This is a genomic window from Litoribrevibacter albus, assembly GCF_030159995.1.
Taxonomy (GTDB): domain Bacteria; phylum Pseudomonadota; class Gammaproteobacteria; order Pseudomonadales; family Litoribrevibacteraceae; genus Litoribrevibacter; species Litoribrevibacter albus.
This window is the reverse complement of sequence record NZ_BSNM01000003.1, coordinates 57672-172626: the sequence shown is the minus strand read 5'-3', so window position 1 is coordinate 172626 and position 114955 is coordinate 57672. Positions and strand designations below refer to the sequence as shown.

The window sequence follows — 114955 nt, the reverse complement described above, 5'->3', positions numbered from 1 at the left end:
CAAATCCACCAACAATCTCATTGCCGGTGCCCGAAGGTTATTCGGGTCGGTTTTCTTCATGCTTCCGGAAATATCGATAATGGTGCGAATATCGGGAGGCAGCTTCTGGTTAGACGCCTTCTCAACCGTCGCTTCAACTTGTGCAGAAGGAGGCGTACCCTGCTCTCCATCAGTATGATTATCAGCGGCCGTCAGCCCACTGATCAATACAGACAAAGAAAAAACAAGGTAGTGAAGTATTGAACGCATGGAATCTCCCTTTGCTTCCTTAAACAACATCCATGAACCACCAATCAAGCGCAACCTTCAAACGGCTTATTGATGCTTAACAGTTAAGTCCATGTTTACAACTTTAAAAAATCTTTAGAAATATTTTCTTACTTATCGGCAAAAAAAAACCTTTCCGTAGTTTTTCGGAAAGGTTTTTCATAAAAAATATTGAATTAGACCCCACTCTTTCATTGGTCACGTAAGAATGAGACCTAAGCAATTGAGTCCAGAACATTCCGGCCACGTTCCGTAATATGCCAGCGAACGCCTTTTTTCCCACTGACAGACCCGGCTAAATTCTTGCTAACCAATACACTCAAGGTTTTCTGCATTGAGTTTTCATCGGTACTTGCTTCTCTGCACAAGCCCTGGATGGAACGGAAGATAAAGCGGCCACTGCCTAGAATTTTCAAGGCTTTAGTGGAAGCTACATCTAACTCTTCTTCAATATCCAGGTTTGCCTTTAAGTCTTCCGGCTCAATATCGTGCTCGGTTTCTGTATCAATCAAAGGCAACAATTCTTTCTGAATGATACGAAGATCATGCTGAAGATGCTCTGAGCGCTCTTTAGCATACTTGGCTTCGGTCAATATACGATCCGACACCGTTTGCACAAAGAAACGGGACGCCAAACCAGCAATCAAACAGAACCCGGTAAAGATCAATAATTTAGACGGATCACCCTGACTCTCAAGAATGATTTCACTGTTCAACGCATCAAGAATGACAGGTACAAGAAACGCAGCACCAACCGCCACAACCAAACAACGTGGTAACGTTTGCTTATCAGGATCACTCTGGCTGTAAAGATAGTAGTTAATCAAACCACCAAAAATTCCAGCCAATAACATTACGAATACAAGAATAATGATATGGTTTGTCATGGTTCCAACCTCGGAATTCGCTCCTTGGCACGTCAAAATAAAATCACATTCATTTTGAAGGCCGTCAAAAAATCAAACCTTTACAGTCAAATTACTGATCAAGTTAAGTTAATTAACGAATTAAACTCGCCAACTCCTTGAAATCCCTAACGGATTCCAAAGTATACAGTTATAGCACTTTTGATGTGTTCAACCATAGTAATGAGACATAAGGTTACAAAAAAACGCGAAACAGATTCATTACGCGTTGTTTTTACTGGCCTTTTTCTCATCATCCTGTGTTTCATCCGGTTCCGAGCTAGTTCGCTTGCCTAAAATTGCACGGCCAATACCACCGATAGCAAAGCAAATAAGTGCCGATACACTAGCAGAAGCCACCAGATAAGGAATCAGCTGATCAAAGTACTTCTTTCCTTCGAAAGCAAAGTCTACGCCAAAAAATGGAATTGCCGGTACCCAGAGAACCATTCCCGATTCAAGTTCCACTTTTGCCACAGCAAAACAAAAGAACATCACAAGCGACATAAACGTGGCTTTCAAAAAGAAATTACTGAACTTACGAATCAGAATCCAGGACGCTACAAAAACCCCAACAGCACTGGACCAAAACAAGATCCAAGCACCCGAAGTAAAAGGGTCTGAGTTAGCAATTTGAGTAAAAAGATTTTCCATAATGTATTTTGGCCAATTCTGTTTGAAGGTTTCTGATCTGTAAAAAGAGGATAACCACCCCTGCTCTTTATTTCACCCAAGCGATGATATGGTCTTCCAGTTCGTCTTCATCCACCCAGTCTTCAGGAAGGATTTTGCCTTTTAAAGACATTCCGGCAGCGGCAAGCGTTGCCTTTTTGCCACTTACTAAAGGATGCCAGTCAGGAAGGTCTTTTCCTTCCTCCAACAAACGGTAAGCGCAAGTAGATGGCAACCAATCGACCGGAATGAAATCCGGAGAGAGTCTTAAACAACCATCCACGTTTTTCTGCCGATTGACATAATCGCTACACTGACAAGCTTTCATGTCATACATGCGGCACACTACGTTGGTGTACACCAACTCACCAGTATCTTCATCTTCCAGCTTATTAAGACAACAACGGCCACAGTTATCGCACAAGCTTTCCCATTGCTCAGATGACATTTCCTTGAGCGGAGTTGTTTTCCAAAACGGCTGATCTGAGGTGGACTGATCTGACATGATTTGTACTCGACTTAAAGCTAGGCGGCGTTAATCCGCTTGATTAGGATCGTACAGATCCAACAAGTAATCTTCTTTCGGCGGAGGCATTTGCAGGAAGTAGCCTTTTTCTTCGATATCCGCCAATACTTTTGGAGCTTCTACACGAGACAACTTGGAGTCAGGCTTAAGCGGCATATCCATTACATGAATAGGCTTACCAAACACTTCAATCAAGGCATCCGGCAATGAAGCAACGCCTTTCATTTTTTCAATGTAAAGATACATTTCATCCCGCTTTGGGCTTTTATAAACTGAACAAATTTTCATAGGAACCACTGCTGAACGACATACTAATCAATTCACTAAAACGTTGAACGTTTTGTCTATGATTAGTACGTGATTTATCGATTTTGTCTTACCCACTCTTTCTGAGTGGAAAACTCTATTCTTTGGTAACGCCTTCAGACATCAATTGTTTTAACACCAACATTACGTCGTCTTCAATTAACTCTCGACGCCATCCACTAATATCTTCCGGCCAATCGACAACTTCCTGATATCGAAAGGCTTTATTCACCAGATATTGGAACTGCTTCTTGCGACACAGAACTTCTGCATCCAGATTTAACCCCGCAGCCACTTTCTTTACCGGTTTGTAGATTGCTTCCAACCAGCTTTTTGCATCCTTGGGCAGCAGCTGATAGCGTTCCGGAAGCTGTGACTCTTCCAGAGCCATAGCGCCTCTAACCAGCTCACCAATCAGTACCCCATAATTCCGAATAATGCCTTTAGGTACAGCAAGCTGATCCAAAACCACACGACTGGTCGCTTTTCTCAACGCGATCTCAACAATCTGTGCATCCGCCAGAATACGTCCTTTCGGAATATCCTTTTCAGCCGCCAAACGCTCTCGCCAAATAGCCAGCGCACGAACAACCGCTAACGAACGGCTATTCAACTTTCCCGTTCCTTTTACACGCTGAAAAGCCAGATCGCCATCCATTTCGTACAGCGCACGAGATCGATCCACCAGATCCTGAGAGTCCTCTTTCAACCAGGACAATCGGTTCATATCTATTAGCTGAGCCTCAAGCATCTCCCAGGCTTGAGCCAGATAGATCACATCTTCAGCCGCGTATTGTATCTGTTGATCCGTCAATGGTCGAAGCAGCCAATCGGATTTCGTCTCATCCTTGCTTAATTCGATATTCAACAGACTGGAAATCATTTTCTGATAACCCACCGTTTGGCCTTGGTTTAACAAAGCTAGCGCCAACTGGCTATCACATAAATTCCGCAACCAGGCACCAGTGGCCCGATACAGCACGCCCAAGTCCTCTGCAGCACTGTGAAGTACTTTGATGCAATCGGATTCAATGAAATCCGCCATAATAGTGAGGTCAACTGGCGACTCGGGATCAATCAGCCAAACGTCCTGACCATCATACACTTGAATTAAGGCTGGTATCGCTCGATAGGTATCCCGACGGACAAACTCCGTATCCAATGCGACCCACTTTAAATTCATCCAATGATCGACCAGCCCTTGCAACTGATCACTGTCAGACACAAAGTTCACTTGATGATTGGCTATCTTGGTTGATTCCATATATTGACTCAAAGTACCTGGGAGTTCTAATTAGAAGATATTTACGATCTATCTATGAGTACGGTTATCTGTTTAATTACATATCAGGCGGAGGCAGGAAACGGCTGACGAAGAGTAAACGCTTGCTTCAACATGCTTCCTGAAATGGCCTCAAGTTCACTTCCCGCTGACATTCCGGTCATCAGACGGGTGACTTTCAGATCGTCATTCACCAACTGATCAGAAATGTAATACGCCGTTGCGTCACCCTCAACCGAAGTACTGGTAGCCAGAATTACTTCGTTTACACCAACACTTCGAATCAATTCGAAGAGTTTTTCCATTCCCAGATCATCAGGACCAATACCATCCAATGGAGATAAACGCCCCATCAGCACAAAGTAATACCCCTGATAGTCCGATGCCATCTCAATCACATCAACATCGGCCGGATTTTCTACCACACACAGTAAAGAGCGGTCACGCTCCTGATCAGAACACACACCACACAAGGTTTGCTCAGTGAAATTTTGGCATTGTTGGCAGTTATTAATGTTTGTCATCGCATCAGCCAGCGCCTGAGACAGTTTCACGCCTCCTGCCCGATCCGACTGAAGTAAGTGCAACGCCATACGACGGGCAGACCTAGGCCCTACCGTTGGAAGCACACGCAAACGATCAATTAATGTATTTAAAAGAGAACTACTCATTCACTGCAAAATCTCAAAGGAATGGTTAAAGCCCAGAACCGCTGGATACCAAATCACTAAAAAACGAATCACTAGATAGAGAGCAACTGAATAGGGCCACTGGATACATAACGACTGAATAAAACAGCATGATAAAAGTTATGTTGCCAGATACGAAAAAATAGACAGTCATTACTGATCTCAAAAAGAGTCCGTAATCACCGTCTATTTTCGCTCGAATCAGCGTTGTTCCAGTCGACTCGCCATCAGCAAGTCAAAACTTAGAATGGCATTTTAAAGCCAGGAGGCATGCCCATACCAGAGGTCAGACCACCCATTTTTTCCTGGCTGTTTTGCTCTATACGGCGAACCGCATCGTTTACAGCTGCTGCCACAAGGTCTTCGATCATTTCACGATCATCTTCATCAGCAATCAAACTTGAATCAATGGTTACTGATTTCACATCGTGGCGGCCATTCATGACCAATTTCACCATGCCAGCGCCAGCTTCACCTGTTACTTCTGCGTTGGCAATTTCTTCCTGGGCTTTTTGAAGCTGCTCTTGCATTTTTTGAGCTTGCTTCATGAGATTTCCCATACCACCTTTCATCATATCAATAACCTTTTTCTTTCAATTTAACTCGTAAGTCAGGCCCTAAGTCGAACCCGTCAGTAATAACATTAATTATGGGTCTATATCTTTCATATACAACCCATCAACTTTTCATTGAGACCGAGTTTCCGATCAGTCGATAGGAACCACCGTCTCTTCCAGAACCTGGCCACCAAACTTGGTTTTCCAGAACACCACATGTTTGTCTTCATGAAATGTTGTGATGGCTAACTGCAAACGTTCTGCTTTTTTGCGAATCCGATACTCCGCCGGAGATTCTGACTGCAATGTTCCCGGCTCAATGGTGATTTTCAGTGGTTTCCCAAGCACCTCTGAGAGCGCTTTTGCCAACGTCTCTTTACGTTCATTATTGAGGAAGGTTTCCATATCCTGAGTCAATACAAAGCCCCAGGTATCCTCGCCTCGTTCCACCGGAACCATGTTGGCAGCCAAATTGGCAGAGAAGTTATCCAGCGTCAGACGCGACTCAATCAAAAGCCAATCTGAGGTTTCATCCACAGTCACATCAGGTTCCAGGACTTTGGATTTTTCCGGTTCGCGACTCGTCTCCGCCAAGACACTTGAAGAAGCAAGCGCACCAGACTGCATTGAATCTGGCGATGCCATTGGTGCATCTGACGCCAATGTCTGCTGTATTGCGGACAGCTGATTGGAAATTGCTGAACTGTCTACTACAGGTTCATCTGACGAGTCGGAAGCCGAAAATGCAGTCTCTGCTGAACCTTGTGATTCAGCGAATGGTGTCGGTTCAGGCTTTTTTGCCTCATCAGCCCCCATCGCGCTTAAACTTTGCGTGGGTTCATTATATTGAGCCGGCTCATTCCCCTGAGGTTGACCATAATCCTGCTCATCATAATCGAACGGAGGCAATTCCTCTGGCGACAAGCCCATAGGAGGAACAGACTCTGTATATTCCGGAGCAGCGGTCTGAGTTGTCTGAGGGGGTAACTGAGTTACATTCTCAACAGCAACGGCAGTTTCATTAACCGGCGCAGGTTGAGCAAATTCAGTTTCAACACTTGTATGTTCAACATTTACAGGTTCAACGCTTTCGGATTGGACAGATGAGGGTTCAACAGAAGCGACTTGTGTAGCCTGTGCCGTGGGCTCCCCAACCGTTTCAGGCATTGAAGCCGACGGCTCAGATTGCGAAACCTGAGTATTAGCGTCCGCAGGTTCAACCTGTGGTGATGGATTCGCTTGAGATGACGGAGATGGAGATACCGGCGTTGAATTAGGTAACGGTGACTGAGGAACAGCTAACGTTTGACCTGGCCGCTTAATCTGGAACGCCAGCATCCGAAGCAGCGTCATTTCCAACGCCGCACGTTGATCTGCAGCGGCAGCCATGTCTTTACGAGAGGCTAGAGCAATCTGGTAGAACAAATGAACGTCTTGAGGCTGAATGGCTTGAGCCATTCCCAAAATATATTCCTGGTCACCCTGGCTATTATCAATAGCTGCCGGAACCATCTGCCCAACACCTACACGATGTAAGACGGCAATCAATTCATCAAGAATCCCGGCGAAATCAGGCGCATGATCTGAGGCGCGAGCGACTTCATCCAAGACCATGGCTGCATCTTGTTTCGCCAAGGCTTCAAGAATGTGTAACACATAGGCACGATCTACCGTCCCCAGCATGTTACGCACATCGGCTTCCATCACGGACTCATTACCAAAAGCAATGGATTGATCCGTCAAACTGAGTGCGTCACGCATACTGCCATCGGCAGCCTTCGCCAATAGCCACAATGCAGGCTCTTCAAAAGGTACCTGCTCTTGCCCGAGCACGTATTTCAAATGACTTACGATTCGCTCAGGCGACATATTTTTAAGATTAAACTGCAAGCAACGAGACAAAACAGTCACTGGCAGTTTTTGAGGATCTGTCGTCGCCAACAGGAACTTCACATGCTCAGGCGGCTCTTCTAATGTTTTCAGCAGTGCGTTAAAACTGCTGGTAGAGAGCATGTGCACCTCATCGATAATGTAAACCTTAAAACGGCCACGACTCGGTGAATACTGTACGTTTTCCAGAAGTTCACGGGTGTCTTCCACTTTGGTTCGGGAGGCCGCATCCACTTCAATCAGGTCAACAAATCGACCTTCGGTAATCTCAGTACAGGCAGAACAAACACCACAAGGGTTCGGCCCGACACCTTGCTCACAGTTCAAGCTTTTGGCGAAGATACGAGCTACCGTGGTTTTACCAACCCCACGAGTTCCAGTAAATAGATAGGCATGGTGCAATCGGTCATGACTCAAAGCATTCGTAAGCGCTTTAAGCACATGCTCTTGACCAACCATTTCTGTAAAGGTTTGTGGACGCCAGCGTCGTGCTAGAACGTGGTAACTCATGAGGGGTCTCTGGAACGAAAAATAAGTCGCTATGCTATCGAACAATGCCCCATAAACTCAAGTAAGTTCGTGAAAAGCTTGCATCTATATTGTTAGATTGCAGGTAACCATCGAGCCGGAACCATCCAACAGAAATCCGTCATCAAATCAGATTCCTTTCTATACTCCTCACATTCACCACCAATTCAAACTCCTGGACACATCAAGAGTGACCACCTGACTGGTGTTATCTCCGTTGTCTTTGTATGGATAGGTATTCCAATGAGGTATGCACTAGACACTGTTCTGGCGGTAGTTTTATTCGGCATGGTTACCACCTGTCACGCCATACGTGGCGGACAGTCGGTAACTGAACTTGGTCTGCAATCAGCGCAGACTTCCTTAGGTCACCTTAGCCAACGGCAACTTCATCAAATAGAGCAGCTATCTAACCTCATCGTGTCCATTCAGAAACCTGAAAAGGTAACCAGCAACACCCCTCAGGAAACGCTCTATGCCCAAACGTCCTATGCCCAAACGTCCTATGCCCATACGTCCTATACCCATAAATGTAGTGGTGTACTTATTGAAAATCGCCTGATCATAACTGCCGCTCACTGTTTTGATGACCAGAATACAGACATTCAAATCCAAAGCACCCAAGGCACTCTAAAAGTACGTTCTATAGGCATTCACAAACACTATCGAAGAGAAGACCTGATTGATGAGTACTGGCAGTACATCTACGACATCAAACTGGAAAATGACCATGCACTGATAGAAGTAGAGGAAAATCACGATCTAACAGTTTTACTACACCAACTTCAACTGAGCACAAACCTTCAGCATCCTCCGTCTTCATTTACCGAATCTGTTTATGTTATGGGCTACGGTCAGACTGCAAATATTTTTGGTATGGGAGAAGGCGAAGGAGAACTGAGGATATCCGGCCCTCTAAGTGCATCAACACAAAATCACCACCGTTATGAAATTAAGAATAATGCCAAAGGCGCCTGTCAGGGTGATTCTGGCGGGCCAATGTTCAAAGTATTTATAGATAGAGTTCTGCTTTTAGCAACAGTCAGTCAGGGAGATTGCAACACTTTCTCACGCTATCAAGCCATCACCCCAGAAACTCTAAAACCGCTCAACTATCAGTGGCTTAGCAGAACAACAAAAACAACAGAAGAAATACCGAGTTCCCCGATATCGCCTGTAGCTCTTCCGCTAATCAGCAAATAGGAAATCAGACGTTTTCAATGGCAGAGAGTTACTAGACTTAACTTAGGGTAAATATGATTCCAACGGGGAATAAAAATGACTACTCAGCCACAACCAAACCGCCTTGCATTGATACGAAGGACAATTGCCGTATCCTTACTCAGTGCATCTGCCATTTCCTGGGCAGGCCCACCAGAGTTTCGATTAGGTGAAATACTTGTGAATGGTTCACCAGACCAACACCCTTCGCTTAACACCGTCCGTTATTATCCGCTCAGTGATGTATCGCTGGTGAGCGTTGAGCCTGGTCAAGAACACGCAACCATTACCAAATTGCAGGCCAAAGGTAAAAAAGCGTCGGTCAACCTCGCAGCCACCAAATTCATGCCAACCAATGACCCGTACCGTAGCTATCAATGGCACTTCAATTCCATCAATCTAAGTGCAGCACACGATACGACTACCGGGACCGGCGCTGTAGTAGCTGTCCTCGATACCGGCTTTAACTCCGGCGGTGCTGACAGTGTTTCTTGCTTAACCGCAGGAACAGACATTGTTAATAACGACAATGATCCAACAGATGGAGATGGTCACGGCACCCACGTATCAGGCACCATTGCCCAAGCTTCCGATAATGGGGTTGGGGTCGCAGGTATCGCTTATAACAGCTGTTTGATGGCGGTGAAAGTATTGAGTGATTCCGGCAGTGGTAGCTTTGTCGATATTGCCGAAGGTATTCGCTGGGCAACAGATCACGGAGCTAACGTGATCAATATGAGTTTGGGTATTTCAGCTCAATATCAAATTACCAATGACCCAGTGACAGATGCCGCACTGGATTACGCCTATATAAACGGAGTAACGGTAGTAGCAGCCGCTGGTAATGACGGCTTCCGTAAAATGGTAAGTTACCCTGCCGTTTATCCAACGGTAATCGCAGTGGGTGCTACAGATTATCGGGATCAGAAAGTGCGTTATTCCAACTTTGGCACAGGTCTGGATGTGATGGCACCAGGGGGTGACACATCAGCTGACAGAAACCGGGACGGATATGTAGACGGCGTACTTCAGGAAACCTTTGATAGCAATGGCGTCTTTGGTTACTGGTTCTATCAAGGTACCTCTATGGCCTCCCCTCACGTAGCCGGAGTTGCCGCATTACTTGTCGCCTCGGGCGTTGCTACCACACCGGATGATGTCCGTGCGGCACTTACCAGCACTGCAAAAGATCTCGGTGAAGCGGGCTATGACGATCAGTACGGTCATGGACTGATTCAAGCCGATGCGGCCTTAACCTGGGTTCCAGGCGAACCTCCTGTTGAAGAACCACCTGTTGATCCACCATTAGCCTGTACCGATGCGGACGGAGATGGCTATTGTGAAGAAATTGACGATTGCGATGATACCGATCCGAAAGTGAATCCAGGTATGAATGAAAAAGGACCACGCAGAAACGATGGCATCGATAATGACTGTGATGGAGTGATTGACCCTCAATCACGTTAATCAGAAATAGACAGTCATTACCATGCCACCAGAAAAGGCCAAGGCATATAAAGATGTCTTGGCCTTTTTATTTTTCTTAATTATTTCAACACCTTCCTAAAAGCAGCTATAGTAAATCCAGACAAGAATTCGCTGTACTGTCTTAACGCCAAACATCCAAATCTATTCATCCAGAGAAAGGGATTTTGAGATTCGGCGATTTTTAAAATACTTCTAATGAATAATTTTGGAAAAATCTGCAATCAAATCATTAGATGACTCGTTTAGACACATAGGATCAAACATCCGAGGGACGTTTAAAAAACAACTTCCCAAGTTTTTACACTCAAAGGAGCTAACATGAAAGATACAAAAACGCTTATGAACACAGCAATCGCAGGTGCTTTGGCAATCGGTATGGCTGCTGCTTCAGGCAGTGCAGTTGCAGGTAAACCAGGTTTTGAAAAGTGCCAGGGTATCGTTAAAGCCGGTATGAACGATTGTGGTACCAGCGGCCATAGCTGTGCAGGTCAAGCTAAGAAAGACGGCGACCCACAAGAGTGGATCTACGTTCCTGAAGGTACTTGCTCAAAAATCGTTGGTGGTAAAGTTAAGTAATTAACTTACCTTGGGAGGGTCGCAACGGCCCTCCTCCTTGATATCCATCGAACAAGTAACCATCACACGCTTGAGTTTCGATGCTCAGCTCAACCAATCGCCAGAAATTCCTTCTCATGACTCAGACTTCCTCTCAGAACCCTAACTTTCCTGATCACCCAATACAAGGCGCTGGTCTTGGTTTACGTTCCAGCCATTATCAGGAGATTTTTGAAACCAAACCGAACGTTCCCTGGTTTGAATTGCTGTCAGATAATTACATGGCAGATGGCGGTTTACCTATTCTGAGAGCAGAACAAATTCGACAGGATTATCCGGTCACACTGCATGGCGTCGGCATGTCCCTGGGTTCAACGGACCCATTGAACCTGGATTACTTAGCCCGACTAAAAAAGCTGATTGAACGGCTTGAACCCAGTTACGTCTCGGATCACATTGCCTGGGTTTCGGTTGACGGAAAATACACTCATGATCTGTTGCCATTGCCTTACACTAATGAAGCACTTGAAGTGATTTCCAACAACATCAATCAAGCTCAAGAATTCTTGGGCCGACGTTTATTGGTTGAGAATCCATCCTCGTATCTCACCTTTAACAACGATGAAATGCCGGAATGGGCGTTTATCCAACACGTCGTTAACAATACCGATTGTGAGCTGCTACTCGACATCAATAACATTTACGTCAGCTCACAAAATCACGACTTCGACCCATTCCATTATTTGTCTCAAATTCCCGCCGACAAAGTAAAAGAAATTCACTTAGCCGGATATGAGAAGAAAGAACATTACCTCTTTGATACCCACGGCTATCAGGTTCGTCCACCCGTTTGGGATTTATACCGTGCAGCGATAGAACGCTTTGGCTCAGTACCCACTTTGATTGAGTGGGATACCGATGTACCTGACTTCCAAACTCTCAGAGCGGAAGCGGCCAAGGCAGAAGCGTTAATGGAAGACGTTAAAAAACAGTCTCAACACACCATGAAAGAAGAGGTGATTTAATGTCGGTCAAAAACACCTCAACCATGAGCCTTAGAGAGATGCAAAAAGCCTTTTATGAAGGCATTTTCAACCCGAACAACACAGAAAACCTTTCCGAGCTGGGCCATACCGTCGCAACAACAAATGCGCCGCTGACTGCCGAAGACAGAATCGAAATTTATCGGGACAGCATTCTCGGAGGCATCACAGAAGCTTTAACGTCAATTTACCCAGTCTGTGTAAAGTTAGTCGGTGAAACCTACTTTACACACATGGTCGCAGGCTACCTGACCCAATACGCATCGGGATCACCAGACTTGGGGGATTATGGTGAACACTTAGCCCAGTACATTGCAGACTTCACTCCTGCCAAAGAGCTTTTTTATATGCCGGATGTCGCTCAACTTGAATGGCATTGGCACAAGGCATTTAACGCAGAAGAATCAGGTAACGCCCAAGCCATCCAATTCACCGTGGCCGAGTTAGCAAACCTCTCAGAAGAACAACAGCCCTTCATCCAGTTCTGTCTATCGCCGTCGGCCTCATTGATGAGTTCGGCTTATCCAGTACACAAAATCTGGCAAGTGAATCAGGACGATTATCAAGGTGATCAAATGGTAAACCTGGACGATGGTGGTGTGCGTCTGGTGATTTGGCGCAGCCCTGACTACGGTATGCGAATCGATGTACTTAACGACAGTGAACATGAGTTCCTATCGGCTCTTTACCACCAACAAGCCTTTGGTGACGTTGCTCAACTGCCCTGTGCAACAGACATTAATGAACTCTTACCTAAGTTCATACAAATGGGGTTAATCGTTGGGTTCAATCTGGCTGACGGATAACAACACACATCAAAAAAATATGAGGGAGAAAACACGATGGCCATTCAAAAGCTTACCGAACTGGGTTCTACATTACTCAAAGGCATAGACGCCCTTCAAAGTGTGTTTTTACTGGCTCTTCGATTGTGGCTCGCAAAAATATTCTTCATGTCTGGTCTTACAAAGTTCAAGAGCTGGGAATCAACCCTTCAACTCTTTGAATATGAATACAATGTGCCGGTCATTCCGTTTGATATTGCAGCCTATCTTGCCACAGCTGCGGAACTGGTGATCCCGGTATGTTTGGTCGTGGGTCTATTAACTCGTCTGAATGCCGTCGCGCTGTTTGCGCTGAACTACGTTGCCATGATCTCCTACCCGGATATCAGTATTGCCGGCGAAAAAGATCACATCATGTGGGGGATCGCTATTCTTGCTATCTTCCTGTTTGGGCCTGGTAAAGCCGCGTTAGACCATTTCATTTGGAAAAAGCTAACAGCCCAGGTGGCTTAATATCCTTTCGCCCCGGCATTTCTGGGGCGTTGTTCAACTAGTATCGTCAGTTGGAAGAATGCATGTTCACGAAATACCTGTACATCAAAGTCTTAAAAAACGTCTTTGAAATACTGCCACTTGAGAACGCAGACACGGTCACCAGATACACGTCTGAGCAGCCATTTACCACCACCCGCTTACTGGTTGGTCAGTTTAGTGCAGCAGAAACCAGCTTAAAGCAAGCCATTACAGAAACACTGGGTAAGCCACGGCTATTGAGTTCGATTTGCCTAATCATTCATCCCATAGAGATGTGCGAAGGCGGTTTAAGCCAAGTAGAAGAGCGAATTTTTATCGAACTGGGCTTAGGCGCCGGCGCCAGAAAAGTGAAACTGCATACAGGCAAAGAGTTGAGCCCAGAGCAGGCATTGGACTTATTAAAATCACGATAAGACCTATGCTGCAAAGTTTCATACAAAGGAAAACACAGGCAATGGAACAAGCACTCATCATAATCAGCACAGCTATCTTTGGCATGTTAGGTGTAGCCCACCTGATTCTCACCTTTTATTCTCGGAAATTTGAAGCCAGAGATACCGAAGTAACAACAGCAATGAAACACACATCCCCGGTGATCACCAAAGAGACCAGCGTTTGGGATGCCTGGATTGGTTTCAATGCCAGCCACAGTCTGGGGGCACTCATGATCCCCCTATTCTATATTCCTTTAGCCCTGACTCATCCCAATCTACTCTTACCCGGCAGTTATTATTTTGTCGTGCTTCTTGTACTGGCAGGCAGTTATTTATTTCTGGCAAAACGCTACTGGTTTAAGGTCCCTTTCAGGGGGATTGCTCTGGCCAACCTATGTTTGTGGGGAGCCTTTATCATGAGTTTTCTCAACTAAGACAGCACTGAACCAAGTTAAATCAACCAACCCGCATCTTCGCCGGCCAATTTCCGAACACCTTCCAGTACCTGCTCTAAACTGGAGGACATCTCACCTTTGCGGTATACCAAATAAATAGGATAAGTAAACTCAGGCGCTTCCGGTACGCGTTCTAACAATCCTCGTTCAAGATAAGGTTTAACTACCCTTGTCCGAAAATACCCGTTACCTCCTCGCTGTAACATCACTTGCAATGCCAAAGGTCCAAGCCCAAAGGAATATGAGCCTCTTGGTTGTGGTAAAGCAGCATCATACTGCGCTCTGAACTCTGCTCCCCAATCGACAAAAAGATTGGGTTGAGGATTTTCAACCGATTGAACATGAATCAACTTCTCTTCCAGTAATTGCTCCACCACAAAACTGGAATAATAATTCGGACGATGAACAATGATGGCGTCCAACACACTCTTTTCGAGCTTATCGATAAGCTTTTCAGCATCAGACACTTCAGTATGCAGAGCAACACTGGGTAAATGATGCTGAATCCAAAGTACCCAATTCACCATCACGGGCGTCCATAAACTGTTTTCACCACCAATGCACAGTCGGGTCTCAAGCCCAGAAGGCAATTTCAATTCGGCTTTTGCCCGATCCCAGGTTTGAACTAAAGAGGTCGCATAGTCGACAAACCGCTGACCATCGGCAGTCAGTCTGGCGCCGGATCGGTTACGCACAAACAATGTAACACCCAGCTTAGACTCCAGACTGCTAATCCGGGCCGTGACAGTCGTTTGGGTGACGTGCATACGTTCGGAAGCTTCCAGAAAACTGCCTGCGTTCATGATCTCAAGAAACGTCCGAGCTAGCTCAACATCCATAAGAAACCTCTTCTTAGTAAAACAAAAATAGTTAAAACAACTAGCGAAATAACAACATTCAAACGAATTCTACGGATCTAAATATCAATATTTTTGCATTATAAAAGCAATAATATTCAATATACACAATTAAAACACCCTCATAGACTGTGCAGAAAATTGATATCTCATTCAAAATTTTTCTATCGAGGACACAGTGATCTCCCCCGTAAAACACGTCATCAATACTCTGGGCATAGAAAGAGATACTGTGTCATTTAAAGAAAAACTGACCTCTGCACTGGGGGCAGCTTTAGCCATTACTCTATTGTGTTTAAGCTCATTGCAGGCCGAAACTTCATCCACTCAGATACTCCTTCAGGCTTCCATCGGCGCATCTGCCATTTTGATTTTTGCCGTGCCACATGGCCCTTTATCTCAACCCTGGCCTGTATTCGGCGGACATATCCTGTCCGCCTGCATTGGCGTGACTTGCTACCAACACATCGAAGAACCCACTTTCGCTGCTGCAGCGGCTGTTGGCTTATCTACATTTGTGATGTGTTTAGGACGTTGTTTACACCCACCCGGTGGTGCGACAGCACTCACTGCGGTTATCGGCGGAACGGAAATTCACAATCTGGGCTATCAGTATGTGTTTACTCCGATACTCACCAACGTATTGGTTTTGCTGAGTACGGCCTTAGTTATTCATTACCTATTTCAAACACACAGCTACCCAGCCAGAAGGCTCGAAGCTAACAACAAATCACTGAACAACAGAAACGATACGGCAGAAGAAAACGTTGCAAAGCGACATTTAAATAACTACCAACCGATACCACCCTCAACACTGACCGAACAAGATTACATGGCTGCGCTTGAAAGCATGGGTTCATATATGGATGTATCCATAGAAGACCTTAAAACAATCGTTTCTTTAGCAACAAAACACGCCGAAAAGGTATCTCAGGGTTCTGCCTTAGCCGCTATGGAAACACCTAGTTATCTAGTCAGCACCAGAGAGATTTAGGCAGATTATGCAGATATAAAAGACATCTGGATTTCAAAACCTGAATTAAGCTTTCCAGATAATGCACCGAAATGTTCCTAACTTTCATAGCAGCATTTGCCCCCTTCATCTAGAGTTATTAACCAGATAATAACCAAGTAAATAACTCAGCTTTTAGGCAAATCAGGTGAAAGTAATGGAAGTATTTAACAACCTAAAACTACGCTGGAAACTCATCGCTATTGTTGTCGTACCAGTGTTAGTTATGTCGTTTCTTGCGCTCGATAAAGTTCTGAAAAGCTCTTCTATAGAAACTGAAAATGCTCGGGTATTGCGTCTTGCACAATTTGCAGTACTTGCCAGTAATCTGGTTCATGAATTACAGAAAGAGCGAGGATTTACAGCTGGTTTCCTTGGAAGTAAAGGAGAGAAATTCTCAAACCAGTTAACCGAACAACGCAAGGCAGTGGATGAAAAAAACAAGCTTCTGAATACCTTCCTAGAAGGTTTTGACGCCTCTCAATTTAGCACCGAATTTCATGATGAACTTACTCAGGCCATTAATCTAAGCAAGCAAATCAGTACCAAACGACGAGCTATTTCGGCCTTTGACATACATCTCAAATCCGCTCTTGGCTACTACACCCAAACGAACACATCTTACCTGAAGGCCATATCTTACTTATCTAAAAACACCTCCAACGGTGAGTTAAGTAATGCAGCTACTGCTTACGTAAACTTTTTGAACAGTAAAGAACGAGCAGGTATTGAACGTGCAGTTCTTACAAACGCCTTCTCTCAGGATACCTTTACCCGAGGTATGTATGAAAAGTTTCTTGAGTTAGTCGTGTTGCAGGACACTTACATGAATGTGTTTTTATCCCTTTCAACCGCAGATCACCTAACTTTCTTCAAAAAAACATTTGCTGGCAGAGCAATTGAGGAAACACTCAGGATGCGGGAAGTTGCTAAAAGCAAAGCGGCTGAAGGCAGTTTTGGCATTGATCCAGGTTACTGGTTCAAAATGCAAACGGAGAAAATCAACCTTCTAAAGCGAGTTGAAAACAAGTTGTCCGAGGACTTAGCCAATTTAGCCCACACATTACACGATCAAGCCAGTACGACGTTTCTCTCTTCATTGATCCTCATGATTGGGGCATTGATTGTTACGATTGCTTCGGTGTATTTCGTCCTGCGAAAAATTACCCGACCTATCCATAACTCGGTGGCCGTGGCCAATGCCATCTCAGAAGGAAATCTGGATAACAAGATAATAGTCAGCTCAAAGGACGAATCAGGGCAACTGTTAAGAGCGTTGAAAACCATGCAAACAAACTTGCTTCAAGCGCAAACCGACCTGCAACAACGAATGAAAGTAGAGCGACAACAAGCCGAAGAAAACAACCGCATTCGACAAGCCTTGGACAATGTATCAGCCAGCGTTATGGTGGCTGATACAAATAACCGTATTATTTATCACAACACATCCGCTCAGAATCTGTTTACTCGCTATGCATCACAACTGGCAACTGCAATGCCCAGGTTAAACCCTCAATCGTTAACCTTCAGTCAGGTCAGTGATCTGCATCCCAACCAGGTCCAGATAGAAAGCACTCTGTTTTCACTGACTCAGGAACATCAAGAAGAACTCAACATCGAAGAAATTTCGCTTCAATTAGTCATTAACCCTGTCATCAGTACATCGGGTGAAAAACAAGGATTGGTTATAGAATGGCAAGACCTTACTGAACAAAGGGATGCGGAAGCCCAAGTTCAGCATGTAATTGAAGCAGCAGTTGCAGGACAACTAAACTCACGCCTGGACAGTAGTCGTTTTGACGGTTCAATGAAAACGCTGGCTAATGGAATTAACGAACTGCTGGATGCCATTATTGGACCACTGATGATGACCGCCAAATGTGTTGAACGAATTGCCAATGGCGATATTCCCGATGAAATTACAGATGACTTCAAAGGCGACTTCAACACCATAAAAAACAATCTCAACAAGTGTATTTCAGCCATTAAACTTTTGGTCAATGATGCGAATTCGTTGGTGGATGCAGCGATGGAGGGGCAACTATCCATCAGGGCTGACGACGAACAGCACAAAGGCGACTTCCAACGAGTTATTAACGGCGTCAATAAAACACTGGACGCCGTCGTCACCCCTTTGAGAGTTGCAGCTGATTATGTGGATAAAATTTCCAAAGGTGATATTCCTGAACCCATTACCGACGAATATCACGGGGATTTCAATGAACTGAAAAACAATCTCAACACCTGTATATACGCCATTAATTTACTCATTGAGGATGTCTACTCGCTAGCTGACTCTGCCATCCAAGGCCAATTGAATCAGCGAGCAGATTCAGCAAAACATCAAGGCGACTTTCAACGCATTGTCGATGGTGTAAACAGTACACTGGATGCTGTCGTTACCCCTATCAATGAATGTAAGCAGGTGATGTCTGCTTTATCCAATAGTGATTTAACCCTGCAAATGAGTGACGAATTTCAGGGAGAATTCTCCGAATTAAGTAATTCAGTCAATAAGAGCATGCAAAACCTGGTGGACTTGATTGGAAAAATCAACGCATCCGCCATTCAAACAGACGTATCGTCTTCAGAGTTATCCAGTGCAGTACAAGATTTAAGTAACCGAACCGAAGCCCAAGCCTCAGCGCTGGAAAAAACCAGTTCGTTAATGCAAGAGATGATGCAAACCGTCAGTGATAACTCCCAAAAAGCTCAAACTGCCAGCCAATTGGCCTCAGACACTCAACGCCAGGCAGAATCAGGCGGAACGGTTGTTTCCAATGCCGTCCAAAGTATGGTGGAGATCAATGAAGCCAGTAAGAAGATCACAGACATTATCACAGTGATTGACGAAATCGCCTTCCAAACCAACCTGCTGGCTTTAAACGCCGCCGTAGAAGCGGCTAGAGCAGGAGAACAGGGCCGTGGTTTTGCGGTTGTCGCAGGTGAAGTTCGAAACCTTGCTCAGCGTTCCGCGCAAGCCGCCGGTGAAATTAAAGAACTGATCAGAACCAATGTTGAGAAAATCAATACCGGTTCAGAACTGGTAAACCGTTCAGGAGAAACGCTTAAAGAGATAGTTAGCTCCGTAAGTGATGTCAGCGCAATGGTTGCAAACATAGCGGTGTCCTCAGAACAACAAAGCACAGGCATCCAGCAAGTCAGTCAAGCCGTTACTGATATGGATCAGATGACCCAACAAAATGCGGCGATGGTAGAAGAAGCTTCTGCAACGGCTATGTCCATGTCGGAACAAGCCAGCGTTATGAAAAACATGCTCAGCGCCTTTAAAACAGCTCAGAACGATGCACGTAATTTTGCTCCTTCAGACCGCCAAGAAATGCATTTTCCTGATAACGTACTTCCAGAAGAGAACTACCAAAGACACCATACACGGCGCTATTAATGATCACTGCATACAAGAGTAAAGATAAAACATAACCAGATAGACAGCTTTAATCTTTACTCTGATTTCTCATTTGTGGATAATGCCTGCCGATTCAGGGTTCCCTCACCCCTGACACTGAAAAAAAAGGATGCACAATGCAGAACTCTATTTCGAATACGATCAGTCCGTCTCTATTCTCTCAATCTCAGCTAAAACAAGCCCTTCTATTGCTTGCCTGTTTCCACATCATAATTCTGGCTTCAAGCAATTATTTGGTTCAGCTACCGTTTACGGTCTTCGGCTATCACACCACCTGGGGTGCGTTTACCTTCCCATTTGTGTTTCTCGCCACCGATTTAACCGTACGTCTATTTGGTGCCAGCTTGGCTCGTAAGATCATTTTGGTCGTAATGATGCCAGCGTTGATTATCTCTTACGTGGCGTCGGTGTTGTTTTATCAAGGAAGTTTTCAGGGGCTTGAGAAGCTAGCTGGCTTCGATACTTTTGTCGCCCGCATTGCACTGGCCAGCTTCACCGCCTATGTGGTTGGTCAGGTAATGGATGTCACTGTATTCAATCGCCTTAGACAAGTAAACGCCTGGTGGGTGGCACCTTCACTGTCTACCATCCTCGGAAATGCATTAGATACCGTCGTTTTTTTCATTATCGCCTTCTACCAAAGCAGTGACCCGTTCATGGCAGAACATTGGGTAGAAATAGCAACCGTCGACTATGCCTTTAAGATGATCATCAGCTTGGTCATGTTCATTCCCATGTACGGGCTGTTACTGAACAAACTGTCACAGCTTCTGGTTAAACAGCCACAGGCAGTTAAGCAACCCCAAGAAACCAAGCAATTGAAAGCAACGGCTTAACAGTACAGTGACGGCCCAAAAAACTTCAAATTCGAGCGCACTGTACTGCAAAGACAAGTTTACGATGCGCTCTTTTTGTCGCAGGGAAGTTCATCCTTCAAACCCAGCTTCCTCAATATATCTGCCATCAGACACCATTTGGTAAGGCCGGACTGAAACAAGTTTGCGCCTACAAAAAAGGTGAAAGCAAACCACCAAGGGTTCACGTAATACCCCAGCAACACACTGATCATCACAAATGTTCCTGCTATTACATGCAATGTATTATCAACGGTCATTGTCGTACCTCACTTAAAAAAGACCTGTTAGAAGTGGTAGCGCACACGGGTGTAAATATTTGAACTCTCTTCAAACTGCCCCCATTGCGTATACTCATCCGCGCCTCCAAACAGATTGCCCCCTAACTCAAACAACCAATGATCATCTCGTCGATAACTCACTTTTGGCTTGAGGTAAAAGTCGTCACTGCTGGGAGAATAAAAACTAAACAACGACCAGGTGAGCTTATCGCTCAGGGTCAGATAGGTAATTCGCGCTGTCAGAGTATGGTGATACTTACTTTGATGATAATCCGGTTGAGGCGAATTCGCTTTTTGTGCGTCATAGTTCTCAGTGATCTGTAACCACCATTGCATACCTAATGTGAGCTTTTGAATGAGTTCCTGCTCATAGCCCAGCAGCGTTTGCCATTTACTGTTGGGAATCAAAGGGTCATCACCTGAGCGATCTTCCCGTGAATCCCAATAGGCGATTTCCATATTTGCAATCCCGGCCCCCAACGAACTCCGAACGCTGGCACCCCAGCTATTCAAGCGAGGAAAAGTGTTTCTGCCTTCCACAGGATCAAACCCTAACGGTTGTTTGTAAAAGCCACGATAGCCATACAAGGCATACTCAATACCGTCGACCGTTTTGAACAGACGAAACGCAAATTCACCATGTTCTAACTGAGTATCAGGTTCCTTTGCCGTAAAGGTTTGTGAAGACGTCTCCCCCGACATAGGAGAGAAATAACCAAAACGTTCGCCATTGATGTAATGATCGGAGGTAAAGATCGGCGTCCAAACAAAATCCAGATTGGCGACATTATGGTAATAAGTCAGTTTGATAGACGCCGAAGAGGCTTTCAGATAGGCATCGTCTCGCCCAGAAAACATCGCCTGCCAGTCTTTGGCAAACAAGTCATTGAGGAACACAAAATCCCCGGTTCCCCAAGTCAGAACTTGTTGTCCTGCACGAAGACTGAGGTCCTTCCTCAGGTTATGATCGACATAGAGTTCGCGAACTAAAAGTTGTAAATGATTATCGTCCACTTCATCGGCTAACAACTCAATACTGGCATTAAAAAACGAGGTGCCGAAATATCGGTTGGCGTTCACCTGCCAACGATTTTCCAACGCACTGGCATCATCACCGTAGAGGTTGTCTTCAAACAGTCCCTCATTGGTAAAACCTCCGACTAGGACTTCAGTAAAAATCAGAACGTTCCAGGGTGAAGATGCGCTTTCCGTATCCGACCAGTCATTGCCTGCGCTGGTCTCTTCAGGAAAATCGGCCCACAGATCAGGCGAAGACGTTTGATTCGACTCATCCCCTTCCGACGGTAAAGACACGAATACTAGCAGCGCCGAGATAAACAGCAGATTAAACTTACCAGACCACATAAACGAACCGCCTTACTCTAACCACTGACGAGGCGGCATACGTAACGAACGTTCAGTGAACACCTCAGACGGTAACCCCAGGTCGTACTGAATATTCCGCATTTGGGTGATGGAATAACTGCCATCAGCAATGTTTTCTGCCTTCATTTCAGTAATGGTTGGGAAGCCCTGGAAAGACGTCACCTTGCTTGAACTCATCCGACGGTACAATTTCCCTTGCGCGTTATAATATTCCGCCACCATAGGAAGAAACGTACTCTTATCGATCACCACCTGATACCAGGTGAACTCCACCCCATCAGACGTTTTTGGTGTCGCTTTCAAAGTCCAACTGCTGTCGGTTTCAGATATCAATTCAAAGGCATCGGCATGAATGTCCCGGCCTGAAATATCTTCATAGAAAAAATCAGAGCCCACAAAACTGGTGCGTTTATCTCCTGCAGCAATACGCTTAACTAAGTCCAACCCGGGTAAATACAACCAGCGATCATCGTCCTGGCCCGGATGTTTCTCCACCAGAAAGGTTGTACGACTTACATCTGCAGGACGACTAAACACCACCAAATACTGCTGGTCACCGCCCTTCTCTATATTTCTGCGTAACATCGTAAACTGTCGGAATTGCTTGCGACCTTGTTTATCCACAATCAACATACGCGCTTCAGCACGCCCGTCAGTGCCTGGGTAGACAGCCGCCAGATTAGATTTCTCAACAATCTCTTCCACGGTCAGGGCGTACGTTGACGCAGCTCCAAAAGTAATCAATAACGCCCATAATGTGACGCCGAACGCGCTTAGAACCTTATGCATGATCAACCTCCTCTTCAGTAGTCGCAGTCAATTTGTTGAGTCCCGTGTTTGAATCCGATGTGAATAACACTGAATTCAAAACATTCAAGCAGGCAGGTAAAACCAATAGAGTAATAGCACATGAAATCGCCATGATCGAAGCCAGGAAAATACCAACCGTTTGATACGGCACTAAAGGTGCAAACAACAAGGGAGTAAAGCCAAGCGCAATCACAATGGCGTTTCGACTGATAGCCCGCCCAGGCTCTTCGAACACTTGAAGTAAACCTTTCTGCCAACCGCCCTGCTCTTTAACTAACACGCGTGTGCGTTCGATGAAGTGAATAGCAAAGTCGATACTCATACCCAGTGTCAGTGCCGACAACACAGCCACCGGCATGTCGTAGTTCTTGCCCATCAAACCAATCAGGCCATAGATAAAACTGATGGTCACGCTCAACGGCAACATCGCAATCAACCCCCACACGACCGAGCGGAACAGCACCATCATCATTAATGCAACCACCACGAAGGAGGTCATTAAACTTTCTAACATGCCGCTGACCATGGCATCCTGCCAAACTACATTGATGTAGGTAAGACCGCCCCAATCCACTGTCATGCCTCTTGGTAACGGATTGTCCTCAAACCAGTCATTCATGAAAGCCAGCACCTTATTCATGTCCTGGTTATCACCACTCTTCAATTGCAACCAAAGTACGGCAGATTGGTAATCCGGCGTAACCATATGCCAAACATCATTCGGTCGATGAGAACTTTGGTACGTTAAAATGGCCTGGGCTGCAGCCTCTTCTGTTGTCGGTAACTGGTAGTCAGTCTCTTTGCCTGAACGCAACTCCCGATTCACCGTTTTCAGAAGATCAGGTAAGCCCGTTGTTTTACCCACCACACCCGACTCGATTAACGCAGTTTGAACCTCCGACAGATAAGTCAGATAGCTTGGGTTAAGAAAAACTTTCGATGATCGGCTGAGCTTTTCCAATAAGCGAGACAAGCCATCCCAGTAAGGCAGTTGCATATCGTTTGCTAAAAACTGTTGTTCCAAAACAGCCTCAGCAAGGGTACCGATGTCATCACCATGTTGAGCTGTTAAGGCATGCCATTGTTGCTTCACCTCATCATCCGCACCATGCAATATTAACTCAGCACGATCGGCCAACTGCTGCGAGGGATTCTGAACAGCCCCCTCGGTATAAGTGAAGGTTAAATAGGCTTCGTACGTACCAGCAAAGTGATCATTCAAAACCTGATCTGCCACGCGAATGGGGTGCTCCGGTTCAAACCAGTTGGTTGGGTTATCATTAATTACAATCTTGTTGATTCCCCAACCGCTGATAGCAAAGATCACCACGACCATTGCGATTAAGGCTTTACTGTATTTCATTGTAAAACCTGGGATACGACGTAAAAAACGCGCCAACGGAGTATTTGCTTCTTCTGAATCGTGCACCCGTTTTGCCATCTTATTGAGCGTATCATCAGACAAACTCGCCATGTACGCTGGCACCAAAGTAATGCTCAAAACAAAGGCTAACGCGATCCCAAACGCCACAAAGCTCCCAAAGACCTGCACCGGCGGAATATCAGCGGTATTCAATGAAGCAAAGCCAACCATCGAAGTAATGGACGTAAACAACATAGGTTGGAAAAGATTATTCACCACCCGGCGCGCCAGCGCTTTCTTGTCTACTCCGGGGCGATAATGATCACTGAACTCTGAAAGCATATGGACTGAATCCACTACGGCGATCGGCATCAAGAAGATCGCAATCATCGAGGACATGATGTGTACCGGATACCCCAGCCCAATCATCAAGCCCATCGTAATGATCACCGTTGCCATCGCCACCAGCATGGGTGCGACCACCAAAGGGACGGAACGGAAGAAGAACAACATCACCGCAAAGATCAACACCCCCGCAGCAGGCGCCGAAATTGCCATTTGCTTAAACATCTCAACACCAAAAGTGTCTTCTGCAACTGGCAGACCGGTAATGTGGTATTGCTCATTGCCAGCCGGTAATTGATCAATTACCGCTAACATCTGCTGATATAAGTTATAACTGAGATCTTTGGATTCGATCGGAACATAAATACCGGCAACTTTGCCATCGCCTGAGACTAAAGTGTTTTGCAACATGGGAAGACGTGACACATAGCCTTTAATGAGATCTGCCTGTGCTTGAGTCTCGGGCGTAGCATCCATCATCCAATGGAATGAAATCTGCCCTTCGCCTTTCTGAGTAATGTTATCGCTGGTTGAAAGACTCATCAGATCACTGGCAACCACACCTTCCATCCCCAGAATGGCACGAGTTAATGTATCCAACTTGGAAAGCGTCGTCGGGTTATAAATGCCTTGCAAATCATCTTCATTGACCACGCCCACAACCATCATGTCCGACAGACCAAAGCGATGCTTAATCCCCTCGTGCATTACACGCGCGGGGTTATCGGCCGGCAACATGTTTTCAGGGTCGGTATCGATTTGGATTCGGGGAATCATCGCTAACGCCAACAACGTCAGCAACCCAACCAGCCAAAACACCCGTTTTGGATGCGAAACCGAAAACTCCATCACTCTATGCTTCATAACCCACCATTGAACACATGCCTCTCAAACCTCGCTTCTGTTACCAGAGATTTCGAACTGGACAGATACATAAAATAAATCTAAATTAGATATTACTAATATTAGTAAATACTAATTTATTGTTTATGTAAAGAACACGAGTAGCTTTCAAAGTAAATATATTAGAAAATCCTAAAATTACACATGACGCGAAGTAGATGGCATCGAATGACACCGGAAGATATGCAACAGCATGCGACAGAAGCCGCATCACTCCTAAAGAAAATGGCTAACCCGAATCGCCTGATGATTTTATGTTCACTGAGCGAAGGGGAATTATCTGTGGGGGAGCTAAACGAACGTGTGACACTGAGCCAGTCTGCCCTGTCTCAACACCTGGCCGGATTACGTGACGCTGATTTGGTCTCCACTCGTCGTGAAGCCCAAACCATTTACTATTCACTGAAAGGCGATTATGCCATGAAGATAGTGAGTGTGTTGCAGGAGATTTTTTGTCCTGAGGGGTGAGTTAGTTGTTTTTGGGGTTATTACGAGGATCAAGAAAATAAAACTAGACACCCATTTTAAGAAAACAGCCAGTCTATCACCTCACTACCATATAGCCTTTGCTTAAAATCTCAGTTCAAACCAGTGATGCCTAGAAAATCAGCCCAAACACAGATTCCAGGCACAACAAAGCCTCAGTCTATGCCGAGTACTTAATAGTTTTTAGGCATGTAGATTAGGTCGTTCGCAGTCGTAGATACCCAAGCTGTTGGCTAACCTGCTTCATCTTGTCGGAACCTCCCGCAAAGGTTTTGTAAGATTTCTCAAAACCCTGAGAGAGCTTCAACCATTCTTGTTGGTCCACGCAGAGCCGTTCAAGTATTGGCGACAGCGTGCTTGATAAAGCTCCGCGTTTGTCATCTCGAACAATGCGCCCTGTCCAATCCACAAGCGCAAGGTAATCTGTTAACGGAACGGGTAAGCCTTTCGTGAATTCATTATTTGGGTAGCCGATGAATGGAAGCAATCCCTTTACTTGGTTTTCAGGCGAGTTAGGTTCTTGGGTTTTAACCGCTTTTTGATAGCGTTTCTTGACGGAAGTATGATCGGAATGTTCAGGTGATCTTGCCATCTTGGCTCGAACGGGGTTGAGATCGACATAGGCCATGCAGGCCAGTAAGGCTTTTTCATCTAAAAGGGCTTGGCTCTTAAACCTTCCTTCCCAGAAACGACCTGAACATTGATCTTCTCTATTCGCTTCTCGTGCAATCGCCTCATTCAAAACACGCATGAACCAGCTGATATCCTGTAAACGCTCACGCCATTTTGAGATCAACAGATCAAGCATGATCTTTTCGCCGTCATTCAGTGCCTTATATTGCAAAAACTTAGACGAAACAGGCGAACCACGAAACAACTTATGCCAACGCTCGGCCACCTCATAATCTGTCCAATTCTTAGCCTGTTCAGCATCCATATACAACACCACATGGTAATGGTTGGACATGATGGCGTAGGCGGCGATCTCAATGGCGAAGATGGAAGGTAATGAAAGGAGTTTGTTCTCCAACCAACCTCTTCTGTGTTCGTAACTCTTGCCTGTCAATTGATCTAGGCCGCAGAGAAATGCACGACGAACACAGCGCGAGACACAGTGATAATAAGGGGTGGCATCCAATGAGATTTGGGCTTTGCGTGGCTTGGGCATGAGATTGGTCTTTCAGTTTTGTGAACGCCTCTAACTGTATATTTAACCAGCACCAAAAACCATCAGCCAAAATTCTTACGTTGGATGTCTATTCTTACGCGAATGTGGCATGCACATTCCACCGATTGAACGCCTGATACAGCTCAGCACGGCTTTAGGCGTTACGCTGGATTATCTGGTGATGGGCAATGAAGACAATATTCAGCCGCTCCACAACCGGCGGCTAATGGAGCGACTAAAGGAGTTGGAACAATTCGGTCAAGAGGATCAGGAAACCATTATCAAGATGATTGATGCCATGATCGTTAAACGGCGCGTTGAAGGTGCAGTGCAGCCAATTGATAGACAAGCTAACAGCGGCTAAGAAGTAAAAGGTCATTGGAAGAACGGAGACTTCAAGTTACCCGTTTTGTACTTCTTTAAAGATCTCTTCTATGTTTTCCTTTAATAGTGAAGACTGTTTTTGTTCCCACTGATAGTGGCCTTTTATCCCGCGATGAATGACAGCGTTAATAACACTGTGAACCGATTTATCTGACGCAGCTTCAATTAAGAGTGAGGAGAATTCACCGGCTTGTTCAGGGCTATAATTAAATGCGTCCTGTAACATTGATATTGCCAATCCATGAACCTCTGCTGGAGGCAACCCCTTAATTTGACCATCGGCATAGACCATACCAAAAGCAAATGCCGCCAATAATTGCCGTTGTAACTCTGATGTTTCCTCAAACTTAATTCCTATTACCGGGAATATAGAACTTACCATATTGGCATTTTGTTCACGGTTACCTTCTAAATCACCCATAACATTAACGCTTCGACTCTAAATAATAACAAGAACGCCATCAGGGTAAGCATCGCTCCAACCACATGGATAATGCCCCGTTTCATAGACACTTAAAAGTTTCCCATAAAAATCGGGTAATTCACCTGATAGCTCCACCTTATATTGTTGGAACAATAAAGCATGAAGCAAATCCCATTTAACACAATCAACAAAAACACTATCTAGATTTTTACTTGATTGCCAAGACTCCATTCCTTCTAACAATTCATCATTGATAAATGCTCTTCCAGCATCAGCATAGTCGTTCCAATCCCGGTACTGTTCTATGAAGTTTTCGTGAAGGAATTCTGTAAGCTCATTGCTCGCTTCCAGAGTGGTATTTTCCCACTCTGGATCACAAAAGTGCTGTGATGCGGCATCCCAATCAGAAACCCGGTCCACTTGGAAAGGTAACTCCACATCACCGCCACAATTACGGAAAAAATCAATTGCTCTAAATCTTTCTTTAATATCTTCAGCAATAGTTTTCGTCATACTCTATTCTCGGCGTTTTTGCCCAATTTTCCCTGGAACCCTTGGAACCGGATCACGCCCTTTCAATCCATATTCAACACGCTGCTTCATCGCTGCTTTTGTAGCATGCAAGGCATCAGCTTCGCCCATGCCACTATCTCTCAGCGATTGATAGAGAGCGCGTGTGTATTCTTTATTGGTTGGCCTTGTGCCTGCAAATTCACCGCCACGCCGATATTGGTTCCAGAAAGTTTCTAAACTTTCATGCGCATTATAGTGAGGAGTGTCTATTTCAGTGAAAGCATTTCCTTCCAACTTCACAGCTACAGCATCGTTAGTTGGAATTACAGATTTGAAAGCAGCATCCTGATTCAAGTGGTGGGATTGGCCCGGAATAGTTGAATCATTTTTTAAAGTTCCATGTCGCTCAACTCTGATGGTTACTTCATCCACTGCTGAAGCTGGATTGTTTGGAACAACACTTTCTTCCTGCACCGTACTGCTAGACTCATAAACCGTTGCCTCAGTAGCTCCAGCTGATGATACCAAAGACTCATTTTCAGATCTACGCGCTACAGGCTTGGCCGCCTGAGTACCAGCACCCGCACCCGCACCCGCACCCGCACCCGCACCCGCACCCGCACCCGCACCAGCTTTAGATGATGCCCCAGCCATGGTCTGATCACCAAATGCATGGTTTGGTAAACTTTTAAGAAGCTGGTTATGTGTCATCCAAACTCGCAGCTCACCCGTTGTGAGCATTTGAGTTATTTCTGCGAGAATTGCCCAGTCGTCCTTAGATTGCAGTTGATGATCATAAGGCCGAGCGTACCGATAGAGTTCCCGAAACTGACTCAATGAGGAAGAAGGAGGAATGAGATCCAGTAAAAACTGTTTCGCATAAAAGCAGTCTTGTACGTAGCTGAGTTGAGTTGTTGAATCTCTGTCCAGTGCTTCGTATTGATGATAAAAGACGTAATGATTGCCCATTACATCTGTAAATCTCATACCACACTGGTTAGGCATATCCGTTGCCATGTCCATAGTAAGTTCTCTTACGTGTGTTTGTCGCGCAGTCTATTGAATCTGATCAATCAATGGTGAGAGGTAGAGCACACTTTATAAAACAATCAATAAAGGGGTTTGTGACGACTGAATCAAACTCCTAAGCATAAGACTAAATTCCTACAAGTAGCAGCGTAGTTCTGATTGGGAAAGCACCAATTAAGACCGGAAATTAACATGCTAAAAACTAGAATTTCACCTTGCCGCGCATGGACTTAACCTGCCCTCGTTGAGTCTTTTTATCCATACGTCGTTTCTGAGAGGATTTGGTAGGTTTGGTGGCTTTACGATTTTTTTGAACCTGTACTGCTTGTTTGATCAAACTTTTCAGACGCTCTAACGCAGCTTCCCGGTTTTTCTCCTGACTGTTGTATTCCTGTGATTTGATGATAATCACACCGTCTTTGGTGATGCGGGAATCCGACAAAGCAAGTAACCGCTCTTTGTAGAACTCTGGAAGGCTGGACGCCTTGATATCAAAACGCAGATGGATTGCCGTAGAAACTTTATTGACGTTCTGGCCACCCGAACCTTGCGAACGAATGGCCGTCATCTCTATCTCGTAATCGGGAATGGATACGTGGTTGGAAAGAATTAGCATAGAAAAATTGTATCGCTAAACGGGTTAAACCAAGAAAGATTCATCAATCTTAACATGCCGACTGGCCGCCCGAATCAAGGATTGTGCTGTTAATCCCCAAACCGAATACACGATGGCTTCCACATCATACCGCTCACGTATTTTATCCAGCAATAAATCAAAATCACCATCGCCCGACAGTAAGACAACAGTATCCACATCAGGTGCGGCTTCCATCACATCAATGGCAATGCCCACATCCCAATCGCCTTTGGCGGAACCATCACTGCGCTGGATGTAAGGTTTGAGCTTCACCTTGAATCCCATTTGAGCCAAGGCAGACTGGAATCGCATTTGGCCACCATCGCCACGATCAATCGCGTACGCATTAGCTACCACTAACTCACCTTGCTCAGACAGCGTTTCCAATAACTTTCGATAGTTAAAGGGACGACCAAATTTATCCCGAGTGGTGTAATAAATGTTTTGAACGTCAGCAAAGACGGCGATTTTTTTCATGCTTATTCTCCAATGAATACGCGCTAATGAATGTGCTCTGATGAATACACACCAATTAATGCGCTTCAAAGAAGCTCATCGAAGTCAGTCAATCCGTATGGAATAACTGGCGTGATAATTCTGATGTGGTTTGAGTGCAATGATACCAGCTTTCTCAGTAAATTCCTGATTATGATCCTGCGTATCCACATGTCCCTGCCAAGGTTCAATACACACAAAGGGCGCATTAGGCTTTGACCAGATGCCGAGATGAGGAAATCCCTCAAAGCGTACAGATAAGGATTTCTCCAACGTTTTATGTTTTAGGGTGACTTGTCGTGAAGAGTGTTCAGTGAAAATCAGCGCGTCTCGATCAAACAGCTGATCACTTAAGGGTATTAGGTTTCCATCCACAAATGCATTTATCGAAGGTTCGCTCAAACACCCCTGTTCAATCAAAGCCGCTTGAACGGATTCAGCGTGTTCAAACTCCAGGTAGTAATCTGAAAGCGCACTTCCCTTTTGCCAATTTAAACTAAACGCAGGATGTCCACCGATACTAAACCACAACACCTTGTCCGATGGATTGGAGACACGATACTCCACCACCAAAGTCTGTTGTTCGAGTCGATAGATTACATCTAGAACAAACTCGAAGGGATACAGTTCACGAGTGTATTTATCATCGGTTAAGCGATACACCGCTTCAGTATCAGTGGCCTCAATCAATTCAAAAACGTTGTCTCTGGCAAACCCATGTTGGCTTAATGCATATTCCTGATCGTCAAAACGGTAACTATCATTTTTCAAGGCACCCACAATAGGAAACAAGACCGGCGCTTTTCTGGCCCAGAATTGAGGATCAGCCTGCCATAAGTATTCCTGCTCTTGGGCATCTTTAATACTTTGCAGCTCAGCGCCCTGATTTGAGATAGAAACAGACAGATAATCGTTATGAAGTGAATGGAGTAAAGCAGTCATGTGGCACTTCCCTTTGCACAAAAGGGCTATTCTACCCTCCTGTTCAGGTACATCTCAAAAAGTAAAAGTTAAAAAGAACCACATAAAGTACAAATAGAAAGTACAAACAAAAAAGCGCCCGAATTGCTTCGGGCGCCGCACAGTTATCGAAAGTAAAAGACTGGCTTCTCGTTTCGAGCCACTAAGACTGACAAGTTTCTGTGAAAGGAGCATGACGCTTATAAGGCAGTCTTGTTAAGTGAATGTTAACTCGTTGTTCGAAAAGCTCTTTCTATGATGTGCTGTCTCATGTCAGTTAATATCTAACCGATCAGTTAATGTCTAATCGATCAATGATACGCTCTGCCAAGGCATCAAACATCACCCTGACTCGTTTTGGTACCGGGCCCCGTTGTGGACGGTAGAGATACAACACCCAAGGTTCCGGTTCATAGTCTTCTAACACCCGGACAATTTCCCCGGTTTTCAATAAGGGATCAGCCAGGAAACTTGGCGCCTGAGCAAATACCAACCCTTCTTTCACCGCTGTAAATTCTGCCTGAGCATCATCTACTATGATTCTGGATTGTGGATAATTGAGCTCACCACTGCCTTTGAAATACCAAGGCCACTCCTTTCCCGTGCCTGGGTCATGAACAGAAGACACAGGAAAGTTTGCCAAATCCTCTGGCGTTTTCGGAATACCCACTTTGTCTATCAATGCCTTCGCAGCTACCACGTAGAATTTGATGGGTGACAAGCGTTTTACAATGTAGCGATTGTCTCGCACAAAGCCGACTCTCAACCCAATATCTATTCGCTCTTCGACCACATCAGCGCGTTTATCGCTCAATCGTAAATCTACGTTAATGTCTGGAAACACTTTCAGGATATCCACCAACACAGGCGCAGCAATGGCTCGACCAAAGCCTAACGGTGCGGCGATGGTAACCTTACCTTTGAGCTCATCACTCGCATCTTTCGCCTTTGAAAGAAAGAGCTCCCCCATTTCCTGCACCAGGGGTTTTGATTGCTGATGCAAAAGCTCACCGAAAGCCGTCAATTGAATCTGTCGGGTATTGCGGTGAAAAAGGATTTCTCCCTTTACCGATTCCAATTCTTTAATCGCTCGCGTCACAACCTGAGGAGAAATTCCCAGACTAACCGCAGTTTGCTTAAAACTCTGAGATTCTGCCGCCCGACAAAAGATACGCAGTATTTCGAATTTATCTTGCATCTTATTGATTCCAAACCCGTATTGGTTTCATCACGTCAATTACTCCTAAATCAGGAATTCTAAAAGTATAGATAATCCATTTACCGGAACCAACACCCTGAACATAATTCACCCATCGCAGAATTCTGCACATACCGATCAACATGAATTCATACATTGAATTCAATCCTTTGCGGAGAAAGACATGACAAACTCAATTCAAGATCAAGTAGTTGTAATTACTGGTGGCAGCAGTGGTTTAGGAGAAGCGACGGCTCGTCTATTAGCAAAGCAAGGCGCAAAAGTTGTTCTTGGCGCTCGTCGTGATGACAAATTAAAAGCCATCTGCGCGGATATCAAAGAAACCGGCGGCGAAGCAATCTATGTAAAAACTGACGTTACTTCACTGGACGATGTCAAAACTCTGGTAGACACCGCAGTCCAAACCTTTGGTAAGTTGGATGTCATCATCAACAACGCGGGTTTGATGTCTATTGCTCCCTTGCATGAACTGAAAGTGGATGAGTGGAATCGCATGATCGATATCAACATCAAAGGTGTCTTAAACGGTATCGCTGCGGCTCTTCCTGTGTTTGAAGAACAAGAGAACGGGCATTTTATTAATATTTCTTCCGTGGCTGGCATCAAAGTATTCAGCCCAGGTGGAACAGTCTATAGCGGTACTAAGTTCGCAGTGCGCGCCATCACAGAAGGCTTGCGTCATGAAGTGGGCGGAAAGATTCGTACCACCTCTATCGAACCTGGTGCGGTCGATTCTGAACTTAAATACGGATCGTCACACAAAGAAAGCTCTGACTATGTTGTGGACTTCTATCAACAAGCGATTCCGGCAGACTCAGTTGCTCGTGCAGTGGCTTACGCCATCTCACAGCCTAAAGACGTAGACATCAACGAAATAGTATTGCGCCCTACGGTCCAGGAATTCTAGTTTTAATCCGCAACGAACGAAAAAAACTTAGACTAGTTAAACAGCGAACAAAGAATCAGGAGTTACTCGTGAACATCCTATCGACACCTTTAGACTTTCAGCGCGGTCCAAGTATGAAGAATCGTTTCATGCTGGCACCGCTTACCAATCAACAAAGCCACAAGGATGGAACCTTATCCAATGACGAGCTGCGCTGGTTAACGATGAGGGCAGAAGGTGGATTTGGTTTAACGATGACCTGTGCCGTGAATGTTCAAGCCAATGGTCAAGGATGGCCCGGCGAGCTTGGTGCCTATGATGATAAGCACATCGACGGGTTAAGTCGTTTGGCAACGGGCATCAAAGCCCATGACAGTCTGGCGATGGTTCAGTTGTTTCATGGCGGCTTACGATCCCCGAACGAGCTGATTAATGGCCAGCCTGTTGCGCCATCCGATCATCAGGAAAGCGGTGCCAGAGGATTGTCTCACGATGAAGTGCTGACACTCATCGATGATTTCATCGAAGCCGCCGTTCGCTGTGAAAAAGCAGGATTCGACGGAGTTGAACTGCATAGTGCTCACGGCTACATCATTTGTCAGTTCCTCAGCCCTGAAACCAATCAACGGCAGGATGAATTTGGAGGCAATGCTGAGAACCGGGCGAGAGTGCTTACTGAAATTATTTCTGGTATCCGTCAGCGCTGCTCAGAGAATTTCACATTGGGTGTTCGCTTATCCCCTGAACGATATGGACTGGACTTCAAAGAAATGAAAACGTTGGCCCAACGCCTTATGGCAAAAGGCCAGGTGGATTTCTTAGACATGTCACTTTGGGATGTATTTAAAGAACCGGAAGACCAAAACTACAAAGGCAAAAGTCTGATTGAATGGTACGCAGGTCTGGATCGTCACACGACCAAACTGGGCGTTGCAGGAAATATCCGATCTTCAGATGATGTAATGCGAGTGATGGAACAAGGTGTCGACTTTGCCATCATAGGCCGATCAGCATTGTTGCATCATGACTTTGCAAATCAACTGCTGAACAATCCAAGCTTTGAAGCGAGAGACATTCCGGTTTCTGAATCGACCTTACGCAATGAGGGACTCTCTGACACCTTCATTAACTACCTGAAAACCTGGCCAGGGTTTGTTCGCGAAAGCTGAATCTGGTTCTGACTCACATCGAGATGTGATCACCAGGTATTTATGCGATGCCAAGCGACCAGCGCCCTATCTGGTCGCTTTTTCGATAATGCTATCGATAATCAAAGAAATAGATAATCAAAGAAATGAATCGTTAAAGCACTGGATCATCATAGCAATGAATAGCCACAGCAATGGTTTGATCTTGCGTCAGTAACCCAAAGCGCAAAATAGACTGATCATCTGAGCATTCAATCCGTCGAATCAGGATACCCTGCTGAGCAAGCTTATCAGCCAACAACACGGCTAGTTCTGTTTTCATTAACCAACTGATGAACAATCCAGAGTCATTCAACACGATTGGCTGATACGCGTCGTATAACGGCATTAACGCGTTTTGAGTATGTACCTGCATTTGAGCAATTTGTTCACAGGCTCGATGCTGCCATTCAACATCCACCAGCGCTTGTGAAGCAATGTACTGAGCCGGACCATTCACCTGCCATAAGCCCAGCGTCTGTTCCAGTTGTGCTCTTAGTTCCTGAGAAGCAAAGACGAACCCCAAACGAATCCCAGCTAGTCCAAAGAACTTGCCAAATGAACGAAGCACAATCACGTTTTCTGGTATGGCTCGATTTAACAATGAATGATCAGGCGTGAGATCCATAAAGGCTTCATCCACGATCAAACACCCACCATTAGTCAGGCGCGAAGCCCAAGCCAGTAATACCTCCGGCGAGAGCTTCACGCCCGTCGGGTTATTTGGATTAATCACCACCAAATGCTGGCTGGAATTTTCTGCAAGCGAAGTTTCGATAAACCCGGTTTGCTCTTCAATGGTTAAACTGGGATAGAAGTGGGTTTGATGTGTAGTTTGCCAAGACTTGGCGTGTTCTTGGTATCCAACACTTGGTAGCAGCACAGGAAGAGTTGGTAAGAGTAAAGGTAATGCCTGAATAGCCGATTGACTGCCAGACACAGCGACAAAGTTATCCGAACCATAATAGGTAGCGGCCGCCGACAAGAATTCGGGTTTCAGATAGGGTAATTCGGTAAATACAGAAAGTGGAATGTCACCAACAGGGTACGGTTCCGGATTCATTCCTGTAGAGAGATCAATCCACTGCTCTACAGGAATCCCATAATGCTCACTGGCCGCAATCAAGTTGCCACCGTGTAAAGGCGTAAACGACGATTTATCCTTCATGAGCAAGCTACCGAGATACCCCAAGACATAACCATAATCACGACAATCCACATCACCAAGGTTTTATTCACTAAGTCACAGGCTTGAACAATAGAGTCGGCACTAGCACGAGTAAAGTCATCTTCATCCGGCCCTAACACCGGCTTTTGCTCAATGCGATTATGGTAAGAAGCCGCACCGCCTAGAGACACATTCAAAGCCCCGGCTCCCGACGCCATTACCGGCCCGGCATTCGGGCTTTTGCCAATGTGCCCTTGTCGTTGCCAACAATCGAACGCCAGTTTGGTATTGCCAAGCAAGGCATAACTTAATGCCGTGAGTCGTGCCGGAATATAATTCAATACATCATCCAATCGAGCCGCTGCCCAGCCGAAGGAAAGAAAGCGTTCGTTCTTGTAGCCCCACATGGCATCCAACGTGTTACTGCATCGGTATAACACCACCCCAGGAATACCCAACAAGAAGAACCAAAACACCGCAGCAAAAATAGCATCGGCACCGTTTTCCAGAACCGATTCGGTGGCCGCCTTAGCCACCTGAGTTTCATCGAGGTTGTCCGTGTCCCGACTGACAATCCAACTGACATAGGTACGAGCTTGTTCCAGATTCCCCTCTTTTAAAGGAGTAACGATCTGCTGAGCGTGTTGTAATAAACTCTGCCAGCCCACCGCCAGATACAGAATAATCGAAGAAACAATCAGCGTTAGAAAGTCTGAACCAGAAACCATCACGGTGAGAATAATGGATACCACCAGCCAGGGAAGAATAGCGATGATCACCGCTAACACGCCTTTCATTTTTCGGTTTTCGCCTTGGTTCAACCAGACTTCAATGCGACTCACATAATTGCCAAATCCCACCAACGGGTGAAACCGTTTTGGCTCAGCAAAGAGCTTATCCAACACAAACGCCAGAACCACCGCAAAGGCCAACGTGCTCACGACAACTCCTTCTCTGCTTTCGCTGAGAGAGATGATGAAAGTGATAACAGCGCTTGCCATTGCTCTATTGGAATCGCCGCTTCTACGGCATCCGCCAAGCGATTAATTTGCTCATCTTTATAAGACTGATAATCAAAGCTGGATGTTTGAAAATCCAACCCTTCGCTGGCCCAACGCAACCAAAAATCCAATAACGCCGACTGATCAAAGACACCATGCACGTAACTGCCCGCTACCTGACCGTCTTCTGTCATCGAGCCATCAAGGTAGCTCATTAAACTCTTATCGTTTTGCAGTTGTAATTCAAATAAAGGCCGGGACAAACCTTCGCCGCTGCTCACCCCCGCATGAATTTCATAGCCCTGAACATCGGCCTCAATCTCTTGTCCGAGCAAAGCTTTTGACGCATCGGCTAGTAGTTTTCCGCTGACATTAGTTAAGGTCTTGTTGGCGGTCAGTGTTGATTCGATATCCAACAAACCTAGACCTTCGGATGATCCTGCGGCCGATTCAATGGCTTGCGGGTCATGAATCCAGTTTCCAAGCATCTGATAACCACCGCAGATACCATAGACCTTACCGCCATATCGTAGGTGTCGTTTGATGAAGGTATCCCAACCGTTCTCTTTCAACCATTGAAGATCATCACGCACACTTTTACTGCCCGGAAGAATGATCAAATCCGCCTCTGGCATCTGACCGTGTTGATAGCCGTCTAAATCTTTAAAGGAACGAGCAAACTGACAATCCACAGTCGGGTGCATCCGCAAGACATCGAAATCCGTATGATTACTGGCGCGCGGATACATAGGCACAATGATTTTTAATTTTTTCTCTGACGCTTGATCATTACTTTGTTGAGATCGAGCCAGACTGTCTTCCGCTTCAATGTGCAGATCATGAAGATAGGGAATCACACCGATTACGGGCACGTCGGTTTTTTCTTTCAACCAATCCAGTCCGGGTTCCAACAAACTCACATCACCACGAAAGCGATTGATCACAAAGCCTTTCACCCGTTGTTGTTCAGAGTCACTCAGCAAGGCATAAGTGCCATAGAGATGAGCAAACACCCCACCACGATCAATATCAGCCACGATGATCACGGGGCAATCGGCCGCTTCCGCAAAGCCCATGTTGGCAATGTCGTGTTCACGTAAATTGATCTCTGCCGGACTGCCCGCCCCTTCGACAATAATGCTTTGGAAGTTGTCAGCTAACTCGTCGTGACAAGCTACAACATCATTCAATAATTCAGGTTTGTAGAGGTGATATTCTTTGGCCTTCATGTTGCCAATGGCTCTGCCCCGTACAATAACTTGTGCACCAACATCGCTGTTAGGCTTTAACAGCACAGGGTTCATCAATACCGTCGGTTCCAGATAACAGGCTTCCGCTTGTACCGCCTGTGCACGACCGATCTCTCCGCCATCAGCCGTCACCGCACTGTTAAGCGCCATGTTCTGAGGTTTAAACGGTGCTACTGAAATGTTATGTCGAGCCAGAATTCGACAAATGGCCGTCACCAAGATGCTTTTACCGGCATCCGACGTAGTGCCCTGCACCATTAAGGTATGAGGTGATTTAAAGGCCATCGTTTTACATCCCTTCCTGTTGCTGATCTATCTCTAACAACAGATCTTGTAATTTGTCCGCGTAGTCGCCGGGCTCTTGCCACAAGCCACGCTGCGTTGCTTCTAATAAACGTTCGGCCATTTCTTCCAAGGCATGCGGATTGTTCTGTTCCATAAAGGCTTTGTTTTCTTGATCAAAGACCAGCGCATCGGCCACATATTGATACTGATAATCATCAATCAGATTCGTCGTGGCATCGTAAGCAAACAGGTAATCAACACTGGCCGACATTTCGAAGGCGCCTTTATAACCGTGCTCTCGCATGGCCTCAATCCATTTGGGGTTCAGTAAGCGGGAACGAATGACGCGATTCAACTCTTCTTTCAACGTGCGTACTTTCGGTGACATCGGGTTGGAGTGATCGTTGTGATAGACCACCGGCTCTTGACCTGAAAACTCGGTCACCGCATTGGTCATACCGCCTTGGAATTGGTAATAATCGTCCGAATCCAACAAATCGTGTTCGCGGTTATCCTGATTCTGAACCACCGCTTCCAGCTGACTCAACCGATGTTGGAAGGCACCACGTGCGTCGGTGCCATCACGGCTTTCTTCCGAGGCACCATAAGCATAGCCGCCCCAGTTTAAGTAAGCTTCTGCGAGATCAGACCGGGTTTCCCAGCAACGTTCATCAATCAAACCTTGCAAGCCTGCGCCATACGCGCCGGGTTTAGAACCGAAGACACGGTAACTGGCTTGTCGTTTGGCGTCTTCTGGGGATAGCCCCTGATCCAACAAGGTTTGTTGACGTTGTCTGATGTTTTGCTGAATGACGTTATCCGTACCCGGTTCATCGTATTCGGCCAACGCCTGCACTGCGGCGTCATAAATTCGCATCACGTTCGGGAAGGCATCACGGAAGAAACCAGACACCCGAAGCGTGACATCCACACGCGGACGACCTAATAACATTCCTGGCACGATTTCAAAATCAATCACCCGATGGGAACCGTCTGCCCAGATTGGCTTAATGCCCATCAAGGCAAAGGCTTGGGCAATATCATCACCGCCTGTTCGCATGGTGGCCGTGCCCCAAACCGACAACCCTAGTTGTTTGGGGTAATCGCCATGTTCCTGAAGATGCCGCTCAATCAAGGATTGGGCGGACTTCTGCCCGATGGCCCACGCCGCTGGCGAAGGAATGGATCGATTATCCACCGAGAAAAAGTTACGCCCGGTTGGCAGTGTATCCAAACGACCACGCGTCGGCGCACCGCTCGGCCCCGGTTCAACAAATTGCCCAGCCAAGCCTTTTATTAATGCCGAGATTTCCTGCTCAACACTTTGGTTGAGCGCATTCAGAACAACGTCTCTTGCATAAAGAAGTTGTTGAGCGGTTTTCGGGAGTTGTGTGGTTAACTCTTCTCTTATATGGCTTTTATTTAAAGATACGTCAGATAAGACGTAATCGGTCACCAAGGATTTTGCCAACAACTCCAAACGTTCTCTTGTGTCTTGTTCGGTGCGCCAATGCTGATCTGAAACTCGAAGTAAGCATTCGGGTTTGTCTCCCGACCAAGGCTCAACGCCTGCCATGAACGGGTCAAACAGCGCTCCGTCCACAACAAGATCTAAATCTTCAATCAGGTTATGCAAAATGCCCTGGCTGTGCGACTCGTTACCACGAGGTAAACGCAACAAGGCCACCAGCGTATCGGCCAATTTATCTTGGTTAGGCAGCTCACCTAAAATGTGGAGTCCATGACGAATCTGCGCTTCTTTAATCTCACACAGATAAGCGTCTAATTGCTCTAGCACTTGCTCATTGTCGGATTGATCCTTAACCGCCAACTCTTGTAATAGGTTGGACGCTCTAACCGCTTTCAGGATCTCATTTTTCAACCACTCTTCACGACGAGTATCCATGCCCAAAGCTTGATAATACTCGTCTACCAGCCCTTCCAGTTCGGCCAGTTCACCGTAACTTTCTGCTCTGGTCATTGGCGGCATCAGATGATCGATAATCACCGCTTGAGTTCGTCGTTTGGCCTGCGACCCTTCGCCCGGGTCATTGACAATAAAGGGATAGAAATGCGGCATCGGCCCCAGAGCAATATCAGGCCAACATTGATCCGACAACGCCGACCCTTTGCCCGGCAACCATTCCAAGTTGCCGTGCTTGCCCACATGAATGACAGCGCTGACTTGATAACAATGACGTAGCCAGAAGTAGAAGGCCAAATAGCTGTGTGGGGGAATTAAATCCGGATCATGGTAGTTCGCCGCCAAATCCAGGTTATACCCACGAGCAGGTTGAATCCCGACAAAGGTTTCCCCCAAACGAATACCTGCCAGCATCAAGCGCCCGTTTCGGTATTTCGGGTCGTGATCCGGCGTGCCCCAGCGATCCAACACAGCCTGCTGACAGGCTTCCGGTAATTCACAAAAATAACGCCAGTAGTCTTCGGTCGAGATGCTTTGCCAGCAAGGTAACTGATGCAAGGTATTGGGGTTGTTAGTGACCGCGCCCAACAATTCTTCAATCAAGGCGTTGCCCGTTTCAGGCACATCCTGAATCGGATAGTCCGTCTCTTCCAAGGCCTTCAAAATATGAATGGTCGATGCAGGTGTATCCAAACCGACACCATTACCGATGCGTCCGTCTTTGGTTGGATAATTCGCCAGAATCACAGCAATACGCTTTTGGTGATTTGGCTTACTTGCCAGATCCCCATAGGCTTTTGCCAAACGAGCCACAAACAAGGCCCGTTCCTGATGAAGTTGATAGCCCACCACCGAAATCTGGCAACGTTCGGAATACCAAGCTTCCGATTTGAAACTTACTGCACGGGTGATGACCCGACCATCCATCTCAGGCAACACCACCTGCATGGCGATATCCCGGCTTCTCAGGCCCTGGCTGTAAGCTTGCCAATCTTCTTCAGTGGAGCTGGAAAGCACCAATTGCAACACAGGAATGTCCGCATCAAACGGCGATTGAAAGACGGTTGGTTGTGACGATAAATCCGGTGATTCCGTCCGGTTGGAGGCAAAGCCAGTGGTGTTGATGATGACTGAGGCGTTGCTCTGCTCAATCAAGGCATTCACCAAGGCCAAAGACTCGTTATCTTTTAACGAGGCTATGGCTACAGGCAGTGGATTCAAACCTTGTTCAGACAAGAGCGCAATGAGTTGATCAAACATCGCAGTATTAGCGGATTGCAAATGGCTGCGATAAAACAACACCACGGCGACAGGCTTAGAGTTCAGCTCGTCTCTTTGACGCCAATGCCGTTGCCAATCCTGATAGGTTGCCTGGCTATTTACAGAAGAACCAATCAGATCAGAGGAATCAATGGGATCAGAAGTTTTTACTCTGACCCCATTGATTTGCTCTCCTTTTAAATCTAACCAAGCCGGTGCATAGAGCAAACAATGAGGCAAAGGTCGAGGCGCTTGCCAAGGCGTGTTCTGATCTTGTGATTTATCTGAAAAGAATTCCGAAGCTATATAGCGATAGAACTGCTGAAAGTTAACCGCGCCACCTTCACGAAGGTAACGCCAAATCTGAAACACAACTTCGTAATCTATCGTGGATTGACGCATCAACGATTCATCCAATGCGTCATCGCCGGGCACCAGCACCAACACCCGGTCTCGACCACCATTTGCCCAATTAATCAGTTGTTCCACACCGTAAGGCCAGTAGTTTTCGCCGCCAAGCACGGAAACTATCACCACCTTGGCATGATCAATCACCTTATCGACATACAAATCCAGCGCAGCCGGTTTGGTAAGATTCATCCAATTCGCAAGGCGTAACGAAGGATAATCGTCAGGAAGGGATTCGGCGGTATTGGCGAGCGCAGCCAAGGTACTATCAGCCGCAGAAAGAATCACTAAATCGGCAGGGGTTTGCTGAAGATCAACAATCCCCTCTTCGTCGTTAAACCCGCCAGGTTGTGCTGCGAATAAGTGCATCAGGAAATCAAGTCAGCTAACTGGAACTAAACTTCGGCTTTACGAAGCGCCGCTTCGATCTCGGCTTTTTCAATGCCTTTACCGATGAACACCAGCTGGGTTTTACGCGGTTCATCTTGTGTCCAAAGCCGATCAAAGTGTACGTCTAAACGCTTACCTACCGCCTGTAACACCTGACGCATAGGTTTACCCGGTAACGCGGCAAAACCTTTAGCTCGGAAGATATTCTTCTCGGCAATTAGGTCTTTCAAAATGCTTTGCAACGCATCACCTTGCACTTCGCCCAAGCTAATCACAAAAGAATCAAAGTGATCGTGTGCGTGTTCGTGATGCTCGCCATGTTCATGGTGGTGATCGTGGTGGGTATGAACGTGATCAATACGTTCTTCCGCAGCGGATTCAATGCCCATCAACACATCCAACGCCACTTCACCGTTGCTGGTGTAGATGGTTTTCACCGCTTCTGGAACACGGGCAGATACAACCGCTTCCACCTGCTTGCGTTGGGCTTCATCCAATAGATCGTTTTTACTGACAGCCACCAAATCTGCAGCACTTAGCTGATCGTCCAACAACTCTTTCAAGCTCGGATCATGATCCAGGTTTTCATCCGCCAAGCGTTGTTGTTGAACCAGATCGGTATCATGTGCAAAACGACCGTCAGCTACTGCAGGGCCATCGATCACAGTAATCACGGCATCAACGGTGCAATGCTGTTTGATCTCAGGCCAGTTGAACGCCTGAACTAATGGTTTAGGAAGAGCCAAACCTGAGGTTTCAATCAGGATATGGTCGATGTCATCACGACGCTCCACCAACTGCTTCATTACCGGCAGAAACTCTTCTTCCACCGTACAGCAGATACAGCCATTGGCCAGCTCGTAAATTCCATCCTGACCTGTTGCCGGTTGTGCGTTTTCGTCTTCACAATCCAGAGGACAGCTTCGTAATAGATCCGCATCGATGTCCAACTCACCAAACTCGTTCACAATAACGGCAATACGCTTGCCTTGGGCTTGCTTCAATACATTGGATAACAGAGTCGTTTTACCGCTTCCTAAAAAACCAGTAACCACAGTGGCGGGAATTTTTTTCAATTGCATGGCGAGTCCTCTTCAGTACGAAGCGCTTAAATCATCAGTACATGTGATAAATACATGTCGTAAATAAAATAGACGGAAAAAGACTAAGCCGATAAGCACACAAGAGAAAAGAACGACTCTTATGCAAAAGAAAGGAAAACCTTAAGATCAGCCCTAGTTGCAATCCCCGACAACCGGTTTATCGATCAAGGCAGGTCTACTGGCTCACAGCTCTGACGCTTTGATCACCTTCCCAGTTGAGTTCAATCGTTCTCAAAACCAGTGGTCTATTTGATCGTAGCTAACTGCATACAGTTGCGGGGACAGCCATCATTGCGTTGTTTGGACTCAAACAACATGATGTTCCCTATTAATCCCGAAGGAACCTAAAATCGAGCCGCAAAGTATAAAGAAAAAGCGTCCAAGAGTAATCACTTTCCGAGTACCACTTAGACCGATTTGCCGAATTCCGCTTTTATCATGCATAAAAAATCGCCATAATCCCGCCACTTTAGCTAGGCTATAGACAAAATTAATAAGAGAAGAAACCAATGAAATTGACGGATTTACCTAAGGACGCGGGCGTTTTAATTTGCGGTCATGGCAGTCGCGCAAAGATCGCTGAAAAAGAGTTTAGCTTACTGGCTTCGGGCCTTAGAGCACGCTATCCGTCATTAAATGTTGAGTACGGTTTCCTCGAATATTCTGCGCCAAACATTCACATGGCGTTGGATAAGTTGGTCGATAGTGGCGTGAAAACCATTTACGCCGTACCAGGGATGTTATTCGCAGCAACTCATGCTCAAAATGACATACCTTCAGTGCTGACCACCTACATGGAAAAGCACCCGGGTTTAACCATCGAATACGGTAAAGAGCTTGGCCTTCACGATGAAATGATCACGGCTTTCCAGACTCGTATCTTGGACGCATTAGGGCTAACAGAAACACCGAAAACTGGTGACCTTTATGACACCATGTTGGTGGTTGTCGGCCGTGGAACATCTGTGACAGAAGCCAATGCCGAAGCTGCAAAATTGACTCGAATTGTCTCAGAAAATCTTGGCTTTGGTTGGTCTGAAACTGTCTATTCTGGCGTGACTTACCCGTCTGTGGGTCGCGGTTTAGAAATGGCCGTTAAGCTGGGCTTCAAAAAGATTGTGGTTGCGCCTTATTTCTTATTCGGCGGCAAACTGATCGATCGTATTCATGGCTATGTAGACAAAGTAGCGGAAGAGAATCCTGACATTCAATTCCTCAAAGCGGATTACCTTCGAGATCAGGAACATGTGATCAATACTTTCATCGAACGCATCAATGAAACCATTTCTGGCCCTGCGCCGGCTTTAAGTTTGATGGAAGATTTCAAAGCACGTTTGGCTCGTGGCGAAGTGGACGTTCATCACCATCATGCGGAGTTTAAGCCGGAAGGCGAAGCTGCTCATACTCATGATCATGGACATGATCACAGCCATTCGCACTCGCATGATCACTCACACAGTCATAATCACTCACACAGTCATGATCACGGGCATTCTCATGATCACGATCACGGACACTCTCATAGCCATGACCATTCACACGGTCATCACCATGCACCCTACAAGCATATTGGTCACCCGCACGGGCCAAGAACTATGATTAATGACAATGTATGTTGCTGCTTTATGGGACAGTTCCCGCAACACATCATTGATGAAGAGAAGGCAGTAAAAGCGGAACGGGAAGGCGTTCCGACCTGTAAGAGAAATTAATTGATCGTGCGTTGAATGCACATCCTATTCAGAGTATCGCTACTTCGAAACTCGCAGTGCAAAAAACGCACTGCTCAAACAACGAATCCGCTTTATCTGAATAGGATATCCATTCTCTTAGCTTCGATAACAGAAATCTATTTACATCAGCATCTTAAAGCCGATCAGAATCAACACCACGCCACCCAGTAGTTCCGCTTTGCTCTCCAACCAAGTACCGCTTTTATCACCGATATAAACACCGGCGAAACTGAAGATGGCCGTGGTTACAGCAATAATCAGACAGGAAATAAATGGGTTCACTTCCATCACAGTTAGAGCAAACCCGGCCGCCATGGCATCAATGCTGGTCGCAATAGCTAGCATCAACATTACACGTTGGGTAATTTGAGCGATGTCTTCTTCGATACCTTCCGACAAGGCTTCATAGATCATCTTGCCGCCGATGAATAACAGCAGTGCAAACGCAATCCATGGTGCATAGGCTTCCACCCATCCAAGAACACCTTGGCCGCCGAGATATCCAATTAACGGCATTACTCCCTGGAAAACACCAAAATAGGCGGCAGCCAGAAACGCCAATTTTCGTTTTTGAACGGAATGCTTTGCCCCTAAACCAATGGACACTGCAAATGCATCCATGCTCAAGGCAACCGCCATTACGAGTACTTCAATCATCAGAACAACTCACCTTTTTGTGGAAGCGGCATTTTAACCTAAACACCTCATATTCCATACTCTATAGTTAAGATTTTAATCCTGACTAAGAATCAGGATTTTAATACCAGAGTACTAGGGCTTTCGGCCGGTTTTTACATACGAACGCCCCAAATGGCTTGAGACAACTCTCATAGTGAAAAGTTATCTACCTTATAGCGATCAGATAATTTACTTTTTTGTATAGGCTGTGAGAACATGCCGCAAAATCATAAAGACTGTCCGGTAAAAACATATGGACAGCCCAGTAAAAACACAAAAACTATCCAGTAAAAACATAAGAGTGCCAAATGAATAGATTGATTGATCAAATCGTAGGGATCGTCAGTGCCCTAGCATTACTGGCTCACACAGTATTTCTCGGTGTGTTCTTATTCAGCTGTATTATATTGCGTTTTTTCATGCCGACCGCAGGATTAAAGCGTTGGGTTAACACCTCCATTGTTATGATCGCAGCAACTTGGATCGAAGGCATCCTTTGGTGGATTAACTGGGTATACCAACCCAAATGGCACATAGAAGGTACAAAGAATCTAAAACATGATGAGTGGTATCTGATCACCGCAAACCATCAGAGTTGGGTCGACATTTTTGTGCTCTACCACATGTATCTGAACAAAGTGCCGTTACTTAAATTCTTCATCAAAAAGGAATTGGGCTACTTACCGATTGTTGGTCAAGCCTGGTGGGCGCTGGACTTTCCTTTCATGCGTCGATATTCAAAAGCCTATCTGGAAAAATACCCAGAAAAGGCCGGTGAAGACATCAAAGAAACGCAGAAAGCCTGCGAAAAGTTTTCTTATGTGCCAACCAGCGTGATGAACTTCATGGAAGGTACACGCTACACGCCAGCCAAACACAAAACACAGGGATCACCCTACAAGCATTTGCTAAAACCTAAAGCCGGAGGCATTGCCTTCACCATCCAGGCACTGGGTGACAAATTTAGCTCCCTGAGCAATGTCACCATCGTTTACCCCAATCACACCCCTACTTTCTGGGACATGATGTGTGGTCGAGTCGATGACATTTTAGTTCGTGTCGAAGACATCCCGATTCCCAAGCACTTCAGCCAAGGCGACTATCAAGCGGATGCTGAGCTAAAACTTGAAGTTCAACAGTGGGTAACACGATTGTGGCAAGACAAAGATCGTCAAATTGATCAAATGCTGCTAGAACACGAAGAAAGGAAATCACTTAAACGCCACGATCTGGCGGGGTGATTTAATCCTTCTGGACGCATAACAAAAACGGGGTAATTCAGTATTACCCCGTTTTCTTATCTGCTTCAGGTTTTCATGATTTTCAGAGACTATAAACAAACTCTGTAATCACCGCCGACATTTCTCTCGGATGCGATAAAGGTGCCCAGTGTCCAGCATCTATATGCGTTCTGTATAACTGAGGCACCCATTCTTCAATGCCATCAAAGACACGTTCCGGCACAAAGCGGTCATTAGTCATCAACATCAGATTAACCGGTAGTTCTACCCTTCTCGGGTTTGGATTCATCAACTTAGGCAAGACATTCGCCCGGTATAAGTTCAACCCATTAACACCATCCTCGGTTTGAGTGTTTGATGGCGAAGACTGTATACCCTCCAGCCAGCCTAGAATTCGTGACCAATTTCGACCAACCAGAACCTGCCAATAGGCTTCGGGCAATAATGGGAGCTGGAATATCAGCATGTAAGAAGAACCCAGAACCTGCGATCCTAAGGTCAGAAGATTATTCAGTGTTGGAGTTTGTAGATGACGTCGGAACCACATTGCCGCGTGATCCAGTGCTGGTGTTCCTGTGCTAAAGGACGCAATGCGTCCATACAAACGCTCAGACATGACAGCTTCCCAGCTCTGCAGACTCCCCCAATCATGCCCGACGAGATGAATTGGCTGATCAGGGCTGATTGCATCTACAACGGCTGCAAGGTCCTGAACCAGATACTCCAATTGATAACCATTGGTGTTCTTTGGGGCGGTAGACTGACCGGCACCCCGAACATCATACGCCACCACAAAGAAGTGTTCCGATAACTGCTCGGCCACCTGAGTCCAGACCTCTGCACTGTCTGGGTAACCGTGTACCAGAACAACCACTGGTTTGTTCTGATCCTCACTTCTGGAACCCCAAGTGTAGACGGCTAACACCACATCATCGGATCGGACAAATTGTGAAGGCGTCATAGCCACATCCTTACTTCTTCTACGAAAGAAGTACGATACTACTGGATGTCAGGCTTTGAACGCATTGGTAGAAGGTGACAGTTTTTTAACCAATTCGTATTAAGAAAGAAGATCCGTTGTGATCTTGAAGAGTGATTGTAGACGCTTATTTCTCTTCATCCGATCTGAAAATACAGTGCTTGGCATAGTCTGTCGCTTCGTTCATAGACCAATCCCCTTTTGGCGTTTCATCCATTAGCTCACACCAGGCCTTACTCCCGACCTCAGGAGAACAGCCATTCATTAATACTGTAGAAGCGAACAAACCGAACAAAAGAATCTTTTTCATGGGCTACCTAGCTAAAAATACAAATATAAATACATCGAAATGTTATGGAGAGGATATTTTATCGCTGATCAAAATAAAGTATCCAGAGTGCTCTTACTGATTGCCAAATACATTATGCCGAGTACAGCGAGGGGAATAATGGCCAATGCGACTTTGGTAAACAACCCGTGGTAGATTTCTAATCCCTTACGTTCCCAGGAAGTTACTGTCTGACCTCCATAGAGTTTTTTGGAAGCCCTGGCAGCAATCCAGTTCCCTAAACAGACATCTATGATTTCAAGAGGAATCACCAACAGGAAGACAATTAATAACTTCTGATCTAACCACTGAGCGCCCATCAAACCGTATTTCAGAGCCAGAGTAAAACCCGTTATCAATAGAACCGCAAAGGCTATATGTTCCAGAATGATCGTCCAGTAAAAGACTCGACTCACTTTGGCGGCCACGGGATCAGTATATGTCGATAGAGGCGCCACAAACTTTAACACCAGCCAAGCGCCAAAGGGCGGACCTAACCAAAAAACCAAGGCGCCCAAGTGTACTAACTTAAGCAAGGAATACTCTATCACCTGCGAAGAACCTTATAAGCAAACACTAACATCCACAAAGTACTAAGGACCATGCTGGTTGCAGTGAAGAACTCAGCACCTTTCATAGACCCCAAGGCCACAGCAATAGAGAGCAAGATGCCTAATGTCCAGGATAGAACACCCCAAGCAGCTACCCATGAAACAACAACGCGTTGTCGAATCGCTACCAGCGTTAGTATCATGCCTCCGATATTATACAAACCATTTCCGAGATAACCGGTCAGATGAGTCGCCAAAACTTCCAGCATCTGAATTAGGCTTTGATCTAGACCTTGGGTAATTAATTTGGGCATGACAAAGGCATAGATCACCTCTGCGATTAAATCAGGCGCAATGCCCATAGCAACGATAGCTAGACCTAGGACTCTTAAAAATGATGGTTTCAGTTCATCAGCGAGAATAGTACAAAAGACAAAAAGCCCCAGCGCCGATGCCATCCAGACACACCAAGAAACAGACCAGAGAAACTGATTATCCGCGATGAAGACTATTCGTTCAGCGAGAGTAGTATCGAGAGGCAAACCGCCTCTCATTGGACCATTCATTAAAAAACAGGCCAACGTGATTACAGCAACGATGATATGTACGAAGTAAAACTTAAGGACATCCTGACTTCTATTCATTTGAGATCCTTCTCTTGAGACAGAAAGTTATGACGATCGACTAAGATCCCGTCAACCTACAACGACTTCATCATCCGATCGAAACGAGCCTGATCAAAGCCACTCATTTTCTGTTTACCTACCAGAATCAGCGGCACACCCCGACCACCTAACGCATCGAACCGTTGTTTCGCACCAAGGTCTTCTTCAATATCGTATTCCACAAAACTGATTTGTTGCTTCTGAAAATAGCGCTTGGCCTTTTTACAGTAACCACACCAACTGGTGGAATACATCACCACCTTCTTTGCGGTAGGCCCTGCATCCTGAAAAAACAGATCATTCGTTTCGACAGTGACATTCTTGTAAGAGTTAACACGCACAGAGACTTTCTCTGCTTTGACGTTTTGCTTAGGCGAATCACCAAAGTGAACCCGCCCTTTTTCATCCACCCATTTATAGATTTCAGCGGAAACGAATGAAGAAAGAAAAACCAACAAAAATAACGAATATCTCATCTGTCCTTTTATCCAATGCTGGATGTATTTTGATTTTTTGGGAGCCTAACATGAAAAACCAAATAGGACACACAACGACTTAGTCTCCACGACCTTCACTGTATTGAGGAATATTATCCGAAATGCCATACCAACAAGCTTTGTATTTGGTATAGATATGCGCATCGATTTCAACAGGTATGTCTTCATCAAAGGTGGCGATGGCGATCTCTATGTGATCGAGTGGCTCGCCTTTACCTCTAAATCCAATGCTTGAACCACACTCTTTGCAAAAGGTACGAATAGTCCCATTCGGAGCCACGTAATCGTGCAGAAATGTCAGCCCTGATAACCATTTGATGTAAGAAACACTGACCAAGGTACCAAAGGCCGCACCATGAAATTTACGACACATTGAGCAATGGCAATGTGCGGCTTGTTTGCTAAAACCTCGTGCGTCAAACACCACATGACCACACAAGCAACTGCCTCGATACACCTTTGTCATACGCTACGTCCTTGCTTTGGATGAACTCTATAAAGAACCAATATAGGATTAAGCTGCAGGGATAACAATCTGATGGTATGTGTTAATTCTTCAAACACAACCTATCAAGAATACTTAATACCCATCAGCTATGCTCGATACAAATCAGTTGTGTGTCCTGATGAGATAAAAGCTCTTGCGTTAAACCACAAAAATGGCTGCCATCGGGGTTATGTCTCAGATGAGTACAGGTCGCACACTGACCAAAGGTTTTGCGTTGATTTTGCTGCTGAATCAGGGACAGAAGGGTTTTAAGTTGCTCTTCCAAAAGCTCAAGATCTAGGCCAGCGTCTTTAAATTCAGCATAAGACTCAGAGTCATCCGTTAGATGTTTAAGGACGGTTGCGGGGAATAAATCAGCCACCATCGCTCGACCTTTCGAGGTGATCACTAAATGAGTGATTCGCTTGTCCCCCAGGTCCGCCCGTTTTTCAACAAAGCCTTTGGCTTCCAGCACTTTAATGGATTGGGAAACAGTGCCTTTGGTTAAGCCAAGATATTCAGTCACGCCTTTGGGTGTATCCGAGAATCGATTACACACCGACAAATAATACAAAGCATCAAACTGCACTGGCTGCAGACCGTGCTCCATTAAGCCCAGCCTGGATTCATTTCTGATGAGGTTGCCAATTCGCTCTAGCAACTGATGAAGATTCTCTATAGTCATACACGCATAGTATCGACTCAATACTTTATTGACAAGCACAATAAAATGGGATTACCCTGAATTAAGTATCGAGTCGATACCATATTAAGGAGACCATTATGAACACTTCAAAGTTTTCTACTTCAAAATGTACTAATGAAAAAATTACCACAGTAAAGAAAGCGCTTGTAACCTCAGTAATGTTAGGAGTGGTTGGCACCGCCTCAGCTCATTCCGGCGGAATACAAGCAGAAAAGAACAATGCCAAGAACGCCTCGTTCGACATCGTTCATACTAAAATTTCAACCAAAGGCAATGAAGCGACCTTCCACATTGCAGTATCTGACAAAGCAGGCAGCGTGAAACCAACCCCAACAGGAAAGCTGGCGGGAAGTGATGTATTTTCCTACGTATGGCCAACCTCACTAGACAGTTATTCCGTAGGTTTTGAACACGACGCAGGTATTTTGGCGTTAGCGGTGACCAGCCACCCAGACTTTGACGATACCCCGCTTTACGATGAAAACGGCGACGGTATTAATGGCAATGATGGGAATGTCTGGCATAGCCATTGGGTGGTATTACAACCCAATGAAGCATGTGGACAAGGTGCTTTAGGCGTCGTTGATATTCCAGAAGACGTACAACCTAGGCTTCCAAATACCTGGCCTGGCTTACCAATCCTGATTGATAGCCCGGATCTAAGCCCGGAATTCAACGATGATACCGTCGAAGTGAAAGTAAACTTCGATAAGATTCAGGACGTAAAGCTTGCCAACTTTGATGGCGTGACCTCAGGATTGAGGGTGAATCAAAGTGCTCATTCCCCTCTTCTGTGTGTGGTGGATGTGTTTGATGTGGCCTCGGGGGATTTATCACTGCCAGGCAAAGTAAATCAATAACGGTTAACTCCCGCGTGGTGCGAACATAATGATCGCCATTCCCAGTAGCGCCACACTAGAGCCAATCAAATCCCATGTGGTGGGCCTGATTCCATCAACCCACCACAGCCACAGCACGGCGACAAAAATATACACTCCACCATACGCCGCATAAACTCTGCCCGAAGCCGTAGGATGAAGCGATAACAACCAAGCAAACAACATTAGGCTGAGCATTCCGGGAACGAGCAACCACGCAGACTTCCCTTCCCGCAACCAGAGGTACGGCAAATAACATCCAAGAATTTCGGCCACCGCCGTAATCAGAAACAAACTCAGCGTTTTCAGTTCAAACAAAAGAGTACCTTAATCCCAGTGAAATGATCGTTGAAAATAGAGAGTGAAGCAGTGAGCCATCACTGATGTTGAACACCACCTTTCGTTAGTTTGACAGGGTCAAGCAACGCCTTCAGTTCTTTCTTCGACAGATCGGTATGTTCCGCCGCCACATCAATAATTGGGCGACCTTCTTTATAAGCTAACTTCGCAATTTCAGCGGCTTTTTGATATCCAATAATCGGGTTCAACGCCGTCACCAGAATCGGATTCCTCGACAAGGCTTCCTTCAGCTTCTCTTCCTTCACCACAAAAGTTGCAATGGCTTTGTCCGCCAATAGGCGGCTGATATTACTGAGAAGTTCAATGCTTTCCAACAAGCAACTGGCAATCAATGGCAACATCACGTTCAACTCAAAATTACCAGACTGACCAGCAATCGTGACAGTCGTGTCATTGCCCATCACTTTTGCGGCCACCATGGCTGCAGCTTCCGGAATGACCGGATTTACCTTACCCGGCATAATCGACGACCCCGGTTGCAAGGCTTCCAGCTCAATCTCACCCAAACCCGACAAGGGCCCTGAATTCATCCAACGCAGATCATTCGACATCTTCATAATGATCACCGCTGTCGTCTTTAACTGCCCAGACAAGGACACCGCAGTATCTTGGCAACTGATATGGGTGAAGAAATTCTTTGCGGGTGTAAAAGGAATGCCTGTTTTCTCAGACAAGGCATGATTGAACGCCGCCGCAAACTCAGGGTCCGCATTAATCCCGGTACCTACCGCTGTTCCACCCTGTGCCAAACTTTGGAGATCAGGTTGAATCTTTTGTAGCTGCTGAATGTTCAGCTCCAACTGATCCGCCCATGCCATTAAACTTTGGCTCAAACGAACCGGCATGGCATCCATCAAGTGGGTTCGGCCAGTCTTTACAAACTGATCCACTTCCTTCGCTTTTTTGCGAATACCTGTTTCCAGATACCCTAACGCGGGCAACAATTTTTTCTCCAGCTGAATCGCCGCGCTGATATGAATAGAGGATGGGATAATGTCATTACTGCTCTGACCATAATTAATATGATCATTCGCACCAACAGGTTTCCCATAACGTTCTGAAGCTAGAGTTGCCAATACTTCATTGGCGTTCATATTGGAGCTGGTGCCGGAGCCTGTTTGGAAGACATCCACCGGAAAGTGCTGCATGAAGTTTCCGGCCAGCAAATCGTCTACTGATTTACATATGGCTTTCGCCATCTTCTTTGGTATCAGCCCTAACTGGCCATTGGCTTTCGCTGCGGCATATTTCGCGAGTAATAAGGCACGGATAAACGCCTCAGGCATGGGTTGACCACTCACAGGAAAGTTATTCACAGCCCGCTGGGTTTGGGCTGCATAAAGCGCCTTTTTCGGCACTTCCAACTCGCCCATACTGTCTTTTTCAATTCGGAATTTAGGCATCACAAAAGCCTCATACATTAAGGAATGATTTGTAAAAGTGATGCTTTGAGACTAGCAGTTTTATGGAAGCTGAAATGCTATCTGCGATTAATCGGATGATTAATCGTCAGTAAGAAATCTCGACTCATGATCCTTGGTTGGAAGAAGGCAGGTATCGTACTTTCCAAACAGTGAATAACGATTCAAGGCAATTCGATCATACAGCCAATTTCGAATAAACGGCGGGATAATTCGGAAAACGCTGAGTAAAGGCCAAGGCATTGGCAGCTGAGCCACAACTTTGAAAAACGCGTCGGACTGCGTGTATATTTTATCGCCTTCGAGATAAATCATGGTCTCAAAGTGATCGAGAGGCAGGCCGTGCCAATCTAAAATTTTCTGACCCGCTTGTGACTGAACAGTAGTGAGTTTGATGACTCGCTTTTTATCGTACTTGATCAAAAACCGAGCCCAACCAGAACACAGCTTACACACGCCATCAAATAAAACGATTCGATCGTTCTCTTTCACATTAGGTGCTGGCATAAGATAGACCTCAGAACATAGAAAGTATGTATATATAGCTGCCCATTATAAGCACGACTACTATTAAAGCAGCAATGCGTCCCAATTTCGTAATCCATTCTCTTGGTCATTCACACCATTTATGGGAAACTCACGAATCAACAAAAAAGCACTTACAGAACACAAGGAATAGTCATGATCAGAGCTCTAACCTTGCTATGCATACTAGGTATGTCTAACGCCACTTATGCAGATGCCAAAGAAATGATCAGTGAAGCCACTAAAAACGCAATTTCATTTGGTAAAGACATGTTGAAAGGACTCAACGACGGTGTAGATGAAGGTCGCAAAGATGCCGAAGGGGTCGACGGAGCCGTCACCGTAACCAATGTAGAAGAGCTTGAACAGTACGTTAAAGTTGAAGTCATTGAAGTGTTTGGCGAAGAATCAAACACTCATGTCACTCTTGGTTTTAAAAACCAGGAAACAAAACCGGTTCGCATAGCAAACATGGACGATCACCGCATCGTTTTGTTGATCGACAGTGAAGGCTATTCACAAGAACAGTCGGATCGTAGCCGTCGCCAATCCGAATTTACTATTCCTGCCAATACAGGTAAGAAACACACCTTCATGTTTAATATCGGTGTAGATAAGGCAGACAAAATCCGCCTTTGGAGCAAAGACTATGACCTTAAAGGTCATTTCAGAGAGGTGCCTCAGGAAGAAGGTCTAATACAGGTGGACGCTTAAGACTTACCATGAATTCCCCCTTGACTTAGATAGGGGGAATAAACATAGCCTCTGAGTACATTACCTAGAGGCAGAACAGAGTCGCTTCGACCAATTTCCCTACCCGTGTTTCTCTAACAAAGATTCGATATCATCTTTAGGCAGAGAGAACCCTTTGGCTTCCAGCGTTTTCAGATGTTCAATAGCCAGTTCTTTAAGACCGAAATCGTTAATAAGTTCCTGCCAATCGAAGCTATTCAATCGCTCCTGGCTCAATCCATTTTCAAGAATCAAATTAAAGAATTCTGGATAACTCACCAGCGCCAGTTCAGCCAGGGTTTCTAGGTCTGCGCCATCTAATTCGCCATTAACATCTAGACCTGCGTCAACTAAACGGTTAAAGGCTTTGACCCATTCGCTGGTGTCAGCATCGTCTGAAGATAGATCATCCAGTCGATCTAAAACACCATGCGCGGTTTTCACCAAACATTCTTGAGAAAAGTTTTTACCGACATCCAACGCATAATTGAAGATATCCAGCTCAAACTTTTCACCGGACTCACAAGAAATAGACAAGAACTGTTCATAGTCGATTTCAATACCAATGGCATCTAACCGTTTCAGTGTTGGAAGAAAGGTATTGTGGCATAGGTACAGAATATCCAAGTCGTTGTCGATCTTGGCGGTGCTGTCGGGTCCGTAGCGCTCTAGGATATCAAGCAGCGGATGGTTAGATTGGTCATCATAAAAGGAGGTAAATGCTTCTTTCAGCAGAGAGAGCAGAGCTGAATCCGTAATGTATTCATGCTTTCGAAGAAACTCTACTCGTTGGTAATCTTTACTATCGTGAAGCTCATACAGACAAGAATACAGTACGTTGTGACTGACTTCTGAAATGGCCGCCTTATTTTCATCATCAATCCATTGAATAATGTCTTTGCTTTTAACGTAATCCATAAAAACTCTCTTGGTAGCTGGAGTTTGAAGCTCTGTAGGCTTGGGTTCGCCTACGAATGAAGTCGTGCCTGTAAGCACCGCTCCGACATCCTATCGGCACAGACCTATACTTTCAAGAATGGATTATTAATTACTTTATCAACAGGCTATATTTGAGTTAATTCACGGTAAGAGGTAATCCTTGCCCCCAAAGTTGGGCCATCCCTCGCGCAGCAGCTGTGAAATCCGATTGTTTACTGCTTTCGTTTCTTGCGTGGCAGAACTGAGGGTCTGGGTTGAACAGTGACGAGGCTAAGCCACGTGCAGCCATAATGATGCTTGTGGTTTTCTGGAATCTAGAGGCCGTAAACTGCTCAAAGGCACTTGATATGTCGTGCTGATGATCACGTAAACACTGAGCTAAATAGATAGCATCTTCCAATGCCTGACAGGCGCCTTGGCCGGATGTCGGTAAGGGGGCATGCGCTGCATCCCCAATCATGATGACGTTATTTTTGTGCCACTTTTCAGCGGGATCATGATCGTGAACATAGACTTTATTAATACGGGAGACTGGTGTTCCCTCGATCACTTTTCTTACCGGTTCAGGCCATTCAGAAAAGATTGAAGTTAACTCGTCTTTGTAATGCTCTGGATTACGTGTACCGATATCTTTACTTGCAATTCCGCCTGCCCAATAGGCCTTATTAGGCCCAACAGGCACAATACCAAACCGCTCGCCGACGCCCCAATAGTCAAGGATTGATGAATCAAATAGCGGAGTATCTAGTTCAGAACTATTGGATTCATAAACCCCAATCCAATTGATAAAACCTTGGTAAACAGGTTGATTATCGCCTAACACATAAGTACGGGTTTGCGAGGCCATCCGCCCCTCTGCACCGATAATTACATCAGCAGAAACGCTCTCTTTAACTCCAGTTGGATCAACCAAGCACACCGTTGCCTTATCTACTCCTGAGTTGCAAATATCCACTACGGACTTCCCGTATTCGATCTCAACACCCAGCGATTCCAGCTTACTAATCAGAACTTCTTGTAGGTCTCGTCGAAGAATAGAGAAACTTTCATAGCCCATTTGGGAGTTAATCAGCTCAAGATTCATAGCGCCCAGAGGCTCACCCGTAGAAGAAACGCGTCGCATCGCCTTTGGTCTGCCGGATACCTCTTCAATCTGGTTTAAAACACCCAGTTGTTCAAGCACATAGGCCGCATTGGGCCAGATAACAACTCCCGCACCAATGGTTGAAGCCACCTTATGTCGTTCAAACACGCGCACGTTAAATCCATTTTGTTTCAACGCAATGGCCGTGCTAACACCTGCAACACCGCCACCTAGAATAATTACATCCATGTTTAATCCTTTTATGAGAGATTTCTCTCTGTCTTTTTAAAGCTCAATAGGCAATGACGCATCCGCGCCCCATTCTGCCCAAGATCCATCATACAAGCTGACGTTTTGATAACCCGCAACAATGGCTGCAACCAGCATTATGCAAGCCGTCATCCCCGACCCACATGAGAAGATAAAAGACGCATTCTGAGAGAAGTTTTGAGCGTCAAACAACGCCTTTAACTCATCCACCGATTTAAAGGTCAGACCATCCGACGTTAAAACATTCATGAAGGGTAGATTACAGGATTTAGGAATATGACCGCTCCGCACGCCCGGTCTTGGCTCAGGTGCCTTCCCGTAAAAGCGAGCCTCAGCACGAACATCAATTACCGTTGATTCTTCACTGTCTATATTAGAAAGCACATCCTTCGACGATTTAACCGCTACAGGGTTTCGCTCATAGGTTGAGTCACCAGATTGGCTGTTCGGCTCAAGATGATTTGCAGCCGTCGCTCGGCCTTCTGCTTGCCACTTCGGCAAACCACCATCAAGAATAAATACCCTTTCAAACCCATACGACTTAAAGATCCACCAGGCACGTGGCGCAGAATAAATGCCCTGGTCATCGTACAATACGATCATACTCTTTGGCGTAAGACCTAACTTTTGAGCAACTTGCTGAATCTGTTTCACCTTGGGAAACACATGAATGCCAGCCGTTTCTGTATCCGATAACTCATGATCAATACTGACTTTGTAACTGCCTGGAATGATGATCAGTTCTTCGTAAACAATCGGCTCCTTACCCACCACATTATCGACGCTGACATCCAATAGAAACAGGTCGGGTTGATCCACATGATTGGCTAACCATTCGGTAGTCACTAACGGGCTTTCCATTATCGGCATCCTTATCTTTAAATTCTTTAACCACAGACACTGAGGCATGCACTAAAACATACTCTAAAACATGCATTCGTCATGTACTTTACAAACAATATCTCTCTATAGCTTATAGGCTAACCAGCGGCTTGCATTTTAATCTGACGAGCTGGTTTAGGCATTTGCATGAATAAGCACAAGACTATCAAACCCATACCAAACCAACCAATGGAATTAATACGCTCCCCCACAACAACCACTGCCATTAACGTCGCAATGGCGGGTTCTAACAGCGTAATTAACGTCGCCTGACTGGCCGAGATAAATTTAAGCCCATAGCCAAATAACACATACCCTAAGAACATGGGTACCACCGCCATGTACACCGCCACCCCCAAATTGGTCGATGTCGAAAACAAGTTTTCACCAGTGATCAATAACGACGGCAGTAACACAGCAGCCGCCAATCCAAACATACTGGCCATTGCAGATTTAGAATGAACACCCTGCTCGATCATCCCCTTAGCCGCCCATGAGTAAAGGGCATAACTTAGCCCAGCAACCAACCCCAAGATAACGCCCAAATAATGCAAAGAAACCACCGTCGAGTTTGTTTTAGGTACATCTTTTCCGAGTGTCAGAAAAGTTATCCCCACGGCCCCAATAACAAAACTAACCAGCCATTGTTTTGAAACAGCTTTCTTGCTGATCAGACTCTCCAACAATACAGTAAAGAAAGGTGCACTGGCGATCGAAACTACCGTACCTACAGCAACACCAGACAGACGCATGGAGCTATAAAAAGTCAACGGATAGATCGCTACGCCAAGCCCTCCAATCAACATCAACCGATAAGAAATTCTTAACACAGGCAGATCGTCATGAAGTTCCCGTAAAGCAAATAGAACAAGCAATACCGCACCTCCGCCCATAGCAAAGGCTCCGATAGCCAATGGGCTCACATCTGGCGTAAAGCTGGCCGCTGTCCCCGTTGTTCCCCAAAAGAAACAAGCAATCACAATAGCAAGAATGCCCTGCCACGCATGAGAATTTGAGTAAGAGAGAGACGACATACACTTCCCTTTAGGTATTTAATTATCAGGAAGTCAGTGTACGACGAACGAAATTATAAATTATGCAGAAAGGACGCTTTTATCGTTTAAAAAGGCGTTTTGATTAACGGGAAAATTCTCTGGGTGACAAGCCGAAATGATTCGAGAAGCGTCGGCCAAATGCCGAAAGATCTTCATAACCTACCTGTTCAGCCACCAGCTGTATGGGGTAATCGGTGTGCATCAACAAGGCTTTGGCCTTTTCCATCCGCTCGTTAGTGATGTACTGCAAGACTGTCAAACCTACCTGCTCTCTGAACAGTTTCTTGAACTGGGTCGGACTAAGACAAGCCACCTTAGCCAACTCATCAATCACCAGCTTATCGGCAAGGTGATCCAGCACATATTCCAACACTGCACGTATTCTATGATCTAGCTGTTTGAACATGCCTTGTTCACCCAACAAGATTACAAAGGTATTGAACATCGCATGTTCAAGCTCTGGATTTACTTGATGCTCTAACTGCTTCTCAATGAAATTAAGGTAACTGATCAAAGGCGGCGTAATTGAAAATACCAAACATTCGGACTGAACCAAGTTTTCAGGCAAATCCGATAAATCGGCCACCACAAAACGCGCTTCTTCATTGGCAGTGAAATGATGCATCTCCCCCGCTCGGATCACCACACACTCGCCCGGCGCCACCTTACCGCAGTAGTTTTCAACTTCGATGTTGATCACGCCACGCAAAGGTAACACTAACTGATGATAGTCGTGGGAATGACCTCTGCGTTGGCGACTGTAGGAGCGAATAGAGAGATGGTTGGGCATATTGAGCTTACTTCAGAATAATACCTTTGGCCGTTTTAAAAATAGGACAAGTAACTTGTAACGTTTCCTCTTGCTCATCTTTAACAAACCACAAAGAGCTATCGATGTATGGCATAGTGTCTAATCGCTGTTCCAGCAAACACATTTCCGGTTCTATTTCTTTAATATGAGATACATCTATTAGCGCATCGATCGCAATAGAAAGTGAAATAAACAGAAATAAATCAGGAGCTTGCTCATGTAGCTCAGTATTTATATCAATTGTACAAACCCATCGATGATCAAAACTAACTTCATGTAAGTCACCAATGTAGAGATTTTCATAATGTAAAGTACGCATTAAAAGAACCTAAAAACGCATAGAACAGCAAATGGCCATTACTCCAAAAAGTAACCTTTGCCTATTAACCAAGGTCCAGCATATAAATCAAAAGCCAATCCTTTTTTGATTTTACTAACATGCTCTTGAGGTGATAGGAATGACAAAATTGCATCAACCGACTCCCTAGGTGTGGCCTCTTCAACATCAATCAGAGCAATATAACAGTCCCATAAGATACCTTTTTCATAGCTTATAGTTGGTCTAATACCACTGCGATATTTCACGCAACATCCAGGATCATCTACTTCAAAAAACTCAATTTTGACCAAATAAGTCATGCTATACGAATATCCTGATCGAGTGTGAAGATAATAAAACAGCACCAAGCCTCAAAATTCAAATCATCATGATATTCTTGATCATCTAGCGCTCACTTAAATGCCAGACAGACCACTCCTCCAATAAAAACTGCCAAACCGCTTCAACCGCCTTGGTTCGCTCACCCACACACACCAAATTAATCGGGCTAGTTTCAGGCTGCTTCCAATCCGTTAGCACCGGAACCAGTTGCCCAGCATTCAACTCTTTCACGATAAACTGAGGGTCAATCATCATCACGCCCAAGCCTTCACAGGCCATATCCACCAAGGCACGACAACTATCAGTTTTAATGGCGGGAGTCACCTCGATGGATTCTGTATTACCATCACTCCCCTGAAACGGCCAGTAGATCTCCGAGCGAAAGACCAAGCAGTCATGATCAACCAAATCATAGGGAGAATTAAGATCGCCTCTTTCCGCAAGGTAGCCTTTAGAAGCAAACCAGCCCCAGCTCTTCTTACCAATGTTACGAGCGATCAGGCTGGAATCTGGCAGCTGACCAATACGAATTGCAATATCAACCTTCTCAGCCATCAAATCCACAGTTCTGTCATCAAGATTCAGTTCAAGCTCAATATCAGGATATAAACATCGAAACTTCTTCAGCATAGGCACGAGATACCCCTGCCCCATAAGAATACTGGTGCTGATTTTTACCCGACCCTTTAGAGACGTCTGCATGTCATCAATCAAGCCATCCAAATTTGAAAGCACAGACTGAAGATCCCCCGTTCCCAGAAGCAAGCTTCGGCCAACATCGGTGAGACGAAGATGACGAGTCGAACGTTGTAACAAGGGCTGCCCAACAAACTCTTCAAGCTGACGAATCTTCTTACTGACTGAAGATCGCGGTAACTTCAACTCATTGGCAGCCGCCTGAAAACTGCCACGCTCAGCCACTAAATGAAAGACATGAAGTAGAGGTAGGTTTAAATATGACATGCAAATAATAGCCTTAAACTTTCGCCATTGTTTCTTTTACAGAACCATTAAGTGTTTATATTGGTATCTTATTGAGAACAGATCAAGCTGATAATCTTTTAATCATGTTGCACAAAAGCATTTGTTTAGGAGAAACAGCATGAATGGAAAAACAATCTTAATCACAGGCGGAACAGCAGGCATTGGTCAGGCAGTTGCTGAGCGCTTAATTAACGCTGGCAATCAGGTCATCATCACAGGTCGTGACCAAAGCAGAATTGATGAAACGGTAAAAGCACTTGGTTGTGCTGGCTACGTTGCAGACAGCGCTAACTTTTCTCAAATACAACAATTGGCAACTGCACTGCAAAAAGACAACATCCAGTTGGACGGACTCGTTCTAAATGCCGGAGTCTTCTACCCTGAATCATTCAAAGACACATCCGAAGACGCCTTTGATTTAACTATGAACATCAACACCAAAGGCCCGTTCTTTACCTTACAGAAATTACTGCCCGTGCTGAAAAACCCTGCCAGTGTCGTGTTTGTTTCCAGCATTGTTGTCACTAAAGGGTTTCCAAATGCTGCCGTTTACTCCGCCAGTAAAGCCGCCTTCGAAGCCATTGTTCGCGTTGCCAACCTGGAACTTGCGCCGCAAGGCATCAGAATCAACTCAGTACGTCCAGGCGTTACCGCCACGGAGATTCAAGGCAAAGCAGGCATGACTCAAGAACAACAAGACGGCATGTTTGAATCTATGAACAGCACTGCACTCGGCAGAGTGTTAACCGCCGATGATCAAGCAGGAGCGATTGAATTCTTACTGTCGGATCAATCACTGGCGATGCGTAATGCGGTGCTCGAAGTGGAAGGTGGGTATTTGCTCTAATCTGTAAAGTACAACCAAAGGCCAGTAGATCTTTACTGGCCTATTTTATTTCCTATCAAAAGCAGTTCTCCATGAAGTAACACATCCATCCTTAAGGTATACATAACGAACTCCCCCTGTCACATAATAAACCCACTGAGATCTACCCTTAGAATAGTTATTGATATCACTAGGGGAGCCCCATGAACCTCGGACATCTTTGCTCTTCATGCCCTTTTTTAAACTGTGCCTAATTTTCAAACGTCTAAGTTCAGTAGAGCTTATAAATACACAAGAAGATTCTTTTTTGTAAGAATCATCACTAGTTTTCAGATCATCCGAATGCCCTTCAGATTCATACATTCGACCACCAGCATCCCGACCAACAGCCCCACCGATTTTGTAATCCCGAACCTCAATTTCCTGACCTTCGCCCTCACAAGGCTGATCACTAAATACGGTACGATTATTCGGGCCTTTACACTGATAAATTGGTGAAGCACTCAAACTAAAACTGAAAAAGGTAGAAAGCAGACATGGTATAAATAATGTGGGCTGTGCGAGTTTCATAGAACATCCTTATTCTTCAATATCGAGTCAAACATCCAATGTTTGAACAAGTACAGTATTTAATTCAGGGAAATAGAATACTAACCAGTTTGGTTTTAAATAGTAATAAAGCCTATAAGTTGATTCCCTATTCTGGCAACGCCTCAAAGCTCTGTACGTTCTCCAAACACTTAGACCACTTTGTCTGACTTCTCATGAATATCTTTGCATTCGGAGTCTTAGCTATCGGGGTATCTAAACAGCCCGCAGGCACAACCACGAAACCTAATTTTTCGGCATGTGTTGGTACGGAAGAACCGCAGTTTTGACAGAAGCTTTTTGAATGCTGAGTCTCTGGCAATTGAAAGGTTTTAACCAGGCCCCTGCCTTTTAACCAAGTAAGCGTTCCAGAAGTTGAAAAGAGATTGGCCGCATGTGCAGAGCCCGTGTCTTTTTGGCAATGCTGACAATGACAAAGAACGAAGGAGTCGAATTCACCTGCCAATTCAAATACAACACTTCCGCACAAACATGAGCCCTTATGCATTTTCATTTCTACATCCTTGATTACCCTGTTTTTATATTTCTAGAGTTTTGTAGGTCTAATGTCATCGGTACAAACCGAATGCCATTGTAATCACCTTCTTCAGCTGTGCACTCAAACCCCAATGATTCATAAAAGCTCACCGCATTAATCGACGAACGAAGACTCACTTGTTGTGCCTTGGTTTCAGTCACCAAATAATTAAGAAGAGCTTTGCCAATCCCTTTGCCCTGACACGACTTCGAGACAAACAAATGCGTGAGGTAATCCGCGTTTCTTAACGCAGCAACACCTACAATTTCACCAGAGATAGCGGCTTTCACCGAAAGGTAGTTTGGTTCGGTAAGGATGGTATTAAGATCAGGTAGTACACGGGTTTTAAACTCCGCCTGACCTTTTTCGTTGAAGTGTGGAAACACATCAATTTTGGCGACATCTAAAACCAAATGAGTAATTGATTCCAAGTCGTCCTGACTTACTTTTTGAATGTCCATTTTTAATAATTCTCACACAATAAACAGGCTCTAGGCCATATCAGATAGTTGGAATTTAGGCACTTGTCCCAACACTCGATTCATACTCAGCAAACCCATCTTCTATTGCTGGAAAGATATCAACGATTTCAAAGTATGGGACGGTATAAATTTCAGTATCACGCAATGCTTCAATCAGAAAATAGTAATCTTGTATGTTCTCTGTTTCGTACACAGCAATGTCACTGCACTTGGTTGTAAATGCTTCAGCATCATACAAACGGACAGAAACACTAGGGTAGTTTGAGAAGATATTTGATTGTATTTTATCGAAATACTGGCCTCGCTCTTCCCTGCTCATGCTCAGCCATTCTTTGGTTGCGTTCATATGAACAAAAAACGTGTACTTCCTAGTCATTACTTCCTCCATTTATTTCTTTGTCGTCATATAGATTAAGAGCCTTATATGACACAGCAGTTTTCTTATTAAGATACTTATTCAGCATGTTGTGCCATGAAAATAGCAACTCGCTCTAATCCGGCATCACGATGAACTTCTCCCTGATGAAATTCATCGCTTTCAATCACGGCTAAAAGGTTACGACGCTGAGGATAACGAACAAACACGAAGTGATCCCAATTGTCGGCCAACATACAATCTTCTTGTCTACTAATCAGGCAGATTGGTTTTCCACCGTAGACTGGGTAAGCCCCTCGTCGCAGTAGTTCGAAGCCAGCGATCTTTGCGTAGCGGTTATAAGCTTCCACGCCAGAGATCGGTTTAGCTGATTCAGCTGCACCTTGGTAATCAGCCATCGGCTTATATTTATTCAGGTTATAGACATAGAGAGGATCATCGGGATTTTGAGCTCGTGCCACGGTCATCTGTTGCTCATCCGGCCAAACAGCAGTGTTTTCGGCTTTCCATCTTGCAGGTGGGGTTCTGTTTTCGTTCACCCCCTTAAACAATCGAACGATTCCGGAGATCGCCCTGACTATTTTGAACCTAACCGGCGGTTCGGGCTCAACACATAGGATTGAGCACTCAGCACAAACCTGCGCCAGAGTCTCACAATGATGTTCAAGGCAGTCAAACGCGGCTTTGTATGATGTAAACTCATCAATCACGATCTCATCAAGCAGCATTCCTTCACGGGCAACCGGGTCAGGTTTGATTCGAAATAACCGCTTACCGCCAGCCCCATTCATGGTTGCCTTTAGCCAAGATTCATAGCCCACAGAATCCTTAATGTTCAGATGATAAATAAGGGCTAAGCGTTTGCCAGAAGTTGTTTTAATGACTTCACGGCAGGAAGCTATATCTTTTAGGATGTCCATATCCAATCAACTCGTTGTGTTATTCCTATCTTTTATCGCAATTTCAACGGCTGTTGCCAAGCCATTGTTTCGCTTCTTCTAAAACAGTCATAACCCTTTTAGGCAGTGTGATTCTGGCTCGTGTGGCAAGATACAAAGGCTCACTGACCGGATTTGCCAAGTGATGAGCCCTGATTAAGTGAGGACTATGAAATGCCTCCACCGCATAACTGGGCAAGACAGTAAATCCCAGCCCTAGGCTAACAGGTTCAAGAATCAAACTGATTTGATTTGAGAAACCTTTTTTCTCAAATTGATCACTGTACTGAAATTCAGAATAGTTTTCACTCAACAGTAGATACGCATGATGAGCGCCGTCCGGGTGATCAATAAAGCCAAGTACATTCAGGGTTTCCCAAGTAGGTGTTTTTATCTCCCTTGGGGTAATCAACAACAGAGGTTCTTCCATAATTTGGTCACAGGAAACGTCTGCAAGTGTAGAGGGACGACTCATAAATCCGATATCAGCGCGAGATTCTGAAATGGACGTTTCCACGTCAGAGTTAGGCCCAAACCGATAATCAATGACCAGCTTAGGATACTGTTTCTGAAGTTCCAATAAACGAGGATAGAGCTTCAAACCAACACTTCCGGGCGACATGACCCGAACCTCGCCTTCATAAGCCGAGTCCTCTCTCACATGCGCTTCCAGCTCAGATAAGGTCAGAATGACTTCCCGCCCTTCTCGGTATAAGCGTTCTCCGGCATCACTAAGGGTAAAGTGCTTCCCTTCCCTGAGCAGTAACAGCACACCCAGTTGCTCTTCGAGTTTGCGAATGTGCTGGCTCACTCCTGATTGCGTCATGAAAAGGCGATCTGCAGTACGAGTGAAATTCCCTACTTCTACCAAGGTACAAAAGCTTCTTAACCAGACGGGATTAATCATTACAAAACGTACTCATAAACATAATAAATGATAATTTCTCATACTTAATCCACCTTTGTAAACTGGCCACAACTTAAACAGAGGAGAACATCTTATGAATCATGTTTACCCAAGGAATTTCTCTCACATCGGCATTTCCGTCACCGATCTCGATAAAGCCGTTGAGTTTTACACCAAGGTATTAGGCTGGTATTTGATTATGGAGCCTACCGACATCACTGAGGATGACAGCGCCATCGGACAAATGTGTACGGATGTGTTCGGACCTAACTGGGGGAGTTTTCGTATTGCACACCTGTCTACTGGCGACAGAATCGGGGTTGAGTTATTTCAATTCCAGAATCAGGAAAACCCGGAAAACAACTTTGAATACTGGAAAACCGGGATCTTTCACTTCTGTGTTCAAGATCCGGATGTTGAAGGGCTTGCAGAACGAATCGTTGAAGCCGGTGGTAAGAAACGCATGGAGAAACCTCGCTACTACTACCCTGGGGAAAAACCATACCGCATGATTTATATGGAAGATCCATTCGGAAACATTTTGGAAATCTACAGTCACAGCTATGAACTTATTTATAGCGACGGCGCGTATTAAGGTTCCTCTCAGAATACCGAAAACTCAGCAGAGATAGCCTAATAGCAACTTAAAAATAGTTTGTGGATAGTTTCTGGAAAGCCTATAGCCTGTAAAAAGAAAAAGCCGATCATGCAGAACATGATCGGTAAAGCCTAATATTACACTTACAAGATACTGGTCTTATAAAGAGAATAATCAGCTATGAAAGGTTCTTAAAGTAGTGCTTGCCATTCTTCCAGTTTGGCTTTCATCGTTGGAAGATCCGCTAACCCCAAAGCTTTGGCGTCTTCGAGTGCTGTTAACATGGTTGCTGCGTCTGACTCAGTGATCTCGGAAAGCGAAGCGGCGGCATTCACACTTTCTATCATTTGCCCGATCAGGCCATACAAACGATCCACTTCCGCACTTCGAGCAGCCTCGCTGGCCGTGCCTGCTTTAGCAATGAGGTTATCAATTCGATGAATGGCCGCTTGGCCGGCTTCCTGAGCCACACGAATCTTACTGCCTGGTTTCTGGGTGAATTGAGAAATGCCCCCCAGTGCTTCATTCCCAAAGTATTGCAGGCTCGTATTATTGGTTTTGAAACCGACCGCACGAATCATCGCCACATTCAATATGCGTCTTAGTGGCGAGTTACTCATGTACAGGTCGCCGTTAGGAGCCGTTGCCATGACCGACACACTCTCTTCAATGCCCGGAGCACTGTAACGAATATCACCGGTTTCACGGTCTAAAATCACTTGTGAAATCTGGAACGGCATCACCTTCCCTTGTGGGCTTAGATATCCGTAACCCGCCTGAGCTACTACGCCGTTGCCAGTAATCCCCGCCAACACCATGTTGCCTGCCATTGGCATAAACTCAAAACCTTGGGTACCCACAGATTGGTAGAAACCTTCAATCGCTGGTTTCAGCACGTTCTGATACATGTGAGCCTGGGTCGTTGCCTCGCTCAGTACAGAAGTATTGAAGGCGTCATCCAACTTTGCAGTCCATACTGGCGTATCACAATCCGTACCGTTACCAGCACAATTGCCCATGTCTTTCACTTTAATGATGTCGATGGCGGTAGATAAGAAGATTTCGTTATCTTCCCGAGAAATTGCAATGGAACCCACCACCTGACCACTGCCAGTTTGGTATTCCCAGATAAGATCCCCCGTCTCAGCATCAATCGCCAGCATTTTATCCACCGAGTCAGCGGTATACACCACTGAACCATCATAAGACAGCGTCGGAGTAGCGGCCGTTCCACCTTCGAAATCACGACGCCATTGGATTTCCAAATTCCCGTCTTCATTGAAATCTAATGCATAGAGAGCCCCCAATGCCGAGAAACCATCTTCTTCGCCATCGGCTTCGTCCGGTGCGGTTGCGCCAATTAAAATGCGTCCTGAGCTTGGGTCGATACCGAAGTAGTTAGACACTTCATAGCCACCGCCAAGCACCATAGTCAGTACGTCAAAGAAGGTTTGAGTGTCTTCCATTAACTTACTCAACCCGTTATGAACAAAGGGCTCCAGTTTTGAGTAATCGGTTTCAAACTGGGTATTGAGTGTCGCCGCTCCCGGTAACGAATACGGTGAAATTTTGACTAACCCTGTATCCCGATCATGTACAGAGATATGGCCATCTGCATAGACCGCGATCATGCTATTGGTTTGAGGGTGGTAATTGATTCCGTAGTTATGGGTAGAAATCTGAGTAGCATCCGCAGGTGCTTTGAGGCCGGTTTTTACATCCCACAACACTTTGCCTGAACTGGTCACGGCCGTCATGTACTCATAACTTCCGATATAGATGATGTCCTCATCACTGCCATCATTCGCAGGAAGGATCAGCGGCGCGCCTCCTTGCCCAATACGCTTACCAGGCAGAGACCAACGACGCTCACCCGTTTCCCCATCGATAGAAGACAAATACACATCCTCCACCGGATCGACAGGCACCACATAAACATTACTGTTCCGGTCAAACACCCCACCTTCATAACTAAAAAAATGTTTCTCGGCGATCCAGGATAACTGAGTTTCAGGGGCCGCAGCAGACAAAACCTCATCGCTATTGCGTGTGTCTCCATGCAATGCATAGAAGCCCTGCGCTTCTAAAGGTGCGCCAGCAGCGTTTACATCAGGCAAGGCATCAGGACGCCATTGGCTATCTGCGGCAGTGGCCGGAGACTGATTCGGTAATATGTACAGTGCAGGGTCAACGCCCCCCGCAGGCAGCACCGTACTGGGGTCCATCGCCTGTATGATTGCAGTCGTTTGACCTGCCACCATAATCCGATTTTCTGACGCATCAACGGAAACACTTGCTTGTAGGCCATGCAAGTCACCGTAAACGGTTGATTCGGAATGGCTCGATTTAGAATCTGAACTGGAACCACATGCTGTAAGTGATGCAACCGCAGCTGCAAGTAACGTAAGTTTAACGGGCTGAAACATCTTTCCACCTAGTGTTATTGTTATAGTGACACCAGGCATGTTATCCAGAACAAAAAGTCTGCTCTTGTCATTCCTTGCCATTGCCCTGTCAGGAGAGACCTAACAGAATTAATCCTCTGGGGAACGATGTGTTTGACGATATTCGGAAGGGGTCATTTGGAACCAGCGCTGGAAAGCACGGTTAAAGTTGCTGGTATCGTTAAAGCCCAGATTCAGCGCAATGTTAACAATGCTCTCAGTGGTTTGGGTAAGATAATAACAAGCCACTTCCTGCTTTTTCTCTTGCAACACCTGACTAAAACTCGCGCCCTCTTCTTTCAGTTTTCGCGCTAAAGTGCGTTCAGACAGCTTGAACTTCTTAGCCAGGGACGCCAACGTTGGGGGCTCATTATCAGAGGCAAACTGAATGTTCAGTTTGCATTTATGAACCCAGGTATGTGCGTTCATCGACCTTAAATAATCCTGCACCGCATGTTCATTAGCCAAGGCCATTTTTTCGTCATAATGAATGGAAGGCTGCTCTAGTAAAGCTCGCTCTAACCACAACACATTGCTTACTTGATTGAACCTAATGGGGCAACCATAAAACTCTTGCCAAGGCTGAAACGAGTCTGGGGTAGGCCGTTTCATATCCACTGCCCTGACAACTTTCACATTGCCCATCATGTTCTGACAGTATTTCAAAATCACAGAAAAGAACGCATCTATCGCAGAGAGACTAATCTCCACCCCTTCATTCTCATTGATACTGAAGCCAATAACGTCAGGCTGGTATTGCAGATCAATAATGACGGAATCACTCACGAGAGAGTAATAGGAAATGATTTTCTCGAACGCCTTTGCCACACTTTCGCTGGTGACGGTTAACATTCCCAGCGCTTTAAAATGCATAGCATGAACATGCTCAGAAACCTTCAAACCAAACGCAGGGTTTCCTGTTGCTTTAACTGAAGCATTCCAAAGACGGGTCATATTCTGAACGGGAATCCGCCCAGCAGGATTCTTCTGCTGCTCTGCCAAATCCAACCCGGCTTCTTCGAACACCGACTCAGCTGAAACACCTTCAGCTTTGAGAGTCCAGCTTACCGCCAGTGCCCAAGCGGAGATTGTTGTATAAGCGTTGCTATCTTCCACGAATGTTTACTACCGTTCTAATACACTCTTAATTATTAAGCGATGAATAAGAACATCAAACAAGTATATTAGGCTTTCTTCACATATTTAGGCGTAATCTTGATTGCGCCCACACCCTCAACTTTACAATCAATGTTGTGATTATCAGGGCTATCAACCAGTCGTATATTTTTAATCTTAGTACCCACTTTAACCACTGACGAAGACCCCTTAACCTTGAGATCTTTGATCACAGTAACACTGTCTCCATCACTCAAAATGTTGCCTACGGAATCTTTCACGATCAGACAATCTTCTTCCTCTTGGTTAATCGGCCACTCAAAAACACATTCCGGACAAATGTAACTAGGGCCATCTTCATAAGGATATTCTGAATCGCATTTTGGGCAGTTAGGCATAGGAATTCTCTTATTAGGTCAGATCACTACAGAATGCTGCCTATTATCCATCATTCGGCTGAAGGGTAAATTATTTGGAAGAACAGTAAAGAGCACTCTCACGCATCTGAATAGATAAAAGTAAGCGGCCCTATCTAACTACTTCAATAAGTTCACATTAATCAGTCGGACACAAATACGACCCTACCAACGGCACTTCTACTCTTTCAGCTGTTAAACTGCCTTCAACTTCAATATTTAAAGGATTTGTTGAGATTGTTGAGTTGTCCACCGGCACGATCGAGTTTTGAATGTGGTATTGATAAACACCTTCCTCTTCAGGATATGAAAACTCCAACCCGGATAAAGCTTCGGTTTCATCTTGTCGGAGTACAAAACGACTACGAACTACAAAATGATCAGAATGCTCTTCAACGTGTTGTTCAAGTACGTCAGCAAAGTCTTCGTAGCATTCAAACAGCAGCATTTCATAATCGTATTGTGATCGATCACCTCTGTTAAGTAACGGCTTGAAAAATACATATGGCTGGCAACGAGTCTCACCTTTGTAAAGCAGCTCGATACCATCTTCATCCTTCTCAGCAATACTGAAATCACGTTTGCTAAGAATTAATGTTTGATCCAGATTGATCAGGGTAATGGTTACATCGTCCATAGTTAATCTTCTCCTACTTTACCGGTTTGAATTCGATTGTTTTAACGCGGCCCCGTTCTCGGCTACTCATCATCTGCAGTGACATTTTGATAGAGATCGTAACAATCACCATGTTTAAAGCCCGCACCATAACACAACCAAACATTTAAGTATTTAAATGTTAACCAAGCATCTTACCCCACCTGCGTTTACAAAATATGCGCAGTCTAAATCAGCAAAACTTCGTTCTGTGCGAGTAATGCCGTTACTCAGTAAACCATCAAGATCCACTACCGCAAGCGACGACTCCAAACATCATCAGTGAGTGAATTTGCGATAAAGACAATAATCTAAACTCGTCGATACCGAATAATTTCATTGATTAACCATTGAACTTAACTCATTATTGCGTTGCCCAATAAGGGGTTAATTTTGTGTAAATCCGAACTCTGCCAAGAGAACCGGAAAGGAGTTTCTTTATGATTGTTTCAAACGTTGAACTGGTTTTATTGCCGGCGGCGAATGTTTAGGATTTAACATCCTTTCATACTTATCCTGATCTTTTCTGATATGTCCTGAGTCCTCAGGTTGTCCGTCCGGCGTGCATATGATTTTGCCGGAGCAATGACATTGAATTTTTCACATTTACAGTCCATCGGTTGGACTAACTATTTCATGCAACAACTGAGTGCACAGCTTTCCTTTGACGAACTAACCGCTCTGCACAGTGACGAAGAACCTACGAATCAACCTTATGCTGTGTTTCGTATTACTGCAATTCATCGGGACCGAATCGAAGCCATTGGTGAATTAGGAAGCTCTAATTTAATAAGCACTGACTTACTGTGTCCGCCTGAATTTCGCCCAACCAGCTTGTTTCTTGCGGTTGGCGATTGGGTCCTGGCCGAGCGCGCGGAAGAACATTGGCGAATCAAATTAGTCGTGGAACCTAAAAGCCGATTGCAAAGGCTCTCAGTTGATCAACCTCAGCTAATCGCGGCAAATCTCGATTATTTATGGATTGTCACCAGCGCCAACCAAGACTTTAACCTCAAGCGATTACAGCGTTATTTGGCGCTTGCGCTAGAGGCAAACATTGAACCCGTAGTGATTCTGACCAAAAGCGATTTATGTTCGGAAGCGGAGTTAGAAGAATACCTGGCTCAACTAAAAAAACTGAATTGCCATCTGATTCATGCCATCAGCACCTTGGAAGGCACTGGGCTGGATACCCTAAAAACGTATCTCAACTCCGGTACCAGTATCGCCTTGGTGGGTTCATCCGGAGTGGGAAAATCCAGCTTATTGAACGCCCTCGCTGGCACGCAACAAGAGGTAGCTGGCATCCGTGAAGATGACGACAAAGGAAAACACACCACCACTGCACGACAACTATTTTTCATCGACAGTGCAGATGAAAAAGCCCACGGTAAAGTGGCGGTGATCGATACCCCTGGAATGCGAGAGCTACAGCTCTTCAACAGCCAGCAAGGCATCGAAGAAACCTTTGCTGACATTCACTCACTCGCTCAAGACTGTCGATTTAGTGATTGTCATCATGAGCAAGAACCAGGCTGTAAAGTTCGAGAAGCGCTTGAGAATGGCACAATAGATCCGTCAGACTTCAATAACTATCAAAAGCTATTGAAAGAAGACGAACACATCAAACGCCGGGATTTAGGAAGCCACGCAGAACGCAAACACCAGCGCTCCTTCTCCAAGATGGTCAAAACCATGAATAAGGAAATTTGGTAACTGACTAAGCTGAAAATACCTAACAAAAAGTGAAATCCAAAAGCGGCCCAAGTGGCCGCTTTCTATGTTTGACGTGCTATATATGTTTGATGTGCTATGTATCTGTTTGACGTGTTAAGAATATGTCTGACATTTATCCGCATAATAATGCGCTCCCCCGGACCAAATAATTCTTTCCTTTAAATTCACTTCCAGTCCGAGAACCGTTGAAAAATAATCCTTAAACTTCATCAACTTAAAGTAGACTACCGTTCACCACATAAATCGCTAAATATCCCCTCAATTCACACCGACTCCTCCGTTATAAGCTATCCTAATTATTACCGGCCGAACGTATAGCCCCGTACCGTAATAAACGAGTCAATGCTGTACCGACTCACCTCTCTTAGATCTTCTAATGGTGATAGCAGGCCAGTGCTTTTGGCTGTTTTCAGTGGAAGTTTAGGCCCCCGAAGTTTAGATCCTCAATGCTCCCAAGCGACCAACTTCTGCATCCGAATCGTATACAGCGTTACGATAAGGAGGATGAAAAATGAGTGATCAATGGCTGTTTAAAAGCGAAACCTACGATAACTGCAACTGTGATGTAAATTGTGGTTGCCAATTCAACTTACCTAGCACTCATGGCTATTGTCAGACTGCCTTTGTTGGGCATTTAATTGAAGGCCACTTTAACGACACTCCTTTGGCGGGCTTGAACTGGGCCGCAATTTATAAATGGCCCGGTGAAATTAAATACGGCGAAGGTAAACGGGTATTGGTTATCGACGAACGAGCAGATGAAGCTCAACGCCGAGGTATTGAATCAATTATCTCAGGTGAAGCCGGAGAACCAATGAGCAATATGTTTTCGGTCTTTGCGTCCACCTGTTCGGAATGTTGTGACACCCTATTCCTGCCTATTGCGCTTGAAGCCGAGTTAGAACGACGAACCGCAACCGTTGCAATTCCAGGCGTATTGCAAAGTAGTGGCAGACCGATCATCAACGAGTTTAACGGCGAACCTTTCCATATTGCCTTGGCACGCCCCAGTGGCAGTTTTGAGTTTACCTATGCAGAAATAGGTCAAGGAAATACCACCGTTACAGGTGACATCGAAATGTCCTACAGCGACTCGTGGGCTCACTTTTGTATTCACCACTTTAATCAGGATGGTGTCGTTCGCGAGCGATCCAGACTGACCGCATGGCTGGGTGTGTGAGCTAAGTACTGACGAATGTGTGTAATGAGAGAGGCTAACAACCCCGACGCGTAGATTCACACAGGCAAGGGATTCCTAATCGATTAGGCATTGCTTGTGTGAATACTACGTCGAGCCAGAGACCGGACAAATTCTTAGCTGTCCAATTCCTAATGATGTTTACAGTTTGACGATCAACTTACCGCGGTTGCCACCGGTAAAGAACAGATTCAGGCCATCAATAGCGGATTCCAAACCCTCCAACACATGCGTGCGATATCTGATTTTGCCGTTGATCACATAAGGAGTGAGTTTTTCAGTTAGCTTTTGAACATCCTGGAAATGATCCGGCATAGCAAATCCACGAATCGTAATACGCTTTTTAATCAATGGAATCCAGTTAGGGCCAGCTGAAGGTGTGTCCGAGGTGTAATCCGCAATCATGCCACACACAATGATTCGACCATGCGTATTCATCTGATCAAAAACAGGTTGTTGAATGGCGCCACCGGTATTCTCAAAGTAAATATCAACCCCATTCGGTGCGTATTCACGAAGACGGGCTGGAATGTCATCCGTCTTATAATTGATGGCCGCGTCAAAACCTAACTCATCACGAATCCAGTCACACTTCTCATCATCACCAGCAACACCGATTACATTCAAACCATCGGCTTTAGCCAGCTGTCCAACAATTGATCCCACGGAACCGGCTGCGCCACTGACAACAATGGTTTCACCCTTTTTCGGATCACCAAAGCCATACAAACCTTGAGTGGCCGTCATACCCGGTAATGCGAATACCGCTAACGCCATTTCTTCATTCAGGTTAGTCGGCAACTTGGTCAGTCCTTCGCCACCACTAACGAGATACTCTCTCCAACCAAGCATGCCTCGTACACGATCGCCCACGGCAAAGTCAGGGTGATTACTCTCAACAATTTCACCAATACCCGCCGAACGCATCACTTCACCAATCTCAACCGGCGGAACATAGCTTTCCTGGTCAGGGCTCATCCAACCAATCATGGCCGGATCAAGCGACATATAAGTCTGCTTAACCAACACCTGCCCTGGCCCCGCCTGAGGAATGCTCTTGTATTCCACCTTGAATAAATCTGGAGTAATTGGCCCCGGATTAGGACGAGCCGCCAGGCTAATGTTTGTATAGGTACTCATGACAATTCCTCTTGTTTGCATTCGGTAAAATCGATGCGCTCTTCTTAGTTGCGCTAGGCTATTCATCTTTTTGATAAGGCTGCGGCATTATTACTCCCACTTTCAACCTATTAAACCGTACAAACTGGTGATCTTTATTGCCATAGAGACAATAATAATTTAAAACAAGCTATCCTCTAACACTCGGGCATATGGAGTTCCTATGGATCAACTGAGAGCATTGCGTTATTTCAGCAAAGTCGCCGAAACAGGAAGTTTCACCCGAGCTGCAGACACCTTTGGAGTTCCCCCCTCCTCACTTTCACGTCGAGTTGCAGCTCTGGAAGATGACCTAGGAGCGACCTTACTCAAACGCACAACACGATCGGTACAACTGACTGAAATCGGACAGCTCTACTACCAACAAGTGCAGGATATTCTTCATCAATTGGAACAAAGCGATGAGGCTGTTCGAAGCTACCAGACCAAACCAATGGGACAACTTCGCATCAGTGCCATGACAGGATTTGGTGAACGGTTATTACTCCCACTGTTGGACGAGTTCAAACAGCTCTATCCAGACATCATTCTTGATGTCAGCCTCAGCGATGCCATCACCAAACTCGGCCGGGACGAAGTCGATATTGCTATTCGTGGTGGCTATGCCCCGAATGAACGAGTGCAGGCGATTCGGCTGATGGAAAATGAATTCATTCCTGTAGCCTCCCCCCACTACCTTGAGAAAATGGGTACGCCAAACAATGTGCTTGAGCTAAAAAACCACTTAGGGCTGTTCTATAGAACACCAGCCGGGCCATCCCCCTGGCTCTGCGAGATCAATGGCGAGTGGCGTGATGTCTCGGGCATCCCGGTGGCGATCTCAAATCATGGAAAATGGTTGGCGCAATTAACCACCGAAGGAAAGGGAATCATGATGGCTCCTCGCTGGTCAGTAGAACCCTACTTTGAAAATGGTCAGCTGCAAGAATTGCATTTTAATCAACCACTGCGAATCACCCAAAACCCGGACATGGCTATTTTTCTGCTGTATCAAAAACAACAATACGTTGTACCGAAAGTGAAAGTGGCTGTAGATTTCTTTGTGGCTCGGCTAAAAGATAAGTGGTGAAGCTAAGAAAGAGGTAAGACTAAAGACCAGCCGCGCATGGCTGGCCTGTTACATAGCCTGTTACATAATCCCGCTACCGTATTGCTGCTGTTTACTCTGTGTTGGAAGCACACCCTCGTCCGGCGGGAAATCACTGGCTCGAATAGACAGAACCTGAATGTCATTATTTCGAGGTAAAGGCCTGCTCATCCACAAACCGATTCAACTCAGACACCGACCGAATCACATGCAATGATTTACCCACCGATGCCTGTTCCAACCGCTGCATAAAATCATCATTCCAAAACTTAGGGCTAAGTTTTAGAAACTTATAACTTTCCAATGAACCTTTAAACACCGAGCTGCCATCTGGCCAACCTTCCGGCTTCACCACCAGCCCTTTCAGCATTCGCTTAGTGACTAACCAATAACTGATGGGATACGGTAAGTCGATATAGATCAAGGTATCCGCCGCTTCTAAGCGTTGGTAAAACGATCCTATTGGCCCCAAGCCGTCGATGATCCAGCGATCTGACTCCAATATTGATCCATGCGCCTGATCGTAGGTTTCCCTATCAACCTGACTCCCATCCGGATTGAACAGAATGGAATCCAGCGCATGTAACTGTATTCCAGTTGCTGACGCTAAACGTTTACTTAATGTGGACTTGCCACTACCCGGCTTACCAAAAACGGCGACTTTGTTCATGCTACCTCTGTCCTATTCTCATAAATTAATACCCAGAGGCAGAAACAGAAAACCCGCCTCTTGGGCGGGTTTCAGAAATTATTGACGCATCACAAATCCCACCACTCCTATGGAATGATGATAATAATTCGACCAGTGGTTTGCGTACGTTGTGTATTCATTCGGTTATCTTGTTTGATGTTGGAGGTTGAGTCAACGCTTTAAATCTGAAAACCTTTCTCTGAATATTTTAATCTGATCAAAAATAAGAACCTGCCCCATCTCTTCCTCGATATAGCTCGATGTTAAAATCAGATTAAGTAAAGCAGACAAAGAAAAATTATTTTCTTCTAAAAGGGAAAGCAAAGCCATACGAGATTCTTGTTCGATTAAAGGCTTAAAGAAATACTCGATAGAACTGGATTCATTCTGATAGAGATTGATAACAAGGTATACCTCTTCGTCCTCACCATATATGTCCAAAGCACCATCCAAATCCTTTAATGTCAGTTCCTTCGTTATATCAATGAACTCTATCCACTGCTCTTTGGTACTAAGTTCACTAACTTTAACAGTTTTCATTAATTCACCTATACGCCTACTTTTCTACACAAAACCATAACACTGTGTAAATACATGTCAGAGCAACTTTTAAACGCCTCGACTTCCTATAAAGCACTGCATTCTGAATCAGAGAGACTAGCTACTTTAATCACCTTCCTGACACTTATCTGGCCTTCAAAGTCTGCTGCAAAACCATCATTTGCTCGAGCTATATAATCGCCTTCAATCTCAAGAAATACCTCTTCGTAAGGTTTAGTAGAAAACCTAAAATACTCCTGTTCCAGATAGCTCAATATATCTTCCGAACCTTGAACCCAAACGACTCGCTTCTCGCCACATGGTTGAAACGTATTAACTTCGTGTCCAAAAATGTAATGACCAGATAAGGTATTACTTTTGGTTTCTTGAAGTGACGTTTCAGTCGCGACCGAAGCACATGACTGTATCAATAATACGCTCAAAACAAGAACGGTTAGAGAAAATAACTTATTCATAGATTCCCAACATATTTGATTACAGTAGAAGGATTAATTTTGGCTCCAAGCCTAGAATGTATACGCACATGGACATGGTCTGTAATGCCATTCTTATAGTATTTGAGCAGTACCTACAACACTACTTCCTTCCATTTTCGAACTAAAGATCAATATACAGTTTTAATTTCTTGTACATATTTTGTGATGTAGAACATAAAATAGACTTTATCAAAACCATGTAATGATTTAACGAGCTCAATCCCATCAGTCTTGCCCAATAGAGACGATGGATTAGTGCCATCAGCTACCAACAATAACCAAACCTCATCACAATTTTTTCTATATTTTTTAAGCTTCTTAGACTTACTCTCTATTGCCTTATATGCTTCCTCAGTTGCAGTAGGTTTAACCCATCCCGCGCGAGCAGCAACAAAGTGACATCCAATATTTGGTGGGATAAATGTGGTATAGATTGATTTCACTTCCTCTATAGGCATGTTAAATCTAAGTTGCTTATATTCTTCTCTGTGACTAGATAGCCATTTGGATTGAACCGTATCTGCTATTTTCTTTGCTAATAACTCTCTTTGTTTTTCTCTCAGACCTTTAACATTTCCAAAGATCACTTTTGTACGAGTATTAAAATATTGCTTTGAATTGGCATAAACTTGCGCGAACTTCAAAATATCATCTTCAATGCTTTCAGTAGCTTGAAGAGGATAATCCCGCTCTAAAAATAATTCCGAGTGTTCAAGACCCACAAGTTTCCCATCTAATGGAAATAAGAAGTCAGGTGACTCTGACTTGGTCCACTCAATTTTATTGTCTAGATCCAGACTTTCCCGAAAGAGAGCAAAATGTCTATCTTCTTTGGATAAATTCGGCATAACTAAACTCTGAAAGTTAAAAACCAAATATAACTCATTACAAAAAGATATTACCCCCTCGGGTGAGCCATCTTACTCTCCACCGTCCTCGGCTTGGCCGTCTTGCTCTTTGGCCTGTACACGTGGGCTTGGTCTTCGTCGTAAAGGTAGGAATCCCGAAATTCATCCGTCCCAAGTACATGCCCGACCAGGATCAATGAGGTGCGGGTGAATTTCTTCTCTCTCACCTTTTCCACGATGTCTTTGAGCGTACCAGTGACTTTGTCCTGATCCGGCCAGCTGGTGCGATAGCACACGGCCACAGGGCAATCTTCGCCATAGTGCGGAATCAGTTCTTCCACAATTTTATGAATACGGGTCACACCGAGGTGAATTGCTAATGTCGCACCGCTGGCTGCGAGTGCCGGTAAACGCTCGCGTTCCGGGAATGGGGTCTTGCCTTCGTATCGAGTCAGGATGATGGTTTGTGATACGCCAGAAAGGGTCAGTTCTTTGCCTAACCAAGCTGCAGACGCCGAGGTCGCAGTAACACCAGGGATGATTTCAAAGTCGATATCGAGTGCGTCTAGTCGGCGGATTTGTTCACCAATAGCACCGTAAAGCGATGGATCACCGGAGTGAACACGGGCAACGTCTTTGCCTTCTTTATGAGCCTGCTCGATGTGTTCGATGATTTGATCCAAGTCCAACGAGGCGGTGTCGATGATCTGCTCTGCAGTGTGCTCTACGTCTTTAAACACTGCACGTGGTACCAACGAGCCTGCGTATAAAATCACCGGGCACTCGTTGATTAAACGCTGTGCTTTGACAGTAATCAGTTCCGGGTCACCTGGGCCTGCGCCAATAAAATAAACGGTCATGTTTGATTCCTTTTTTGCAGCCTTACACCAGTTTCTTCTTGTAACCACGCGGAGTGTAAATCCACTCTTTGTTGCCATTCACAATGTGGCGAGATTCGCTGTTGCCAACAGAAACCAGGGTGAACATGTCCACGTCTTTCGCATCGAGTTGATCCAGCGTGGTTAAGGTAATACTTTCATCGCTGCGGGTAAGTTGACGGCCTAACAACACAGGCGTCGAGCCTGGGCGGTATTGCAATAGAATGTCGCGGGCGGTGTTGATCTGCCAATCGCGCTTTTTAGAACGCGGGTTGTAGAAGGAAACGACAAAGTCCCCTTCGCCACAGGCATGTAAACGCTTCTCGATGGTTTCCCACGGGGTTAATAGATCCGACAAGGAAATGGTGCAGAAATCATGGCCTAACATGGCCCCTACTCGGCTGGCACCGGCTTGCATGGCAGAAATACCTGGCACAACTTCGATGTCCACATCCAACCATTCAGGGTGATTCTCTTTGCCTTGCAGTTGTTGATCCAACAACTCGAACACCAAAGTGGCCATCGCATAGATGCCAATGTCACCGCTGGAAATCAATGCCGTGGTTTTACCGCTGGCCGCCAGATCGAGTGCCAAACGTGCACGGCCAATCTCTTCACCTAATGGCAAATCGTGGTGAGTTTTACCCTCACACACCTCGCCCAATAATTCCAAATACAGGCCATAGGCCACAAGATCACTACTGGCTTTGATGGCCGCCATGGCTTTTGGGGCAACCAGATCAATATCGCCTGGGCCGGTTCCTACTACATACAACTTGGTCATTTGGTTCTCTTCGTTAAGACTGGCGTCGAGCGTCACTAGGATACGCCCTCGCAATGGCACAGGTGGCTTTGGCCGTTTTGTGCTTATTTAAAATCAGTTCACTGTAAGCGTTCGTGAGTTGAGACGCGCCAACCAACGCCGCCGATTCCGCAACGCCATAGACGCCGACGGTCTTGAATACATAATCGGATTTTGTGCTGAGCAAGTGCTCCACTGTGGATAACTCGGCCGCATCAAAGGTGTTGAATGGCTTCTCTAAATGCTCGGCCAGTTCGATTAAACCCACTTCATCGGCTTTGATATCAATGCTGTTGATGGAGCCAATCTGGTCGAGCGTTAAGTTCGCTTGCGCTAAGCAGTCCATTAACAAACACTCTAATTCTTCTTTTGGGCAGTTACGTTCACATCCCATACCCACTGCATACTTGGGTTTTAAATAGGGGTTGGCGGTGGTCATCACCAATTGACTGTTCAATAACTCAGCCACTTGTCGGCCCCACTCATTCGCGCCCCCTTCATGACCGGATACCAGCGGGATCACAAACTGCCCTAATTCATCCAACACCAACACAGGCGGGTCTTGCAGTTTACTTGCTAACACAGGCGCTAATGTACGAACCACAATACCCGTGGCACAGATCATAATCAGTGGTTCACCCGCCTGAAAGGCATACTGCACTTTCTCTGAAAAAGGCTTAGGTTTGTACCAAACATCACTGTTTTCTAGCTTTGCATTGAGTTGCTCAGCCAACCGTAAGCCCGCTTCGGTCAGCGCGACGATTTTAACAGATGAGTTATCTTTCACGGCTAACGTCTCTGTCCGCATCTCTATCAGGAACAACCACAAACAAGGAAAAATACGGCCCGGCTTCACCCGCTAAAGAGCTGACATCCTCAACAATCTTTTGATTAAAGCGAGAGATGTACTCCAAATACCGGGCGTCTTGCATTCGACCTGTTTCCGTTAACGCATTGAGGATACGCTGACGGGAGCGTCCGGCTTTCATGATCACCACAGAGTCGTGTTGCTGCAGAACGTCCATCAATTGTTGATCGGAATGTCGGCCACTGATCACTGCGAAGGATTCCTTCAACATGGTTAATGGCATCTGCAGCTCGGAGGCTGCGGCATGAACAGAAGAAATTCCCGGCACCACTTGGCAAGCTACCTTACCTTCCAAGCGTTCTAACAAATAGGCAAACGAACCAAAAAACAGCGGATCGCCTTCACATAGAAACACCACGCTTTTACCTTCTGCGATTGCAGTTTCAATGGACTTCGCCGCTTGATCGTAGGCTTGATTGGCAAGACTGCGATCTTCCGACATCGGCATAGGGACAGCAATTTCTTCAGCAACAGAAGTTCTTTCAGCCATCACCTCGGCCGCGATTTTACGAGCTTGCGCTTCACCGCTTTCGCCTTGTAAATAACTGATAACATCAGCTTGCTTGATTAATCGAGCAGCCTTTAGGGTAATTAACTCCGGATCACCCGGCCCTACGCCCACACCAATAAACTGAGTCATCACTTCGCTGCCTTCTTAAATTGAAACTTTTTATATTGAAAAACGGTAACCGGATATTTAGATTGATACACCAGCTTACCATCCACCAACTTTCCATCCACTAGCTCACCAGCAACCATCTGCCCCCGCTTTACAGCCACTTCGGTGCTTTCAATCACCGCGTGTGTTGAGAGACCTGAATCATTGGAACTCGCAAGCAATTCAGCAAAGTCGTTTAGTTGATCTTTGGTGGATTGAATCACCGCGCTCGCTACCAAAATCCCCCCCACAGGAAGTAGCTCCCAGCACTGAGCGAGTAGCTCTGGCAAAGCACCATCGCTACCGCCAATAAACACTTTGGTTGGCTTAGGTAAATCTGTTAAACAAGCCGGAGCGCGGCCTTCAACGATGTTCATGTTCGACACCACACCGAAGCGCTCCCGGTTAATAGCGAGGTATTTTAATCGCTCGGAATGGTGCTCAATGGCATACACTTTGGCCTTTTCATTCCAATAGGCCAACTCCACAGCCACGCCGCCGCAACCCGCGCCAATATCCCAAATCACATCGTCGTTATTCGGTTCTAAATAGGAAAGGATGCATAAGCGCACTTCGCGTTTACTGATCATCCCCTTGCCAGGTTCAGCACCGGTTTCAAACAAGGCATCGGCAAACCCTGGGAAGCTTGGCAACACACCACCTAAACCTTTAACTTCAATAATGGTCACATGCAGCGGATCAAATTCACCTTTGTTACCAACCCTGCCATCAACCAGTTCTTTTGCAGAGAAGGATCGGCATTGTTCATCGTCATACCCAAGTCGTTCACACACGGTAATTCGGGAGTCGCCAAACCCTGCGTTGATGCACTCTTGCGCTAACGCTACAGGGTTGCTTTGTTCATCCGTAAGAATCGCTAGTGTGCGATTAGCTTTGAGTTGAGTTCGTAATTTCGCCAATGGCCGACCATGCAAACTCAGCACATCGGTATCTTGCAAGGATAATCCCAAGCGATGACACGCTGCCTGAATGCTCGACACCGCCGGATGAAAGCGCAATCGCCCTTGTTCAAAGGCTTCAGCAAAATGCTGCTTAAACCATCTGCCGATGCCATAAAACAAGGGGTCACCAGAGGCTAATACCACCACACTTTTATCGCTCGCCAACTCGTCAATCAGAGCCTTCAACTCAGACAATTTTGGTAATTCTATCCATTGCTGCTGTTGCGGCTTCTCTTCAACAGATAACAAGGCCAATTGACGTGCCGAGCCAATGACGTAATCCGCAGCGGCAATGCATCGCTGTGTTTCTTCGGTAAAGACTGGAGTTTGAGAAATACCAAGTCCGACGATATCCAATTGGCGAATAGGTGAGTCCATCAGTAATACTCACCTCGGTTACAACGCAGCAGCGCATTACAGGTGGCGGACGACACAGCACTGCCGCCTTCACGCCCGAGCAAAGTAATGCATTCAATGCCCAATTGTTGATGATGATCCCACAGCGCTTGTTTGGATTCCGCTGCGCCCACAAAGCCCACCGGCATACCGATAATTAACGCCGGTTTGTCGGCACCCTGATCGATCATTTCAAGCAATCGAAATAGCGCCGTTGGCGCATTGCCGATGATCACCACACTGTCTTTTAGCTGATCTCGCCACAATTCCAAGGCCGCCATAGTACGTGTTTCGCCGTTAGATTTCGCGATCTCGGCAACGCTTGGGTCATTCAAAAAGCACAAGGGTGCTTTGGTAATCATTCGCTTGGTAATGCCCTGTTTGACCATTTCCACATCACACAGAATCGGGCAATCATTGGCTAACGCTTCTCGCCCAGCTTCGCAGGCGTTTTCACTAAAACGAACCTGTTCAGCCAAATGCGGCAAGCCCAAACTGTGGACGATACGCATCACCACTTGCTGTTGATCTTTGCTGAAGTGATCGAGTGTTGTGAGTTCTCGGATCTGTCGAAAGCTTTCCGACTCGATCTTCTGCGGGTTCATTTGGTAGTCAAAGTTCATGCATATATTCCTTAGTGAACCTGCATCATGTGATTCAGTTTTAACTGGCTAATGATCAACATTGCCAGTTTATTTAAGTCGTCGTAACAAACGTTTTCAGGCACGGGGGTTGGGCGCGCCAACATCAACACCGGCAAGCCGAGTTCTCGTGCGACCTGGATCTTGGCAATGGTCGCCTCACCACCACTGTTTTTGGTCACTAGAACATCGACCTTATGCTCAGTAAACAACTGACGTTCACTCTCGAAGGTAAAGGGGCCGATGGCTTTCACGGCAATCAGGTTATCCGGCAATGGTGATTTAGGTTCCACCGCCGTTCGCCATAGATGTTTGATCTGCTGATGAGGATGGGCCAACAGCCACTGCAAGCACTCATCGTTGAGTTGGCCAGCGGAGAAAAATACGGTTTTACCCAAGCTGATGGAATTAAGTAATGGCGGCCAATGGGTAAAATCCTGCCAATCGTCTTTCGGTTGCTTAGGCCATTCCGATCGCTGAAAACGCCAGTATGGAATGCCCAGTTCTGAGCAGGTCTTCCAGGCCGTGGCAGAAATGTTTTTTGCAAAGGGATGCGTGGCATCGCATACACCGACAATCGAATGGGTGTTGAGATATTCCGCTAAACCGCCATACGATGAAAAGCCACCATCAATGATCTCACACAGTGTTGCGCTTTGTTTAAACTCTGGAGTTCGCACCAAGCCTGCAATGCTGTACACCACAGGAACCCCGTAATCCAGTAAGCGATTCACCATCGCCTTACCTTCGGAGGTGCCGCCTAAAACCAACACTTTAGAGAGAGGCGTTATGCTCATGCGTCACCCTCCCCGTTTTCATCGCCCACATCATTCAAAAACGCCCCAACAAACTTGCCTTTGCGATCAATGGCCCAGACATCCAGCTTGATGTGTTCCGGCACATAGCTTCTGGCTTTTTGGTAGGCCAACCGACACATGGCATCTGCCAACGGAACATTGGCTGCTGTACACAAGTTAAGTGCCTGAATGGTGGTATTGGCTTCCAGAATCTGTTGTTGAAGAGTTCCATCGGCGCCCGCCGATTTCGCCACGTCAGCAATGTGTTGAAAGTCGATGGACGACACGCGGGAGTTCAAATCCATGTGGCCATTAGCGAGTTTGCTGATCTTGCCAAAGCCCCCGCAAATGGTAACTTGCGTCAGCTTTTCAGCTTGAGTCTGATTCAGTTGTTTAAGGTATTTAAGCACCGCTCCGGCAAAATCGCCCATCTCTATCAGCGACATTTCACTCAAATCGTACTGGGCTTTAATAGCCTGTTCACTGCTGTTGCCGGTAGTGGCCGCAATGTGATCAACGCCATTGGCAATCGCCACATCAATGCCTTGATGAATCGAAGCGATCCAGGCGGAACAGGAAAAAGGCCGGACAATTCCCGTTGTTCCCAAGATCGACAATCCACCTAGAATCCCCAATTTCGGGTTCATGGTTTTCTGGGCAATGACCTCACCATTTTCCACGCCAACGGCGACTTCAAAGCCGCCTTGGTAATCATGGAACTGAGCCAATTTTGTAAGGTGATTGGTAATCATTTGTCGCGGCACAGGGTTAATCGCCGGCTCGCCCACCGCTAGTGCCAAGCCTTCACGGGTCACCGTGCCTACACCTTTCGCGGCTTTAAAGTGAATTCCCGGTGTTTGGGTCAACGTCACTTCCACAAAGATGGTCGCACCGTGAGTGACATCCGGGTCATCACCCGCATCTTTAATGGTGCTGGCTTTTGCCGAATGCTCTGACAAGACCTCAACCGATACCGACAAACTGACTTCTTTGGGTGCCTGAGAACGCTTGGTGGGTAACGTAATAGAAACAGACTCCAACAACTCGTTTGCCCGATCCGCAGTAGAAAACAAGCAACGAGCGGCCGCCAAACTACACGCAGTCGCACATGAACCTGTGGTCAGGCCCGTGCGGAGCGGTTTGGCTTGTTCACTGCTTTCTGGCCACATGAATTAGCGTCTCAAAGGGGTTGTCTCAACAGATTATTCAGGCTTGAAGAGTTTCGCCACCGCCTCGGGGTTCGATGGGAAAAACAAATGGAGATAACTCGCCGTTAAATGCTTGCTTCGATAGATGGCTTCGCCCGGTGCCGGGTGTCGTTGACGACGGCCATGAGCAATCGGTTCATCCGTATCTGCACTGCGCGATCTATGATGAGCATGGGCTCGAATTTCTCCTTCCGGTAACGGAGCCGTTTGCATGCCCTGACACCCACGTTTGCCACGCATAGCACCATGTCCGGTAAGAATACCCAGCATAGGGTATTGCTGTTCATCCAAATCGGTCAGTGTTTCCAAACAATACAAGAAACCACCACACTCGGCCAAAATCGCTTTACCGGATTGATGAAAAGTTTGTATTTGCTCGATCATCGGCTGGTTCTGAGCCATCTTTTCAGCATGTAATTCCGGATAACCCCCGGGCAACCACAGTGCGTCAGCCTCTGGTAAAACATTAGAATGAATCGGGGAGAAGAAACTTAACTCCGCGCCCATCTCTTCCAGCAAACGTAAATTGGCATCGTAGATAAAACTGAAGGCTTCGTCTTTGGCGATGGCGATGCGCTGGCCTTTTAACAGTTCAGGCACATCAGACATTTCTGCCATATGGAAATCTACTGACGGAACACGCGCTAACAAATCAGCCAAGCCTGCCTGTTCCAACCAATCGGCACCATTGTTTAAACGTATTTCTAATTCGTCGGTTACTTCAGACGCTTGCACCAACCCCAGATGACGCTCCGGTAAGGCCACGTCTTCCGAACGTGCCAGATGCGCGAGTAGCGGAAGGTTCTCTGGCAAGGCATCTTCGATCAGTTGGCGATGACGTTCCGAGCCACAGTTGTTGGCAATTAAACCGGCGAACTGAACATCATCCCGAAAATTCACCAAGCCTGTCGCTACCGCAGCCGCAGTTTGCGCCATGCCTTTGACATCCATCACCAAGGCAATAGGGACACCAAAGCGAGCTGCTAAATCGGCGCTGGAAGGCTCACCATCGAACAGCCCCATCGCGCCTTCAATCAAAATCAGATCAGCATCACGAGCGGCTTCAAACAACTTAGTCTGACAGTAGGCTTCACCCGCCATCCACATATCCAACTGCTCAACCGGTTCACCAGACGCTTGATGAAGAATCTGCGGGTCGAGGTAATCCGGCCCGGTTTTAAAGACGCGAACCACTTTGCCTTGGCGTTTCAACATTCTCGCTAAGGCCGCTGAAACCGTGGTTTTCCCCTGCCCTGACGCAGGTGCGGCTAAAAACAGCGCTGGGCAAGATGCGGTCTCAGGTTGGTCGGCAACTAACGCTATATTCATGAGATTTGTCATGCTTAAAACTCAATCCCGGCTTGTGCTTTCACACCTAAACGGAAGGCATGTTTGTCATCTTGAATGGTTGAAATGGTGTCAGCAATTTCTTGAAGACCCGTCGCCATTGTACGACCAGTGATGATTACATTCTGATGCTTAGGGCGATTCTGCAAAGCTTTCACCGCAGGTTCTACTTCCAGGTATTTGTACTTGAACATGTAGCTCAGTTCATCAAACACCAGCATGTCGTAACTTTCGTCTTGCAGAAGTTCTTCCGCCAATGCCCAGGCTTTTTTCGCGGCTTCGATGTCCTGGGTTTTGTCTTGAGTTTCCCAGGTAAAGCCGTGACCCATTACATGCCAATCCACTAATGGATGATCTTTGAAGAATTTATACTCGCCTGTTTCACGACGGCCTTTAATAAACTGAATAACCGCGCACTTCATACCGTGTCCGGCAGATCGGGCCATAGTACCCAACGCAGAGCTGCTCTTCCCTTTGCCGTTACCACGCATCAAAATTAGTACGCCACGCTCTTCGGTAGCTTTGGCAATACGCGCATCGACCACGGCTTTCTTGGAGGCCATGCGTGTTTGGTGTTTTTCCTGATCCGTCGATGACACTTGTTCAGTAGTTTGCGTGTTTTCTTGAGACATGATCCTAGACCTTTAAAGTGTGAGAAGACGGTGAAGTGAATTCAGGCAACGAAAGATCCGTTAATTTGAAATACTCCGCAACCAAGGATTGGGCAATGTGAAGTGCTTTGCCACGTTTGACCTGACTGTCTTCAGTATCAACAACCGTAACCTGCCCAAGTAAATCCAAATCATCAAAAGCTTGGCTGGTTCGACCGTCGGTAATGAGGTACGTCTTTATGAGTAAATTCGGTATTTGTGTCACTTGTTGCTGCTGGAAAGCTTTGGCTTGTTGAAGCATCTCTCGCAGCGGCGTACCTCCTGCTGCTGGAATAGTATTCAACAAGGTAATGAGTGACTTTGGCGCACGCTTCTTCGGCAGTAACGTCTCTACTTTTTGATTACCAAAGCCCATTAAGGTCATTTGTTCACGAGCCAGATAGGCTTGATTGGCAATGGCACTGACCAAAGATTTGGCCTTGGCAAAGTTCTGATGTTGGAGAATCGACGCCGACGTATCCAACAACACCAAATGCAACACGGGCTGACTTTCTCGTTTCTTTCGAAATACCAGTTCTTTCAGCGGTATCTGGCCTGCGTTCTTAACCATAGAACCGAACCAATGAACTTTGCTATCGTCTGTTTTCGAGGCATACACACCCTTACTCCCGATGCCTTTCTGACGACCGGAACTAAGGGTTTGAGGCTTTCCCAAAGATGATTGTTTCGCAGAACGTTTCTCTGCTTTCTTATTCAAGGGATTGAGTTGCCAGGAAGCTTCCACAGTCTGTTGTTCTTGAGCCGTGGAAGACATACTGCCCCAATCCCCTTCGGAACCCTCTTTGGTTTGTTGATTCTTTGATTCCTGAGGCCGCGAAAATGGCGTTCTTGAAGGCGTATCAGAAGACTCTGGTCTTTGTGAATTAGAGTTCGGAAAATGTGGTGGATTCGATGAATTGCTACTGTTCTGACGACGATGCGCCAACACCAACTCTTCAACGGCCAGAATATCCTCTTCCGTTACCTGATCTCGCCGATGCCATGCTGCATGCGCCACAGCGGCACGATACCAAACAATGTCACCACGCATACCATCCACATGTGCCTCAACGCATTTCTCAGCGATCAAAATGCGTAACTCATCAGCACATTGCACCTGATTCAGTAGAGTTCTGGCGGTTTGAATGCTCTCGGTTAATGTGGCTTGCGCTTTTTGGTAGTCCTGAACAAACACCTCAGGGTTTCGATCAAAGGCTTCACGTAAACGCACAATCTCGACACGTTCTTCCACACTGTATTGATTGGATAACTCAACGGACAAACCAAAACGATCCAGTAGTTGAGGACGCAATTCCCCCTCATCCGGGTTCATCGTACCCAACAAAATAAACTCGGCGGAATGACTGTGGCTGACACCATCGCGCTCTACCACATTAACACCACTGGCCGAGACATCGAGCAGCAAATCCACAAGGTTATCTGACAGAAGATTTACTTCATCCACATACAAGACACCGCCATCGGCTTTGGCTAATAAACCTGGCTGAAACGACACCGATTGGTCGGCCAAGACCTTCTGTAGATCTAACGTGCCCACAAGCATTTCTTCACTGGCACCCAGCGGAAGCGTAACAAATTCATGAGGTTTATTTGCCGACGCTGGCATAACATCCGCCAGCCCACGAGCTAACGTAGATTTAGCAGACCCACGAGGGCCACTAATTAACACCCCGCCAAGAGCGGGGTTGATCGCAGCAAGAATCAAAGCAAGCTTGAAAGAAGCCTGCCCTGATACTGCGGTAAAAGGAAACTTAAGCGTTTGCGGTTTCATCCTGACCTAGGCCTTTCAGTACGTTTGGTGTCAGCACCCAACGGTTCAATACCCAAGCACTCATTACACCCATCACCAACCAAAACAGCAAGTTCGAAACTGAGGTAGTAACAATAAATTGTTGATGTAGATCCGTTAACGCAACAATCGCTGCCGGATCAGGATGAGAAAACGCCGGGCCGTCAGGATGTGGAGCAGAAACAAGATAGGGTAAGCTGATCGCAACCACACCCAGTGCTTTGAACTTCAACGGTGCATAGACCAATACCAATAACCCAATGGCTACTGCAGCTGCGGTTAGCATCCACCATGCTTGTCGGTGCTCAACCGGAGCCGCCTCAATACCAGGAATTTCAGGCGGAATACCAATGGCCGGCGCACCGAAGAACACGATGAAACCACCAATCCCCCAAGCAATCCCTTTCAAAAGATTCACACGAGTAAGACCCTGCAAAGACAACTGACTCATGACAGCCAGTAAGATTGCCGCGTAACCGATGCCCGCAAAGATATTGGCTGACATGGTGTAGGCTGTTCGCTCAATGCCATCTTCCGGAGCCCAGGCTTCTTCATCATGAGAATGGGCATGACCGGCTTCCTCACCATGATGATGGTCAGCCACAGGGGCAGGTTCTTCAGCCACTTCATAGGTTTCAGAAGCGAAGATAATAGGATTAACAACATAAACTTGAAGGAGACTGAATACAAAACTGGCAACGATGCCGACCAGCAAGGCATTTAATATGATTCGACGAAATAACATAGGTTAAAGCTCTTCCATAACGAGTATTTAGAACGCACAAAAGCCCAATCCGACCGGATCAGGTTCATTCAACTGCGAGTTTTTAGACTGTGGAAAATCAGTGGCGATGAACTAACCGCACATATGTAATAGGCTAGGCTCTAATAAACAAAGTTCTAATAGACCAAGTTCTAATAGACCAAGTTCTAATAGACCAAGCACTAGTAAACAAAGTACGAATAGGCAAAGCACCAACTAGAAAGTCACTAGTGGCAAACTTTTAATGGCAAGGAAAGGCCATCGCGTGACGAGTATCGTGCGCTGCGTTGTGCGCTGCATCCATTGGTAAGAAACCTACCGCGAATACAACCACGGCACCAAAAATAATGGCAGCGGCAGTCTGTGCTAATGATGAAACTTTAACGTGTGTTTTCGCGTGCTGAGCACTTGAAACTTGAGTGGTCATTTTCTTCTCCTGCACCCACCGTGCAATGGTTATTATAAGGACTTGTCAGGCCGGTCTCCGGGCTCTAAGAGTAGTTCAAAAATTCGAACTTTACCTGTTTATCCCTTCCCGGTTTTGATCAAACCAGTGGTTAGCTAAACAACTCTTTTACCGTTGCGGGGGCAGCGATGGAGTCAGTACTGCAATGTTCTCTCTGTACTTACCATACTTCCCGATTATCCTTCTGCATCAATCGATTAAACATGATGGACACATCAGGCACCTGAACAGCAAGCATAGTAATGTATATGACGAGTGAAAGCTAGACGCGACGGGAGACACTAAAGCTCTTCTAATCGATACCAATTACTGGCGACTTTCCCGGTGGATTGATGCATAACCACAGACAACCCCATCTCTGCGAGTCGTTCATTGAGATTGCTGGCGTATAAACGCTGTTGAAAAGCGTAATAGTCGATGGGATAGACCGTTTGAACCAAACGATGAAGGCCATTCAGGGTAAAGCAAAACCGACCATCGTCGATCATAATGTCATCAAACTCTCTATCAGGCTCGGGATCATTAAGAATACGCTGTTGAAAGTCTGGTTTTAAACTGTCCACAAACATCGAAAAGAGATGATCGATCAAAACATCACTCATGGTATCGGTCATAACAATTGGCCTGCTCTTACCCGTTCAGGCCAATGTTAACGCCAATAAAGAGCGCAAGACCAAACAACGCAGCCAACTCCACCAGCTCAATCATGGCACCAAGGGTGTCACCGGTGCAGCCTTCGATACGCTGAATCATTCGCTGTCGCCAGCCCAAGAACACAGCCAGCGACACAGTGAACAAACACAGTGCCAGGACAGGTTGCAGCACCAGCGTCACCAACGCCAATACAATTAGAATGCCCCAGGCTTTGGATGCATCCAGCTCCTGACTCAAAGCCTCACCCAAACCGCCTTCCCTCACGTATTTGGTGGTTAACAACAGTAATACAGCCGACATTCGGCCAATCACAGGCACGACCATCAGACCACACGCCAGGCTGCTGCTCAGTAAGGACTCAATCAACGCAAACTTGAGTAATAAGCAAGTGATTAACACACACACCGCGATAGGCCCACTGACCGGGTCCTTCATGATTTCCAAAGTGCGTTCCTTTGAACCAAAACCGCCCATCCAGGCATCGGCACAATCAGCGAGGCCATCCAAATGCAGAGCACCAGTTATCGCTACCCAAACAAGGAGTACAATTCCTGCAACCACTAACGAGGAAAACCAAGGCATCAGCAACGCCGCTAAGACCCACAAAAGCGCACCAATCACAGCGCCAACCAGTGGATACCACAGCACCGAGTCCGCCAAATCTTTGTTCTCGACGTTTTTAAGGTTTGGGGTAGGCAATAACGTGAAGAATTGAAGGGCAACCCAGAAAGATTTTAGGTTCATATCTGTCCTTTTCGTTTTAATTCCATAGGATGGTTCAAAGGTAAGAAAGAGCGTTCAGCAAGCGTTTCATCCAGCTTTGTTATGAAACTCCATCATCGGATGATACTGCTCATTCTCTTTGCCATCAGATGCTTTCTCATTAGATACAGCCTCATTAGATACTGCCTTATTAGACACTTTCTCATCAAAGAACACAGAGAAGCGAGTTAAACAACCATAGGGCACATTCATCTTAGAGACCGATGTCATTGGAATCGATAGCAGCTCGGACAGAAGCACGCGCATGATTCCGCCGTGATTCACCAATAAAATACGTTTTCCCCGATGGCGTTGTAAGATCTCAGCCCAAGCCGCCATCACCCGATCCGTCATTTGTGCAACAGATTCCCCGCCATGCGGGTTACTCTCAGGGTCGGAATAAAAGGCTTTAACGTTATCAGCTTCCGCCTTCCATACATCCCTAAAGGTCAAACCTTCCCAGCGGCCAAAGTTAATTTCCCTAAAACCGGAGTTGATCTCGAAAGGTCGCATCAGATCTTCTGCCAACGCCATCGCGTATCGCCGACACCGTTGCTTGGGGGACGTAATGATCACATCCCAATCGGACACAACGGAAACGACAGCCTTATTCATGGTTTCCCAACCGTCTTTACTTAACGGACTATCAATGATGCCCCGATAAATCGATTGGGCACCCTCACATTCGCCATGTCTCAAGAGATCAACTCTTGTGGTTTGCGTCATAAGCTAACCTCCACATTCCATAGCTTAGAAGGAATTCGTCGATTTGAGATATTCACAGCACGTCCTTAGTGTGTACAAGTACAAAGCAATCAGTACAGAATGACGAAAGAATCATTAATCGTCTGAGTTACTAACCCCCGCCGACTCAAAGGTTGCCATAGAGGAATGGAGTGAACAGGCTAATCTAAGCAACGGTAGGGCCACAGCCGCTCCACTGGCTTCGCCCAAACGCATTCCCAGGTTTAACAAAGGTTTGGCATCCAATGCCTGCAATACTTTTTGATGCCCGGACTCTTCTGACTGATGAGCAAAGATCAACCAAGGTCTGAGCTTTTCATTGATGCTAAGCGCCGCTAATGCAGCAACGGAACAGATAAACCCATCCACCAAAACAGTCACACCTAATTGTCCACAACGGAGATAGGCACCGGTTAGCGCAACAATTTCCAAGCCACCAACGGCTTGTAGCGCTAATACCGGATCACTGATTGAATCCTGATGAAGCGCTAACGCCCGCATTACAGCCTGTTGTTTGATGGTTAATCCCTTATCATCGACGCCAGTGCCGCGTCCAACCAATGCCAGGACTTTTTGTTCGAGCGTTAACTCATCCTGAATCAAGGCAGCGGCAACGGCCGACGCCGCTGTGGTGTTGCCGATCCCCATCTCACCGCCAATAAAGAGTTGGGCACCCTCTTGATGGGCTTGTTCTGCAATGGATTTGCCCAACCCAAGCGCGGCTTCAAATTCAGCCTCGGTCATTGCTGCCTGCTGACAAAAGTTTTGAGTGCCCGCTGCAACCGGTTGATTGATCAATTTAGGATGGTCCTCCACTGGCGTTGCCGTTCCAACATTGACCACTTGGAAATCCGCGCCCTGCTCTTTCGCCAACACACTGATGGCCGCACCACCGGCACAGAAATTTTTAATCATTTCGACAGTAACCGCTTGAGGAAAGGCAGAGACACCTTCTTCCACAACGCCATGATCGCCAGCAAACACGCGTATGGCGACGTTATCGACTTTCGGCTTCAACGTGTTTTGATTAGCCGCCAATTGGATTGCAATGTCTTCCAACTGCCCCAATGATCCCGGTGGCTTAGTCAGCTGATTTTGATGAGCCGATGCTTGCTCACCTTGTTCTGCATTAGGCTGTTGAATCGCTTGAGTCCACCAGGCAGTCATAGTCAGATCCTTTAAAGACAAAAAATAAGTTAAGAACTAGGTTTTAGGAATTGAGGAGGATTTGAGGAATTGGGGCAGACCGGCCACCACAAACACCACGGTATCACAGAGTTTGGCTAAATCCTGATGCAACCAACCGGCCTCATCGACAAACTTTCGGGACAATTCCCCCATCGGCACCACACCTTGACCGACTTCGTTACTCACAAAAATAACATCACCGGGTAGCGTCTGTAGGGTATCGAGTAATTTAGCTCGCTCCGATTGCCACGCCTGATCTTGCTGAACATTTTCAGATTGCAACAAACAGTTGGTCAGCCACAAGGTTAAACAATCCACCAGAATACAGTTATCGGCTCGACTGTGCTGTTTTAAGACTTCAGCCAACGCAAGCGGTTCTTCAATCAAAGACCATTGATCAGAGCGACGGGCTTGATGCAGTTTAACGCGTTCCGACATTTCCCGATCCCGGGTTTCTGCGGTAGCCAGATAGACAAGTTGTTTGCCTGAAGCCAACGCCCGTTCTTCAGCAAATCGACTCTTTCCTGAACGAGCACCACCTAAAATGAGTTCAAGCACGGCTTTCCCTTAAACCTGAATGACCAAAGAAGAATAAATCACGAGGCTGCCACTTTATCGGCTGACGGGAAAGCAGGTCAACTAAATCCCTAAGAATTCTCCTTGACCCAACCAGGCTAAACTCCTATAAAGCTTGTCAAAACGTCAGGTGCCCAAGGTGTAAAGCAGTCGCTCTAATGAAAAATAATCATTATGAACGCAGCTTCACCGAGGGAGAATCGGGAATCCGGTGACAATCCGGAACGCGCCCAGCCCTGTGATGGCGACTTATACATCAATCGGCTGTGATACACAGCCAAGCCACTGGACTTGTTCAATTGAGCACCGGGAAGGCGATGTATAAGGATGACCCTCAGTCAGTAGACCGGCCTGATTGTGTAACTGCGCTGTAGCTGGACCCTGCACGCACATTCCATTGAAGGGGACTAATATGGAATCCAGCTCTCTTACTGAGCGCCATCGTTTTGCCGAGGCAGAGCGTGATGCGCTCTACAAAACCGTGTTTAATCGTCGTGATGTTCGTGGTCAGTTTTTACCTACTACCGTGCCCGACGAGGTATTAGCGCGTGTTCTTTATGCCGCACACCATGCGCCTTCTGTAGGTTTCATGCAACCCTGGAATTTTCTGGTGATTCGTTCTCAGCAGAAAAAACAGCAGGTACACCAGCTGTTCTCAAAAGCGAACAAAGAAGCGGTAGAACTGTTCGATAAGGACAAACAGAAAACCTACAAGAACTTAAAGTTGGAAGGCATCTTAGAGTCGCCGATTAATCTCTGCATCACTTGTGACCGAACCCGAACCGGCAAACCTGTGCTCGGTCGAACGCATATGAAAACCATGGACCTCTACAGCTCCGTCTGTGCGGTACAAAACTTATGGTTAGCCGCACGTACAGAAGGTTTAGGGGTTGGCTGGGTGAGTATCATGCATGAAGATGAGTTGAAAGCGACCCTGGGTATCCCTGAGCATGTGGTGCCCATTGCTTACCTGTGCATCGGCTACGTGGAGCACTTTAAAGACAAGCCAGAGTTAGAGACGAAAGGCTGGTTACCAAGAATGGAGATCAGTGATCTGGTAAATTTTGAAGAGTGGGAAGGTTCAGCCCAGTCCTCAGATGATCAGGAGTTGCTATCAACCTTAGCCGAGATGTCCGACTTCCCGACTGGTTTTCCGGTGCGTTAGATTTAAGTGCTTTCTTTAAATACGTTCATTAAGCGCATTCTTTAAATGCCCGATCACATACAAAAACAGCCCTGAAGGTTTCCTCTTCAGGGCTGTTTTTATTTGTAAATAACGTCCGTAACGAAAGGGCCTTAAGCAAACTCTTTCCACAAACGCTCAAATTCACTGTTAAAACGCTCCAACAATCGTACATCGCCACTGACGGCAATGTTTTCCTGATTGTACCGGGAAGCGCTTCGAGTCCAGTTAAAGCTACCGTTCAACAAAGTCGTTTGATCAAACACGGCAAACTTGTGGTGCATGTGGTTGTCAGTTCGGTCCATCCGAAGCGGCACACCTTTCTTACTCAGTTCATCCACATCACTGCCAAGATCATTCGCCTTGTCGTTATCAGTGATCACTCGAACCTGAACACCCCGCTGATGCGCTTTGAATATTGCATCGCTCAAACTGTCATCCGAAATGGTAAACACACAGATATCGATGGAACGACGAGCACCATGACACAAATCCACAATCTTGCGGCGACACTCATCACCTGGGCTAAAGCATGCGCTGCTCGCAATCGAGGTTGGGTTTTCTGCTGAATCCAAGGTTTTCACAACCTGCTCTAACCATTTCAACACCGGCATGGTCAGATTAACGTCTTCCCGGATTACGTCTCTGGCCAATGCAAAGGCTTTATTGCGAACGAAACGCCCTTCTTCCAGAGTTAACGTCGGAACAATTTCTCGTAACTCCGCTTTTTCAGCATTATCTAACTTGGCGTCTTCCAACGCCTCTACCAACCACTTTTCCAATTCCTGCAAACGCATTTCGTCTCCTTACTGCGTTGAATTCATTTACATTACTCGTAGGAAGTAATCACAAACTGTTTGATGTCGTCACGTTGAGGGTGTTTATCCAACCACTGCTTAAACTGCTCAACACGATCAAAATCTTCTTCACCAATGAGATCTACATATCGTTGTTTAACGACGTTATACATCCGTTCTTTACGAATGCCACGCTGCCAGGCTTCGGTGAAAATCTTCGGTAGTTGACCATGCAGATCCAACTGCTTGAGTAATCGCCATTCACCTTTATCTAACCAGGCTTCATCACAATGACTGCATAAATCAAGTTGATTGGCCGTCATCAACCCGATTTTGAACTTAGTCATCAAACGAGCGCATTTTGGGCACACCTGAGCCTTTTCTTCGGGATTTTCCGACGCCTCTAAAGATTCCAACTCACCCTCTTCTTTTGATAGATCGGTATGTTGAGCCCAATAGCGATAGTTAATCAATGACAACAGCGCTCCATCACATTCACTGCAAGACGCTGCAACCAACCCTTCTTCCAATTGTTTTGGCTCTAAATCTGAACCATGACACGCAGGACATTTCATAGCTATTTCCCTTTCACTTTTTTATTATTACTTGCTCGTTCCGTTCTTGTTTTTCTATTCTCGAAGCCGTTTTTTAATGGCCGGAATATTGGAAAGCCAAGCCGCTAAGATTCCCGCTAGCGCACCAAACAAATGCGATTCAAACGAAACATCTGAGTCTTGCGGTAAGATACCCACCACCATTCCGCCGTAAAACAGAATCACCAATACGGCGATGAGGATATTCACTAATCGGCGATCAAACCACGCCAACGCAATGCTCAAGCTCCATAAACCAAAGATCCAGCCACTGGCACCGATGTGATTGGCCTCTCGACCGAACAGCCAGACGAGTAAGCCACAAACGAGAACGATCACCACACTGCTGAAGACATATAACCGGACGGATCGAATCAAGCACAACCAGCTAAAGACGATCATGCCAGCCAAATTATTGAATAGATGGCCCAGAGAACCATGAATCCAAGGTGCGGTCACCACATGGAATAATCGGTCAGTATCTCTGGGGTATATGCCAAACTGAAACAAGGCACCATTCGCTAGGCCATTGAACACATGAACAGCAATCATCGCTCCGCAGAGCAAAGCGATGATTTCGATCTTATGAAACAAACCTCTACGCCTGCTTTGCTTCATGTTCGGCATCTCGTAACCCAAGCGCAACTTACGCTGGGTTTACGATTTCCCGTCCGTTGGAAACTCCGATTCCAATTGCTGTAATTGGGCTTGGATTGCTTCCATCTTTTCATGCGTTTTCAGTTCATGATCCATACGTTGATTCATACCGCGAATCAGAGGGAAGATACCCTTACGCAAAGTGAAGGCCAGGACTCTTAGCACTTTATTCACATCAGGATCAGGTTGATGCGTGACTTCCAGCTTCGGCAATTCAATCGCTTTCGACAAATCCAATGCACTCACGCTATTTGAAGCATCCGCAGCCAACGCTTCCGATTGAGCCAGCATGTCACCAATGCGAATCAAGGATTCATTAATGACATCCAACTGGTCAAATTTAACCGGAGTCTCCGTGCTTCCTGCATTTGGTTTAGCTGCCGCTTCAGCCACTAATCCTAATTGCTTGATGCCATCAGCCAAGTCAACCAGTTGCGCTACCACCTTGGAGCCGACATCCGAATCATCACCGCCCATGGCTTTATTACGAAGGAAGTCCTTCTTAATTTGTTGCCAACGTGCCGCTTCTTCCGCCGTCATGTTGCCGCGTAACTCCGCCAGTTTTAGCAAGTTCTCTTCGGCACCGGAAGTCAGCAATTGAGACTCACCGAGATAGTGATCCGAGATCATTTGCATCAGCTCATCGTCGTTCATCACAGACGAGACTTTTTCCGACATCTTGTTCATGTTGCGGTAACTGCCCTGCAACTTGAACGAGGGTTCGGTTCGGTAGGTATCATCCTGTGCGGCAGAAGCGATGTACTGCTGGTTGATCTTCAACACCACGTCCTGAATGGTGAAGAGTTTCTTCAACACGCCTGTGATCTCACTGATTTCTGCACCACTGTATTGGTGGCTCAAATCGGTAGTAGCAATGTTCTGACCTTGCGCCAACTTCACCAGTTTGTAGACATCGTCCATTTCCCGTGTCGCCATCGGTGCCAACACCGGATTCGAGGTTAAACTGTTCTCGATGTAACTCAAGGCAAACACTTCTTCCATGCCGCCCAGAATATCACCCAGGTTATAAATATCGGCACGGTTGGCCAGCATGTCTGGGACTTTAAAGGCTTCACCGGTTTCCGTGTACGGGTTACCCGCCATCACCACGCAGAACTTCTTACCGCGCATGTCATAGGTTTTTGGCTTACCTTTCCATACACCTTCGATTCGACGCGTACCATCACACAAGGAAATAAACTTCTGAAGGAATTCGGGATCGGTGTGCTGAATATCATCCAGATACAACATCACATTGTTGCCCATTTCCAAACCAAGATTGAGTTTTTCCAGTTCCTGACGAGCCGTCGCGTTCGGTGCCTGTGAAGGATCAAGCGACAACACATCGTGACCAAGCGACGGACAGTTGATCTTCATAAAGATCAGCCCCAGGCGATTGGCAACGTATTCCATCAAGGTGGTCTTACCGTAACCCGGTGGCGAGATCATCATCAACAAGCCCATCAGGTCGGTTCGTTTGTTCTCACCCACCGTTCCCATTTGCTTGGCCAGGTTGTCACCAATCAGCGGCAAATAGGATTCGTTGATCAAACGGTTTCGAACGAAAGAACTGAGCGGTTTTGGCTTGAAGGATTCCAGCCTGAGCAGTTCTCGCTCTTCATCAATGATGTCTTGTCTGAGCTGCAAGTAATCCTGATAGCCTTTGACCACTCGGTATTTGTGATCATCCAGACGTTGCAGGAATTCATCCAAGGTTAGCGACAAGGTCTGCTGAGAAATTCTCGGGTGATCCCCAAGTAACCCAGTGATGTTAAGCTCTACATCGGCTTCGGTCGGACGACGTTCGATACGGCCATCGGCGTTAATCAGTGCTACAGCTTCCGGGATGTAACGAGCTAACTGTGTTAAAGACTTACCTTCAACCATCGCTGTTAACCAGGATTCACTGAGTGACCATCTCGCAGCCACTTGCCCTTTCAGTTTTTGTAGAGACGCTTGATAACGCTTCCAGGAAACATCATCCAAACTGCGTTTGAGTTCATCCACCAGATTTTGAGCGTACTTGCTGGAAATGAAGTCCAAACGATCCCGGCTCAGTTCAGCCACCAAATATTCAGCCGTACGCTCAAGGTCACGCTCCGAGTGCTCTACCGGGTACTGGCTATAGAAAGTGACCAGACACGCTTTCACTTCCTCAATCAGCAATTTAATGGCTTGATCGTTGTTAAAGATTTCCACCATAGTGGCGGCCGATTGGGCACGTTCCTGCCATCCACTTGAGGTTTCTTTAATCGCTAATAATGCTTCATCGGCTTTACGTTCCAGGTGCTGAATATTGGCCCAGAAGATCTGCGCTAACGCCCGACACTTAGGATCAAACTTCAAAAGGTCGGCACTTTCGAGCGCTGGAAGCAGCTGCTTCAGAATAAGGGCGGCATCATGATCATGAACGCCTTTTTCGTAGCCTTCCTTATAGCGCGGCGTTGCAAAAGCACGCACCAGTTTGAGTAACTTCTGATCATCCAATAAGGCGTCGTTCAGCTCCTCAAGCGTCACTTCCTCTCCCTTTGGTGCTGCATTTAAAATCAGGTAAGCCAAGTACTCGGCACGATAGACATCGGAAGTTTCAGACTCTAACGTCATGTCCCAGTAAGATTTAAGTGCAAGCAGTTCAGGGCGCTCAATCGGTTCGAAGAAATCGGTGCCCGTTAGATGGCTGTTCAACACACCATCACGAGGGATGATGGTTAAGTCCAGCTCTTGGGTATTTACGCTGAACTTATGACGAGGCCCCAACTTGATAACATTACCGCCATCTTCGTAGATGTCGGTCTTATCACGCAATGAGCGTAACGCTTGTTCCTGAATGGCTTTAAAGCGGGATTCAATGTCATCCGCTTTGACCGCACTTTCCAGCTCGCGCAAGCGTGCTACCATCTCACGGATTTTCAGTACCAAGGCATCAGAGGCAAAGTAGGTATTCAGCTCATCAGCTTCGGTAAATTTGAAAGAACGGCGTTCGATGCTGCCTAAAATACGAGCCGCCGCATCCGCAACGCTTTGTGCCTTACGCTGACGTTCATCGAGCAATTGCTGTTTGTGAGATTCAAACGACTCATAAACTTCCTCTCGCTTCGCCATAATGTCGGAGAGGAATTGATCAAATTCACTGAATTGGCTTTCAAGTTCTTCCAATTGCACCAATAAACGAGACAGCTGCTCTTCACACTTTTCTGGCGTGGTTGCCATACTGAGTGCATTCGAGATACTTTGCGAGAACAGCTTAAACTGAGCACCAAACTGGGCGATCGCTTCTTCAGATCCCAAGTTTTTCTGCTTATGACGAGCCGTCGCTTTGCTTTGGTTTAGCTTGGAATACACTTCCGAAATCGAATCAACGATTCGGGTACGAACTGTCGTATCCTGAACCTTCAACGTCGCCATCAATTCCGACAACAAGTCCAAACCGGAGGCGGTTGATTCAATAGTTTCAATCAGAGGTTCCAACGTCGCATTGGTCTCGGCCTGCTCCACCTCTTTATTGATTTCATCAATTTTTTCGAGATACGGAACCAGAGAGTCTTCGTCGGACAGGAAGGTTACAGTCTCTTCACTGACGCGCTCCTGAGCTTCGACCAATTGCTCGTCCAATGCTGCAATTCGATCAAGATCTATGTAACGATATTCTTTGATGGTTGCCAGGTGTCCGCGTTGACGACGCAAGCGATCCAGGGCTTCCACATAATGTTCGGCGGTTTCCCAGTTTTCAGGTCGAAGCGATTGAAGAATCTCGGTCTGCCCTGCTTCAGCATCTTTCATCGACTGTTCAGATTGACGACGAATGCTCTCAACTTTCTCAAATTCATCGATGACCAATTCGGAGGTTTTGGTCACTTCTCTCAGAAGTTCGGCTAACGGCGAGGAATCCTGGCCCTCTGGCTTGTAGTTTTCAATCCAATAATGACTGTCGAACACCTTGCTGGCCGTTTTGCTCAGCTCTTCATACATCCGAACAGAAACCATTTGGTTATCAATTAAACGGCAAATGCTATAAAGATCAGACACACCACGCACCAGCGCAGCATTACCAATGCGACCAAAGAAGGTTTGGCTAACCTCCGCCTGACTCGCAAACTCCTGACTCACAAACGGCGTCTGCCAAATTTGCATCGGGTGAACTCGGGTCGGCTCCTGCTCGGCAGAAAAGATCACTAACTTGCCATCATCAAACAAGGCATAGCCGTGCCCATAAATCGGATTCTGAAGTTCTTTGCTGATCAGGTTGTAAGCAAACAGGCCAAAGGTGCCACTGTCTTGCTCATAAAATACATACAGGACATCTTCACCATTGGGTGAACGAATCGCCCGTTTAAACTTTAACGGTTGAGTTTCTGGATCAATCAGCTCCAGATCAAACGTCTTGTATTCGCCCGTCTGTAAATAATAACCACCAGGGAAAATCACCCCGTGATCTTCAGGCAACTGAACACACGACTGACCAATGGCATCGATTCTTAGCACTTCTTCGGTCAAACCATTAAAGATCAAATAGCGCCAATTGGTCTCACGATACGGTAAGATCTTTAACAGAATTAATTCGCCCAGCTGTGCGTACTGAATGTCCGCATCGTCCAGCGATTGGGTCTGATCATCCACAGGCTCACGGTAAATACCGAGCCCATCTTCAGTGTTGTTTTCTACTTTGATGGTCAGGTCACCACCAATGGTTTCCACAAACACCTTATCAAGAATATTGATGTGCGCGTGACGGCCATGCACCACATCTTCACGCGAGGTGGCTACCCATTCAAAATCATAGGAAGGTGGTAGCTGGATATCCCGTTCACCGCGATTGTCTATGTACTTGATGTCTTTTCCATCAGCGGATACAGACCAGCGGAATACCCGAATGTCTTCCAGTCGTTCACCAATTTGGAACCCTGCCAGCAACTTCCCTTGCTTGACGGTTAACTGAACGAGTTTGGTATGTTTGTAATAGCGATATAGCTCATCAAAGTCACTCACAAATGAGGACTGAGCTAAAAAACTGGAACTCAGATCTGCGGGCTCCAGATCGTAGTTATCTCCGTCTTCTTTCAGTCGGAACAGAGAGAATACATCTTCGATCTTTGTTTCTTTCTTCAAGCCCAGAAAAACGTTGTAGCCAAACAACAAGTAGTCGCCCACTTGTACCATGTCTCGGGCAACGCTGTTATTTTCGGTGCGAATTCTGACACGAGACACGACGCTCATATCTGAGCTACCAAATTCAGACAATCTGGCTTCGTTTAATGCATGAGTCTGCTGATAGAGAGTCTTGCCCTGATCCGTCAGTCGTTTCCGAATAACTTCATAGGCACCACCTTGAGCAACGGCGGCTTCTACATGGCCACTGCCTGCAGCTGAATTGTTCTGTGACTTAACTTGTGAGTTGTCCGATGAAGTGGACTGATCTTGCTGCACCATCGTTTGATCCTTTCACTCAGTACAGAAATAAGAAGAGGTTTGGATAGGTCGGAAAAAGCAAGCCGTATCGACCATAGCATCGACCATAGATAAAACTATGGTCGATACGTTCTAGTGAGTGTTAGTGAGACACGTCACTGCTTGGTTTACTGTCCGCACCCTTACCTTGAGTGTCTAGCACTTTCGCTAACAAGGCACCTACAGTGCTGCTCTTAGAGGCCAAGCCATCAACGGCTTTACCCAGTGACAATGACTTCGCGAAGGTATCGAAGAAGTGCTCTTCACCGCCCACGATGTCAATCTTAGCTTTCTGCAGCGCAGTAGATAGAACTTCTGCGTTTTCTTTCGCAATGGATTTACCAGCTTCAATAGACGCCATGGCTTCTTTGAAGGCCGTTTCCAAACTCATACGGAATTCTTCGTGCTCACGAGCCTGATCACTCATTTGACCCATAGCTTCAAACTTGTCTACCAGACCTTCTGCTTCCGCTTTGAAGTGCTCGCGAGTAACGGCAGCTTCCGCCAGACCAACTTCTTTACGTGCTTTCGCTTCAGCATCGCCTTTCGCACTGATAACTTCAGCATCTGCCAAACCGGTTTCACGCAATGCTTTCGCATCCGATTCACCTCTGGCTGCAATCACTTGGGCATCCGCCAAGCCTTTCTCACGAATCGCTTTCGCTTCAGATTCACCCTGAGCTGCCACAACATTCGCTTGTGCCAAACCTTCTTTCTCAAGTGCATCCGCTTTCGCTTCTTGTACTTTCGCTTCTGCTAGGCCGCTTGCAGCTTGTTCAGCCTGAATACCTTCAGCCATTTTCTTCTTGGCATCCGCTTCTTTTGCTGCTGCTTCAAGATTCGCCTGTGCCATAGTGGTCACTTCAACGGCTTTAAACTTGGCAGCTTGTTCTTCTGCTTCGGCCGCTTTAACTTGTTTCACTTTCTCTTCTTCAGCATTCGCTTCAGCATTCAATACCTGAACCTGCTTCATACGATCCGCTTCCGAAACTTCACGTACTTCTTTAATACGCTCTTCTTCAATAGCAACGGTCTTATCTACAGCAACACGTTCGCGAATCACATTCGCAATTTCTTTTCTTTCAACTTCAACCGCTTTCTCGGCTTCAATACGCTGAAGTTCGACTTCACGTTCGCGAGATACGATTTCCAGATCTTTCGCACGCGTTACTTTTTCAATTTCGATCACCACAGCACGCTGACGGTTTTGTTCCGCCACTTCAATTTCACGCTTCTGATTCTCGGTTTGAACAGCCAGTTCTTGATCCACGCGAATCTTGGTTTCTTCCGCCTTTTGACGCTCTTCTTCCTGAACCTTCAAGGTTTCAGCTTCTTCACGTGCACGGATGGTCGCAATTTCACGCTCTTGTTTGGCTTCGGCATCCGCTTGCTGACGTTCCAGTTCCAACATCGCTTCACGGGTTTCAACGTTCTTCTTCTTAATTGCCAAAGATTCGTTTTGCTCTAGCTCATTGGTAATAACGTTTTGAGTCGCCGTCAATTGAGTAATCTTCTTGATACCTTCGGCATCCAGAATATTGTTTGGATCAAGAGAACGCTTAGGCGTTTGCTCCAAGTAATCAATGGCAACGTCTTCCAGTACGTATCCATTCAGATCATCACCAATTACTTGAACTATTTTTTCACGGAATTCCAAGCGGTTTTCAAACAACTGAACGAAATCAATCTGCTTACCAACCGTTTTTAGTGCTTCAGAGAACTTAGCCGCAAACAGATCGTAAACAGCATCACGATCAGAGGCACGATCAGCACCGATCGACTTTGCAACGCGCAACACGTCTTCCTGGGTTTCATTCACTCGAAGGTAGAAGGCAACAGTGATATCGGCACGCATGTTATCCGCACAGATCAAACCATCATTCCCTCGACGATCTACTTCCAAAGTAATCAATGAAATTTTCATTAATTCCTTTTTATAGATAATCGGATAAACCAAAGCACCCGTAAAATGCACTTTTGGTTGAGAAGACATGTCATTCACAATCAAAGCCGTGCCTTGAGCGACTTTGACATAGAAGGCTTTAAATAGAGCCGCAAGCCCCATAATGAAGATGAAGAAAATACCAATACCGGTAGCAATCGGCATAAGTAAAGATAAATCCGCCATAACAATTACTCCATTTGTTAATATTTGGAATTGAATTCCATAAAAAATCATTTAGTTAGGATTAATCATAGAACCGTGACTAACCCTACACTTACATCTGTAAATTCAAATATTAAGTTAATTTGAGTGCTTGAGTTAATTCAAAAACTCCTGCTCTGAAATCACACGATACGCATGTTCTTCCTTCAAATATTCGAACAATACAACCCTATCTCCTTTGTTAAATACTTGATTATCAGTGGTTCTTGCTTTGAAAATCAGACCTGCACCGCCATCATCCAAATAGACCTCACCAAATGAGGAATCCACTCGACTTGTACGAACGACGGCAGTTTGACCCAACACATGTTTAATGGTGTGCTGAGTTGCACTCTTGAATAAGGGACGTAACGGTTTAATAACTTGAGCAGTAATCAATGCGGCAATATATAAACTGCCAATCAATACAGGAAGCCCAACTAAATAACGTATTACACCGTCAGGAACTAACCCAAACAAGAAATGCACAGCAAAGTAACAAATCAACCATCCAAATAAGGAAATGAAAGACACAACGATAGTGGTTGGAACACCATTAAGCCCAAGTTTCATCATTAAGCCTGCCAAAACCTCCGGCGTACTTAAATCCGTTTTATTAGCACCTAACTCACCATCCGCATCCGGAATATCAAAATCTAATATATCTAAATCCACAAACCCCAATACAGCAACTACCCAGTAAAGCAGACAGACAGCCAAAAAGAAGGTAAAAAATGCGGTTGGGAAGGACGCAATATTCTGATAGAAAGGGTCCATCTTATCGCTAAGTAAAATAGCAAACATTTCTACCTCCTTTTATTTTTCTAAAGCATGTGCATTGATAAAACAGGATAGAAAACCCTGCTGATTTCTGGCCATCAACCAGAAATCTCTTGCTGAATGGTTTTCAACGCCTCTTTCATTGGCGCGTCTAACTCTTCCGGTGTGATACGTGAAATAATGTTGCGAAGGACACGACGTTCATTTTCGTCAACTACGCCATCGCGCTTTGCAATTTCAAAGATTTTCATCAACTCGCCCGCATCCAACTTTCCGTCATCAGCGAAGCAATTGATAGACTGGAAAGACATTTCCAGATAGTCACGATTTTCTTTCATAGATCCCTTTCCTTAGGTTCATAGTTGAGGAGTAAGTGAAGGGAAACTCCCTTCACTAAGATTTTTTCTTAAGGCGCTCAAGAATATCATCTGCTTTCTGAGCACCCGGCGCGATACCTGCCTGCTCTAACTTATCTTGCAGGCTTTGGCTGGATGTATCTACCGCCACTTCACTTGCAGCTTCCATCTTGGCAGCTTCAAGCGCTTGTTTTTCTTTAATTCGTTCTAACGAATCCATTGCTGTTCTTAACTTGGAGTTTGAACCGGTGTAGCGCTCAGCTACCGCTTTTTGTGCACGCTGGACACTCTCAGTCGCTTTTACCGTATCCACTTGCTGCTTCAAGCGTTTGATATTTGCTTCCGCCAACTTCACAGCAGACTTAAGCTTCTCAACGCTTTGAGCATAACCTGTTGCAGCATCCTGTTCTGTAGCAAGCTGATTCTCAAGATCAGCAATTTTTTCAGCCACTTCCCTTGCCAAAGCCTCATCGCCTTTTTCAAGCGCTTTAACAGCATAGCCTTCGTATTCAGCGACACCGTCTTTCAGTTTGGCTACTTTCTCTTCCGCCAACTTTTGCTGAGCCAGAATAGCCACCAAACCTTCTTTGGACTTTCTTAACTCTTCAGAAGCGTCTCTTACTTCCTGATCCAAGATACGTAACGCCTGGCTATCAACAATCGCTTCACCAGCCTCATTTACCCCACCTCGAAGTGCGGTCATCATTTTTGCCCAGATATTCATAATGATCTACCCCTTTTTCTGACTAAAGTGTTAATAATGACTACGAGTCCACAGGAGAAGCTAAAAATTCTCCGTAAGCTTCGGTGGCTTGAATCACATTGGTCGCTAAAACCTCAATTTCAAAAACAATATTATCCAGTAACGACGTTGCACTTAATGCACCAAACATATGGTAATAGTCCTGCCCATCAGGCATTGCATCCAAACTAATTGTCGAAAGAGGAAAATACTTATGCGTCCTTAACACTGCATCATTAAAACCTGCCACATCTGTCACCTCGTCTTTCGACCAAAGTACAGACTCCGCGATAATTTGCTCACCTGCCACTGTTACAAACACCGGCAAATCACCGTATTCTTTCATCACTACCAGCAAAGACGGCTCAACACCATCAATCAGCTCTACACTTGCCAAACCCTCACTAAACAAAGGTTTATTTAGCAATGCTTCGTAGAGAGATCCTGTTGTCCAAACAGTCATGGACTCATTTGCATTACCCATTACTACATCTCCTGTATTAACCCACGTTGACACACTCGATTTACGCAACTGCTTTTCTATCACAGACAAACGCTTCGCGTGCTCTGGTCGAATCCAAACTTCCTTTTTTACTAACCCCTGCTCACGCAAGCGTCGCCTGAATTCTCGCTGATAATGTGCTGATGATTTCTTGTTCATAAAGCTCACTTTAGTTATTACATGTAAACCTGTCAATATATTTCACATGTAATAAAATTAATTACATGTAATTTCCGATAAACATCACATGTAACAGATTATTCATCTACTAAAAAAGGACAGACATATTTATCAGCAGCCAAGAATGACTTGATCAATAGCTGCCTAACAACACCACACACCCCCAATTCACCCATGATCACAACCCCAAAACTCAAAATACCTAGATATAAAACCCAAGAGTCAGGTATGTCCGATACAGGTCAGCGCATTCCCGAGACAGAGTTAGCCTCTAAGTTTGGACGCCATAAACTTGATATTACCTACCGGTTAGTACTTAAATGTTTATTGATTTAGACACATTAGTCAGCATTTACCCAAGGAAGGTTTAGTATGCAAAAGTCCGATCACTACCCTATTAGTCCCCAAAACGTTCCCGACTCACTCACGCAAGCCAATAGCAATTATAAACGCCAAGCTGTACTTGCGATGTCTGGACTGATCTTTTTCATGGTCTTCTATCTAGCGCTCATGGGCTGCTTTGGCTTTATTACCTATCAAGGGGTGGATCGGTTTTTACACGGAGACAGCGGCAACCTGTTCAACATCATCGCAACAAGCTGCTCCTTTCTGCTGACTCTCTTCATGGCAAAATCGCTGTTTGCCGTCCGAAAAGCCGGAAACCCTGGTGGTATTGAAGTAACAGCGGAGCAAGAACCCAGACTGTTTGAATTTCTTCATAATCTTTCAGATGAAATTGGCGCACCTCGCCCTCACCGAGTCTTCATTACCCCGGAAGTAAATGCCGCCGTTTTTTATGATTTATCACTCTTAAACCTGATCTTCCCTTCTAAGAAGAATTTGATAATCGGACTGGGACTGGTAAATGTTCTCAACCTTGGTGAACTCAAAGCGGTTTTAGCCCATGAGTTTGGTCATTTCGCTCAGGGGTCGATGGTTGTCGGACGCTGGGTTTATGTAGCACAACAAATCATTGCTCACATGGTTGCAACCCGAGACTGGTTAGACTCGGTCGTTCGATTCATTTCACGCATTGACCTGAGAATTGCCTGGTTGGGCTGGTTACTCTCACTGGTGATCTGGTCAATGCGTTCGATGATGGACACCTTGTTCAGTTTAGTGATCATTGCCGAACGAGCACTAAGCCGGGAAATGGAATTTAATGCAGATTTAGTAGCCGTTTCAGTGACCGGCAGCGATGCCCTGGTCAATGCGCTTTACAAACTACAGGCAGCAGATCACGCATGGCAAACCGCTCTGGACGTTGCAGGTCAGGAAGCGGAAAACGGTAAAATTCTGGACGATATTTTTCAGGCGCAGGAAGCTACCATTAGCCAGATGCAGCGCGTACTGGATGACCAGTTCTATGGTGCAGTTCCACCTAAACCAGACGACATCGAGCACGCCAAGCACCGAATTTTCGCAGAAGAAACCGCTCGCCCACCTCAAATGTGGTCAACCCACCCGGCAAACAGCGACCGGGAAGAAAATGCAAAAGCTCAATATATTCCGGCTGACATTGATGAGCGCAAAGCGTGGGGTATTTTCGCGGATGAACGTGAATTACGACGTCAAATCAGCATCAGCTTTTACAACTCAGAAAAACTCGACGAACTGGAAGTGGGACAACCTTTAGAAGCCGTCATCAAACGCTTTGACCGACCTTCCTATGCTCCCGAATACCGTGGAGCCTACCTGAACCGCAGCCCGGTTCGGGATTTCCCTAGCGTGAAAGACATGCTGGCTAAAGCCAATGTTGATGCCAATTTTGAAAACGCCATTGCCGGACTCTATCCCGCCAGCATTGCCGAGGATCTCGAAAAATCCCGAAACCTTGATGTTGAAAAGTACACCTTAGAAGCATTAGCGTCGGGAGAACTCAAACCCTCCGGCGGGGTTATCCGCCACCGAGGTGAAGAGATAAATAAAGAAGAGATACCCGACGCCATTCGGGAAATCGCAGATGAACAACGCTTACTGTCTGAGTCGTTAATGCAACACGACGCAAACTGCCGAGCCGTGCATCTGAGTCTGACTGAACAGCTTGGTAAAGGCTGGAATGAATACTTAACCGCACTCATCCAACTGCTTCATTGCAGTGAACATCTACACGCCATCGTTGAGAATGAACACGCCTTATTGATCAACACCTGGCAAGTCATTACCGCCGACGGCCAGATAGGCCACTTTGAAAAGAAACGCATCATTCGAGTTTGTAATGACACCCTTGAAAAAATGAAAACCGTTTCGAACGTAACCCTGAACTTGAGTTTGCCGGAAAGCGTACTTGAGAAATTAGGGATCACCAACTGGAATGAACAAATCCCTACTTTTGAACTGCCAACAGCAGACAAAAAGAACTGGCCAGAATGGTGCCAAGCCGCATCTCAAATCATGTCTGGCATGGCTGGGTTGCTTGGCGCCATCAGCAATATCTTGCAAGAAGATCTTATTCTTATCGAAGAGAAACTAAGAAACGAACGAAATCCAGAGGGATGGGAGGAAGCCCCAGCACCAGGCTTCTGCCCTGACAACTACCCAGTACTACTGCCGGGTAACGAACACGTTCTACAGAAAAAACTGGATCTTTGGAATCGATTCCAACTAGCGCAGGGCGTGTTTCCAACAACTGCCCGATTAGTAGTGTCGATTGCCATCGTAGGCGGAACGATCTTCGCGGGCTTGATCCAGCTCTTTTGACGTTCTCTTGATATCCTACTGATCCCCTTTTAATGCACTAGCTACGAACAACGTGTTAGTTACAAGCCCTGCCTCGCAGGGCTTTTTTCTGTATAGGATGCCTAGCACTACAAAACAGACATACCTACACTATTGACTCAGGCCTCACCAACATTTCCAAGAGTCGGTTAGGCGCACCCATCCTGTCGCCCAGAATACACACCACACCCAACCGATTTTTCTCCAGGTGTTTCAGCTACAAAACTTCATGCTCATAACGAATAAAATAAATGAATTCGGTCGTTATGTCTGAAATTAAATCTGGAGGCACCAGCCTTGGAATAACACCTTGAAAAACCCAATCGGCCTGTAATTCTTCCAACGCATCAAATAGCCCATCAATATAGACATCAGCTTGTTCAATCCCGAGACGCTTATAACCGTAATCCCAAATCATATCCAACTGAGCAAGAGCCAATGGCGAGAATCGAATTGCATCCGTTATCAATCAATGCCTCGTCGAGCACGATTCCGCTTCTTGAATGCATCCCGGTCTATAGGCTGATATTTATCATTACTAAAACTGAACCCTTCAGCCAAAGAAGACCGAACACGCTCCCACTTTTCAGACTCTTTCTGTTCCATATCCCGACGAATAAGATCCCGTAAAATATTCACTCGGTGTTTCATAGTCGCCATTTGAGCCTGTGCAGGCTTCAAGATGCTCTCTTAAGTTACCCGACACCCTTAATGTCACATTGGGACCAGCCATTAAATTGCCTCTTCGCTTAGTAATTTGCACTTATAAGAAATAAAAATCTGTGCATAAAGTGATAACAATAGGGAGAAAAAACAGAACACCAAAGATAACTACGGACACGCAGGGACATGACACCGATCACCGTCACCGCGCTGAGCCCCAGTGATCTGTTTAGCTTTAACAGCCTCGTTAATCTCCTGCTGAGAAGCCACCAATGCAGGATGATTCGGAAAGAGATTCAGAGCGCAGCTCATCACTTCTTTTGCTTGTGGATAACAGCCAAAATCCATCATCAAAAATGCCAAGTTATTCCATAACAAGGCTTTTTCTGGATGATGCTGAAGCGCTTCAATAAACCATTTCTTTGCTTCGTCCTTCTCATTTCTGGCATACGCGATATTTGCCAACCCCAGTTGGGCTAGATAGGTATCGTCAGAAGGCCAGTGATTATAGGCGGCCATATAGGCTTTCCTGGCCACTTCCACCTGCCCGACATATTCCATTGCAACGGCTTCCTTGATAAAAGAACCAGATGTCACACTCACCGTAACATGGTCTGGATACGAAGCAATGATGCCCCAAAAATCGGCTCGTCCCCAGGTTTTGATAAAGGCATCCACATGAACTGTACGTCTAGGATTATTCGCTGATCGTAAGATCAATTGCTGGTTTTCAGGATTAAACCCGATCACCACTGCGAAGTGCCATTGAGGCAGCCAGTCTAAGCCCAGATTCTGCATAACAAGAACCGGGTTACCACTCGAGACTTCTTTCAACAACCCATCAATAGTATTGACTGGTATTGCCAAAAGGCCATGACGCCTCACTTGTCCGATTAGTTCCAAGTTAAGCGCCCCCTCTCGGCCAGGAAGATAGACAAAAGGCTCCAACTCAACGGCAGAGGTTTTAACACCTTTATGAACCAATAGCGTGGCGAGAGCTGCGGCTCCACATTGATTACGTCTCTGAGCAAAGAATGGAACATCAGTTAATTCAACTGATTCTCTGGAAAACTGACCAAGCTCAACCGTTGGCGTATGCATGCAACCAACCAACAGGAGTAACACGCAATAACCAACGGCTTTCCACCAGTACTTCATTAATGATTAGACTACTTATTAATGCATTTTACGAAAGAGAAGATGTTCGTTGCACACAACATGTCAGTCACAATAAACACAAGGAATATCAGTAGCAGAATTCCTACCACGCCCTGACCTGCCTCCATGTTATCAATGTTTTCATTTAAGTAGGCAATCTCACTGGGCGTCATATGCTTCACCCGTTCTGATACCAAGTCGGTATCAACGCCCAGAGCAATCAACTTGGTCTGCACCGCTTCGTCATTCAACGCATTCAAGAGATATTCTTTATCATATTGTTGCTGCTCAATGGCAAGCGCCTGAGTCGTTGTGACCATGCCTGCATTCGATACAGCCGTGAAAAAAACCGTATGTAGAAAAACAAAGATCATCAACAGTTTTGACCAACTGTGCTTATTCGTCGATTTCATATTACCTCCTCAGCAAGTTCTTATACGCATACCAAATGAAATAAGATACGCACCGAAAAATCAATGTTCCTCGATGGATAGAGAAACACCCGGTTTTCGAATATGACTAAAATTATAGGTGAATAATGAGAAGGCAAGATGAACGCATTTCGTAATGAAGTTGGGGAAGTGCAGCCTCAGTAAAAGGAGGAATCTAACGAGATTTGGGCTTTGCGGGGCTTAGGCAAACATACAGAAATTCTTTGGATTATAAGTACGACTAGACCTCGGCCACTACCGATTATGAATAGTTTTAATATGAAATTATTTAACTTGTTCTTAATCGGGGATAACCCAACAAGCGATCTTAAAAGTAAAAAGGAGAATATTTGAAACAGGATAAAGCAAAACGCTTAAAAGAATGGAGGCGACCTCCACCAGCACACCCTCGGCACACAAGTCGGCCGCTGTGGCTGCTCCCTTCCGGGCCTGACCAGGTTCACGGCTTATTGTTGCGAGGGGACCAATGGAGGCCACCACAACGGTCGCGAATTATGGGGGAACAGCCCTTTCAGGTCAAGAGAAAAGGCTATTTTTTCATTAGATCACAAGGTATTAAGGTTAACTTCAAAACTCGAACCAATGGGAACCGCATCAAACGGGGTCAGATTTTCTTGTTCAGCCAGCGCCTTTGCTAAGTCTTCTCTCGGTGCGTCTATCTGCTCTGCGGTTAACTGAAAGGTACTCCAATGAATCCCCATCGAATAAGCAGATCGAATGTCTTTGTGAATTT

The 114955-nt window shown here is 45.9% G+C and carries 120 protein-coding genes, 1 other RNA gene and 3 riboswitches (2 of these 124 only partly in view); of the genes, 26 read left to right on the top strand and 95 right to left on the bottom strand.

The window, feature by feature from the left end; translation table 11 throughout:
* The 9 genes from QQL66_RS02585 to dnaX all read right to left on the bottom strand — a co-directional run.
* A protein-coding gene (locus QQL66_RS02585) for a VWA domain-containing protein (RefSeq protein WP_284378424.1) crosses the window boundary here: on the bottom strand, positions 1 to 249 show its start. The gene continues 2934 nt to the left of window position 1, outside the view; only the first 249 of its 3183 coding nucleotides appear in the window; the start codon lies at positions 247 to 249; its stop codon lies beyond the left edge, outside the window.
* Between the two features lie 233 nt (positions 250 to 482).
* Positions 483 to 1154 (bottom strand): YEATS-associated helix-containing protein, encoded by a 672-nt coding sequence (locus tag QQL66_RS02580; RefSeq protein WP_284378421.1) that lies wholly within the window; start codon positions 1152 to 1154, stop codon positions 483 to 485.
* Positions 1155 to 1394: 240 nt separating this feature from the next.
* Positions 1395 to 1826: a hypothetical protein gene (locus QQL66_RS02575; protein ID WP_284378419.1), complete on the bottom strand. Its 432-nt coding sequence runs from the start codon at positions 1824 to 1826 to the stop codon at positions 1395 to 1397.
* Between the two features lie 67 nt (positions 1827 to 1893).
* On the bottom strand, positions 1894 to 2349 hold the full coding sequence (locus QQL66_RS02570) for a YcgN family cysteine cluster protein (RefSeq protein ID WP_284378417.1): 456 nt from the start codon (positions 2347 to 2349) through the stop codon (positions 1894 to 1896).
* Positions 2350 to 2379: 30 nt separating this feature from the next.
* A complete protein-coding gene (locus QQL66_RS02565) occupies positions 2380 to 2658 on the bottom strand; it encodes a YcgL domain-containing protein (protein WP_284378415.1) in 279 nt (92 codons plus the stop codon).
* Between the two features lie 115 nt (positions 2659 to 2773).
* Positions 2774 to 3940, bottom strand: a complete 1167-nt coding sequence (locus tag QQL66_RS02560) for a ribonuclease D (protein ID WP_284378414.1) — start codon at positions 3938 to 3940, stop codon at positions 2774 to 2776.
* An 83-nt stretch (positions 3941 to 4023) separates the two neighbouring features.
* On the bottom strand, positions 4024 to 4629 hold the full coding sequence (gene recR, locus QQL66_RS02555) for a recombination mediator RecR (protein ID WP_284378412.1): 606 nt from the start codon (positions 4627 to 4629) through the stop codon (positions 4024 to 4026).
* 260 nt (positions 4630 to 4889) lie between these two features.
* Entirely contained in the window at positions 4890 to 5222 is a 333-nt protein-coding gene (locus QQL66_RS02550; RefSeq protein WP_284378409.1) for a YbaB/EbfC family nucleoid-associated protein, read from the bottom strand.
* 132 nt (positions 5223 to 5354) lie between these two features.
* Positions 5355 to 7604: a DNA polymerase III subunit gamma/tau gene (gene dnaX / locus QQL66_RS02545; RefSeq protein ID WP_284378408.1), complete on the bottom strand. Its 2250-nt coding sequence runs from the start codon at positions 7602 to 7604 to the stop codon at positions 5355 to 5357.
* A 261-nt stretch (positions 7605 to 7865) separates the two neighbouring features.
* Between dnaX and QQL66_RS02540 the strand changes: the two genes are divergently transcribed.
* From QQL66_RS02540 to QQL66_RS02530, 3 genes are all read left to right on the top strand, one after another.
* Positions 7866 to 8825 carry a S1 family peptidase gene (locus QQL66_RS02540; protein ID WP_284378407.1) on the top strand — a complete coding sequence of 320 codons (960 nt, stop codon included), beginning with the start codon at positions 7866 to 7868 and terminating at the stop codon, positions 8823 to 8825.
* Positions 8826 to 8900: 75 nt separating this feature from the next.
* Entirely contained in the window at positions 8901 to 10310 is a 1410-nt protein-coding gene (locus tag QQL66_RS02535; protein WP_284378405.1) for a S8 family serine peptidase, read from the top strand.
* Between the two features lie 339 nt (positions 10311 to 10649).
* Positions 10650 to 10907 (top strand): BufA1 family periplasmic bufferin-type metallophore, encoded by a 258-nt coding sequence (locus QQL66_RS02530; RefSeq protein WP_284378403.1) that lies wholly within the window; start codon positions 10650 to 10652, stop codon positions 10905 to 10907.
* On the opposite strand, the gene QQL66_RS02525 is transcribed toward QQL66_RS02530, so the two are convergent.
* Positions 10900 to 11025, bottom strand: coding sequence for a hypothetical protein (locus QQL66_RS02525; protein ID WP_284378401.1), 126 nt, complete (start codon positions 11023 to 11025; stop codon positions 10900 to 10902). The two genes, QQL66_RS02530 and QQL66_RS02525, sit on opposite strands and share 8 nt — an antisense overlap.
* Here QQL66_RS02525 and bufB point away from each other — a divergent pair.
* The 5 genes from bufB to QQL66_RS02500 all read left to right on the top strand — a co-directional run bounded on the left by bufB (position 11024) and on the right by QQL66_RS02500 (position 14116).
* Positions 11024 to 11911: an MNIO family bufferin maturase gene (gene bufB, locus QQL66_RS02520; RefSeq protein ID WP_284378398.1), complete on the top strand. Its 888-nt coding sequence runs from the start codon at positions 11024 to 11026 to the stop codon at positions 11909 to 11911. The two genes, QQL66_RS02525 and bufB, sit on opposite strands and share 2 nt — an antisense overlap.
* Positions 11911 to 12735, top strand: a complete 825-nt coding sequence (locus QQL66_RS02515; protein ID WP_284378397.1) for an HvfC/BufC N-terminal domain-containing protein — start codon at positions 11911 to 11913, stop codon at positions 12733 to 12735. The genes bufB and QQL66_RS02515 overlap by 1 nt, the downstream gene beginning before the upstream one ends.
* A gap of 36 nt (positions 12736 to 12771) precedes the next feature.
* A complete protein-coding gene (locus QQL66_RS02510) occupies positions 12772 to 13227 on the top strand; it encodes a DoxX family protein (RefSeq protein ID WP_284378395.1) in 456 nt (151 codons plus the stop codon).
* Positions 13228 to 13289: 62 nt separating this feature from the next.
* Positions 13290 to 13661, top strand: coding sequence for a hypothetical protein (locus tag QQL66_RS02505; RefSeq protein ID WP_284378394.1), 372 nt, complete (start codon positions 13290 to 13292; stop codon positions 13659 to 13661).
* Positions 13662 to 13702: 41 nt separating this feature from the next.
* Positions 13703 to 14116, top strand: coding sequence for an LIC_13387 family protein (locus tag QQL66_RS02500; protein WP_284378392.1), 414 nt, complete (start codon positions 13703 to 13705; stop codon positions 14114 to 14116).
* Between the two features lie 17 nt (positions 14117 to 14133).
* Here the strand turns inward: QQL66_RS02500 and QQL66_RS02495 are convergent, their stop codons facing one another.
* Positions 14134 to 14976: a LysR family transcriptional regulator gene (locus QQL66_RS02495; protein WP_284378389.1), complete on the bottom strand. Its 843-nt coding sequence runs from the start codon at positions 14974 to 14976 to the stop codon at positions 14134 to 14136.
* A 250-nt stretch (positions 14977 to 15226) separates the two neighbouring features.
* Between QQL66_RS02495 and QQL66_RS02490 the strand changes: the two genes are divergently transcribed.
* The 3 genes from QQL66_RS02490 to QQL66_RS02480 all read left to right on the top strand — a co-directional run bounded on the left by QQL66_RS02490 (position 15227) and on the right by QQL66_RS02480 (position 20269).
* The gene (locus QQL66_RS02490; protein ID WP_284378387.1) at positions 15227 to 15988 is read left to right on the top strand and encodes an HPP family protein; all 762 of its coding nucleotides are present in this window, start codon (positions 15227 to 15229) and stop codon (positions 15986 to 15988) included.
* Between the two features lie 175 nt (positions 15989 to 16163).
* Positions 16164 to 19412, top strand: coding sequence for a methyl-accepting chemotaxis protein (locus QQL66_RS02485; protein WP_284378383.1), 3249 nt, complete (start codon positions 16164 to 16166; stop codon positions 19410 to 19412).
* 137 nt (positions 19413 to 19549) lie between these two features.
* Positions 19550 to 20269, top strand: a complete 720-nt coding sequence (locus tag QQL66_RS02480; RefSeq protein WP_284378379.1) for a 7-cyano-7-deazaguanine/7-aminomethyl-7-deazaguanine transporter — start codon at positions 19550 to 19552, stop codon at positions 20267 to 20269.
* Between the two features lie 59 nt (positions 20270 to 20328).
* Here QQL66_RS02480 and QQL66_RS02475 read toward each other — a convergent pair whose 3' ends face one another.
* From QQL66_RS02475 to QQL66_RS02460, 4 genes are read right to left on the bottom strand one after another with little or no spacing between them, the layout of a single operon-like run.
* Positions 20329 to 20547 carry a YgaP family membrane protein gene (locus tag QQL66_RS02475; RefSeq protein ID WP_284378374.1) on the bottom strand — a complete coding sequence of 73 codons (219 nt, stop codon included), beginning with the start codon at positions 20545 to 20547 and terminating at the stop codon, positions 20329 to 20331.
* A gap of 27 nt (positions 20548 to 20574) precedes the next feature.
* On the bottom strand, positions 20575 to 21933 hold the full coding sequence (locus QQL66_RS02470) for a DUF1302 family protein (protein ID WP_284378372.1): 1359 nt from the start codon (positions 21931 to 21933) through the stop codon (positions 20575 to 20577).
* A gap of 12 nt (positions 21934 to 21945) precedes the next feature.
* Complete coding sequence (locus QQL66_RS02465) at positions 21946 to 22743, bottom strand: outer membrane lipoprotein-sorting protein (protein ID WP_284378369.1); 798 nt, start codon at positions 22741 to 22743, stop codon at positions 21946 to 21948.
* Positions 22736 to 25336, bottom strand: a complete 2601-nt coding sequence (locus QQL66_RS02460) for an efflux RND transporter permease subunit (protein ID WP_284378368.1) — start codon at positions 25334 to 25336, stop codon at positions 22736 to 22738. Before QQL66_RS02460 ends, QQL66_RS02465 begins: the two co-directional genes overlap by 8 nt.
* 183 nt (positions 25337 to 25519) lie before the next feature.
* Between QQL66_RS02460 and QQL66_RS02455 the strand changes: the two genes are divergently transcribed.
* The gene (locus tag QQL66_RS02455; protein ID WP_284378365.1) at positions 25520 to 25843 is read left to right on the top strand and encodes an ArsR/SmtB family transcription factor; all 324 of its coding nucleotides are present in this window, start codon (positions 25520 to 25522) and stop codon (positions 25841 to 25843) included.
* Between the two features lie 214 nt (positions 25844 to 26057).
* On the opposite strand, the gene QQL66_RS02450 is transcribed toward QQL66_RS02455, so the two are convergent.
* Positions 26058 to 27029 carry a transposase gene (locus QQL66_RS02450; RefSeq protein WP_284378363.1) on the bottom strand — a complete coding sequence of 324 codons (972 nt, stop codon included), beginning with the start codon at positions 27027 to 27029 and terminating at the stop codon, positions 26058 to 26060.
* Between the two features lie 109 nt (positions 27030 to 27138).
* Here QQL66_RS02450 and QQL66_RS02445 point away from each other — a divergent pair, with 109 nt between their 5' ends.
* The gene (locus tag QQL66_RS02445; protein ID WP_284378361.1) at positions 27139 to 27393 is read left to right on the top strand and encodes a hypothetical protein; all 255 of its coding nucleotides are present in this window, start codon (positions 27139 to 27141) and stop codon (positions 27391 to 27393) included.
* Positions 27394 to 27429: 36 nt separating this feature from the next.
* On the opposite strand, the gene imm48 is transcribed toward QQL66_RS02445, so the two are convergent.
* The 7 genes from imm48 to QQL66_RS02410 all read right to left on the bottom strand — a co-directional run bounded on the left by imm48 (position 27430) and on the right by QQL66_RS02410 (position 32669).
* Positions 27430 to 27834 (bottom strand): Imm48 family immunity protein, encoded by a 405-nt coding sequence (gene imm48, locus QQL66_RS02440; RefSeq protein ID WP_284378357.1) that lies wholly within the window; start codon positions 27832 to 27834, stop codon positions 27430 to 27432.
* Between the two features lie 18 nt (positions 27835 to 27852).
* On the bottom strand, positions 27853 to 28350 hold the full coding sequence (locus QQL66_RS02435) for a hypothetical protein (RefSeq protein ID WP_284378354.1): 498 nt from the start codon (positions 28348 to 28350) through the stop codon (positions 27853 to 27855).
* A gap of 3 nt (positions 28351 to 28353) precedes the next feature.
* Positions 28354 to 29373 (bottom strand): hypothetical protein, encoded by a 1020-nt coding sequence (locus tag QQL66_RS02430; protein ID WP_284378352.1) that lies wholly within the window; start codon positions 29371 to 29373, stop codon positions 28354 to 28356.
* Between the two features lie 208 nt (positions 29374 to 29581).
* Positions 29582 to 29995, bottom strand: coding sequence for an alternative ribosome rescue aminoacyl-tRNA hydrolase ArfB (arfB, locus tag QQL66_RS02425; protein WP_284378349.1), 414 nt, complete (start codon positions 29993 to 29995; stop codon positions 29582 to 29584).
* A 24-nt stretch (positions 29996 to 30019) separates the two neighbouring features.
* Positions 30020 to 30493 carry a LabA-like NYN domain-containing protein gene (locus tag QQL66_RS02420; RefSeq protein WP_284378348.1) on the bottom strand — a complete coding sequence of 158 codons (474 nt, stop codon included), beginning with the start codon at positions 30491 to 30493 and terminating at the stop codon, positions 30020 to 30022.
* Between the two features lie 84 nt (positions 30494 to 30577).
* Positions 30578 to 31453: an aldose 1-epimerase family protein gene (locus QQL66_RS02415; RefSeq protein ID WP_284378345.1), complete on the bottom strand. Its 876-nt coding sequence runs from the start codon at positions 31451 to 31453 to the stop codon at positions 30578 to 30580.
* A 310-nt stretch (positions 31454 to 31763) separates the two neighbouring features.
* Positions 31764 to 32669: a LysR family transcriptional regulator gene (locus tag QQL66_RS02410; RefSeq protein WP_284378343.1), complete on the bottom strand. Its 906-nt coding sequence runs from the start codon at positions 32667 to 32669 to the stop codon at positions 31764 to 31766.
* Between the two features lie 184 nt (positions 32670 to 32853).
* On the opposite strand from QQL66_RS02410, the gene QQL66_RS02405 reads away from it, so the two are divergent.
* Entirely contained in the window at positions 32854 to 33597 is a 744-nt protein-coding gene (locus QQL66_RS02405; RefSeq protein WP_284378342.1) for an SDR family oxidoreductase, read from the top strand.
* 68 nt (positions 33598 to 33665) lie between these two features.
* Positions 33666 to 34745: an NADH:flavin oxidoreductase gene (locus QQL66_RS02400; protein WP_284378340.1), complete on the top strand. Its 1080-nt coding sequence runs from the start codon at positions 33666 to 33668 to the stop codon at positions 34743 to 34745.
* Positions 34746 to 34878: 133 nt separating this feature from the next.
* Here QQL66_RS02400 and QQL66_RS02395 read toward each other — a convergent pair whose 3' ends face one another.
* From QQL66_RS02395 to cobW, 5 genes are read right to left on the bottom strand one after another with little or no spacing between them, the layout of a single operon-like run.
* Positions 34879 to 35931, bottom strand: coding sequence for a threonine-phosphate decarboxylase (locus tag QQL66_RS02395; RefSeq protein WP_284378337.1), 1053 nt, complete (start codon positions 35929 to 35931; stop codon positions 34879 to 34881).
* Complete coding sequence (gene cbiB / locus QQL66_RS02390) at positions 35928 to 36872, bottom strand: adenosylcobinamide-phosphate synthase CbiB (protein WP_284378334.1); 945 nt, start codon at positions 36870 to 36872, stop codon at positions 35928 to 35930. Before cbiB ends, QQL66_RS02395 begins: the two co-directional genes overlap by 4 nt.
* A complete protein-coding gene (locus tag QQL66_RS02385) occupies positions 36869 to 38467 on the bottom strand; it encodes a cobyric acid synthase (protein ID WP_284378332.1) in 1599 nt (532 codons plus the stop codon). Before QQL66_RS02385 ends, cbiB begins: the two co-directional genes overlap by 4 nt.
* A 4-nt stretch (positions 38468 to 38471) precedes the next feature.
* Positions 38472 to 42428 (bottom strand): cobaltochelatase subunit CobN, encoded by a 3957-nt coding sequence (gene cobN / locus QQL66_RS02380; protein WP_284378330.1) that lies wholly within the window; start codon positions 42426 to 42428, stop codon positions 38472 to 38474.
* A gap of 26 nt (positions 42429 to 42454) precedes the next feature.
* Positions 42455 to 43531, bottom strand: a complete 1077-nt coding sequence (gene cobW / locus QQL66_RS02375; RefSeq protein WP_284378328.1) for a cobalamin biosynthesis protein CobW — start codon at positions 43529 to 43531, stop codon at positions 42455 to 42457.
* Positions 43532 to 43703: 172 nt separating this feature from the next.
* Positions 43704 to 43916, bottom strand: a riboswitch (cobalamin riboswitch).
* Positions 43917 to 44061: 145 nt separating this feature from the next.
* Between cobW and QQL66_RS02370 the strand changes: the two genes are divergently transcribed.
* Entirely contained in the window at positions 44062 to 45264 is a 1203-nt protein-coding gene (locus QQL66_RS02370; protein ID WP_284378325.1) for a sirohydrochlorin chelatase, read from the top strand.
* 141 nt (positions 45265 to 45405) lie between these two features.
* Here QQL66_RS02370 and QQL66_RS02365 read toward each other — a convergent pair whose 3' ends face one another.
* Positions 45406 to 45942, bottom strand: a complete 537-nt coding sequence (locus QQL66_RS02365; protein WP_284378322.1) for a manganese efflux pump MntP — start codon at positions 45940 to 45942, stop codon at positions 45406 to 45408.
* Positions 45943 to 46271: 329 nt separating this feature from the next.
* Here QQL66_RS02365 and yihG point away from each other — a divergent pair, with 329 nt between their 5' ends.
* Positions 46272 to 47204, top strand: a complete 933-nt coding sequence (gene yihG, locus QQL66_RS02360) for a 1-acylglycerol-3-phosphate O-acyltransferase, YihG family (protein WP_284378320.1) — start codon at positions 46272 to 46274, stop codon at positions 47202 to 47204.
* Between the two features lie 82 nt (positions 47205 to 47286).
* Here the strand turns inward: yihG and QQL66_RS02355 are convergent, their stop codons facing one another.
* The 7 genes from QQL66_RS02355 to QQL66_RS02325 all read right to left on the bottom strand — a co-directional run bounded on the left by QQL66_RS02355 (position 47287) and on the right by QQL66_RS02325 (position 51396).
* Positions 47287 to 48165 (bottom strand): alpha/beta fold hydrolase, encoded by an 879-nt coding sequence (locus QQL66_RS02355; protein WP_284378317.1) that lies wholly within the window; start codon positions 48163 to 48165, stop codon positions 47287 to 47289.
* 145 nt (positions 48166 to 48310) lie between these two features.
* Positions 48311 to 48493, bottom strand: coding sequence for a DUF3012 domain-containing protein (locus QQL66_RS02350; protein WP_284378316.1), 183 nt, complete (start codon positions 48491 to 48493; stop codon positions 48311 to 48313).
* A 68-nt stretch (positions 48494 to 48561) separates the two neighbouring features.
* A complete protein-coding gene (locus tag QQL66_RS02345; RefSeq protein ID WP_284378313.1) occupies positions 48562 to 49047 on the bottom strand; it encodes a hypothetical protein in 486 nt (161 codons plus the stop codon).
* 11 nt (positions 49048 to 49058) lie between these two features.
* Positions 49059 to 49706 (bottom strand): hypothetical protein, encoded by a 648-nt coding sequence (locus QQL66_RS02340; RefSeq protein ID WP_284378310.1) that lies wholly within the window; start codon positions 49704 to 49706, stop codon positions 49059 to 49061.
* Between the two features lie 56 nt (positions 49707 to 49762).
* Complete coding sequence (locus tag QQL66_RS02335; RefSeq protein ID WP_284378308.1) at positions 49763 to 50203, bottom strand: glutaredoxin domain-containing protein; 441 nt, start codon at positions 50201 to 50203, stop codon at positions 49763 to 49765.
* 79 nt (positions 50204 to 50282) lie between these two features.
* Complete coding sequence (locus QQL66_RS02330) at positions 50283 to 50690, bottom strand: GFA family protein (protein ID WP_284378307.1); 408 nt, start codon at positions 50688 to 50690, stop codon at positions 50283 to 50285.
* A 124-nt stretch (positions 50691 to 50814) separates the two neighbouring features.
* Entirely contained in the window at positions 50815 to 51396 is a 582-nt protein-coding gene (locus QQL66_RS02325) for a MarR family winged helix-turn-helix transcriptional regulator (protein ID WP_284378304.1), read from the bottom strand.
* Between the two features lie 98 nt (positions 51397 to 51494).
* On the opposite strand from QQL66_RS02325, the gene QQL66_RS02320 reads away from it, so the two are divergent.
* Positions 51495 to 52277: a hypothetical protein gene (locus QQL66_RS02320; protein ID WP_284378303.1), complete on the top strand. Its 783-nt coding sequence runs from the start codon at positions 51495 to 51497 to the stop codon at positions 52275 to 52277.
* A gap of 3 nt (positions 52278 to 52280) precedes the next feature.
* Here QQL66_RS02320 and QQL66_RS02315 read toward each other — a convergent pair whose 3' ends face one another.
* The 3 genes from QQL66_RS02315 to QQL66_RS02305 form a co-directional block, all read right to left on the bottom strand.
* Positions 52281 to 52613 carry a YnfA family protein gene (locus QQL66_RS02315; RefSeq protein ID WP_284378302.1) on the bottom strand — a complete coding sequence of 111 codons (333 nt, stop codon included), beginning with the start codon at positions 52611 to 52613 and terminating at the stop codon, positions 52281 to 52283.
* A gap of 59 nt (positions 52614 to 52672) precedes the next feature.
* A complete protein-coding gene (locus QQL66_RS02310; RefSeq protein ID WP_284378301.1) occupies positions 52673 to 54058 on the bottom strand; it encodes a class II fumarate hydratase in 1386 nt (461 codons plus the stop codon).
* A gap of 99 nt (positions 54059 to 54157) precedes the next feature.
* Positions 54158 to 54583 (bottom strand): thiol-disulfide oxidoreductase DCC family protein, encoded by a 426-nt coding sequence (locus QQL66_RS02305; protein ID WP_284378300.1) that lies wholly within the window; start codon positions 54581 to 54583, stop codon positions 54158 to 54160.
* A 174-nt stretch (positions 54584 to 54757) separates the two neighbouring features.
* Between QQL66_RS02305 and QQL66_RS02300 the strand changes: the two genes are divergently transcribed.
* On the top strand, positions 54758 to 55315 hold the full coding sequence (locus tag QQL66_RS02300) for a hypothetical protein (RefSeq protein ID WP_284378299.1): 558 nt from the start codon (positions 54758 to 54760) through the stop codon (positions 55313 to 55315).
* A 99-nt stretch (positions 55316 to 55414) separates the two neighbouring features.
* Here QQL66_RS02300 and QQL66_RS02295 read toward each other — a convergent pair whose 3' ends face one another.
* From QQL66_RS02295 to QQL66_RS02260, 8 genes are all read right to left on the bottom strand, one after another.
* Positions 55415 to 56251 carry a hypothetical protein gene (locus QQL66_RS02295; RefSeq protein WP_284378297.1) on the bottom strand — a complete coding sequence of 279 codons (837 nt, stop codon included), beginning with the start codon at positions 56249 to 56251 and terminating at the stop codon, positions 55415 to 55417.
* A gap of 157 nt (positions 56252 to 56408) precedes the next feature.
* A complete protein-coding gene (locus QQL66_RS02290; protein WP_284378294.1) occupies positions 56409 to 57605 on the bottom strand; it encodes an FAD-dependent oxidoreductase in 1197 nt (398 codons plus the stop codon).
* Positions 57606 to 57641: 36 nt separating this feature from the next.
* Positions 57642 to 58487 carry a sulfurtransferase gene (locus QQL66_RS02285; protein WP_284378292.1) on the bottom strand — a complete coding sequence of 282 codons (846 nt, stop codon included), beginning with the start codon at positions 58485 to 58487 and terminating at the stop codon, positions 57642 to 57644.
* A gap of 119 nt (positions 58488 to 58606) precedes the next feature.
* On the bottom strand, positions 58607 to 59542 hold the full coding sequence (locus tag QQL66_RS02280; RefSeq protein ID WP_284378291.1) for a DMT family transporter: 936 nt from the start codon (positions 59540 to 59542) through the stop codon (positions 58607 to 58609).
* Between the two features lie 103 nt (positions 59543 to 59645).
* On the bottom strand, positions 59646 to 60353 hold the full coding sequence (locus tag QQL66_RS02275; RefSeq protein WP_284378289.1) for a helix-turn-helix domain-containing protein: 708 nt from the start codon (positions 60351 to 60353) through the stop codon (positions 59646 to 59648).
* A 7-nt stretch (positions 60354 to 60360) separates the two neighbouring features.
* A complete protein-coding gene (locus QQL66_RS02270; protein WP_284378286.1) occupies positions 60361 to 60693 on the bottom strand; it encodes a hypothetical protein in 333 nt (110 codons plus the stop codon).
* Between the two features lie 38 nt (positions 60694 to 60731).
* Positions 60732 to 61013, bottom strand: coding sequence for a hypothetical protein (locus QQL66_RS02265; RefSeq protein ID WP_284378283.1), 282 nt, complete (start codon positions 61011 to 61013; stop codon positions 60732 to 60734).
* A gap of 85 nt (positions 61014 to 61098) precedes the next feature.
* The gene (locus tag QQL66_RS02260; RefSeq protein ID WP_284378281.1) at positions 61099 to 61998 is read right to left on the bottom strand and encodes a LysR family transcriptional regulator; all 900 of its coding nucleotides are present in this window, start codon (positions 61996 to 61998) and stop codon (positions 61099 to 61101) included.
* A 139-nt stretch (positions 61999 to 62137) separates the two neighbouring features.
* Here QQL66_RS02260 and QQL66_RS02255 point away from each other — a divergent pair, with 139 nt between their 5' ends.
* The gene (locus tag QQL66_RS02255) at positions 62138 to 62866 is read left to right on the top strand and encodes an SDR family NAD(P)-dependent oxidoreductase (RefSeq protein ID WP_284378279.1); all 729 of its coding nucleotides are present in this window, start codon (positions 62138 to 62140) and stop codon (positions 62864 to 62866) included.
* A 45-nt stretch (positions 62867 to 62911) separates the two neighbouring features.
* On the opposite strand, the gene QQL66_RS02250 is transcribed toward QQL66_RS02255, so the two are convergent.
* The 6 genes from QQL66_RS02250 to QQL66_RS02225 form a co-directional block, all read right to left on the bottom strand.
* On the bottom strand, positions 62912 to 63415 hold the full coding sequence (locus tag QQL66_RS02250; RefSeq protein ID WP_284378277.1) for a DUF4124 domain-containing protein: 504 nt from the start codon (positions 63413 to 63415) through the stop codon (positions 62912 to 62914).
* Between the two features lie 127 nt (positions 63416 to 63542).
* Positions 63543 to 63947 (bottom strand): GFA family protein, encoded by a 405-nt coding sequence (locus QQL66_RS02245; protein WP_284378276.1) that lies wholly within the window; start codon positions 63945 to 63947, stop codon positions 63543 to 63545.
* A gap of 14 nt (positions 63948 to 63961) precedes the next feature.
* The gene (locus tag QQL66_RS02240; protein WP_284378274.1) at positions 63962 to 64432 is read right to left on the bottom strand and encodes a GNAT family N-acetyltransferase; all 471 of its coding nucleotides are present in this window, start codon (positions 64430 to 64432) and stop codon (positions 63962 to 63964) included.
* A 55-nt stretch (positions 64433 to 64487) separates the two neighbouring features.
* A complete protein-coding gene (locus tag QQL66_RS02235) occupies positions 64488 to 64829 on the bottom strand; it encodes a darcynin family protein (protein ID WP_284378272.1) in 342 nt (113 codons plus the stop codon).
* Between the two features lie 77 nt (positions 64830 to 64906).
* Entirely contained in the window at positions 64907 to 65749 is an 843-nt protein-coding gene (locus tag QQL66_RS02230; protein WP_284378269.1) for a Dimeric alpha-beta barrel, read from the bottom strand.
* A 43-nt stretch (positions 65750 to 65792) separates the two neighbouring features.
* On the bottom strand, positions 65793 to 66674 hold the full coding sequence (locus QQL66_RS02225; protein WP_284378267.1) for a LysR family transcriptional regulator: 882 nt from the start codon (positions 66672 to 66674) through the stop codon (positions 65793 to 65795).
* 94 nt (positions 66675 to 66768) lie between these two features.
* Between QQL66_RS02225 and QQL66_RS02220 the strand changes: the two genes are divergently transcribed.
* Positions 66769 to 67269 (top strand): lactoylglutathione lyase family protein, encoded by a 501-nt coding sequence (locus QQL66_RS02220; RefSeq protein WP_284378263.1) that lies wholly within the window; start codon positions 66769 to 66771, stop codon positions 67267 to 67269.
* Between the two features lie 194 nt (positions 67270 to 67463).
* Here QQL66_RS02220 and QQL66_RS02215 read toward each other — a convergent pair whose 3' ends face one another.
* The 4 genes from QQL66_RS02215 to QQL66_RS02200 form a co-directional block, all read right to left on the bottom strand.
* Positions 67464 to 69698 carry an outer membrane protein assembly factor BamB family protein gene (locus tag QQL66_RS02215; protein WP_284378261.1) on the bottom strand — a complete coding sequence of 745 codons (2235 nt, stop codon included), beginning with the start codon at positions 69696 to 69698 and terminating at the stop codon, positions 67464 to 67466.
* Between the two features lie 108 nt (positions 69699 to 69806).
* Entirely contained in the window at positions 69807 to 70832 is a 1026-nt protein-coding gene (locus QQL66_RS02210) for an AraC family transcriptional regulator (RefSeq protein ID WP_284378258.1), read from the bottom strand.
* 68 nt (positions 70833 to 70900) lie between these two features.
* Positions 70901 to 71230, bottom strand: a complete 330-nt coding sequence (locus tag QQL66_RS02205; RefSeq protein WP_284378255.1) for a zinc ribbon domain-containing protein YjdM — start codon at positions 71228 to 71230, stop codon at positions 70901 to 70903.
* Between the two features lie 157 nt (positions 71231 to 71387).
* Entirely contained in the window at positions 71388 to 71885 is a 498-nt protein-coding gene (locus QQL66_RS02200; RefSeq protein WP_284378253.1) for a hypothetical protein, read from the bottom strand.
* 654 nt (positions 71886 to 72539) lie between these two features.
* Between QQL66_RS02200 and rsgA the strand changes: the two genes are divergently transcribed.
* Both rsgA and QQL66_RS02190 read left to right on the top strand, forming a co-directional pair.
* Positions 72540 to 73619, top strand: a complete 1080-nt coding sequence (gene rsgA, locus QQL66_RS02195) for a ribosome small subunit-dependent GTPase A (protein ID WP_284378250.1) — start codon at positions 72540 to 72542, stop codon at positions 73617 to 73619.
* Between the two features lie 532 nt (positions 73620 to 74151).
* Positions 74152 to 74820 (top strand): DUF1326 domain-containing protein, encoded by a 669-nt coding sequence (locus QQL66_RS02190; protein ID WP_284378247.1) that lies wholly within the window; start codon positions 74152 to 74154, stop codon positions 74818 to 74820.
* 159 nt (positions 74821 to 74979) lie between these two features.
* On the opposite strand, the gene QQL66_RS02185 is transcribed toward QQL66_RS02190, so the two are convergent.
* Positions 74980 to 75978 (bottom strand): NADP-dependent oxidoreductase, encoded by a 999-nt coding sequence (locus QQL66_RS02185; RefSeq protein WP_284378245.1) that lies wholly within the window; start codon positions 75976 to 75978, stop codon positions 74980 to 74982.
* A 202-nt stretch (positions 75979 to 76180) separates the two neighbouring features.
* Between QQL66_RS02185 and QQL66_RS02180 the strand changes: the two genes are divergently transcribed.
* Positions 76181 to 77086: a LysR family transcriptional regulator gene (locus QQL66_RS02180; protein ID WP_284378243.1), complete on the top strand. Its 906-nt coding sequence runs from the start codon at positions 76181 to 76183 to the stop codon at positions 77084 to 77086.
* Between the two features lie 163 nt (positions 77087 to 77249).
* Here the strand turns inward: QQL66_RS02180 and QQL66_RS02175 are convergent, their stop codons facing one another.
* From QQL66_RS02175 to cobU, 22 genes are all read right to left on the bottom strand, one after another.
* Positions 77250 to 77774: a P-loop NTPase family protein gene (locus QQL66_RS02175; protein WP_284378240.1), complete on the bottom strand. Its 525-nt coding sequence runs from the start codon at positions 77772 to 77774 to the stop codon at positions 77250 to 77252.
* Positions 77775 to 77966: 192 nt separating this feature from the next.
* Positions 77967 to 78335 (bottom strand): hypothetical protein, encoded by a 369-nt coding sequence (locus QQL66_RS02170; protein ID WP_284378234.1) that lies wholly within the window; start codon positions 78333 to 78335, stop codon positions 77967 to 77969.
* Between the two features lie 86 nt (positions 78336 to 78421).
* Complete coding sequence (locus QQL66_RS02165) at positions 78422 to 78811, bottom strand: hypothetical protein (protein WP_284378232.1); 390 nt, start codon at positions 78809 to 78811, stop codon at positions 78422 to 78424.
* A gap of 149 nt (positions 78812 to 78960) precedes the next feature.
* Positions 78961 to 79680 (bottom strand): hypothetical protein, encoded by a 720-nt coding sequence (locus QQL66_RS02160; RefSeq protein WP_284378230.1) that lies wholly within the window; start codon positions 79678 to 79680, stop codon positions 78961 to 78963.
* A 50-nt stretch (positions 79681 to 79730) separates the two neighbouring features.
* Entirely contained in the window at positions 79731 to 80540 is an 810-nt protein-coding gene (cobM, locus tag QQL66_RS02155; protein WP_284378229.1) for a precorrin-4 C(11)-methyltransferase, read from the bottom strand.
* Between the two features lie 22 nt (positions 80541 to 80562).
* On the bottom strand, positions 80563 to 81342 hold the full coding sequence (gene cobJ / locus QQL66_RS02150) for a precorrin-3B C(17)-methyltransferase (RefSeq protein ID WP_284378228.1): 780 nt from the start codon (positions 81340 to 81342) through the stop codon (positions 80563 to 80565).
* A gap of 13 nt (positions 81343 to 81355) precedes the next feature.
* Positions 81356 to 82147 carry a cobalt-precorrin 5A hydrolase gene (locus tag QQL66_RS02145; protein ID WP_284378226.1) on the bottom strand — a complete coding sequence of 264 codons (792 nt, stop codon included), beginning with the start codon at positions 82145 to 82147 and terminating at the stop codon, positions 81356 to 81358.
* The gene (gene cobI / locus QQL66_RS02140) at positions 82137 to 82868 is read right to left on the bottom strand and encodes a precorrin-2 C(20)-methyltransferase (protein WP_284378224.1); all 732 of its coding nucleotides are present in this window, start codon (positions 82866 to 82868) and stop codon (positions 82137 to 82139) included. The genes QQL66_RS02145 and cobI overlap by 11 nt, the downstream gene beginning before the upstream one ends.
* On the bottom strand, positions 82868 to 84226 hold the full coding sequence (cbiE, locus tag QQL66_RS02135; RefSeq protein WP_284378218.1) for a precorrin-6y C5,15-methyltransferase (decarboxylating) subunit CbiE: 1359 nt from the start codon (positions 84224 to 84226) through the stop codon (positions 82868 to 82870). The genes cobI and cbiE overlap by 1 nt, the downstream gene beginning before the upstream one ends.
* Positions 84226 to 84867 (bottom strand): precorrin-8X methylmutase, encoded by a 642-nt coding sequence (locus QQL66_RS02130; protein WP_284378216.1) that lies wholly within the window; start codon positions 84865 to 84867, stop codon positions 84226 to 84228. Before QQL66_RS02130 ends, cbiE begins: the two co-directional genes overlap by 1 nt.
* A gap of 11 nt (positions 84868 to 84878) precedes the next feature.
* Positions 84879 to 85682 carry a precorrin-6A reductase gene (gene cobK / locus QQL66_RS02125; protein WP_284378214.1) on the bottom strand — a complete coding sequence of 268 codons (804 nt, stop codon included), beginning with the start codon at positions 85680 to 85682 and terminating at the stop codon, positions 84879 to 84881.
* Positions 85679 to 86851: a cobalt-precorrin-5B (C(1))-methyltransferase gene (locus tag QQL66_RS02120; RefSeq protein WP_284378212.1), complete on the bottom strand. Its 1173-nt coding sequence runs from the start codon at positions 86849 to 86851 to the stop codon at positions 85679 to 85681. The genes cobK and QQL66_RS02120 overlap by 4 nt, the downstream gene beginning before the upstream one ends.
* A gap of 33 nt (positions 86852 to 86884) precedes the next feature.
* Entirely contained in the window at positions 86885 to 88219 is a 1335-nt protein-coding gene (locus QQL66_RS02115) for a cobyrinic acid a,c-diamide synthase CobB (RefSeq protein WP_284378210.1), read from the bottom strand.
* Positions 88220 to 88233: 14 nt separating this feature from the next.
* Entirely contained in the window at positions 88234 to 88869 is a 636-nt protein-coding gene (cobO, locus tag QQL66_RS02110) for a cob(I)yrinic acid a,c-diamide adenosyltransferase (protein ID WP_284378208.1), read from the bottom strand.
* 4 nt (positions 88870 to 88873) lie between these two features.
* Positions 88874 to 90679 carry an AAA family ATPase gene (locus QQL66_RS02105; protein WP_284378206.1) on the bottom strand — a complete coding sequence of 602 codons (1806 nt, stop codon included), beginning with the start codon at positions 90677 to 90679 and terminating at the stop codon, positions 88874 to 88876.
* Positions 90660 to 91442 carry a CbtA family protein gene (locus QQL66_RS02100; RefSeq protein WP_284378203.1) on the bottom strand — a complete coding sequence of 261 codons (783 nt, stop codon included), beginning with the start codon at positions 91440 to 91442 and terminating at the stop codon, positions 90660 to 90662. Before QQL66_RS02100 ends, QQL66_RS02105 begins: the two co-directional genes overlap by 20 nt.
* Before the next feature lie 259 nt (positions 91443 to 91701).
* A complete protein-coding gene (locus tag QQL66_RS02095; RefSeq protein ID WP_284378202.1) occupies positions 91702 to 91887 on the bottom strand; it encodes a CbtB domain-containing protein in 186 nt (61 codons plus the stop codon).
* Positions 91888 to 91918: 31 nt separating this feature from the next.
* A riboswitch (cobalamin riboswitch) is annotated at positions 91919 to 92168 on the bottom strand.
* 39 nt (positions 92169 to 92207) lie between these two features.
* A complete protein-coding gene (locus QQL66_RS02090; RefSeq protein ID WP_284378200.1) occupies positions 92208 to 92540 on the bottom strand; it encodes a hypothetical protein in 333 nt (110 codons plus the stop codon).
* Positions 92541 to 92556: 16 nt separating this feature from the next.
* Positions 92557 to 93324 (bottom strand): adenosylcobinamide-GDP ribazoletransferase, encoded by a 768-nt coding sequence (locus QQL66_RS02085; RefSeq protein WP_284378198.1) that lies wholly within the window; start codon positions 93322 to 93324, stop codon positions 92557 to 92559.
* A 66-nt stretch (positions 93325 to 93390) separates the two neighbouring features.
* Positions 93391 to 94068 (bottom strand): histidine phosphatase family protein, encoded by a 678-nt coding sequence (locus QQL66_RS02080; protein ID WP_284378195.1) that lies wholly within the window; start codon positions 94066 to 94068, stop codon positions 93391 to 93393.
* A gap of 114 nt (positions 94069 to 94182) precedes the next feature.
* Positions 94183 to 95253 carry a nicotinate-nucleotide--dimethylbenzimidazole phosphoribosyltransferase gene (gene cobT, locus QQL66_RS02075; protein ID WP_284378194.1) on the bottom strand — a complete coding sequence of 357 codons (1071 nt, stop codon included), beginning with the start codon at positions 95251 to 95253 and terminating at the stop codon, positions 94183 to 94185.
* A 36-nt stretch (positions 95254 to 95289) separates the two neighbouring features.
* Positions 95290 to 95832 carry a bifunctional adenosylcobinamide kinase/adenosylcobinamide-phosphate guanylyltransferase gene (cobU, locus tag QQL66_RS02070; RefSeq protein ID WP_284378191.1) on the bottom strand — a complete coding sequence of 181 codons (543 nt, stop codon included), beginning with the start codon at positions 95830 to 95832 and terminating at the stop codon, positions 95290 to 95292.
* A gap of 183 nt (positions 95833 to 96015) precedes the next feature.
* A riboswitch (cobalamin riboswitch) is annotated at positions 96016 to 96219 on the top strand.
* A gap of 43 nt (positions 96220 to 96262) precedes the next feature.
* Between cobU and bluB the strand changes: the two genes are divergently transcribed.
* Positions 96263 to 97015 carry a 5,6-dimethylbenzimidazole synthase gene (bluB, locus tag QQL66_RS02065; RefSeq protein WP_284378188.1) on the top strand — a complete coding sequence of 251 codons (753 nt, stop codon included), beginning with the start codon at positions 96263 to 96265 and terminating at the stop codon, positions 97013 to 97015.
* A gap of 131 nt (positions 97016 to 97146) precedes the next feature.
* Here the strand turns inward: bluB and QQL66_RS02060 are convergent, their stop codons facing one another.
* The 9 genes from QQL66_RS02060 to bacA form a co-directional block, all read right to left on the bottom strand.
* Positions 97147 to 97830, bottom strand: coding sequence for a phospholipase D-like domain-containing protein (locus tag QQL66_RS02060; RefSeq protein ID WP_284378186.1), 684 nt, complete (start codon positions 97828 to 97830; stop codon positions 97147 to 97149).
* A 32-nt stretch (positions 97831 to 97862) separates the two neighbouring features.
* The gene (locus QQL66_RS02055) at positions 97863 to 98405 is read right to left on the bottom strand and encodes a TFIIB-type zinc ribbon-containing protein (RefSeq protein ID WP_284378184.1); all 543 of its coding nucleotides are present in this window, start codon (positions 98403 to 98405) and stop codon (positions 97863 to 97865) included.
* Between the two features lie 54 nt (positions 98406 to 98459).
* Entirely contained in the window at positions 98460 to 99041 is a 582-nt protein-coding gene (locus QQL66_RS02050; RefSeq protein ID WP_284378182.1) for a rhomboid family intramembrane serine protease, read from the bottom strand.
* Positions 99042 to 99080: 39 nt separating this feature from the next.
* A complete protein-coding gene (locus tag QQL66_RS02045) occupies positions 99081 to 104507 on the bottom strand; it encodes a DNA repair ATPase (protein WP_284378180.1) in 5427 nt (1808 codons plus the stop codon).
* Positions 104508 to 104628: 121 nt separating this feature from the next.
* A complete protein-coding gene (locus QQL66_RS02040) occupies positions 104629 to 106653 on the bottom strand; it encodes a flotillin family protein (RefSeq protein WP_284378177.1) in 2025 nt (674 codons plus the stop codon).
* 135 nt (positions 106654 to 106788) lie between these two features.
* Positions 106789 to 107475, bottom strand: coding sequence for a DUF1449 domain-containing protein (locus QQL66_RS02035; protein WP_284378176.1), 687 nt, complete (start codon positions 107473 to 107475; stop codon positions 106789 to 106791).
* A gap of 74 nt (positions 107476 to 107549) precedes the next feature.
* Positions 107550 to 107789: a hypothetical protein gene (locus QQL66_RS02030; RefSeq protein ID WP_284378174.1), complete on the bottom strand. Its 240-nt coding sequence runs from the start codon at positions 107787 to 107789 to the stop codon at positions 107550 to 107552.
* Between the two features lie 55 nt (positions 107790 to 107844).
* On the bottom strand, positions 107845 to 108531 hold the full coding sequence (locus tag QQL66_RS02025) for a PspA/IM30 family protein (protein ID WP_284378173.1): 687 nt from the start codon (positions 108529 to 108531) through the stop codon (positions 107845 to 107847).
* Positions 108532 to 108571: 40 nt separating this feature from the next.
* On the bottom strand, positions 108572 to 109210 hold the full coding sequence (gene bacA / locus QQL66_RS02020) for a biofilm formation regulator BacA (RefSeq protein WP_284378171.1): 639 nt from the start codon (positions 109208 to 109210) through the stop codon (positions 108572 to 108574).
* A gap of 393 nt (positions 109211 to 109603) precedes the next feature.
* Here bacA and QQL66_RS02015 point away from each other — a divergent pair, with 393 nt between their 5' ends.
* A complete protein-coding gene (locus QQL66_RS02015; RefSeq protein WP_284378169.1) occupies positions 109604 to 111931 on the top strand; it encodes a M48 family metallopeptidase in 2328 nt (775 codons plus the stop codon).
* A 235-nt stretch (positions 111932 to 112166) separates the two neighbouring features.
* Here the strand turns inward: QQL66_RS02015 and QQL66_RS02010 are convergent, their stop codons facing one another.
* The 6 genes from QQL66_RS02010 to QQL66_RS01985 form a co-directional block, all read right to left on the bottom strand.
* Complete coding sequence (locus QQL66_RS02010) at positions 112167 to 112418, bottom strand: type II toxin-antitoxin system RelE/ParE family toxin (RefSeq protein ID WP_284378167.1); 252 nt, start codon at positions 112416 to 112418, stop codon at positions 112167 to 112169.
* Positions 112415 to 112630, bottom strand: a complete 216-nt coding sequence (locus QQL66_RS02005) for a hypothetical protein (RefSeq protein WP_284378164.1) — start codon at positions 112628 to 112630, stop codon at positions 112415 to 112417. The genes QQL66_RS02010 and QQL66_RS02005 overlap by 4 nt, the downstream gene beginning before the upstream one ends.
* A 150-nt stretch (positions 112631 to 112780) precedes the next feature.
* Positions 112781 to 113770 carry a PA2778 family cysteine peptidase gene (locus tag QQL66_RS02000; protein WP_284378162.1) on the bottom strand — a complete coding sequence of 330 codons (990 nt, stop codon included), beginning with the start codon at positions 113768 to 113770 and terminating at the stop codon, positions 112781 to 112783.
* An 11-nt stretch (positions 113771 to 113781) separates the two neighbouring features.
* Positions 113782 to 114183, bottom strand: a complete 402-nt coding sequence (locus tag QQL66_RS01995) for a PA2779 family protein (RefSeq protein ID WP_284378159.1) — start codon at positions 114181 to 114183, stop codon at positions 113782 to 113784.
* A 411-nt stretch (positions 114184 to 114594) separates the two neighbouring features.
* Positions 114595 to 114691, bottom strand: an RNA gene (ffs, locus tag QQL66_RS01990) — signal recognition particle sRNA small type.
* Positions 114692 to 114767: 76 nt separating this feature from the next.
* On the bottom strand, positions 114768 to 114955 hold the 3' end of the coding sequence (locus QQL66_RS01985) for an MBL fold metallo-hydrolase (RefSeq protein WP_284378157.1). The gene runs 871 nt beyond the window's last position; only the last 188 of its 1059 coding nucleotides appear in the window; its start codon lies beyond the right edge, outside the window — the gene reads right to left on this strand; the stop codon is at positions 114768 to 114770.

What these genes read in the sequence shown, in the direction of transcription:
- QQL66_RS02580 (WP_284378421.1), bottom strand. Translation starts at nt 1,154, where the DNA reads ATGACAAACCATATCATTATTCTTGTATTCGTAATGTTATTGGCTGGA.
- QQL66_RS02575 (WP_284378419.1), bottom strand. Translation starts at nt 1,826, where the DNA reads ATGGAAAATCTTTTTACTCAAATTGCTAACTCAGACCCTTTTACTTCG.
- QQL66_RS02570 (WP_284378417.1), bottom strand. Translation starts at nt 2,349, where the DNA reads ATGTCAGATCAGTCCACCTCAGATCAGCCGTTTTGGAAAACAACTCCG.
- QQL66_RS02565 (WP_284378415.1), bottom strand. Translation starts at nt 2,658, where the DNA reads ATGAAAATTTGTTCAGTTTATAAAAGCCCAAAGCGGGATGAAATGTAT.
- QQL66_RS02560 (WP_284378414.1), bottom strand. Translation starts at nt 3,940, where the DNA reads ATGGAATCAACCAAGATAGCCAATCATCAAGTGAACTTTGTGTCTGAC.
- recR (WP_284378412.1), bottom strand. Translation starts at nt 4,629, where the DNA reads ATGAGTAGTTCTCTTTTAAATACATTAATTGATCGTTTGCGTGTGCTT.
- QQL66_RS02550 (WP_284378409.1), bottom strand. Translation starts at nt 5,222, where the DNA reads ATGATGAAAGGTGGTATGGGAAATCTCATGAAGCAAGCTCAAAAAATG.
- dnaX (WP_284378408.1), bottom strand. Translation starts at nt 7,604, where the DNA reads ATGAGTTACCACGTTCTAGCACGACGCTGGCGTCCACAAACCTTTACA.
- QQL66_RS02540 (WP_284378407.1), top strand. Translation starts at nt 7,866, where the DNA reads ATGAGGTATGCACTAGACACTGTTCTGGCGGTAGTTTTATTCGGCATG.
- QQL66_RS02535 (WP_284378405.1), top strand. Translation starts at nt 8,901, where the DNA reads ATGACTACTCAGCCACAACCAAACCGCCTTGCATTGATACGAAGGACA.
- QQL66_RS02530 (WP_284378403.1), top strand. Translation starts at nt 10,650, where the DNA reads ATGAAAGATACAAAAACGCTTATGAACACAGCAATCGCAGGTGCTTTG.
- bufB (WP_284378398.1), top strand. Translation starts at nt 11,024, where the DNA reads ATGACTCAGACTTCCTCTCAGAACCCTAACTTTCCTGATCACCCAATA.
- QQL66_RS02525 (WP_284378401.1), bottom strand. Translation starts at nt 11,025, where the DNA reads ATGAGAAGGAATTTCTGGCGATTGGTTGAGCTGAGCATCGAAACTCAA.
- QQL66_RS02515 (WP_284378397.1), top strand. Translation starts at nt 11,911, where the DNA reads ATGTCGGTCAAAAACACCTCAACCATGAGCCTTAGAGAGATGCAAAAA.
- QQL66_RS02510 (WP_284378395.1), top strand. Translation starts at nt 12,772, where the DNA reads ATGGCCATTCAAAAGCTTACCGAACTGGGTTCTACATTACTCAAAGGC.
- QQL66_RS02505 (WP_284378394.1), top strand. Translation starts at nt 13,290, where the DNA reads ATGTTCACGAAATACCTGTACATCAAAGTCTTAAAAAACGTCTTTGAA.
- QQL66_RS02500 (WP_284378392.1), top strand. Translation starts at nt 13,703, where the DNA reads ATGGAACAAGCACTCATCATAATCAGCACAGCTATCTTTGGCATGTTA.
- QQL66_RS02495 (WP_284378389.1), bottom strand. Translation starts at nt 14,976, where the DNA reads ATGGATGTTGAGCTAGCTCGGACGTTTCTTGAGATCATGAACGCAGGC.
- QQL66_RS02485 (WP_284378383.1), top strand. Translation starts at nt 16,164, where the DNA reads ATGGAAGTATTTAACAACCTAAAACTACGCTGGAAACTCATCGCTATT.
- QQL66_RS02480 (WP_284378379.1), top strand. Translation starts at nt 19,550, where the DNA reads ATGCAGAACTCTATTTCGAATACGATCAGTCCGTCTCTATTCTCTCAA.
- QQL66_RS02475 (WP_284378374.1), bottom strand. Translation starts at nt 20,547, where the DNA reads ATGACCGTTGATAATACATTGCATGTAATAGCAGGAACATTTGTGATG.
- QQL66_RS02470 (WP_284378372.1), bottom strand. Translation starts at nt 21,933, where the DNA reads ATGTGGTCTGGTAAGTTTAATCTGCTGTTTATCTCGGCGCTGCTAGTA.
- QQL66_RS02465 (WP_284378369.1), bottom strand. Translation starts at nt 22,743, where the DNA reads ATGCATAAGGTTCTAAGCGCGTTCGGCGTCACATTATGGGCGTTATTG.
- QQL66_RS02460 (WP_284378368.1), bottom strand. Translation starts at nt 25,336, where the DNA reads ATGAAGCATAGAGTGATGGAGTTTTCGGTTTCGCATCCAAAACGGGTG.
- QQL66_RS02455 (WP_284378365.1), top strand. Translation starts at nt 25,520, where the DNA reads ATGACGCGAAGTAGATGGCATCGAATGACACCGGAAGATATGCAACAG.
- QQL66_RS02450 (WP_284378363.1), bottom strand. Translation starts at nt 27,029, where the DNA reads ATGCCCAAGCCACGCAAAGCCCAAATCTCATTGGATGCCACCCCTTAT.
- QQL66_RS02445 (WP_284378361.1), top strand. Translation starts at nt 27,139, where the DNA reads ATGCACATTCCACCGATTGAACGCCTGATACAGCTCAGCACGGCTTTA.
- imm48 (WP_284378357.1), bottom strand. Translation starts at nt 27,834, where the DNA reads ATGGGTGATTTAGAAGGTAACCGTGAACAAAATGCCAATATGGTAAGT.
- QQL66_RS02435 (WP_284378354.1), bottom strand. Translation starts at nt 28,350, where the DNA reads ATGACGAAAACTATTGCTGAAGATATTAAAGAAAGATTTAGAGCAATT.
- QQL66_RS02430 (WP_284378352.1), bottom strand. Translation starts at nt 29,373, where the DNA reads ATGGACATGGCAACGGATATGCCTAACCAGTGTGGTATGAGATTTACA.
- arfB (WP_284378349.1), bottom strand. Translation starts at nt 29,995, where the DNA reads ATGCTAATTCTTTCCAACCACGTATCCATTCCCGATTACGAGATAGAG.
- QQL66_RS02420 (WP_284378348.1), bottom strand. Translation starts at nt 30,493, where the DNA reads ATGAAAAAAATCGCCGTCTTTGCTGACGTTCAAAACATTTATTACACC.
- QQL66_RS02415 (WP_284378345.1), bottom strand. Translation starts at nt 31,453, where the DNA reads ATGACTGCTTTACTCCATTCACTTCATAACGATTATCTGTCTGTTTCT.
- QQL66_RS02410 (WP_284378343.1), bottom strand. Translation starts at nt 32,669, where the DNA reads ATGCAAGATAAATTCGAAATACTGCGTATCTTTTGTCGGGCGGCAGAA.
- QQL66_RS02405 (WP_284378342.1), top strand. Translation starts at nt 32,854, where the DNA reads ATGACAAACTCAATTCAAGATCAAGTAGTTGTAATTACTGGTGGCAGC.
- QQL66_RS02395 (WP_284378337.1), bottom strand. Translation starts at nt 35,931, where the DNA reads ATGAAGGATAAATCGTCGTTTACGCCTTTACACGGTGGCAACTTGATT.
- QQL66_RS02385 (WP_284378332.1), bottom strand. Translation starts at nt 38,467, where the DNA reads ATGGCCTTTAAATCACCTCATACCTTAATGGTGCAGGGCACTACGTCG.
- cobN (WP_284378330.1), bottom strand. Translation starts at nt 42,428, where the DNA reads ATGCACTTATTCGCAGCACAACCTGGCGGGTTTAACGACGAAGAGGGG.
- cobW (WP_284378328.1), bottom strand. Translation starts at nt 43,531, where the DNA reads ATGCAATTGAAAAAAATTCCCGCCACTGTGGTTACTGGTTTTTTAGGA.
- QQL66_RS02370 (WP_284378325.1), top strand. Translation starts at nt 44,062, where the DNA reads ATGAAATTGACGGATTTACCTAAGGACGCGGGCGTTTTAATTTGCGGT.
- QQL66_RS02365 (WP_284378322.1), bottom strand. Translation starts at nt 45,942, where the DNA reads ATGATTGAAGTACTCGTAATGGCGGTTGCCTTGAGCATGGATGCATTT.
- yihG (WP_284378320.1), top strand. Translation starts at nt 46,272, where the DNA reads ATGAATAGATTGATTGATCAAATCGTAGGGATCGTCAGTGCCCTAGCA.
- QQL66_RS02355 (WP_284378317.1), bottom strand. Translation starts at nt 48,165, where the DNA reads ATGACGCCTTCACAATTTGTCCGATCCGATGATGTGGTGTTAGCCGTC.
- QQL66_RS02350 (WP_284378316.1), bottom strand. Translation starts at nt 48,493, where the DNA reads ATGAAAAAGATTCTTTTGTTCGGTTTGTTCGCTTCTACAGTATTAATG.
- QQL66_RS02340 (WP_284378310.1), bottom strand. Translation starts at nt 49,706, where the DNA reads ATGAATAGAAGTCAGGATGTCCTTAAGTTTTACTTCGTACATATCATC.
- QQL66_RS02335 (WP_284378308.1), bottom strand. Translation starts at nt 50,203, where the DNA reads ATGAGATATTCGTTATTTTTGTTGGTTTTTCTTTCTTCATTCGTTTCC.
- QQL66_RS02330 (WP_284378307.1), bottom strand. Translation starts at nt 50,690, where the DNA reads ATGACAAAGGTGTATCGAGGCAGTTGCTTGTGTGGTCATGTGGTGTTT.
- QQL66_RS02325 (WP_284378304.1), bottom strand. Translation starts at nt 51,396, where the DNA reads ATGACTATAGAGAATCTTCATCAGTTGCTAGAGCGAATTGGCAACCTC.
- QQL66_RS02320 (WP_284378303.1), top strand. Translation starts at nt 51,495, where the DNA reads ATGAACACTTCAAAGTTTTCTACTTCAAAATGTACTAATGAAAAAATT.
- QQL66_RS02310 (WP_284378301.1), bottom strand. Translation starts at nt 54,058, where the DNA reads ATGCCTAAATTCCGAATTGAAAAAGACAGTATGGGCGAGTTGGAAGTG.
- QQL66_RS02305 (WP_284378300.1), bottom strand. Translation starts at nt 54,583, where the DNA reads ATGCCAGCACCTAATGTGAAAGAGAACGATCGAATCGTTTTATTTGAT.
- QQL66_RS02300 (WP_284378299.1), top strand. Translation starts at nt 54,758, where the DNA reads ATGATCAGAGCTCTAACCTTGCTATGCATACTAGGTATGTCTAACGCC.
- QQL66_RS02295 (WP_284378297.1), bottom strand. Translation starts at nt 56,251, where the DNA reads ATGGATTACGTTAAAAGCAAAGACATTATTCAATGGATTGATGATGAA.
- QQL66_RS02290 (WP_284378294.1), bottom strand. Translation starts at nt 57,605, where the DNA reads ATGGATGTAATTATTCTAGGTGGCGGTGTTGCAGGTGTTAGCACGGCC.
- QQL66_RS02285 (WP_284378292.1), bottom strand. Translation starts at nt 58,487, where the DNA reads ATGGAAAGCCCGTTAGTGACTACCGAATGGTTAGCCAATCATGTGGAT.
- QQL66_RS02280 (WP_284378291.1), bottom strand. Translation starts at nt 59,542, where the DNA reads ATGTCGTCTCTCTCTTACTCAAATTCTCATGCGTGGCAGGGCATTCTT.
- QQL66_RS02275 (WP_284378289.1), bottom strand. Translation starts at nt 60,353, where the DNA reads ATGCCCAACCATCTCTCTATTCGCTCCTACAGTCGCCAACGCAGAGGT.
- QQL66_RS02270 (WP_284378286.1), bottom strand. Translation starts at nt 60,693, where the DNA reads ATGCGTACTTTACATTATGAAAATCTCTACATTGGTGACTTACATGAA.
- QQL66_RS02265 (WP_284378283.1), bottom strand. Translation starts at nt 61,013, where the DNA reads ATGACTTATTTGGTCAAAATTGAGTTTTTTGAAGTAGATGATCCTGGA.
- QQL66_RS02260 (WP_284378281.1), bottom strand. Translation starts at nt 61,998, where the DNA reads ATGTCATATTTAAACCTACCTCTACTTCATGTCTTTCATTTAGTGGCT.
- QQL66_RS02255 (WP_284378279.1), top strand. Translation starts at nt 62,138, where the DNA reads ATGAATGGAAAAACAATCTTAATCACAGGCGGAACAGCAGGCATTGGT.
- QQL66_RS02250 (WP_284378277.1), bottom strand. Translation starts at nt 63,415, where the DNA reads ATGAAACTCGCACAGCCCACATTATTTATACCATGTCTGCTTTCTACC.
- QQL66_RS02245 (WP_284378276.1), bottom strand. Translation starts at nt 63,947, where the DNA reads ATGAAAATGCATAAGGGCTCATGTTTGTGCGGAAGTGTTGTATTTGAA.
- QQL66_RS02240 (WP_284378274.1), bottom strand. Translation starts at nt 64,432, where the DNA reads ATGGACATTCAAAAAGTAAGTCAGGACGACTTGGAATCAATTACTCAT.
- QQL66_RS02235 (WP_284378272.1), bottom strand. Translation starts at nt 64,829, where the DNA reads ATGACTAGGAAGTACACGTTTTTTGTTCATATGAACGCAACCAAAGAA.
- QQL66_RS02230 (WP_284378269.1), bottom strand. Translation starts at nt 65,749, where the DNA reads ATGGACATCCTAAAAGATATAGCTTCCTGCCGTGAAGTCATTAAAACA.
- QQL66_RS02225 (WP_284378267.1), bottom strand. Translation starts at nt 66,674, where the DNA reads ATGATTAATCCCGTCTGGTTAAGAAGCTTTTGTACCTTGGTAGAAGTA.
- QQL66_RS02220 (WP_284378263.1), top strand. Translation starts at nt 66,769, where the DNA reads ATGAATCATGTTTACCCAAGGAATTTCTCTCACATCGGCATTTCCGTC.
- QQL66_RS02215 (WP_284378261.1), bottom strand. Translation starts at nt 69,698, where the DNA reads ATGTTTCAGCCCGTTAAACTTACGTTACTTGCAGCTGCGGTTGCATCA.
- QQL66_RS02205 (WP_284378255.1), bottom strand. Translation starts at nt 71,230, where the DNA reads ATGCCTAACTGCCCAAAATGCGATTCAGAATATCCTTATGAAGATGGC.
- QQL66_RS02200 (WP_284378253.1), bottom strand. Translation starts at nt 71,885, where the DNA reads ATGGACGATGTAACCATTACCCTGATCAATCTGGATCAAACATTAATT.
- rsgA (WP_284378250.1), top strand. Translation starts at nt 72,540, where the DNA reads ATGCAACAACTGAGTGCACAGCTTTCCTTTGACGAACTAACCGCTCTG.
- QQL66_RS02190 (WP_284378247.1), top strand. Translation starts at nt 74,152, where the DNA reads ATGAGTGATCAATGGCTGTTTAAAAGCGAAACCTACGATAACTGCAAC.
- QQL66_RS02185 (WP_284378245.1), bottom strand. Translation starts at nt 75,978, where the DNA reads ATGAGTACCTATACAAACATTAGCCTGGCGGCTCGTCCTAATCCGGGG.
- QQL66_RS02180 (WP_284378243.1), top strand. Translation starts at nt 76,181, where the DNA reads ATGGATCAACTGAGAGCATTGCGTTATTTCAGCAAAGTCGCCGAAACA.
- QQL66_RS02175 (WP_284378240.1), bottom strand. Translation starts at nt 77,774, where the DNA reads ATGAACAAAGTCGCCGTTTTTGGTAAGCCGGGTAGTGGCAAGTCCACA.
- QQL66_RS02170 (WP_284378234.1), bottom strand. Translation starts at nt 78,335, where the DNA reads ATGAAAACTGTTAAAGTTAGTGAACTTAGTACCAAAGAGCAGTGGATA.
- QQL66_RS02165 (WP_284378232.1), bottom strand. Translation starts at nt 78,811, where the DNA reads ATGAATAAGTTATTTTCTCTAACCGTTCTTGTTTTGAGCGTATTATTG.
- QQL66_RS02160 (WP_284378230.1), bottom strand. Translation starts at nt 79,680, where the DNA reads ATGCCGAATTTATCCAAAGAAGATAGACATTTTGCTCTCTTTCGGGAA.
- cobM (WP_284378229.1), bottom strand. Translation starts at nt 80,540, where the DNA reads ATGACCGTTTATTTTATTGGCGCAGGCCCAGGTGACCCGGAACTGATT.
- cobJ (WP_284378228.1), bottom strand. Translation starts at nt 81,342, where the DNA reads ATGACCAAGTTGTATGTAGTAGGAACCGGCCCAGGCGATATTGATCTG.
- cobI (WP_284378224.1), bottom strand. Translation starts at nt 82,868, where the DNA reads ATGACTCAGTTTATTGGTGTGGGCGTAGGGCCGGGTGATCCGGAGTTA.
- cbiE (WP_284378218.1), bottom strand. Translation starts at nt 84,226, where the DNA reads ATGGACTCACCTATTCGCCAATTGGATATCGTCGGACTTGGTATTTCT.
- QQL66_RS02130 (WP_284378216.1), bottom strand. Translation starts at nt 84,867, where the DNA reads ATGAACTTTGACTACCAAATGAACCCGCAGAAGATCGAGTCGGAAAGC.
- cobK (WP_284378214.1), bottom strand. Translation starts at nt 85,682, where the DNA reads ATGAGCATAACGCCTCTCTCTAAAGTGTTGGTTTTAGGCGGCACCTCC.
- QQL66_RS02120 (WP_284378212.1), bottom strand. Translation starts at nt 86,851, where the DNA reads ATGTGGCCAGAAAGCAGTGAACAAGCCAAACCGCTCCGCACGGGCCTG.
- QQL66_RS02115 (WP_284378210.1), bottom strand. Translation starts at nt 88,219, where the DNA reads ATGAATATAGCGTTAGTTGCCGACCAACCTGAGACCGCATCTTGCCCA.
- cobO (WP_284378208.1), bottom strand. Translation starts at nt 88,869, where the DNA reads ATGTCTCAAGAAAACACGCAAACTACTGAACAAGTGTCATCGACGGAT.
- QQL66_RS02105 (WP_284378206.1), bottom strand. Translation starts at nt 90,679, where the DNA reads ATGAAACCGCAAACGCTTAAGTTTCCTTTTACCGCAGTATCAGGGCAG.
- QQL66_RS02100 (WP_284378203.1), bottom strand. Translation starts at nt 91,442, where the DNA reads ATGTTATTTCGTCGAATCATATTAAATGCCTTGCTGGTCGGCATCGTT.
- QQL66_RS02095 (WP_284378202.1), bottom strand. Translation starts at nt 91,887, where the DNA reads ATGACCACTCAAGTTTCAAGTGCTCAGCACGCGAAAACACACGTTAAA.
- QQL66_RS02090 (WP_284378200.1), bottom strand. Translation starts at nt 92,540, where the DNA reads ATGACCGATACCATGAGTGATGTTTTGATCGATCATCTCTTTTCGATG.
- QQL66_RS02085 (WP_284378198.1), bottom strand. Translation starts at nt 93,324, where the DNA reads ATGAACCTAAAATCTTTCTGGGTTGCCCTTCAATTCTTCACGTTATTG.
- QQL66_RS02080 (WP_284378195.1), bottom strand. Translation starts at nt 94,068, where the DNA reads ATGACGCAAACCACAAGAGTTGATCTCTTGAGACATGGCGAATGTGAG.
- cobT (WP_284378194.1), bottom strand. Translation starts at nt 95,253, where the DNA reads ATGACTGCCTGGTGGACTCAAGCGATTCAACAGCCTAATGCAGAACAA.
- bluB (WP_284378188.1), top strand. Translation starts at nt 96,263, where the DNA reads ATGGAATCCAGCTCTCTTACTGAGCGCCATCGTTTTGCCGAGGCAGAG.
- QQL66_RS02060 (WP_284378186.1), bottom strand. Translation starts at nt 97,830, where the DNA reads ATGCGTTTGCAGGAATTGGAAAAGTGGTTGGTAGAGGCGTTGGAAGAC.
- QQL66_RS02055 (WP_284378184.1), bottom strand. Translation starts at nt 98,405, where the DNA reads ATGAAATGTCCTGCGTGTCATGGTTCAGATTTAGAGCCAAAACAATTG.
- QQL66_RS02050 (WP_284378182.1), bottom strand. Translation starts at nt 99,041, where the DNA reads ATGAAGCAAAGCAGGCGTAGAGGTTTGTTTCATAAGATCGAAATCATC.
- QQL66_RS02045 (WP_284378180.1), bottom strand. Translation starts at nt 104,507, where the DNA reads ATGGTGCAGCAAGATCAGTCCACTTCATCGGACAACTCACAAGTTAAG.
- QQL66_RS02040 (WP_284378177.1), bottom strand. Translation starts at nt 106,653, where the DNA reads ATGGCGGATTTATCTTTACTTATGCCGATTGCTACCGGTATTGGTATT.
- QQL66_RS02035 (WP_284378176.1), bottom strand. Translation starts at nt 107,475, where the DNA reads ATGTTTGCTATTTTACTTAGCGATAAGATGGACCCTTTCTATCAGAAT.
- QQL66_RS02030 (WP_284378174.1), bottom strand. Translation starts at nt 107,789, where the DNA reads ATGAAAGAAAATCGTGACTATCTGGAAATGTCTTTCCAGTCTATCAAT.
- QQL66_RS02025 (WP_284378173.1), bottom strand. Translation starts at nt 108,531, where the DNA reads ATGAATATCTGGGCAAAAATGATGACCGCACTTCGAGGTGGGGTAAAT.
- bacA (WP_284378171.1), bottom strand. Translation starts at nt 109,210, where the DNA reads ATGAACAAGAAATCATCAGCACATTATCAGCGAGAATTCAGGCGACGC.
- QQL66_RS02015 (WP_284378169.1), top strand. Translation starts at nt 109,604, where the DNA reads ATGCAAAAGTCCGATCACTACCCTATTAGTCCCCAAAACGTTCCCGAC.
- QQL66_RS02000 (WP_284378162.1), bottom strand. Translation starts at nt 113,770, where the DNA reads ATGAAGTACTGGTGGAAAGCCGTTGGTTATTGCGTGTTACTCCTGTTG.
- QQL66_RS01995 (WP_284378159.1), bottom strand. Translation starts at nt 114,183, where the DNA reads ATGAAATCGACGAATAAGCACAGTTGGTCAAAACTGTTGATGATCTTT.